This window comes from Desertivirga brevis, from assembly GCF_017355835.1.
This window is the reverse complement of the sequence record NZ_JAFEWF010000008.1, coordinates 346,030-461,372: the sequence shown is the minus strand read 5'-3', so window position 1 is coordinate 461,372 and position 115,343 is coordinate 346,030. Positions and strand designations below refer to the sequence as shown.

At 40.3% G+C, this 115,343-nt stretch carries 75 protein-coding genes and 1 other RNA gene (1 of these 76 running past the window's edge); 14 read left to right on the top strand and 62 right to left on the bottom strand.

Translation table 11 applies throughout. The features are described from left to right. The 12 genes from J4N25_RS19465 to J4N25_RS19410 form a co-directional block, all read right to left on the bottom strand. Window positions 1-3,871, bottom strand: partial view of a hybrid sensor histidine kinase/response regulator transcription factor gene (locus J4N25_RS19465; RefSeq protein ID WP_207423464.1) — the 5' portion only. It extends 167 nt beyond the left edge of the window; 3,871 of the gene's 4,038 nt are visible here — the first part of the coding sequence; its start codon is at window positions 3,869-3,871; its stop codon lies off the left edge, out of view. Between the two features lie 146 nt (window positions 3,872-4,017). After that, window positions 4,018-6,435, bottom strand: a complete 2,418-nt coding sequence (locus J4N25_RS19460; RefSeq protein WP_207423463.1) for a TonB-dependent receptor — start codon at window positions 6,433-6,435, stop codon at window positions 4,018-4,020. 39 nt (window positions 6,436-6,474) lie between these two features. Beyond that, window positions 6,475-7,608 carry a DUF4249 domain-containing protein gene (locus J4N25_RS19455; protein ID WP_207423462.1) on the bottom strand — a complete coding sequence of 378 codons (1,134 nt, stop codon included), beginning with the start codon at window positions 7,606-7,608 and terminating at the stop codon, window positions 6,475-6,477. After that, entirely contained in the window at window positions 7,605-10,376 is a 2,772-nt protein-coding gene (locus tag J4N25_RS19450; RefSeq protein ID WP_207423461.1) for a TonB-dependent receptor, read from the bottom strand. Before J4N25_RS19450 ends, J4N25_RS19455 begins: the two co-directional genes overlap by 4 nt. After that, a complete protein-coding gene (locus J4N25_RS19445; RefSeq protein WP_207423460.1) occupies window positions 10,373-11,113 on the bottom strand; it encodes a hypothetical protein in 741 nt (246 codons plus the stop codon). The genes J4N25_RS19450 and J4N25_RS19445 overlap by 4 nt, the downstream gene beginning before the upstream one ends. A gap of 140 nt (window positions 11,114-11,253) precedes the next feature. Further along, complete coding sequence (locus tag J4N25_RS19440; protein WP_207423459.1) at window positions 11,254-13,008, bottom strand: endo-1,4-beta-xylanase; 1,755 nt, start codon at window positions 13,006-13,008, stop codon at window positions 11,254-11,256. A gap of 22 nt (window positions 13,009-13,030) precedes the next feature. After that, window positions 13,031-14,038 (bottom strand): DUF5627 domain-containing protein, encoded by a 1,008-nt coding sequence (locus tag J4N25_RS19435; protein WP_207423458.1) that lies wholly within the window; start codon window positions 14,036-14,038, stop codon window positions 13,031-13,033. 26 nt (window positions 14,039-14,064) lie between these two features. Further along, the gene (locus tag J4N25_RS19430) at window positions 14,065-15,861 is read right to left on the bottom strand and encodes a RagB/SusD family nutrient uptake outer membrane protein (RefSeq protein WP_207423457.1); all 1,797 of its coding nucleotides are present in this window, start codon (window positions 15,859-15,861) and stop codon (window positions 14,065-14,067) included. A 19-nt stretch (window positions 15,862-15,880) separates the two neighbouring features. After that, a complete protein-coding gene (locus J4N25_RS19425) occupies window positions 15,881-18,784 on the bottom strand; it encodes a SusC/RagA family TonB-linked outer membrane protein (RefSeq protein WP_207423456.1) in 2,904 nt (967 codons plus the stop codon). A gap of 19 nt (window positions 18,785-18,803) precedes the next feature. Further along, window positions 18,804-20,726 carry a RagB/SusD family nutrient uptake outer membrane protein gene (locus J4N25_RS19420; RefSeq protein WP_207423455.1) on the bottom strand — a complete coding sequence of 641 codons (1,923 nt, stop codon included), beginning with the start codon at window positions 20,724-20,726 and terminating at the stop codon, window positions 18,804-18,806. A 9-nt stretch (window positions 20,727-20,735) separates the two neighbouring features. Next, window positions 20,736-23,912: a SusC/RagA family TonB-linked outer membrane protein gene (locus tag J4N25_RS19415; RefSeq protein ID WP_242695951.1), complete on the bottom strand. Its 3,177-nt coding sequence runs from the start codon at window positions 23,910-23,912 to the stop codon at window positions 20,736-20,738. A 903-nt stretch (window positions 23,913-24,815) separates the two neighbouring features. Further along, on the bottom strand, window positions 24,816-28,910 hold the full coding sequence (locus tag J4N25_RS19410) for a hybrid sensor histidine kinase/response regulator transcription factor (protein WP_207423454.1): 4,095 nt from the start codon (window positions 28,908-28,910) through the stop codon (window positions 24,816-24,818). A 359-nt stretch (window positions 28,911-29,269) separates the two neighbouring features. Between J4N25_RS19410 and J4N25_RS19405 the strand changes: the two genes are divergently transcribed. After that, window positions 29,270-30,352: an endo-1,4-beta-xylanase gene (locus J4N25_RS19405; protein WP_207423453.1), complete on the top strand. Its 1,083-nt coding sequence runs from the start codon at window positions 29,270-29,272 to the stop codon at window positions 30,350-30,352. 107 nt (window positions 30,353-30,459) lie between these two features. Here J4N25_RS19405 and J4N25_RS19400 read toward each other — a convergent pair whose 3' ends face one another. From J4N25_RS19400 to J4N25_RS19340, 13 genes are all read right to left on the bottom strand, one after another. Further along, window positions 30,460-31,416 carry a glycoside hydrolase family 43 protein gene (locus J4N25_RS19400; protein WP_207423452.1) on the bottom strand — a complete coding sequence of 319 codons (957 nt, stop codon included), beginning with the start codon at window positions 31,414-31,416 and terminating at the stop codon, window positions 30,460-30,462. 122 nt (window positions 31,417-31,538) lie between these two features. Further along, window positions 31,539-33,473: a glycoside hydrolase family 97 protein gene (locus tag J4N25_RS19395; protein ID WP_207423451.1), complete on the bottom strand. Its 1,935-nt coding sequence runs from the start codon at window positions 33,471-33,473 to the stop codon at window positions 31,539-31,541. 9 nt (window positions 33,474-33,482) lie between these two features. Beyond that, window positions 33,483-35,522: an NPCBM/NEW2 domain-containing protein gene (locus J4N25_RS19390; RefSeq protein WP_207423450.1), complete on the bottom strand. Its 2,040-nt coding sequence runs from the start codon at window positions 35,520-35,522 to the stop codon at window positions 33,483-33,485. A 43-nt stretch (window positions 35,523-35,565) separates the two neighbouring features. Then, the gene (locus J4N25_RS19385; RefSeq protein ID WP_207423449.1) at window positions 35,566-36,918 is read right to left on the bottom strand and encodes a glycoside hydrolase family 43 protein; all 1,353 of its coding nucleotides are present in this window, start codon (window positions 36,916-36,918) and stop codon (window positions 35,566-35,568) included. Window positions 36,919-36,973: 55 nt separating this feature from the next. Next, a complete protein-coding gene (locus J4N25_RS19380; protein ID WP_207423448.1) occupies window positions 36,974-38,320 on the bottom strand; it encodes a family 43 glycosylhydrolase in 1,347 nt (448 codons plus the stop codon). A gap of 44 nt (window positions 38,321-38,364) precedes the next feature. After that, on the bottom strand, window positions 38,365-39,207 hold the full coding sequence (locus J4N25_RS19375; RefSeq protein ID WP_207423447.1) for a sialate O-acetylesterase: 843 nt from the start codon (window positions 39,205-39,207) through the stop codon (window positions 38,365-38,367). 354 nt (window positions 39,208-39,561) lie between these two features. Then, window positions 39,562-39,948 (bottom strand): glycoside hydrolase N-terminal domain-containing protein, encoded by a 387-nt coding sequence (locus J4N25_RS19370; protein ID WP_242695950.1) that lies wholly within the window; start codon window positions 39,946-39,948, stop codon window positions 39,562-39,564. Window positions 39,949-39,952: 4 nt separating this feature from the next. Beyond that, window positions 39,953-41,899 carry a glycoside hydrolase family 97 protein gene (locus J4N25_RS19365; protein WP_207423446.1) on the bottom strand — a complete coding sequence of 649 codons (1,947 nt, stop codon included), beginning with the start codon at window positions 41,897-41,899 and terminating at the stop codon, window positions 39,953-39,955. A gap of 113 nt (window positions 41,900-42,012) precedes the next feature. Beyond that, window positions 42,013-42,909 carry an alpha/beta hydrolase gene (locus J4N25_RS19360; RefSeq protein WP_207423445.1) on the bottom strand — a complete coding sequence of 299 codons (897 nt, stop codon included), beginning with the start codon at window positions 42,907-42,909 and terminating at the stop codon, window positions 42,013-42,015. Between the two features lie 219 nt (window positions 42,910-43,128). Next, a complete protein-coding gene (locus tag J4N25_RS19355) occupies window positions 43,129-45,090 on the bottom strand; it encodes a RagB/SusD family nutrient uptake outer membrane protein (protein ID WP_207423444.1) in 1,962 nt (653 codons plus the stop codon). An 11-nt stretch (window positions 45,091-45,101) separates the two neighbouring features. Continuing rightward, window positions 45,102-48,173: a SusC/RagA family TonB-linked outer membrane protein gene (locus J4N25_RS19350; protein ID WP_207423443.1), complete on the bottom strand. Its 3,072-nt coding sequence runs from the start codon at window positions 48,171-48,173 to the stop codon at window positions 45,102-45,104. 388 nt (window positions 48,174-48,561) lie between these two features. Beyond that, window positions 48,562-48,999, bottom strand: coding sequence for a BLUF domain-containing protein (locus J4N25_RS19345; RefSeq protein WP_207423442.1), 438 nt, complete (start codon window positions 48,997-48,999; stop codon window positions 48,562-48,564). 359 nt (window positions 49,000-49,358) lie between these two features. Continuing rightward, window positions 49,359-49,760, bottom strand: a complete 402-nt coding sequence (locus tag J4N25_RS19340; protein WP_207423441.1) for a hypothetical protein — start codon at window positions 49,758-49,760, stop codon at window positions 49,359-49,361. A gap of 256 nt (window positions 49,761-50,016) precedes the next feature. On the opposite strand from J4N25_RS19340, the gene rnhA reads away from it, so the two are divergent. Next, a complete protein-coding gene (rnhA, locus tag J4N25_RS19335) occupies window positions 50,017-50,481 on the top strand; it encodes a ribonuclease HI (RefSeq protein WP_207423440.1) in 465 nt (154 codons plus the stop codon). Between the two features lie 7 nt (window positions 50,482-50,488). Here rnhA and fbp read toward each other — a convergent pair whose 3' ends face one another. The 7 genes from fbp to J4N25_RS19300 all read right to left on the bottom strand — a co-directional run bounded on the left by fbp (window position 50,489) and on the right by J4N25_RS19300 (window position 59,220). Beyond that, complete coding sequence (gene fbp, locus J4N25_RS19330) at window positions 50,489-51,622, bottom strand: class 1 fructose-bisphosphatase (RefSeq protein ID WP_207423439.1); 1,134 nt, start codon at window positions 51,620-51,622, stop codon at window positions 50,489-50,491. 22 nt (window positions 51,623-51,644) lie between these two features. Continuing rightward, entirely contained in the window at window positions 51,645-52,139 is a 495-nt protein-coding gene (locus J4N25_RS19325) for a metallophosphoesterase family protein (RefSeq protein WP_207423438.1), read from the bottom strand. A 47-nt stretch (window positions 52,140-52,186) separates the two neighbouring features. Next, window positions 52,187-52,915 (bottom strand): tRNA1(Val) (adenine(37)-N6)-methyltransferase, encoded by a 729-nt coding sequence (locus J4N25_RS19320; RefSeq protein ID WP_255537130.1) that lies wholly within the window; start codon window positions 52,913-52,915, stop codon window positions 52,187-52,189. Further along, complete coding sequence (gloA2, locus tag J4N25_RS19315; protein WP_207423436.1) at window positions 52,896-53,282, bottom strand: SMU1112c/YaeR family gloxylase I-like metalloprotein; 387 nt, start codon at window positions 53,280-53,282, stop codon at window positions 52,896-52,898. Before gloA2 ends, J4N25_RS19320 begins: the two co-directional genes overlap by 20 nt. Window positions 53,283-53,309: 27 nt before the next feature. Beyond that, the gene (locus J4N25_RS19310; RefSeq protein WP_207423435.1) at window positions 53,310-57,470 is read right to left on the bottom strand and encodes a hybrid sensor histidine kinase/response regulator; all 4,161 of its coding nucleotides are present in this window, start codon (window positions 57,468-57,470) and stop codon (window positions 53,310-53,312) included. An 84-nt stretch (window positions 57,471-57,554) separates the two neighbouring features. Next, the gene (gene msrB, locus J4N25_RS19305) at window positions 57,555-58,532 is read right to left on the bottom strand and encodes a peptide-methionine (R)-S-oxide reductase MsrB (RefSeq protein ID WP_207423434.1); all 978 of its coding nucleotides are present in this window, start codon (window positions 58,530-58,532) and stop codon (window positions 57,555-57,557) included. A 55-nt stretch (window positions 58,533-58,587) separates the two neighbouring features. Beyond that, window positions 58,588-59,220, bottom strand: coding sequence for a cyclodeaminase/cyclohydrolase family protein (locus J4N25_RS19300; protein ID WP_207423433.1), 633 nt, complete (start codon window positions 59,218-59,220; stop codon window positions 58,588-58,590). Between the two features lie 70 nt (window positions 59,221-59,290). On the opposite strand from J4N25_RS19300, the gene J4N25_RS19295 reads away from it, so the two are divergent. From J4N25_RS19295 to J4N25_RS19280, 4 genes are all read left to right on the top strand, one after another. Then, complete coding sequence (locus J4N25_RS19295; protein ID WP_207423432.1) at window positions 59,291-60,607, top strand: NAD(P)/FAD-dependent oxidoreductase; 1,317 nt, start codon at window positions 59,291-59,293, stop codon at window positions 60,605-60,607. A 128-nt stretch (window positions 60,608-60,735) separates the two neighbouring features. Further along, a complete protein-coding gene (locus J4N25_RS19290; RefSeq protein ID WP_207423431.1) occupies window positions 60,736-61,479 on the top strand; it encodes a nucleotidyltransferase in 744 nt (247 codons plus the stop codon). 1 nt (window position 61,480) lies between these two features. Continuing rightward, window positions 61,481-62,215 carry a metallophosphoesterase family protein gene (locus tag J4N25_RS19285; RefSeq protein WP_207423430.1) on the top strand — a complete coding sequence of 245 codons (735 nt, stop codon included), beginning with the start codon at window positions 61,481-61,483 and terminating at the stop codon, window positions 62,213-62,215. A 276-nt stretch (window positions 62,216-62,491) separates the two neighbouring features. Further along, complete coding sequence (locus tag J4N25_RS19280; RefSeq protein ID WP_207423429.1) at window positions 62,492-64,729, top strand: penicillin-binding protein 1A; 2,238 nt, start codon at window positions 62,492-62,494, stop codon at window positions 64,727-64,729. A 122-nt stretch (window positions 64,730-64,851) separates the two neighbouring features. Here J4N25_RS19280 and J4N25_RS19275 read toward each other — a convergent pair whose 3' ends face one another. The 26 genes from J4N25_RS19275 to J4N25_RS19150 form a co-directional block, all read right to left on the bottom strand. Further along, on the bottom strand, window positions 64,852-66,177 hold the full coding sequence (locus J4N25_RS19275; RefSeq protein WP_207423428.1) for a WcaI family glycosyltransferase: 1,326 nt from the start codon (window positions 66,175-66,177) through the stop codon (window positions 64,852-64,854). Window positions 66,178-66,517: 340 nt separating this feature from the next. Next, window positions 66,518-67,795: a glycosyltransferase family 2 protein gene (locus J4N25_RS19270; RefSeq protein WP_207423427.1), complete on the bottom strand. Its 1,278-nt coding sequence runs from the start codon at window positions 67,793-67,795 to the stop codon at window positions 66,518-66,520. After that, complete coding sequence (locus J4N25_RS19265) at window positions 67,792-68,796, bottom strand: glycosyltransferase family 2 protein (RefSeq protein WP_207423426.1); 1,005 nt, start codon at window positions 68,794-68,796, stop codon at window positions 67,792-67,794. Before J4N25_RS19265 ends, J4N25_RS19270 begins: the two co-directional genes overlap by 4 nt. Window positions 68,797-68,832: 36 nt before the next feature. Next, window positions 68,833-70,092 (bottom strand): ABC transporter ATP-binding protein, encoded by a 1,260-nt coding sequence (locus J4N25_RS19260; RefSeq protein ID WP_207423425.1) that lies wholly within the window; start codon window positions 70,090-70,092, stop codon window positions 68,833-68,835. Window positions 70,093-70,099: 7 nt separating this feature from the next. Further along, the gene (locus J4N25_RS19255; protein ID WP_207423424.1) at window positions 70,100-70,948 is read right to left on the bottom strand and encodes an ABC transporter permease; all 849 of its coding nucleotides are present in this window, start codon (window positions 70,946-70,948) and stop codon (window positions 70,100-70,102) included. A 36-nt stretch (window positions 70,949-70,984) separates the two neighbouring features. Beyond that, window positions 70,985-71,950: a glycosyltransferase family 2 protein gene (locus tag J4N25_RS19250; RefSeq protein WP_207423423.1), complete on the bottom strand. Its 966-nt coding sequence runs from the start codon at window positions 71,948-71,950 to the stop codon at window positions 70,985-70,987. Window positions 71,951-72,239: 289 nt separating this feature from the next. After that, window positions 72,240-73,085, bottom strand: a complete 846-nt coding sequence (locus J4N25_RS19245) for a glycosyltransferase family 2 protein (RefSeq protein ID WP_207423422.1) — start codon at window positions 73,083-73,085, stop codon at window positions 72,240-72,242. 107 nt (window positions 73,086-73,192) lie between these two features. Further along, window positions 73,193-73,774 carry a WcaF family extracellular polysaccharide biosynthesis acetyltransferase gene (locus J4N25_RS19240; protein WP_207423421.1) on the bottom strand — a complete coding sequence of 194 codons (582 nt, stop codon included), beginning with the start codon at window positions 73,772-73,774 and terminating at the stop codon, window positions 73,193-73,195. A 13-nt stretch (window positions 73,775-73,787) separates the two neighbouring features. Further along, window positions 73,788-74,996 carry a glycosyltransferase gene (locus J4N25_RS19235; protein ID WP_207423420.1) on the bottom strand — a complete coding sequence of 403 codons (1,209 nt, stop codon included), beginning with the start codon at window positions 74,994-74,996 and terminating at the stop codon, window positions 73,788-73,790. 18 nt (window positions 74,997-75,014) lie between these two features. After that, window positions 75,015-75,545 carry an acyltransferase gene (locus J4N25_RS19230; RefSeq protein ID WP_207423419.1) on the bottom strand — a complete coding sequence of 177 codons (531 nt, stop codon included), beginning with the start codon at window positions 75,543-75,545 and terminating at the stop codon, window positions 75,015-75,017. Window positions 75,546-75,669: 124 nt separating this feature from the next. After that, window positions 75,670-76,833, bottom strand: a complete 1,164-nt coding sequence (locus tag J4N25_RS19225) for a glycosyltransferase family 4 protein (RefSeq protein ID WP_207423418.1) — start codon at window positions 76,831-76,833, stop codon at window positions 75,670-75,672. Beyond that, window positions 76,833-78,212, bottom strand: coding sequence for a hypothetical protein (locus J4N25_RS19220; protein ID WP_207423417.1), 1,380 nt, complete (start codon window positions 78,210-78,212; stop codon window positions 76,833-76,835). The genes J4N25_RS19225 and J4N25_RS19220 overlap by 1 nt, the downstream gene beginning before the upstream one ends. Window positions 78,213-78,233: 21 nt before the next feature. Then, window positions 78,234-79,478: a glycosyltransferase family 4 protein gene (locus tag J4N25_RS19215; protein ID WP_207423416.1), complete on the bottom strand. Its 1,245-nt coding sequence runs from the start codon at window positions 79,476-79,478 to the stop codon at window positions 78,234-78,236. Between the two features lie 38 nt (window positions 79,479-79,516). Then, on the bottom strand, window positions 79,517-80,110 hold the full coding sequence (locus tag J4N25_RS27035) for an acyltransferase (protein WP_207423415.1): 594 nt from the start codon (window positions 80,108-80,110) through the stop codon (window positions 79,517-79,519). A gap of 33 nt (window positions 80,111-80,143) precedes the next feature. Further along, complete coding sequence (locus J4N25_RS19205; protein WP_207423414.1) at window positions 80,144-81,259, bottom strand: glycosyltransferase family protein; 1,116 nt, start codon at window positions 81,257-81,259, stop codon at window positions 80,144-80,146. Window positions 81,260-81,295: 36 nt separating this feature from the next. After that, window positions 81,296-82,372 carry a glycosyltransferase family 2 protein gene (locus J4N25_RS19200; RefSeq protein WP_207423413.1) on the bottom strand — a complete coding sequence of 359 codons (1,077 nt, stop codon included), beginning with the start codon at window positions 82,370-82,372 and terminating at the stop codon, window positions 81,296-81,298. A gap of 31 nt (window positions 82,373-82,403) precedes the next feature. Further along, window positions 82,404-83,585 (bottom strand): glycosyltransferase family 4 protein, encoded by a 1,182-nt coding sequence (locus tag J4N25_RS19195; protein WP_207423412.1) that lies wholly within the window; start codon window positions 83,583-83,585, stop codon window positions 82,404-82,406. Between the two features lie 75 nt (window positions 83,586-83,660). After that, the gene (locus J4N25_RS19190; RefSeq protein ID WP_207423411.1) at window positions 83,661-84,611 is read right to left on the bottom strand and encodes a hypothetical protein; all 951 of its coding nucleotides are present in this window, start codon (window positions 84,609-84,611) and stop codon (window positions 83,661-83,663) included. Between the two features lie 31 nt (window positions 84,612-84,642). Continuing rightward, entirely contained in the window at window positions 84,643-85,608 is a 966-nt protein-coding gene (locus tag J4N25_RS19185; protein ID WP_207423410.1) for a hypothetical protein, read from the bottom strand. A gap of 13 nt (window positions 85,609-85,621) precedes the next feature. Next, window positions 85,622-86,182, bottom strand: coding sequence for an acyltransferase (locus J4N25_RS19180; RefSeq protein ID WP_207423409.1), 561 nt, complete (start codon window positions 86,180-86,182; stop codon window positions 85,622-85,624). Next, window positions 86,179-87,480, bottom strand: coding sequence for an MATE family efflux transporter (locus J4N25_RS19175; RefSeq protein WP_207423408.1), 1,302 nt, complete (start codon window positions 87,478-87,480; stop codon window positions 86,179-86,181). Before J4N25_RS19175 ends, J4N25_RS19180 begins: the two co-directional genes overlap by 4 nt. Before the next feature lie 21 nt (window positions 87,481-87,501). Further along, on the bottom strand, window positions 87,502-88,041 hold the full coding sequence (nusG, locus tag J4N25_RS19170) for a transcription termination/antitermination protein NusG (protein WP_207423407.1): 540 nt from the start codon (window positions 88,039-88,041) through the stop codon (window positions 87,502-87,504). Window positions 88,042-88,302: 261 nt separating this feature from the next. Then, window positions 88,303-90,660: a GumC family protein gene (locus tag J4N25_RS19165; RefSeq protein WP_207423406.1), complete on the bottom strand. Its 2,358-nt coding sequence runs from the start codon at window positions 90,658-90,660 to the stop codon at window positions 88,303-88,305. 64 nt (window positions 90,661-90,724) lie between these two features. Next, window positions 90,725-91,471, bottom strand: a complete 747-nt coding sequence (locus J4N25_RS19160) for a polysaccharide biosynthesis/export family protein (RefSeq protein WP_207423405.1) — start codon at window positions 91,469-91,471, stop codon at window positions 90,725-90,727. A 315-nt stretch (window positions 91,472-91,786) separates the two neighbouring features. Beyond that, complete coding sequence (locus J4N25_RS19155; protein ID WP_207423404.1) at window positions 91,787-95,842, bottom strand: PA14 domain-containing protein; 4,056 nt, start codon at window positions 95,840-95,842, stop codon at window positions 91,787-91,789. A 166-nt stretch (window positions 95,843-96,008) separates the two neighbouring features. Then, entirely contained in the window at window positions 96,009-96,374 is a 366-nt protein-coding gene (locus tag J4N25_RS19150; protein WP_207423403.1) for a winged helix-turn-helix transcriptional regulator, read from the bottom strand. A gap of 111 nt (window positions 96,375-96,485) precedes the next feature. Here J4N25_RS19150 and J4N25_RS19145 point away from each other — a divergent pair, with 111 nt between their 5' ends. The 3 genes from J4N25_RS19145 to J4N25_RS19135 all read left to right on the top strand — a co-directional run bounded on the left by J4N25_RS19145 (window position 96,486) and on the right by J4N25_RS19135 (window position 100,299). Continuing rightward, complete coding sequence (locus tag J4N25_RS19145; RefSeq protein ID WP_207423402.1) at window positions 96,486-97,064, top strand: YceI family protein; 579 nt, start codon at window positions 96,486-96,488, stop codon at window positions 97,062-97,064. 463 nt (window positions 97,065-97,527) lie between these two features. Further along, a complete protein-coding gene (locus tag J4N25_RS19140) occupies window positions 97,528-97,905 on the top strand; it encodes a hypothetical protein (RefSeq protein WP_207423401.1) in 378 nt (125 codons plus the stop codon). 831 nt (window positions 97,906-98,736) lie between these two features. After that, a complete protein-coding gene (locus J4N25_RS19135; protein ID WP_207423400.1) occupies window positions 98,737-100,299 on the top strand; it encodes a protein adenylyltransferase SelO in 1,563 nt (520 codons plus the stop codon). Between the two features lie 14 nt (window positions 100,300-100,313). Here J4N25_RS19135 and ligD read toward each other — a convergent pair whose 3' ends face one another. Both ligD and J4N25_RS19125 read right to left on the bottom strand, forming a co-directional pair. Next, entirely contained in the window at window positions 100,314-102,413 is a 2,100-nt protein-coding gene (gene ligD, locus J4N25_RS19130) for a DNA ligase D (RefSeq protein WP_207423399.1), read from the bottom strand. Between the two features lie 120 nt (window positions 102,414-102,533). Continuing rightward, window positions 102,534-103,379, bottom strand: coding sequence for a phytanoyl-CoA dioxygenase family protein (locus J4N25_RS19125; RefSeq protein ID WP_207423398.1), 846 nt, complete (start codon window positions 103,377-103,379; stop codon window positions 102,534-102,536). A gap of 145 nt (window positions 103,380-103,524) precedes the next feature. Here J4N25_RS19125 and J4N25_RS19120 point away from each other — a divergent pair, with 145 nt between their 5' ends. Further along, the gene (locus J4N25_RS19120) at window positions 103,525-104,976 is read left to right on the top strand and encodes a family 43 glycosylhydrolase (protein ID WP_207423397.1); all 1,452 of its coding nucleotides are present in this window, start codon (window positions 103,525-103,527) and stop codon (window positions 104,974-104,976) included. Between the two features lies 1 nt (window position 104,977). Here J4N25_RS19120 and J4N25_RS19115 read toward each other — a convergent pair whose 3' ends face one another. Beyond that, complete coding sequence (locus tag J4N25_RS19115; RefSeq protein WP_207423396.1) at window positions 104,978-105,142, bottom strand: hypothetical protein; 165 nt, start codon at window positions 105,140-105,142, stop codon at window positions 104,978-104,980. Between the two features lie 333 nt (window positions 105,143-105,475). Between J4N25_RS19115 and J4N25_RS19110 the strand changes: the two genes are divergently transcribed. After that, window positions 105,476-110,902 (top strand): PKD domain-containing protein, encoded by a 5,427-nt coding sequence (locus J4N25_RS19110; protein ID WP_207423395.1) that lies wholly within the window; start codon window positions 105,476-105,478, stop codon window positions 110,900-110,902. A 17-nt stretch (window positions 110,903-110,919) separates the two neighbouring features. Continuing rightward, a complete protein-coding gene (locus J4N25_RS19105) occupies window positions 110,920-111,924 on the top strand; it encodes a PorP/SprF family type IX secretion system membrane protein (RefSeq protein ID WP_207423394.1) in 1,005 nt (334 codons plus the stop codon). Between the two features lie 111 nt (window positions 111,925-112,035). On the opposite strand, the gene J4N25_RS19100 is transcribed toward J4N25_RS19105, so the two are convergent. Next, window positions 112,036-112,506 carry a free L-methionine (R)-S-oxide reductase MsrC gene (locus J4N25_RS19100; protein ID WP_207423393.1) on the bottom strand — a complete coding sequence of 157 codons (471 nt, stop codon included), beginning with the start codon at window positions 112,504-112,506 and terminating at the stop codon, window positions 112,036-112,038. 117 nt (window positions 112,507-112,623) lie between these two features. On the opposite strand from J4N25_RS19100, the gene J4N25_RS19095 reads away from it, so the two are divergent. Beyond that, complete coding sequence (locus J4N25_RS19095; protein WP_207423392.1) at window positions 112,624-114,798, top strand: S46 family peptidase; 2,175 nt, start codon at window positions 112,624-112,626, stop codon at window positions 114,796-114,798. 136 nt (window positions 114,799-114,934) lie between these two features. Continuing rightward, window positions 114,935-115,297: RNase P RNA component class A (rnpB, locus tag J4N25_RS19090), an RNA gene on the top strand. The last annotated feature ends 46 nt before the right edge of the window (window positions 115,298-115,343 follow it).

Below are 115,343 nucleotides of genomic sequence, written 5' to 3'. Positions count from 1 at the left end.
TAGATCTGATAAATTCAATTGGAGTTTCCCCTGTTAGTTCTAGAATTTTACTATATAGGGATCCCCGGCTCATTCCCATATTCCGGCTCAAATCTTCTACTGACAATTGTGGATTATTGATATTTGATGTAATGTATTGTATGACCTTATTCAGGAACTTTTCATTTTCAGACTCGATTATCACCTCAGGACTTGTCATCTTAATTTGCTTGGTATAGGTCTTTTTAAGTCTTTCGTTAAGTGCTAAAAGATTCCGGATTTTAACGTTCAGGATATCAAGATTAAAGGGTTTTGTCATGTAATCATTTGCCCCGGTCTCTAATCCTAACAACTGGTCTTCTTCCCCGGTCAAAGCAGTTAATAATAGCACAGGAATATGGCTGGTTCGTTTATCGGCCTTTATCTTACGACATAAATCTATTCCGCTGGCATGAGGCATGCTAATATCACTTACCACTAGCTGGGGATGAGAAGAAAGCGTTTTTTGCCAACCTTCCTTACCATTAGAAGCTTCAACAATGCGGTAGGCTCGCTTTAAATTATCCTTCAGATAAAACCTGAAATCGTCACTATCTTCAACTAGTAGAACTACCGGCAATTGCGAATCAACAATTTCTCCCAATAAATGATCCTGAGGGTTCCCTTCGTGCATCAAGTCCGGTTCCTCTTCATCTAAGCTCCCAGGACTTTCAATTCGATTAAATGGGAAGTGAATGGAAAATACTGAACCTTTTCCGACGATACTTTGCACTTCGATACTGCCCCCATGCATATTAACAAACTCTCTGGTAATAGACAAGCCTATACCGCTTCCCTGGTTAAGAATAGCAGAACCTGAATTGCTCTGAAAGAAAGACTCAAATATTTTGTCGTGTGCTTTTTCTTCAATCCCTATACCCGTATCTGCAACCTGCACCTTAAGGCCGTTTTCTGAATCTTCTATCCTGAAAGTAATTAGTCCGCCCTTCAGGGTAAATTTAAAGGCATTTGAAAGCAGATTAAAAAATATACGTTCCACCTTATCATGATCGAAATTGGTGAAATAGGATTTGATCTGGCTGTTAAATTCGAAGTTGATCTGCCTTCTTTCTGAGTAATCTCTGAATGATTCTGCAACATCTCGCGCAAAGGCGATAAAGTCCCCTTCACTTACATTCAGTCGTAACTCACGATCTTCCATATTACGAAAATCAAGCAACTGATTAACAAGATTTAGCAGGCGCCTTGCATTCCTGCGGATCATGCTTAATTGGCCATGTTTATTAGTACTGGTTTCGAGCTGCAGCAATTGCTCTACTGGCCCCATAATTAAGGAAATAGGAGTGCGAAACTCGTGACTTAAATTTGTAAGGAACTTTATTTTTAGTTGATCAAATTCATGCACACGTTCAGCTTCACGTCGTTCCTGCTCTATGGCAAATTTCCCCTCCAGCTTTTGGATTCCTCTACGACGGATGAGCCATAAAACCAAACCAATAATTAAAAAGTAGAAAAAATAGGCCGGGTAGGTTAGCCAGAATGGCGGTCTAACTGACACTCTTATGGTGGTGACGGGACTAACCCAATTACCATTTGCACTTACAGCCTTTACGTAGAATGTGTATTCTCCAGGATCAAGGTTTGTATAAACTGCCGTATTTAGAGCTCCCACATTGTTCCATTCCCTGTCAAACTTTTCCAGCTTATACATATATCTATTTTCCTGGGGGGAGGTAAAATTCAGTGCTGCAAAACTCAAGGAAAAGTTCTGCTTATAATCTAATTTTATCCGCTTGGATATGGAAATATGCTCATTAATTTCAGCATCAGGAGATGGAAGAACACTTTTATTTGAAATTTTAAGGTCGGTAAGAACAATTCTTGGGTTGTTCCTATTAAAATGCAAGGCACCAGGATTTACGTAATTAAAGCCATCAACGCCACCAAAAAACAAGGTCCCATCCGATACTTTCATCCCTGAGCCCAGAACAAATGGACTACGCTGTAAACCGTTGTGGTATGAAAAATTTCTAAATTTTTTTAGCCCAGGATCAAAACTACTTAATCCCTTATTCGTGCTTACCCATATCTTTCCATAATTATCCTCCAATATCCTGTAGATCACTTCATTTGCGAGTCCGTCTTTCTCGGAATAGGGTATAAATTGTTTCTTCCTTAAATCGTAATACGCCAACCCGCCTTCGCTCATACCTACCCAAACAGTTCCGGTCGAACTTACACATATTGCGTTCACATTATCTTTGGGTAATTTACTATTGGCAGAATTTAAAATTAACGATTTATTACTTATAGGATTATAAACAGCAATACCACCACCGCGGGATCCGATCCACAAATTCCCCTCATGATCTTCTTCGATAGCGCGGATGTAGCCATTCGCCATTATAATATCCACTCCCCTTTCAGACTGTGAAAAATGTCGGAACGATCTTTTTGAAGAATCGTAAAAGGTGACGCCCTGGCCATTGGTGCCAAGCCATATGTTGTTCCTGCTATCCTTTTTTATACAAAAAACACTGGGACCACTTATGCTTTTCGAACCAAAGCCTGCACTTATCCGCCGGATATCACCTGTTTTTGTATCATAAACAAAAAGCCCGTCAAGATAAGTTCCTACCCAAATTTCTGCACCCACCCCTTCCATTGCCAGAACGGCCTTGCCTTTCCCTGAATTCGATAATGGTATATTTTTAAAGAGGCCTGTGTTACGATTGAAATGGTTAATTCCCCCTCCGTCTGTTCCCACATAAATTTCCGAACGGTTAACTTCAGCGAATGAGGTAACAACCGGAGCACTAAGTCCAAGAGGATCAGAAGGATTACTCTGACGAAGGTTGAAAGTTGGAAGATTCTTATCATACTTGTTAATACCACCGCGATAGGTTCCTACCCATGAAATACCTTCTCTGTCAATTAAAATTGAATTAACAGCCTTACCTATTAAACTATAGGGATTTCTATGATTCCGTCTGATCCGACGAACTACCTTACTTGAAGGGTCAAGAATATTTAGGCCTTCTTCAGTTCCAATCCAAATTCTGCCATTTGGCTCTGCAGCCAGAGAGTATATTATGTTACTACTTAAGCTATGCTCGCTTGGGGTATGTTTATAATTAGTAAACCCGCTACCATCTGGAAGCAACATACTTAGACCGCTATCTGTTCCTACCCAAATATTACCTTTACGGTCTTGAATAACGGATTTTACAGCGTTATTGGCTAAGCTTGAGCTGTCTTTATCAGAATGCGCATACTTCTTGAAAGAATTTGATTTCTCCAAATAAAGATAAAGACCGTTACTGGTTCCAAGCCACATACTACCACCTTTATCTCTAAATACCCTTTGAATAGTAGTTGAAACAGCCGCACGTGCAGCTGGATTATTGGAATAGAAATAAGTAAATTTCGATGTCACAGGATTAAATAGGATTAAAGCACCATAAGTACCCATCCAAAGATTACCATCAGGGCCAGTAGCTATGGATAAAATTGGATTGCGAATTAGTTTATTATAATTTATAAAAGAATCCATCCTCCTGTTATACATGATCACCCCAGAACTGGTAGCAATCCATAAGTTCCCCTTCCCATCCTCATAAAGATCCACGATATCGTTGGAGGCGATACTATTTGAATCCTTTACATTATGCCGGTAAACAGTAAATTGTTTTCCATCAAACTTATTTAAACCATCATCGGTTCCAAACCACAAATAGCCAAATCGATCCTTTAGTATAGACGTAACAATATTTGAAGAAAGGCCTTCCCTGCTACCCAGGTTCATAAAATTCATTTCATTTTCCTGAGAGAAAATCAGAGAGGGAAATAGAACAAAAAAAACTATGAAATACAGATATTTCAGCTTAAGCATTTCAGATCATATTGGTTAGTGCCTCCGTTATTCTTTTAGGAGATAGGTAAAATTAATTTTATGGGGCCTTATGGCTAGCACACATTGTTTAGGATGATGGTACAAATGTTCAAGGCTCCTTTTTTTATTTGCACTAAAACTGATTTTCATTTACCGTTTCTCATAGCAGTATTTTTGCTATATACTTCAAATTCTGCAACTTGCGAGCCACTGAACCCTTCTTCCGACAACGACTGCACCACTACGTGGTATTTGCCGGTCAAATCTGAGGTAGAAAAGTTTACAGTGGCTGTTCCCTCTTGGCTGGTTTCGTTAGTTCCATTCCAAAACAAGGTAGTTCTATAATCAGGAATCCTTGAAGAGGTTATCCAATCTCCATCATACATGGGGGAATAAAACACTCTTTTCTCCTGTACTCCTTCATAGTCTATCACCGTAGCGTGGGTAGGCAATGCTAAACCACCTAAGTCACCCTTGAAAGTTCGAAAACTGGCTATCCCTGAGAAACGGTTGTTTCCATAAATATATCCATTACTAACTACCTCTAGCTGCTTAACCTTTAATGGGTCGATTTTTATAAGGGTTGTGCCATCATCGAAAACGGGCACTCCATCTACCAGAATTAATGGAGACGATGAATGGAATTCATTCCTTTCCTTGTCGAATACACTTAAGTAATAATCCTTTTTTCTTACCGCGACATTGATTTCAGAAACATATTCACGCAGAACCTCCTCCATCGTTTTAAACCTGACATAGTTATCTAATTTGTAAATCTTTTCGGGTTGTTGATAAAAAGAAGTGGAATCTATTGTTCGAGGGATTCGATTATTGAGCAGCCTTCCATTAAAAGCATTATTAACTTGCATGGCAACACTTCGTTGAAGAAGATCTTCTACAGAAGTTTTGAAATTGAACTTGGCAGGCTTATAATCGGAATGATTAGAGGAGAAAGGTCCCCTAATCTCTATCCTTGCCAGACTATCAATTCGGGGTTCTGTTTGAACAACAATTCCCAATGGACTATCAGAAAAATCCTTTGTTAGAAAATTAAATTCCCCTGACTTATCGGCGTAAGCGGTATAAAACTGAATTCGCTGTCCCGGAATCGATAAAAAAACGTTCCGGTCAGCGAGAGGTCGGTTTGTCTCCTTTTCTAATATCCGGCCGCTTATAATATGTCCTTGCGGCTCAGAGAAAAATTTAAGATCAGGTTTCTTCTCTTGAATAATATCTTCCCATTTAAATCTTCTCCAACCATGAGTTAGCATTAAATGATCCATCTTTTCTTCTGAATATTCTTTCAGATAAGACGAGACCTGTGGTATCCGCCCCTTTAGTTCTGAGCTTAATAAAAGGTATGTGGAAATATCATCATAAGGGGTAGCTATTGAATCAACCTTGAAAACAGAGATGGAAAAACTAGTTTTTAAGGCTTTCCCTCTTACTGTTTCCCTCACTGAAACCTTTACCTGTTCCCTGGATGAATAATTCTTCTTGTCTGTTAAAACTTCAACGCTTGCAAGCTTCAAAGGCTTTTTAAAATATAAACGTTCACATAGTGCTTGTTGGGCATTATTGAAAAGCGTTAAATGAGAAATACCCTCCCCTAAATCCTTATATGGAACCTTAAAACCTTCTGCAATACTTTTACTACTTAGGGTTCGGGTAAATACAGTGTGATAACCTGTATGAACAAAAAGGGTATAGCTGCCTTCGCTCTCGAGGTTGGACTGAACTGATATATTTAATATTGAGTCGGCACCGAACGTTGTCGACATCACTGCCCCTCGTTCAAAGATTCTTGGAAGCTGTACGGAAAATGGATTTTCATTTACCGGGGCTATTAATACATGGTAATCCTGAATCTGCTCCGGCCTAAAATAAAAGGTTCCTATACCATCATCAGAAGGACTAAATCTTGCAACTGTGTCACCAGAGGGGTTTACAATGCAACCGCGGAAGTGAAAGGTATTACCTTCACTATCTACAGCTTTAAATCCTACTTTACTTTTTAAACCCAGAACAAGATTCCCTCCTTCAGGGAAAAACTGTACAGCGTATTTTTTTCTGACGGCCGTTCCCGGTGCCTCCTCCTTAGTTAAAGAATTATAGATTGCTAAATCTTTATAGAAGTAGAAGGAAGGATCAAAATTCTTCATCCAACTTGTATAACATCTTAAGGTATAGGCTCCCGTAGCAATAGTTATAGGTATATATAGAGAGCCGGAGCCATGGGATAAATCCACCTTTGTCTGAAGCACTGCTGTGTTTTGCTCATCCAAAACTTCAACATAAGCAACTTTATTATAACTTATGGGACGGTTTGTGTAAGCTTCAACATTGTAGATTTTAAACCATATAATTTCTCCCGACATATATGACGACTTATCAGTATGAACATAGATCTTCTCTTGAAGTGTATTTTTAAGATAAGTGTTGAACTTATGCGTTATCGATGTAGAATCAAACTTCTGAGCTAGGGCATAAAACGGAAGTAGTAGGCAAACCAATAAAAGAGAAAACCCATTCTTCATAATAGTTATGGAAATTATCTTGTTCAATTTATATTTTGTAATTCCGGGCATAAGAGATAATTGAATTTAATCAGGCCAGTACGGAGGTTTCACATTGCTTCCTTTTAGTCTGCAGTCGATACACTTATCTCTGGTCATTGTAGCATGAGTAGGAGGGCCTTTCATGGGGTCAAAGGGAGCATAGTCTTTTATCAAATAGCCCGCGCTCGTATAAATGAGCACGCTATCAAGAGGTACGTCTCTTGATTCGCAAGCCTCCTCCCTGTATGACCATGTTGGTAACCTTTCCCTTCTATGAATGAAAATTCTCTTTTCCGTGACAGTCCCAGCTCCGATCCATCCGAGTACTTGTTCTTCCGGATTTGTGACACAAGTAATATTGCCTTTAAGCTCAGAAGGTTGAGGGTCAAAAATACTCCCGATCTCCTCTGTGTTCTTTTTCATGTTTTCAAGATATTGATAACCCTCCCGTGTGTGAGCAAATTGTTTTACAAGAATGCTATACAGAAGATTTAGCTTAATTGAATTACCTTTAATGAAAGTTAAGGGAGCCTGAGAAACTCTATCTTCAGATAGACGCTCGGTGGAGTTTAGTAGTATCGCTGAAGAACCGTTGCCTTGCCAGCAACGGTTAATATTAATAGACCTGTCACGCTCAACAATCCTCCCATTCTTGAGTTCTAAAAGAGAAAAAAAAGGTGTTGTTATTTCCCATGTCTCCTGGAAATGCCATGAATAGAACCTTGCTTTGTTTGAAGGGTCGTGTGTACTTACGTATAATTTGAAGCCATCATTCTCTATTCTACGGCTGATGCTATCTATTTCGGGTGTGACTTTGCTTTCCAAAAAATCTGTTTGATAAACACTGCCATCTTTTGTAGTTATTTTTATCCGGTAAGTCTCGTTCGGGCTTAAACCGGTGGTTTTCAGCAAGCAATCCCCTTTCTCACTAGTAGTACCCGAGATTACCGTGGTTTGATGATCCTGAACTTCTATCCTTGCACCGGCTTCCGGAATACGGCCTTGCCAGTCTTTTAAATCTCCTGTACGGCTAAGAATGAAAGTTGTAGAGTCGCCAATATTTAAGTATCCTTCAACGACCAGAAGATTCCTAAAATGACCATCCACCTCTGGACTGAAAGATTCCCTGCAGGCACTTGCAATAACCAGAATGATAATAAGAGCTATATTTGATTTCATTTAAATCGAATATTGTAGTTTACGAAGGGAATAGCTGAACCAAAAATGGATAGCTTATATCCGTTAATAACCTTGTTCTCACTGGCAAAAAAGGTTGCAAAGGCATTTTTCCGCCCTGTTAAATTGTATATTCCGAAAGTCCAGGAATTATGAGTTAGTTGTTTAACTTTATGATTACCGAGCACATTTATTGATATGTCAGAACGAAAATAATCAGGTATACGATACTGATTCCTCTCTGAATACAACAGCCGCTGCCCACCCTCATAATAATATTTACCAACAGGGAGAGTGATTGGCCTGCCTGTACTATAAGTGGTATTTAAAGAAAAACTTACCCGGTGTGAGAAACGATAATTTCCAATAAGTGTGAAGTCATGAGGCTTATCGTAATTTGATGGGTAGTACTTACCATCATTAATAGAATTGGCTCCCGTTACATCTTCGGTTTTTAGGAATGTCCTTGAATAGGTATAACCTATCCATCCATTCAACTTTCCGGTAAGTTTTTTTACCAGAAACTCTACGCCATAAGCTTTCCCCTGTGTTGGTAGAACATCCTGCTCGATCTTGTGGTTTAAGATCAATACTGCCCCGCTCTTATAATCTAAAAAATCCGTGATATTTTTGTAATAGCCTTCGATGGATGTTTCAATAGTATTAGACTTAAAATTTCTGTAAATCCCTAGCGAAACCTGATTACCTCTCTGAGGTTTTATATTTATATCGCTCAACTTCCAGACATCCGTAGGAGACATAGAAGTAGTGTTCGACAACATGTGTACGTATTGCCTTTGTGTATTATATCCTGCTTTAATTGAAAAAGTTGGAGTTAAAGCAAACCGTAGCCCCAACCGGAATTCAGGCCCTTGATAGGTTTTCATAGACTTGCCTTTTGGATATTGTTTTTCAGAAACCATGTTCACGTCGGCTAAAGCAAGTCCAGGTGCATAGAAGTTCGCATTTCCAGGCCCTAGTCTGCTATAGAAAGAATAACGGAACCCTGCATTTAAGGTAATGTCATTGCTTAGGTCGTATTTCGGCTCTGCAAAAACAGCACTTTCAAGAGCTTGTTCTTGCGCTAGTATATCCGGTAAGACTAAGGATCTTTCGCTGTAGGGTTTAAGAGAACCTGGTTGACTTTTATAATAAATTGTTCCGGCTCCAAATTCCAAATTCAATTTTGACTTAGGATAATAGCTGAAAGTGGTTTTTAAGTGTTTTTGTTCAATGCTGAATTTAAGTTTATAATCTGACTCCTCCCGGTGGTTACTGTAATTCTCATAGCCATAATTATCTGTCCCCCCTGAAATAACACCATATAACTTATTGTTAAACGTATGCTTCCACCTTAGCGAAAAGTTCTGATTATTGTAGCGAAAGGTAGTATCTGTAGCCAGGTTAGATTTGTCACTGCTAAGATAAGCAGTAAAATAAAAGCTGTTCCTTTCATTTTGCTGATGGTTGATATTCAGGTTGAGATCATAGAAGCCCGCCTTTGCTCCGTGATATCCGGCCTTCTTAGGCAGTATATCCATGATCCAGTTGGAATAGGTAGTTCTTCCACCCAACATGAAGGAGCTTTTATCTTTGATAAGCGGTCCTTCAAAGTTTAAGCGACTAGTGATTAATCCAATACCCGCTGTTCCTGTAAACTCTTTTTTGTTACCTTCCCTAGTGCTGAGTTCAAGTACAGATGCAAGCCTGCCTCCGTACTTTGCAGGAATACTGCTTTTATACAGCTGTACATCCTTCACTACTTCCGGATTAAATGCAGAGAAAAAACCAAAAAAATGAGAGGGATTAAAAACTGTGGCATCATTAAAAAGTATCAGATTTTGATCAACCGAGCCGCCCCGGACATTGAATCCAATACTAGACTCACCTACCGACTTAACCCCTGGGAGAGTAAGAACAACCCTTAAAATATCCGCCTCTCCAAAGACTGTCGGAACTTGCTTGATTGTACTAATATCAAGCTTTTCTATCCCCATAGGAGTTCTACGAATATTGGCGGTTTTATCAGAAGTGATCATTACCTCTTTTAAAGCCATACGTTCTTCCTCGACACTTACATCTAATTTACCGTCACCCTGGACTAGTATCTGCCGTCGGGTATCCTCAACTCCTACAGCCTGTATATTAAGTTCATGTCTTCCTTTAGGGAGAGTGATCGTATAAAAGCCAAAACCATCGGTTATGCTGCCAACTCTAGGTTTATTAATAAAAACATGTACCCCTGGGATTGGCTCTCCTGTTTTTGAGTTTTTAATGTAACCAGCCACCGTTGCGGTCCTCTTCGCGGGATTTATATTTCTTCCCACTGGGTAGACTTTATAGCTGACACTAGTAGAAACAGAAGGTTCTGATGAAGTAAGATCTGCGACCAGAGCTTTATTATCGATAACTTTTGTTTCCTCTTCCGTCGACATCTGGAATGGAAGGGTAGTAATAATGCGAATATTTTTGGTTAGAAAAATTTCATTCTTATAAATAGCATACTGAAAATCAGTGGCAGAAAAAACCCTGTCTAGAATATCTTTAACTGTAGCCTCTTTAAAATCACCTGCAACTTTCAAACTGTCAAACAAGTCGGCTTGATAATGAAAATGGTAGGACGTTTTCGACTCGATTGCCTTCACCAGCTCCTCCAAATTACCATTACTCAAATGTATATCGAACTTCTGGCCAATATTTTGGGCACAAACCATTATCGGCAGGAAAATCGAGACCAGGGAAATAAAGAAATAGGTGTAAATATTTCTCATAACTGAACTATTGAGTCATGAAACCTTACCAGTTCAACCATTGCTTTTTCCTTATCCTTCTTGAAATTAAGCTGATTTTTCTTGATGAACTCTTGATTTTGAGCCTGTGTTGATCGAAGTTGTTTTAAGAGAGCCTTTTTACTTTTTATGCTCAGGTATCGCGAATTTTTGAATAGATAGTACTTGTCTTCCCGAAAGACATGTTTCTCAACTTGAGTTGGAGTAATTTTTTCTGCAACTGATTTTACTCTCTTCGCAAGGAGGCTGATCTTTCCACTATATAGTTGGTCGTAATATCCGGGTTTAATACTGCTCTCTCCTTCATTTCTCTCAGAGCTGGCTTTAAGATTAATAAAAGTGTGGTTGTGTAATGAGAAGAAGTCTACCTGGGCAGGTATTACAGTAGTTGGAGTGGCCCCGTCGAAATGCAATAGGACTAACTGGTCTTTAACAAGCTCATACTTAATTTTAACGTTTTTGTAAATATACCCTTCAAACCCTATTGTCCCTGACGCATATACATCATCTATAAAAAAAAAATGGTCATTGTCACTAATTGGCCCGGATGGATTATACTCTCTGCCATTATAGATTGGTGCTACACGGTTAAGGAGACTCGCATAACTTTCCTTAGCATTCTTCAAGACGCCAGCAACAAATAAGCTGTCACCCAATTCCTGAGAAAACACAGGCAGTTCTGAGAATATGATCAGAAGAAAAAATAGCAATCGTCTCATGATTATCGGTCGGTTAGTAAGGAGAGAAACTATTTCCTTTATCCCAGGAAAAGGACTCGATGTTTTGGTAGAGCTATTTAGGCGATGAAGAGAGAGATGATCTTTCACAATCATCTCTCTACTATTAAACTGGTGGCTTTTTACTTTCCTTGAAAAGCTTCTACAACCCCAACATAGGCAGGTTTTCTTTGATATCCAGCATTAACAGTACTACCAGAGGTACCCCTTGTCCATAAACCCACAGGTTCATTTGGCCTCCAGGAATCACTTGAAATTCGATCATATGGACTTCTGAAAGTGATACCAGCGCGCTGCCCCGCAGGTATATGTGTGTTATATGCCTTAACAAACCATTTATATGTTTCTGCTTGCTGTTGGTACAGTTCTGCCGTTGCCGCAGCGGTATTACCTCCAGTACCAATATCCAGAGCAGATATTTTGATTAACTTTCCTGTGGCCGCTAATGCTTGAAGCATCGCTTCGACTTTTGTCTTATCTACAGTAGTTACATTTAATGCTAATTCTGTTGCAATTCCATCAACATTAGCTCCCTGGGTTTCTGTATAAGCAATATAGTCCTTCAATCCCTGGATTTTAGTAACATTATCCACCAGATTAGTTTCGGTAATAAAGATTTTGTCTGTGGGGTTTGCGTATTGCTTAAGCATTTTGATAGCCGTAGCCGCATATTCCCTACCTAAATAATCCTGCCAATAAAAGGTATTTGCAGGAAGCATACCCATTCCTACTCCAGTTCTTAATTTCGCTGGGTCAATATCATCAAGAGGCTGGTAAACTACGCTCCACGATTTGACCTTATCTTTACCCGCCGTACCAATTGCCTTGATCCATTTATCAAGTTCTGCGGTGAAAATAGTCTTTCTTTCTGCAGGAGTTTTCGGTATAACGGTAAATTTCGCCCATGTTAGCCTTATATTGTCCAGGTGCATATTTGCTCCACCAGTTTCATTACCGAATGTCAAAACAAAACTATTTAGTTGTTTTTCAGCATCGGTAAAAGCGAAGGTGGAAAGATCTAGCTCTAAATTCCTACCCCAGACGTTAGTTACTGCACCAATGGCCTCCAAACTTCTACCTGGGTTGAATTTATTGAACCGACCGCTAGGTACTGGACCGAAAGCCGTTGAAATTCCTAAACTAATTCCCGCCCCCTGGTTTCCAGCTGCAGCATTGGCATCAAGCAAAAGCTTTTTGCAATCGCCAAGCGTAACTCCAGAAGGCAAATTAACCTGATACTGAGGAAAAGCCCGGGGCCCATCAAGCTTTAGCGTTTTACCGCTGTTTGTTGCTCCGGCAACCGGATCTGTAGATATTCTAGCGGTACCGGATACGTCTGCAGTGGAATAGTAAACAGGAAAAGAACTTCCGACAGTCCTGCTTTCAAAGTTTTCCACCAGATGAGTTCCCGTCGGACCAGGAATAATAAGGTCAGGTATCAAACTGTTTAGATACGTAGCATTTTGATTGCTATGCTGCAAAAGGTGCCCAGCATGAACCGCCATACCTGCTGATTTATTTACATCTAATGCAGCAATGAAGTTATCCATAACAGGTGCACCACTGGCAGGTACAAAGTCCATATGGTTTAACCTTGTAAAGTTGATCTCATCAAAGTGACTTTGCATCGCACGATAAAAGGGCGAGTTTTCAGCGACTTCAGATACACTAAGCTCCACACCCAACTTAAAGTTAGGCTGGTTATTATAGTTGACGTATGTTTTTAGTTCTTTATAAGCATCTAATGCTTCCTGATCAATCAGAGATTGCGGTTTGTCTATGCTGAACTCCCGGGTTTCAAACTGAGAGCAGGCAACTAACAGGGAAGACACTGCGATAGAGATCGCAATACCCGCAGTTATTTTATTAATCTTCATAATTCTTTCCGTTTTAATGTACCTACTGGGCTACTGGTGTGAACACTTCAAATTTTACAGCACGGTCGCGCATGACCAGAGTGTCTTTTGTAGCAACGCTTCCAGTAATAGTTGTGGCACTTGATCCAGAACCTACATTTACACCGGTATAAGCAACTTGATAATCAAGATAGAGCGCATCTCTGTCAATATTTCCCCAACTATTTTTTTCACCTTTCTTTATAAACGAGCCCGTACCGGTTGCTGTAAATTTAGCTGTATTGGTTGTGATAGTGCACTTTCCGGCGTTATCGAATGTTAATAACAAAGTACAAGAGAAGTTATTTCCCTGTGCATCTTTAAAAACCACTGGAAATTCCAGCTGACTCAAGCTTTTAGTATTTAACATATTAACCTCGTCCCGTTCTACAAAATCAGCATGTCGTCTAACATTTCTGGTGGTGGCACCATTGGTCATAACATCGAAACCTCTTCTTAAATAATTACCATGCCACTGATTAACAAATTTTATTGCATAATAAACGAAGTTTTTGCCTGCTAAAATCGAATCCCGCGTTTGTACGCCTGTCATCCTTATCGGAAGAGCATAAGTGTTCCTGATAGCATCGGGATCGGCAAAAAATGCATCAGTTAACTGAACTTGTACTCCTCCCAGCAAGCTCCCTTTTGGAATCGTTATTTGATTCGATGCCAAAGAATAATAATTAGCTGGTAAAGGCTTTATATTACCTCCTGTCGAGAAGTTCAAATTGTTTAAGAGTGAATTATCAACCACAAAGTTTATAGCAATATCTTTTTTATTCTCGCGTGTTCCACCAACCGTAGCCTTAATCTCAACCTTACGTTCATTATCTAATGAGTTATCAATAAATAAATCCTCACCCAACACAACCGTGCGTACCGGATACTGATAGGCAAAATATACCGCCTGATAATCAAAATCGGGATGATCAATATCCTTGTTCTTCAAACAACCGGTTGCAGTAATCAAAGCAGCTACCAAGCCGATAAATATTTTAACTTTTTTCATTTTGAATAATAAATTACTGTGGGTCACTACCAGTTAGCGTTCTGTTGTAAATTGCTATACTTCAGCACTTCTGAATATGGTATAGGTCCGTAAATCATGTGATTCTGAAATGCCCGTTCTTCTACGTTAATTGGAGTATAAACATTGCCGTTTACATCCAAGCCGCGAGCTGTTTCATTTAGTTTAGTCAGACTTTCCTTCCAACGACGTATATCCCAAAAACGGAAGCCTTCAAAAGAAAGTTCCAGGCGACGTTCATTTTTAATCAACTCGCGCATCTTGGTTTTATCTGTAGCACATTCCTCCAAATAGGCATGGTTATTAGACGTTCCAACTCCAGCTCTAGTACGGATTGCCTTGATTACATCATAAGCTGAAAATGTATTTGGACCGCTCCCTTTTGGCCCCCAGGCTTCATTAGCTGCCTCCGCATAATTCAAACAAATTTCTGTAAAGCGGATACGCGGATTGTAGCGGTTTCTTCCTGTTACAGATCCGGGAGTTAAAGAAACATCCCAGCGAAGTGTTTTCCTTAGATAATAACCTGTACGGGTAGATGTTGTCCTAACGTTTATACCATCGGCCGTGCCTGATTGGCTCCCTGTTCTGATAGTAGTATGATCAGGATGAGCATTATACAAAATATAAGCCCTTAAACGTGGGTCTCTGTTTGCATAAGGGTTACTTGCGACGTAGGCACTACTACCGTGACCTATTGGATATCCATTTGCCATAGGAAATGACTCTACGAGGTTTTCTGTTGGATTGATAACTCCATTTCCAAATAAACTTGGCGGAAAGTTTTGCGCCTCGCGATCACTGTTAGTATTTTGGCGAACTTCTCTCCAAATCATCTCGTGTGGATTATCACCTTGAGATAGAGCATCAATCTCTGCACGATTATCGTAAAAGGTATGCCCCGGTAGCTGGCCTGTAGGACGAACTAATGAATTTGGTCCCCCCTTATAGGTGATAACTAAGGCTGCGGCATTCGCAGCTTGTTCCCATGTTGCAGGATTGGATGCATGTTGGAATGCGGGACTGGCAGCGAGCAAAGCAACCCTCGATCTTACAGACTTGGCAATAAGCCCATTAAATAACTGTCTGAAAGTTTTACCCATGGCTTGATTGTATGCTGCAAAGTTTTGCGTAATTGAAGCGTATTGTGCAGGAATCTGACTGGCAGCGGTTAGATCTACGTACTCCGTAGGCAGATAGTATTCCGCACTGTCAAGATCGCTGTAAATCTGCTTTACACAGGCATCAAAAGTAGCCCTTGGCTGGTTAAAGTTAGTAGAGGCAGGATCCTGATAGTCAGTAACAATTGGCACTCCCATTAACTGTCCGTCGGGAGTTACCCCTGCATGATGCCTTAAAAGAAAGTACATATGAAGCGCACGTAGTCCAAATGCTTCACCTCTCATTCTAAAATTTAACAGCTTGTTTGCAGCGGGATCATTCGCAAATCTTGATTTATTAGAGTTAGCCAGGAACTGATTAACATACAGGATTGCAGAATATGAGCCATTCCATACACTCATTGTTGCATTTGTTGGTGTCCAGGAACCTGTTGCAACCTGACGAAAGGCAGTAAGCGCAGCATTAGCCGAAAGGTTAACCACGGCATCGTCTGTTGCCAAATCACTATTATTATAATATGGTGGAATCGTTCTATATGCTTGCAAAACGAAGCCCTGAGCAAACACTGGATCGACATAAATTTGATCTGCCGACCTAATAAGTTGGAGGTCCTCCTCAAGCAACTTCTTGCAACCGCTAAAGGTCAAGGCAAGCAGCCCGAATAGTAATAATTTTATCTTCATGATCTCTTTCATTTTGTCGTTAAAAAGTTGCTTTCATACCCAGGTTGTAGAAACGGGTCTGGGGACTAGTTCCGATATTCGTTTCCATTAACTTACGTTCCTTGGATAGAACCAGTAAATTGTCGCCGTTTAAGTAAACACTCAGACCATGAATAAATTGAGCTTTTCTAAATGCAGCTTTATTAAAATCGTAGGTAAACTGAACCCTTCTTAAATCAAACCTATTGTTCTTATACATCCAATAAGTTGAGTTCCTAAAATTATTGGTAGTACTATTCGTGCTTAAGCGCGGATAAGTTGCAGTATTAGCGGTTTCAGGAGTCCAGCGGCCGAGAACCACGTCAGAATACTTACCAGCACCAGACACCCAATAATTTGAGGTGTTTTTATAACCTATCGCACCAACTTGTCCAGACCCTAAAGCAAAGAAGCTGAAGTTCTTCCAATTTAGCGTTAAGTTTAAACCATAATTAAAGGGAGAGGCAGAAAAACCATTCTTACCCAAATCTACTTCATCACGGTTATCAATAATATTGTCACCATTTACATCCCTGTACTTAATATCACCGGGTTTCAGTGTACCTCCAAATGTCTGTCTTGCATGACCATCTATCTCAGCCTGGTTTTGAAACAAGCCTTCTGCTATATAACCCCAATAAACATCTAACGGCTTACCAACTCTGTTTTGATAAGAGTTTTCGAAAACCTCGTCCCTTCTTGTTGCCTCAGAATTATATACCATTCCAACAAACCCGAGTGAATAATTCAACTTCCCTAGTTTATTATTAATGTTTGCTGAAAAGTCAAACCCGGTACGCATATCGTTGTTAAAATTCATCCATGGCTGAAAAGAACCATTGCTTGTAAAATAAGATGGGTAAACTGTTGCTGAACCTTGTGAAAGAAGTCCTTTTGTATCCTGACTGAAATAGTTCGCGTTCAGGTTTAAAGATCCTTTGAAAAGGGAGGCATCGAACCCAGCTCTGAACTCATTACGATCAATATAGCTCAAGTTAGGGTTCGCACCACCGGCTGCCTGAATGAACGCCCCGGCCGAGGTACCGTCTTGCCACTGAACCCAGTTAGTGGTTGTATAGTTTCCAGCCCACAAATAATAATCAGCAGGACCATTTGCTGAATTTGTAGTGATATCCAGATCCTGTTTTAAGGCCGAATAGCTAGCTGTAAATTTAAGGTCGTTTACGAATGGTACATTGTTCTTGAAAAAATCTTCTTCACTAATACGCCATCCCAGGCTTACGGTAGGAGATAATGCGCTCCGATTGCCTCTTGGTAGCTTTGCAGAATGTACTATAGCACCTGTGAAATCAACATAATACTTTTGGCGATAATTATATCCTGCCTGCATTCCTAGATTGGTGTTTCTTATTGGTTGATAATCACTACCGGCATCGGTATCAACATCGCTCGATATTCTCGTCATCCAGCCCCATGCAAGTAACTTAGCACTGACATTATGATTTTGACCGAAACTACGTTGGTAATTAAGCTGAGGATTAATTGAAATGGTTTCGTTATATAAAGAAGTGCCGATAAATTCATTAGTACTTACCACATCATTACCAAATGGCTGCAAATTAGTGATCAACTCTTTACCGTCAATTGTTTGCCAGGTAGGCTGGTAGGTGGCATAGCTTACAGAATAGCCCTCAGTATACCTTGATGTATAATCCATACTAAATCGTGTACTAAATGACAAGCCTTTTGTTACTCCGCTCAAATCTGCATCTGCACCAAAGTTGAACATAAAAGTCCGCTGTTTATTTTTGATATAGCCAGAGGCCAGAATTTGTGAGAGATCATTAGTCTGCCTGGTAGACAAACCGCCTAACAAGTATTTTCCGTCAATGATATGATTACTGTTTGCGGCTATGGTTTGTAATTGCGGATTATTAGGATCCAACTTGTCTATAGGAATTAAATAAGAGAACCACTCATCATTAGGACGTAATGTAGCCGCAGCTCCAAAAAAATTACCCCTGGCCGAATAGTTGTTATCTACCCGCACAACAGCATCAGTTGTTGCTTTCAACCATTTAGTGATCTTCATATCAACATTTGCCCTCAGGTTAAAACTCAGATCGTTATTATTCTTAGCATCACCCAGCTTTAACAGGTTATTATTGTAGCCTAAGCCGATGTTTGAATAATACTTAGCGTTTTCATCACCACCTGATATTTCAGTATTAACGTCTGTACGATAAGTCGTTTTTCTCAAAAACTCAGATGATAACAGATTAAGATCTGGATAACGGAAAGGGTTAACACCTGCTTGAGTATTGTATATTTCCTCCGGTGTGAAGAACCTTCCAGTTAAACCATCGTTCCGTAAAGCCTCGTTGTACAATGTCATGTACTCGCCCGCGTTTAGGTAACTTGCATAACCCTTAGGCACATTTAACCCTCCATTGGCCCGCACATCAACCGTAAGAGGCTTAACTGATCCTCTTTTCGTAGTCACAAGTATTACACCTTTTGAAGCTCGGCTTCCATAAAGCGCTATGCTACTAGCATCTTTCAAAACGGTAACAGACTCTACTTCTACCATGTTAACATCAAAAGAGCGACGGGGAATTCCATCCACCAATAAAAGAGGCGCTTGGCCCCACACATTCGGGCCAGTAACCCCGCTGACAAGGCTTTGGAGATTATCTAAGCTATTGGTACTATAACTTTTCCTGATCAAATTGGACATGTTCACCGACGATACAGCACCCAGAACGTCGCGCCTTGCAACTTTTCCAAACGCTACGTTTATAATGCTGTCCTTAGTTGGATCCAGCACTCTATCTTTGGCTTCCTGAACTTTAGTCCCTGACCCGGACTCCTGTGCCTGGATTCCAGACGCAACCAGAGATGCGGCTAATAGAATACAATAAGATCTTATAATTTTTTTCTTCATGTTGTACATATTCTTAATACTACCAACCTGGATTTTGCCTAAAACCCTCATAAATATTTACATCAGATGTTGGGAATGGGAACCAGTAATGCCTGCTGGTAAACTTTCTTTCCAGTAATACCGTTTCTCTGAAATTAGCAACGCGGGCGTTCTTCGGATCAGCATATACTTGTGCATTTGGAGTTACCCGATCAAATTGAACAGCTGTCTTGAGTGTATAAGGGAATTTATCCACCAATTTCCAGCGGCGAAGATCGACAAACCTGTGCCCTTCATAGGCTAGCTCGACAGCGCGCTCTCTTCTCAATTCTTCACGAAACTTGTCTTGTGAAACTGTGTACTCAGGAGCAACGTGTCCTACACCTAATCCCGGTCTGTCCCTCACAAAATTCACCGCATCAACGGCAGTTTTACTATAATCTGGAGCTTTTCCCTGAGGTGAATTATAACCTTCGGATGCCGCTTCGGCATACATCAGGTACATGTCGGCCAAACGAAGAAAACTAAAAACAACCACGTTGTTATTACCCGCAAAACCATCCCAATTATTATTTAATTTATTGATGTATTTTGAAAGCATATAACCTGTGAAAGCGGCAGTCGCTCCATCAAAAGTTCTCATATGGCCACCGGTAAATAAACTGGCGTATTGTCTAAATTCATTATTCCCTACATTCGCTGCGTTATTTACAGCTTTTTCACCGTCAAACATGATGTCATGATAAAAGCGGGGATCACGATCTTTCCAGGGGTATTGGGGATCCCAACCGGACTGCGGATCAAGTTGTGGCTGAGAAGGATTTGGTATCGGACGACCATTCTTCATTCCATAATAGCTTATATAGTTTGCAGTAGGATAAACTTTCAAACCCGTTGGTCTGATGGTTTGTGGACGATAATCATTTATCTGGTTGCTAGCGAAACGGGTATTCTCAAGAGGATTCTCTTGAAAAATGGCTTCAACATATCGTTCTCCATTCACAATAGGGGCTCCAGGAATCAGACCAGCTTTCGCAAATGTTAAAGATATCTCAGTATAATTTGAAAAAGGGACTAAACGATATCTGTTGGTGGCCTCACAAATTTTTAACGCCTCTGCAAAAACATCCGCTGCCTTTTTACAATAGTCTGCGTTGTATGCATTAACGCCCGTAGACTCTTCATTCATAAGCGGGCTTCCAGCCCAGAGGAGGTTCTTTCCCAGAAATCCGAGGGCCATAATCTTGTTAATCCGACGGTCATTGTTTCCTTTTGTAGCAGCCCCGGCAGGAATCTGATCCCAGTCAAGGGGAAGCAAGTCTGCTGCTTTTCTGAGATCCACAGCAATTTTGTCTGCCGTTTGATGGTAATTTAATCGAGGAATACGAGGAGCCTGATCCGCAGGAAGCACTACATCAATATAAGGAAGCCCTCCCCAATATTGCGCTAACATAAAGTGAAACCACCCACGGAAGAAGTATAATTGTCCTTCAATCAATTTCTTCTCTTCGGGTGTGGCATCAACGAGTTTATCAAGACTAGCCAGCCCAATATTGGCCTTGCGAATGCCGTACCATGCAAGGCCATAAAGTGCACCCTTATCACCCCTAACATTGTTATTAGCATTGCCACCTGTATTAAACCAGGAGCCGAATACAGAATTATAAATACCAAAGAAATCTCCCTGATCTATCCTGTAAGCTACTAACCTGTTGTCATTTGTCTGCCAAAGTTCATCCTCGCCGAAATTCCAGCTATTGTGAGCTGTCGACCCACTTATTATAGGAACGGCATTATACAATTCTTCTGTAAACCCCTGGAAATTTCTAAAATTTTTAAATGCCTCCTCGTTAGATATAGCAGTGGCAGGAGCCGCATCAAGATATTTCCGGCATGAACTTAAGCTTACACCAATCATCGCCACAAGCAGAGGCGCAAATATTAGTTTATAATAATTTTTCATCTTATTCTCTTAAAAATTTAAGTCGACACCGAAGTTATAACGCCTGGTCGTAGGGTAAGATCCTCGTTCTGAACTGCCTGCTGTTGCAAAGTTAGATTCGCGGTCGTCAGGCATTTTGCTCCATACCCATAAGTTATTTCCGTTAACAAAAAGCCTTGCAGACTTAACACCTAATCTGTTTACAGTTCTTCCACTTAGGGTATAGGCAACCTCAACGTTTTTCAACCTTATATAGGATCCGTCAAATTGATAGCGCGCACCGGAAAGACCTTCAGGATCTGCACTCCACCGCGGAAGAGGTGTATTTCCCTGACCTGTTATAGGTGAGTAATAGGTGCCCTCTACAAAGGCTACATTTGAAGGAGATGATGTTTTGAAAAAAGTGGGGAAGTTAACGAAACGGGTAACGTTGTTCACGCCATAAAACTGGGCAAAAATGCTCAACGCTTTCCAATCGAATCCTAGAGAAGCATTGTAAGTATTTTGCGGAGATCCAGAGTAGCCGTAAGGTGCCTGATCAAACGAGTTTATGATGCCATCAGCATTATAATCGATAATATTATAATCGCCTGGTAGTTTAAATCCATCATTGCTATTGCGCTGCGTGCTTCCGTAAACATCATCCCATGAGCGTAAATAGGCTGACTCTAAAAACGATCTTACCTGCCCTAATTGCCAACCTGCTTGCTTTTGATATTGTGGCAGTAATTCGCCATCATCCCGGAATTTTACGGTATTTAAAGCACGGGTCATATTCGTATTAGCCCATAACCTGATATCTTTATTAAGCTTATAATTAAACCTCAATTCAAGCTCAAAGCCCCTTCCTTCAACTTTACCAAGGTTTGCATTTGGTGCAGCTTGTCCAAAATATTGAGGGATAGCTCTTGAGTTGTTACCTGAACCTGCGATGATAATATTAGTTCTTACATCCTTAAACATGTCAAAACTTCCCCCAACTAATCCATTTAGAAAGCTAAAATCTACCGCAATATTTCTTTTTTCCACATTCTCCCAGGCGATGTTAGGATTACCCAACTGGGTCATTCTATAAAAGGTATAAGGTGAATTTTGATTTAGAGTACCCATGGCCGCATTTCCACCCAAGGCCCATTGATCCCTGTACAGGTAGCGGTTAGCGAATTCGTCATTACCCAATCTATCACTTCCTATCTTACCCCATGATCCGCGTAATTTCAGGTTATTGATAAAATCCAGCTTTTTCATAAATTTTTCATTACTTATCACCCATCCCGCTGAGACAGAGGGGAAGAACGCGAAACGATAATCAGGTCCAAACTGCTCAGATCCGTTATATGCGCCATTCGCCTCCAATAGATATTTCGAAGCAAAACCATAAGTGGTACGGAAAACCCAATCTTCTCTATATTTTGGAAACACGCTACCCCGCGCTATTTGTTCCCGCATAAAGAGTCCCATCAATCCAAGATCATGCTTTGCGAAGCTCCGATTGTAATTCAGCTGCGCTTGATAATTTTTTCTTCGGTAAGTTTGCCCTTTGTCAACTGCACCTGCATTTACACGCCAATTGGTCACTCCGAAATAATCTAACCCGGTAGTTCCACTAGTCGGAATTGTATAGGTTACCTGTCCCGTTAGCGGATTTACATACTTTCTTTGGGTTTGATTTTCACCTAGGTTATTATCAATTATACCACGGTCGATTTCTAAGAAAGTATTGTCAAAAGAATAATTGAGTCTTAGGGTAAGCCCTTTTGTAAGCATTTTAAGATCCTGATTCAATACAAAATCTGTGGTTAGCTGAGTGTTAGTATTTTGCTCAAAACCGGCAGTTGCCTGATCAGCAACTGAATTAGGCTGATCGAAGTTATTTGTGTATTGACCAAATGTTCCATCTGAATAAATTGGACGAATGGCATCTGGAGCAGACTTATAAGCAGAAGACCAAACGAAATTTTGTGAAAAGTTGCTATTAGCCGGCTGATCCCATGGAAACATTCGCCGTCCATTCGACCCGAATAATTTTGTAGAAAGTTTAGTAGTTTTCGTTACATTAAAATCAAGATTACTCCTAAAGTTAATCCGATCATAACTGTAACCATTAGTATAGCCACGGTTATTTTCAAAGGTTTTAAAGATGTCACCCTCGTGTGCATAATCAGCAGATGCAAAATAAGTTACAGATTTGGTACCGCCAGAAATGCTTGCGTTAGCACCATAAGACATTCCATAATCAGCTAACAATTCCTTTTCCCAATCAACATTGGGATATCGATCCCACTCCTCTAAGTTGGCCGGAAAGCGGTATTTCAATAGAATCTCTTGCGGTACCACGTTCGAAGGGCTCCAACCGGCAGGATTGACAGATAGCTCTCTTTCAATAACCCGGTTCTTTAAAGATAAGCCGTCATAAGAATCATACTTTTGGGGTAAACGTGAAACCGTTTTAACAGTGGAGTTAACTTTTGCTCTAACCACAGCCTTACCAGCAGTCCCTGTTTTTGTTGTTATCAGAATAACCCCATTTGCACCTTTTACTCCGAAAACGGCAGTTGCCGATGCATCTTTAAGAACAGAAATGCTCTCTACTGACGAGATGTCTACCGTACCTATAGGCCGTTCAACTCCATCAACTAAAACCAATGGAGAACTGTTATTCCAGGTTGTCTGCGCACGAATCAGGATCTGCGGGTCTTCATCCCCCGGCATACCACTTGACGTGGTAGTGACAACGCCAGGTAAATTACCAGTTAATGCCTGGCCTAAATTAGTAACACCACCAGTACGTTCTAGAACTTTTCCGCTTGTTTGGGTGATCGCACCAACAAGTGATTCCTTTTTTTGCTGCCCATAACCTACAACGACTACCTCGTTCAGCATCCTATTATCTTCCTGTAGCGTAATTTTGATGGTAGAATTCCCACTAACTTTTACCTCCTTGGTTATCATTCCAAGGTAGGTAACTACAAGTGTAGCACTAGGATCAATAGACGTTAAAGTAAATCTTCCATCCGCATCTGTAGTAGTTCTTTTTGTATTATCCCCTTTTACAGCTACAATGGCTCCAATCACAGATAACCCCTTGGAATCCGCCACAGTTCCCCTTAGTGTTATTTTATCCTGCGCATAGGTTTTCAAAACACTGAAAATGATCAGTAAAACCAGGCACGGAATCTTAAGAAATTGCTTTCTTTCATTTTTCATTATTAACAGTTTATAAAAGTTTCATAATTAATTGCAGGACTTGTAATTCGCCTCTGCTGCGGTCAATAGATCAACCTATTCTAAATACGTGCATCCCTTGCTCTTTGTCAGGAAAAGCACCAATAGTAATTTCTATAGCATAAATTGAAATTGAATGATGGAATGAAGATTACGGATCTTCACCTTCGTTAGTTTAATAATTGTTAGTGTAAGTAATCCCAGAATATGTAATCTGCAAAGGCCTGAGAAAATCGAAATTTAAACGAGCCTAAGAAGTACTTGCAACTCTTTCATGATTTCTGGGTAGAGATAATAAATTCGGTTACCCTCAAGGGTGTTCTTGGTTAGTAAAGATTGTCTCATCTAAATATAATTTGGTTAATTAATAACAAGCAGGAAATGCTTCCTTCTGACCCCGCGGCTAACAGCACTAAGACTGCCTGGTACAATTAGAAGGACTTTTATTCCCGACTTGATAAATCTAAAGTAGAGACATACCATTTTTGCAAATGGCACAATTGTTCAAAATAAGACCCAATATGTTCAATTATCATCTACAAACTTCGGCTGAAGCTCCTTACATGCATATTTTGGTCTGGAAATGGATTTTCCCAATTACTATTTTATAAATGATAACATTTCTGCTTGAGATCATGGTTTACTTAAGCTTTATTAGCACTAGTACGATAAGTTCTCCTAAAAAGAATCAGACCTTTAGAACATTTGTTCCATAGGTTATTCTAGTGCTATTAAACCTGGCAATGACTTTCCTTATAAATTCCAATTTAAACTTTGAACTCCCTGGAAGGGAATAGAAAGATCAGTACCTAAAACTAAAAAAGGGAAACCGAAGTCTCCCCAACAAAAAACGCATAACCTTATTTCAAAAAGATCTAAACCTCTCTATTTCACCTCATTCTTTGTTCTTTCACTGCGCTTTAACTGAATATACTCAGACGGCAACATATTGAACTTAGTTTTAAAGGCCCTGGCGAAATAATTTGGCGTAGAAAATCCAACAGAATAACTAACCTGAGCTATGTTCATATCACTTTTTTCAAGAAGAACTGCAGCTCTGTCAAGCTTGACTGAACGAATAAATTCGACCGGCGTTTCCCCTGTTAGTTCTAAAACCTTTGTATACAGTGACCCTCTGCTCATTCCAACCTTTTTACTCAAATCTTCGACTGACAGTTGTGGATTTGTAAGGTTAGTATCTATATATTGAATTACTTTACTTAAAAGTTTCTCATTATCTGATTCAACCTTAACTTCTGGAGCTGATACTTTTAATTGCTTAGTGTAGGTATTCTTCAGGCGCTCATTTAATGTAAGCAGATTCCGGATTTTTACATTAAGTATCTCAAAATTAAAGGGTTTCGTCATATAATCATTTGCCCCCGTTTCTAACCCCTCTAACTGGGTTTCTTCTCCAGTTAGAGCAGTTAGTAATAATACTGGAATATGACTTGTCCTTTTATCTGCCTTTATCTTCTTACAAAGATCTATCCCGCTAACAAGAGGCATGCTTATATCACTGACGACTAATTGAGGATGAGAAGATAGAACCTTTTGCCAACCTTCTTTACCGTTCGTTGCTTCAACAATTCGATAAAACGTTTTCAAATTATCTTTCAGATAAAAGCGAAAATCATCATTGTCTTCCACCAAGAGAATTACGGGTAGTTGGGCATACGGTATTGCTGAGTCCTCGTTTGGTACAGTGTCAATGAGATCGTGTGGTTGTACTGTGAAATTTGATTCTACGGGACTTTCGTCCTTTATACTTTCGAAAGGAAAGTGAATAGTGAAAGTTGAACCTTTCCCCGAAATACTTTCGACCTCAATAGTTCCACCGTGCATTTTTACAAATTCCTTTGTTATAGACAATCCAATCCCGCTTCCCTGATTAAGAATCGCTGAACTAGCATTGGTTTGAAAGAAGCGTTCAAATATTCTGTCACGAGCGTCTTCCTCGATTCCAATCCCCGTGTCAGTAAGACATATTTTTAATCCAGTGGCATTATCAGCTCTTTCAATCTTCAATACAACCTCTCCACCTTGCAAAGTAAATTTAAACGCGTTCGACAGGAGATTAAACAGAACCCGCTCCACCTTCTCGTGATCAAAAAGTGTAAAGTAATATTTTAGGTCACTTCTAAATTCAAAATTGATTTGTTTTCTTGCTGAAAGGTCCCGGAAAGATTCAGCCACATCCCGGGCAAATGCAATAAAATCACCTTCAGTAGTATTCAATTTCAATTCCTTCTCCTCCATGTTCCTGAAATCCAGCAACTGATTTACAAGGTTTAAAAGTCTTCGAGCATTCCTGCGAACCATATTCAACTTATCTGCTTTTTGACGGACACTCTCCTGCTGTAATAGCTGTTCTACGGGTCCCATGATAAGTGAAATAGGGGTACGAAATTCGTGACTTAAATTAGTTAAAAACTTGATTTTAAGCTGATCAAACTCATGAAGTCGTTCAGCTTCACGACGCTCCTGCTCTATCAACTGCTGCACTTGGAGACGTTCTTGCTCAAGCGAAAACTTAGCTTCCAATTTCTTAATACCGCGTCTGCGGGTATACCACAAAATAGAAGCAGCTAATAAAATATAAAATGCATAAGCATAGTATGTTCTCCAAAAAGGCGGACGTACATAAACAACAATAGAGGTAACGGGGCTTTTCCACTCACCTGATTCGCTTACAGCTTTGACATAGAAGGTATACTTTCCCGGGTCCAAGTTTGTATATACAGCGGTATTATTAGCGCCTACATTATTCCAATCCCTCTCAAACCTCTCCATTTTGTACATGTACCTATTCTCGTGTGGAGAGGTGAAGTTAAGGGCGGTAAAACTTAAGGAAAAATTTTGTTTATAGTCTATTTCAATTTCTCTGGCTACCGAAATATGTTCCTTAATTTCAGAACCTTCGGAAGGCACTATGCTTCTATTCGCAATCCTAAGATCGGTTAATACTACCCGGGGAATAATTCTATTAGAGTGTAGTCGAGCAGGATTAACATAATTAAACCCATCAATTCCCCCGAAAAACATGGTACCATCTGAGAGTTTTAGCCCAGCGCCTAATACAAATGGGCTTCTCTGAAGTCCATTATAGTATGAGTAATTTTTAAATTTCTTCGATTTAGGGTCAAAGCTACTCACCCCTTTATTAGTACTCACCCATATTTTTCCAGAATTATCTTCAAGAATCTTATAGATGGCCTCATTTTGAAGTCCATCTTTTTCAGTATAAGCGACGAATTCCTTTTTCTTCGTATCAAAGTAAGCCAACCCTCCCTCGCTCATTCCAACCCACATAGTGCCATTAGAACTAACTAAAATGGTGTTGATGTTATCCTTTGGTAACCTACTGTTTCTTCTATTTAATAATTGTGATTGGCCGGTGAATGGATTATAAACTGAAATACCAGCCCCGCGAGAACCAATTAAAATATTTCCGTCATGATCTTCCTCAATTGCGCGGATGTATCCGTTAAGCTGAATGAAATTATTCCCTTTTTCATACTTACTGAAACGGCGAAAGATTTTCTTGGAGCTGTCGTACATGTTCACACCCTGGCCATTTGTTCCAATCCACACATTGCCTCTACTATCTTTCCTTATACAAAAAACATCCGTACCACTTATATTTTCGGGACTAAGACCTGCGGTTACGTGTCTCGTGCTACCCGTCTTTGTATTATAGACAAATACCCCGTTAAGAAAAGTACCTATCCAAATTTCATCTCCTACGCTTTCCATGGTTAAGATCGCATTACCCTTTCCCCCTTCATCTATTTTCACTTTACGAAAAAGACCGGTTCTAAGATCGAAGTAATTTAGACCCCCACCATCTGTTCCCACATAAATGCCAGCTTCTGAAACTTTTGCAAAGGAGGTAACAACAGGGGCACTTAGTCCTGCAGGATCAAAAGGATTGCTTTGGCGAAGGTTGAAAAAGGCGAGGTTTCTATCGTACTTATTAATCCCCCCCCTAAATGTTCCAACCCAGCAAATATCATCTCTGTCAATAAGTATACATTTTACAGCCTTTCCTATTAAGCTATACCGATTTCTTAAATCCCTCTCTACACGTTCTACCTCACCAGTAGCAGGATTCAGAATATTCAGTCCTCCTTCTGTTCCGACCCAAATTTTTCCATCCTTCGCTGCCGCAATTGAATAAATAAGATTGCTATTTAAAGATCGTCTGTCTGAGCTTTGCCTAAAGGTGAAAAAATTATTACTCCCCGGGGAAAGTTTACTCAAGCCATTATTTGTTCCCACCCAAATATTGCCACTTTTATCCTGGGCAATTGCAGATACGGAGTTGTTTGCTAAACTTGTACCTTCATTTTCGGAGTGAAAGTAGCGCTTGAACGTACCTGACTTACTTTGAAAAAGATACAAGCCTGTACCTGTGCCGATCCATATTTGATTATTCCTATCTTTAAAGATTCGTCCTATAGCCTTAGAGACTAATGCTTGATCTGCATTATTTTTGACTGGGAAAGGGGATGCTTTTCTATTATCTGGATTAAAAAGGATCAAACCACTATAACTTGCTAACCATAGTTTACCATTCACGCTGGTTACAGAAATGATTGGGAGACTTATGACCTTATTGAAATTAATGAATGAATCCATTTTGCGATTATAAAGTGAAATTCCTGTTTCTGTAGCTATCCAGAGATTTCCCTTTTCGTCTTCATGTAAATCAAGAATTTCATTGGAAATGATACTTGAAGAGTCCTTTTCACTGTGCCTGTAAACCGTAAATTGCTTTCCGTCAAACTTATTCAAACCATCATCCGTCCCAAACCACATATAGCCAAACTTATCTTTCAACATTGCGGTAACAATGTTAGATGATAGCCCCTCCCTGCTGCCGAAGTTCATAAAATTCAATTCGCTTCCCTGAGCATTAATCTCGGTTGATAAAGCAGTAAAAAAAACAAGGAAATAAAAGTATGGCAGCTTCAACATCTCAAACTATCGTTTTCTTCGATCATTAATTGGTTAAGTACAGTGTGCTTTTAAAGATGAAAATACAACATCCTTATGCGAAAGTACGTTTTAAACTGGCTAATTCGATGGTGTCGACACGGATTACCAATTTTGTAAAAATAGCCGCCGACTGATATAAAGCTATGATGTTATTGTTCTAAAAGGTAGCACAAATGTTCAATAATCCGTATAAAATCAAGGTTAGGCCAAGCTCTGGAATACAAAACTATGGTTTTTGGAAGGTAAGAAATGGTGAGAAAAAAACAACTTAAACATCTGCACCCTAAATTTGTGAAAACCAAGCATCCTCCTGCATTCACTGAAATTATTTTTGTTTCATGAAGACACACATACGAAAACTTACTCTGTTCATGGCCTCAACGTCGCTTCTTTTTATTGCCGCGAATAACTATAAAGACAACAAAGGTCTAAAAGACTATTACAAAAAATATTTTCCTATAGGAGTAGCGGTGAGACCCGCAGATTTTAGCTCAGGTGAATCAAATCTAATCATCAATGAGTTTAACAGTGTTACGCCTGAAAATGCAATGAAAATGGGTCCTATTCATCCCCGAGAAGACAGGTACTACTGGAGGGACGCCGATACTATTGTTAATTTTGCTATAAGAAATAAGTTAAAGGTCCGCGGCCACACCCTTTGCTGGCATGCACAAACGCCCAACTGGTTATTCACCGACTCAGCCGGAAATAATGTTAGTAAAGAAATACTTCTTCAAAGATTAGAGAGCCATATAAACACTGTTGTCTCACGCTATAAAGGAAAAATCTATGCATGGGATGTTGTTAATGAAGCTATTGCAGACGGGCCAGAATATCTCCGTAAATCGAAATGGACTGAAATCACAGGAGAAGAGTTTATAGAAAAAGCATTTGAATATGCACACGCTGCCGATCCTGATGCTGTGCTTTTTTATAACGATTATAATACTGAGATACCTGCAAAACGGGATAAGATTTACAAACTCCTTAAAGGACTAAAAGAAAAGGGTATTCCGGTTCATGGTGTTGGTCTTCAGGCTCACTGGTCTGTCTCCACCCCTACTCGCCAAGAGCTGGAAAAATCTATTGAGATGTTTTCATCGCTTGGTCTGCAGATACAGTTTACCGAGCTTGATATATCGGTTTATAGCGGCCGACAAGGAGGGCAATTGATCCAGGGACAACAGCAACAACAGCAAAAAGCGGAGTTTACCGCTGAGATGGAACAACAGCAGCTTGAAAAGTACAAGATGGTTTTTGATGTTTTCCGGAAATACAAGAAGAACATAACGGGTGTTACTTTCTGGAATGTATCAGATAAGTACACCTGGCTGGATGGTCGTGGTAGAAAAAACTATCCTCTGTTATTTGACCAGGAACTCAAGCCTAAAAAAGCTTACTGGGAAGTGGTTAAGTTCTAGGTGAATTAGTAAAAAAAATATTTGCAGGTACATTAAAGCACCTGCAAATATTTACAGTCTTCAAATTAAATGCTATCCTCCTCTACCTTACAATTAACTGAATTTTACTATTTAACAGCATCAACGCCGTTGGCGGTTTGTACAATCTTTTGAATTGTACCATCTTCATTGTAATACATATAATCTACGCATATAGAACGCCTGTAACTACCTCCGGTAGGGAGAGCTCCATTATGATAGAAGAAATAGGACTTACCTTTGAAATCAACGATTCCGGGATGGGTAGTAAAGCTGTTAGGAACATTCTCCTGGATAATCCCTCTGTAAGTCCAGGGACCAGCAGGATTAGTTGCTGTACAATACTCGATCATCTCAGGTTTAGTACCAGCACTCGCATATACCAGGTAGTACAGGTCCTTCCTTTTGTAAACCCATGGACCTTCAATATAATTCTGAGGCTTAAAGGCGGTAATAGGACCATCCAATTCAGTCATACTCTTTTTAAGCTTCACCCATTTGCAACTTCCATTTCCCCAAAACATGTACGCCTGGCCGTCGTCATCAACAAAGACAGTAGGGTCAATATCATCCCAGGCATGCTTCATATCCTTAGTCATTTCATTGATTACAAGGGCTTTTCCTATCGCATCTTTAAACGGCCCCGTAGGCTTATCTGAAACAGCTACTCCAATAGCTGCGCCACCTTTGCTTACGCTATCGCTTTTGTGAAACGTAGATACGAACCAGTAAAACTTTCCATTCCTCTCGATGCACTGAGCTGCATAGGCATCTCCTGTGGCCCAGGAAAATGTTTTAGGAGACAATAAAGCACCATGGTCCTTCCAATTCTTCATGTCCCTGGAGGAGAATACATGCCAATCAGGCATTTTGTAATTTGTAGCAGTTACGGAAGCTGTATCATGCCCAGTATACAGGTAGACTGTTCCCTTATGTACGATCGGTGCAGGATCAGCAGTAAAAATGTTTTTAATTATGGGGTTTTGAGCCTTCAGCCCTCCAGCTGTAAAGCTGGCAAGCGCCATTGTCAGAAATACCTTATTCATGTTTATATGTATGGTTATTGCATTTACTAATTGCTATGGGCACGCTAATGATCTTCGCCAACTTTGATTTTCCCCTAGTTTGTGGTACCTCCCCTATTAATAATTGTCTTTCCAGATTTTTTTTAATTAACAGGCGTTATTGTTGCGACAAAACCTCCTCTACGAAGCTGCCTCACATCTACCTTAGATGAAGAGTCAACAAGTATTAGCCTGTTTTCGAAAGCCTTATCATGTTGTCCATCGGCAATCAGGTTGAGGCTATATTTTGTACCCCTCGGCAGGAAAGAAAGATCAAGCACCTTTTTCTTCTCCCTAATTTCAGCATTCAGCCCCCCCACATACCAAGTTCTATTTTTCCGACGTGCAATAGTCACATCTCTACCTGGAAAGCCATCTAATAATAAAGTTTGGTCCCAGGTGTTTGGCACGGCTTTAAGAAATGAGCGGGCAAACTCTGGCAGCTGAAGATAGCCTTCAGGCCTGTCTGCCAGGTGCTGCAGCCCGGATTCAAAGACTACAGCCAAAGCCAGCTCGTGGCCGTAGGAGGTAACGTGAGGAAACTGGGAGTTGGTGAACGTAACGGGTGTATAATCCATTGCTCCGACTACATTCCTTGTAAAAGGAAGGATAGTATTATGTTCAGATGCGGAAAGGGTAAATTCAGGACCGTTGTTATACCACTCGGCCCCTCGAACCCCTTCGTAAGTCATTAAATGCGGATAGGTTCTGGCCCAGCCACGAGGTACAAGGCATCCGTGAAAATAAACCATCATCTCAAATTTTGCTGCGTCATCCAGAATATCCAGATAATATTTGATCATCTCCTGCTTTTCACTTTCAAAGAAGTCGATCTTCACCCCCGCAAATCCCATTTTTTTGAGTTTGGTAAATTCAACAACGCGGTTTTCATGGTTTAGCATCCGGTCTTTTGGGGTAGACGAGACCCAGGTATGATTACCTCCGGAATTATACCATATGAGGGGTCTAATACCTTTTGATAGGATGTATTTAGCTGCATCTTCAACATTTCCACCGTTGGTCATCGAATCCCACTCCCAATCTAAAAGCGTGTAAGGCCAATTCATTTCTACAGCCAGATCAGCAAAGCCGGTTACTATCTTATAATCTTTGGTACCGTGATTGCTCGACCAATAGTTCCATGACACTTTACCGGGTTTGATCCAGGCAGTATTTTTTAAAACAGAAGGTGCAGAAACATCATCAACCAAAGTTGAAGAAACAATGTCTTGAAGAGTTCCTATGATTATAACTCTCCATGGAGACTTCCAGGGAAGGCTAATGGTTGGCTTGGAAGCACCCTGCCCCCTCCCATCCCGTTGATCAGGAAAAGTAAGTTTATACTTATCCCCTTGAGAAATATTACTTAGTTTGGTACCGCAATAGTTCCGATCAAGGTCCGCTTCGTGGAGTAAATACCAGTTCGAGGGATCTTTAGTCTGAAATAGTGCAGGGTAGCACCACTCCTGCTGCTGAACCTTATCATCGCTCATAAAAGTATATAATCCCTCATTGGCAGGGTTCCATTTCTCCATCCAACGCTTTGTTTCCTTTGGAATGATGTAAGATGTCAATTCATCTTCTACAACATAACTTCCACTCTTGTCGGGAAATTGGTAGCGAAAAGCCACTCCGTCATCATAGGCACGCACGATCACATTCAGTTTCCCCTTTACCGAATTCTCAAAAAAAATCGTTAGCTCATTTGCGGAATTTGCAAATAAGGACTTTTTTCCATGCAGTGCGGAATACCTTTCGGTAATCAGTTGTTGTTTCCCCTTCCTAAGGAATTTCAGCGTCGATGCAAAATCCTGATCACTCCTTTTCAGACCCAGGTTTATTTGCTGGATAACTTCTTTCCTTATCCCACTTTCGATCCGCGAAACCTTTAAGTACCATTGTGATTGCTTGCCGTTTTCCTGCAAATACAGGCCCACAATATTCTTCTTATTCGGCGATTGAATCATTAGATGCTGTGCCGATGAACATTGAATACTAAAAGCAAATAATAGGATCAGAGCCGTAATACAAGTTTTCATCTTCAGCAATTATTTGAAGGAGGTGAATTTGTATAAGGCTACACCATGTACAGGAACTTTAACTGATAGCGCTTCTTTATCAGAGCTTATTACCGCTATGTCTTTTTGACGCCAAACGTCGCGCACCCTTTGTTTACCTGTTATACCCAGTATTTGAAGATCTTTAAAGGGAATGTCTACTATTTCCTGACCGAAATTACAGAACCCCACCGCACGCCCTCCGTCTTCAAGTTCCTTTACATAGATCTTTAATTCACCTATAGTTTGAAGGCAAGTTGCTTGTTTACCAAGTGCGTCCTGATTAATTGCAATCACCTCATCATTGGTTAGGAGATTCAGGGTAAAATCGTCCAGCTTTTCCATATCGCACCCAATGAGCAGAGGTGCAGAAAAAAGACTCCAAAGGCTAAAGTGCAAATATTGTTCGTCGGGCTTCAGCTTTGTAGGATGAGGATTTCCCCATCCCACTGTGCCCACTACCAGCATGTCCGGATCATTCCAATTACCCGGTTTAGCATAAGGTGCAGATTTATCCTGATCTAACGCGATATTTTTTACGCTGGTCCAGGTGTCTGTAATGTCATTGGTAGTGCGCCAGCTGGTGCCACCAACAGAGCCGCCCCATTTCCAAACATCAGACATTCCGTACTGGCATAAGCTGAACACAATATCTCTTGGTTGCTGAAGTAGATAGTCACCCATTTGCTTAAAGGGTTTAACCGCAGTAGACAACTGATTCCCTCCCTGGTAGGACAGCGAACTCACCTTGTACGGATCATTCTCCGGCATTCCGTTGATAACATTGCCGTAGCTGCACCAATCGTATTTCAAATAGTCGAAGCCCCATTTTGCATAGCTTTCGGCATCTTGCTTTTCGAACCCGTAGCTGCCGGCACATCCACCACAGGTCCATGGGCCAGGACTGGAATAAATGCCAATTTTTAGACCAAGATTGTGTACATAATCCGCGAGGCCTTTCATATCTGGAAATCTCTTGTTGGGTAATATATAACCTGACTCGTCACGAAGCTTCCCTTGAAGGGAAGGATCTTTGGAATCCCGATGGTTTTGCCAGAAATCGTCTATATTGACATAGGTCCAACCATGGTTTACCAATCCAGACTTCACCATTACCTCTGCTGCTCGTTTAACTTTGTCTGCAGAAACCTCCCCTGCGAAGCAGTTCCAACTATTCCAACCCATTGGAGGTGTTAATGCAATCTTTTCTCCGCATACAACACGTAATCCTTTTTCTGCAATACCCTTTGCGTTTTTTGCTTTTAACTGAACAAGATAAGTTCCAGCCTTCGTTAGTTTGCCAACAATTAATCCCGTTTTAGGATCAAGTTTTAGTCCCTGTGGTAAACCCGTAGCTGAAAAAGTCATTGGCCGATCTCCGGTGGCAGGAATTCTGAATTGAAATGGAGAACCTGGACGTACGCCGAATACAGTCGCGCTGTTTATTTTTGGTTTTGCAGAGGGTTTCGGAGTTAAAATGTAGGCTTCGCTGGAAACAGGATTATAAGTAGCAAAAGAAGTAACACCTGTCGTTTCAAATTTAGCATCTGCCCAATTGGCATGGTCATAATAGTTGCCGTTACCTCCATCTGTTACTAAAAGTTCTAGCCTTTTTACTCCTGAAACTTTAACAGTACAAGGCCGGGCCACGTCGCCTACCCGCATTACGGCACTGGACCACAGCTTCTTACCATCGCCATAAACCACAAATTCTACCGCTGGCTGGTGATCTTTCATTTCATCATCAACACCCACCCATGCAGTAAATAAACTTGCTTTTCCGTCCAATTGAATTTGAAGAGAGCTCTCCGCATGAGTACCGAACCCTCTCTCAAAGGTTTGGCCCGAAATCTTCATTATATTACCGTCTACAGTCTTATTTTTCCTGGGCACACCATAGCCTTGAGTGGCCGCACTAAGATCTAATTGGTCTAACCAAACTGTTTGAGCGTGAGCGGCACTCTGACTTGTGATAAAAGCTATTATGAAAGCAAGGGCAAGCCTTACTATATTTTTTCTTGAATTATTCATTCTTTGTCAAGTATAGAATTAAAGTAGAAGTGAGGTGTATAGATTATTTTCGAAACTTCCACCAGTTGAAATTGAACGATCTTTCATCTTTAACTTTGAAAACAAAGTACAAGTCGTGGACACCTCCTATTTTTTTGACTTTACTTGAAAGCGTTGCCCATTTCTCCAGCCCTCCTGTATCCTTCAAATTACAGACACCCAATAATTCTCCGTCTAACTTATCGGCATAAATTTCAATCGTTCCATTTGAAGCCGAAGCTATACTCGCCTCAAACTTTTTTGCCCCCTTTTTGAAATCAACACTTCTCACTTTGATAAAATCCCCATTGCTGATCTCGGTTACATATACTCCCACTTCTGTACTGCGCTCTGTTTCAACCCCTTCTTCCCAGGCAATAGTTGCGGCCTCCTGCCGGATGAATGGATCAAGATTTTTCACAGGTTTTACACCTTCTTTTGTAGGAGAGATACGTGGAATACTTCCATCTTCATTATACTGAAACTCATCTAAACACACCGATCGGGTAAAACCTCCGCCACCAGGCAAAGCCCCATTGTGGTAAAAAAAGAATGATCTTCCCTTGTAATCGATTACGCCAGGATGATTTGTGAAAGCACCTCCTTTGCCAATTACACGCATTATAGTATCGCGGTAAACCCAAGGTCCTGTTGCACTTCTGCTGGTTGAATAAGCAAGATGCTCAGGAACTCCACCGGCTGCATAATGCATGTAATACAAGTTATTTCGTTTATAAATCCAGGGACCCTCTTCGTATGCTGAGGGTCTTTTATCTACATCTTTGTATCGTACATTGAATCCTTCCTTATTCAATGGCACCGTTACTACTTCGCCAGAATACGAGACCATGTCTTCATTCAACTTAACATATTTGAGATAGGGATTTCCCCAATAGAGATATGCCTGTCCGTCCTCGTCAATAAAAACAGTTGGGTCTATATCTCCATTACCACTATGCACTAGAGGCCTGCCAATGGCATCTTTAAATGGACCGGTAGGACTATCAGAGACAGCCACACCAATAGACATCCCCATCGTTTCGTGGTTCATAGGTACATACCAATAGAATTTACCATTTCTAGGAATACACTGCCCTGCCCATGCGTCCTTCTTGGCCCAGCTAAATGTTTTGAGCGATAAAGGTGATCCGCGATCAGTCCAGTTTACCATATCTGTAGAAGTATAGCATCTCCAATCCTTCATTGTAAACCAGGTCGATTTATCCTCATCGTGACCTGTATATAGATAGACAGTATCGTTATAAACCATAGGTGCCGGATCTGCAGTGTAAATGGTTTGTATAATAGGATTTTGAGCTTTTGTAACTAATTGTATGAACAGCCCAATCATCGAAAGGCATATTTTTCTTTTATCCATTATTATATTCGTTGTGTGTTTTTTTTTTGTGTGTGTCAAGAGCATGGAATTTAAGTTATTGAAAGCGTAGCCAGTCAACTGACACAGGTGCAGAGCTTTTCATAATTATATAAAGATCATGGACTCCTTTGGGAGCTTTTGCTGAGAACCCATTTTCCCTCCAGCCTCCTGATTTTTTAAGGACTATTTGCCCAATCAAAGGTCCATTTTTACCGTCTGCTCGAAGTTCGAGTAAAGCATCTTCTGCTGCCAAGTTGCGAATTATCAACTTTTTCAGGTTTGTATTATTGAAGTCTACTGAGTTATACCTGACCCAAGCATCTTTTTGGTTAAAATTAACTTTCCAGCCCTTCATGCGGCTTGCGGTATCCAGAAAATCCACTGTAATACCTTGTTCGCTTACCTCTGAATAACGGTCTATTTGTATTACTTTTCTGGCATTGCTCAAGCCTACGCCTCTTAATGTTGGAATTACTTTTCGAATTGTACCATCTTCGTTGAAAAACAGACTATCTACCCTTATCGACCTATTTTTATCGAATTTGGGCGACAGATCGTTATGATGATAAAATAAATACCATTGGTTTTTAAATTGTATAAAGGAATGATGGTTGGTCCAACAACCAGTAGGCGATTCATCCATGATGACTCCGGCAAACTTGAACGGACCGAGAGGATTGTTTCCTACAGCATATTCCAGCCTTTCAATCCTATTCTCTACATGCGGGTAGGTCATGTAATAAATTCCGTTACGCTCAAAGAGGAAGGGTCCTTCTTTTAAACCCTTGGTAGGAAGATCCTGAAGAACAATAGGTTCTGAAGCTAACTCTAGCATATTCTCCTTAAGCTTTGCCCCATAAATATTTCCTTGCGACCAGTACAGATAGGCCTGGCCATCTTTGTCTATAAAAACATTAGGATCAATACCCTTAACATTCTTTATTGGTGTTGCCTGAGGTACAAATGGTCCTGTAGGTTTGTCAGCAACGGCTACTCCTATTGTAAAACCTTTACCATTTGCATTTGTATCAGCAGGGGTGCTGGGAAAGTAAAAATAGTATTTACCATTCCGGTAAATACAGTCGGGAGCCCACATACTATAGCTCTCAGGTTTTACCCATGGAACCTTATTTTGATGAACGATCATACCATGATCAGTCCAGTCGACAAGATTGCCGGAAGAAAAGACGTGATAATCCTCCATAACGAACCAGTTAGGACGGCCTTTTCCCGGAGCTGGTGGGATATCATGTGACGGATAAACATACACTCTATCGCCAAAAACCCGGGCAGTGGGATCTGCGGTAAATTGGTTAGTAATAAAAGGATTTTGGGCAAATAGGGTACTAGCAAGAAGCACTAAGATTGCCGAAAGACTTCTCCTGAATATATTTTTGAACATTTTAACGGTCAGCTATTTTATTGCACTTAATGGTATTTCTAGGGCTATTTCAACTTATACCCTAGCAGGGAAAGCATTTTTAATCCATATCTTTTTCCAAGCTCCCTGTATCCTGCAGCTGAAAAATGAAGATTGTCAGTTGTGTCTTCACAGCCACTTGACGAAATCACATAAGAATTAGGGATAACTTCAGGAAGGGTGGCGATAATTTTATTCATACTAGCACAGATACCTCCCTGGTCTGCATGAACCACTTCTCCAGCCAGGAGAGGAACAGAACCTGATTGAAGATTCAAATCATTCAAGAGGTTATTGTATACATTTTTAACTTTTCCGGGCCAGGTAGCATCATTAGTATTTGATTCGCCCTGATGTAGTAGGATGCCTTTTATTACCCCCTTCTTTTGTGCCAGCTTGGCCATCTCTACAAGTCGGCCGTAAGGGTTTCCATCATATTCTTTTACAGTGTTTTGCAACCAATTTGGAGCAGAGGAAACATAAGACTGATAATTATCTTTATCAAATAATTCTATTTTACAGCCACCTACAGCGACATTAATTACCCCTACTTTTACATCTTTAGGCAGATTCTCTATAAGAGTGCGACCGAAATAATCGGCAGGTGTTAGACCTGTTTTACACCTTGCCAAGGGAGGAACAGCCGGGTACCAACTGCCCTTGGTTCTCTTTAAAGCAGGGCAATCAACTGCTTCAAGAACCTGGAAGCGTGGATCAACCAGAGTATCAATAGGTTCAAATTTGGCATTTCCCTCCATATTCGATTGTCCGAGACATAAGAATATATAGAATTTCGAGTCTTGTGAAAAGCAATCCAGGCTAGATGATAAAAATGCTAAAAAAGCAACTACAACACGTATTCGTTTCATTTCTTGTTTATAACGGTAAGCAGAGTTAGTTTTAAAGCAAAGCTATTTGAACAGCTATTGCTGAAGGGGGACAAATGTGAAAATGAATATCACTTTTGTTAAAAGGGCCAAAATTTATTTTAAAAATAACGCTTCATCATTCTTTTGAAAGTCAAGGAGTAAATATGTTATTCCCGGGCATAGAAAGTATATTCATTGCCAGCCAGTGTAGCTACATCAAATACTACAGTACCTTCAAGCGGAGGAACTACAAAAGTTGCTTTTGGAGAGACAACCGGATCCGGGGTTGCGGGAACTCTATAAAAAGGATTGCTATTCTGACCTGAAGCAACTTTTAACTTAATACCAGGAGACTTAAGCGGTTGACCTCATTCGCTTCTGTTTTCCTTCAAAAAAGAGCTTTCGTATTGCCTCTAGGGAATCCAAAGCACTAGGATTATCATTGCGATTGGGACCTCCGCTCCAAAGTGTGTGCTCGTTCATTTGAATCGTCTCTGTCTCAACATTCCCATAAACCATAGCTCCCAGCCTTCCATTTCCTATAGGTAACGCATTTTCCCATACCTTGCCTGAAGGTTTGTTGTACCAAAGTTTTAAAGAGGAATGTTGCGATGAGTTTGACAAATTTTGGGCATATATTTGCCTATTAATCAGAAATAAAATCAAGATGATAGTTAAAAAACCTCTTGTTAATTGAGAAGCAAGTGTTTCAGCTAAGGAACCCGAATTATTCTTAATCATCGTCCTACTTTATTGGAGCCAAAACCATTCCTCCACCAGACTGCATCTCCACCTCCAGCAGGCCATTCTTCTTAATTTCTACTTCCTTCAGGTATGGATCCTTATTCTGACTATCGCCAATCATTCGCACTTTTCTTCCCGCAAGCATAGGCAGTTGTACTTTTAGTTTTAAGGGATTTTTCTCTGCGTTTACACCAGCCACATACCAGTTATCACCGTTACGGCGAGCTAATACACAATATTTACCAGGATACCCATCAATATAAACAGTTTCATCCCAGGTAGTTGGTACCTGCTTCATAAATTCAATTTCGAATGGAGGAACGTCTGTCAGATTATTAGGAGTGAGGCCAAACATTTGCACAGGGTTTTGGAATAGTACGGCTGTAGCCAGCTGGAAAGCATCAGTTGTTAGTCGTTTGTTTCTACCTTCGTTACTTTTTACCAGGAACTTATTGAGGAGCGTGCCACCGAATTCCATACTTCCTACAGTGTTTCTGATAAAGGGATGAAGTGTAGCGTTATACGCCTCGGACTCTCTGACTGCCTGAACAAAAACCAGCATCTCTGATGCAACTACAGCTTCACTGCCTACAAAATTAGGATACATTCGTTCCCATCCCCTGGGAAGAGTTGTTCCATGAAATACGATCATCAGGCCATAGTCGTTGGCATCAGAAAGGATATCTTCATACAAGCGCATATTTTCCTGCTTGTCACCTCCAAAGAAATCCACTTTCAAGCCTTTAACTCCGGCCTCCTGTAGCCAATTCATCTCCTTCTTTCTCTCGATGGAGGTATTCATTTTATTCCTTGGTCCTTGTGGAGCATCATTAAAAGGACCGTTTGAATTATACCATAAGAATACATCGACTCCCTTGGATTTTGCATAACTGATCAGGTCCTTCATACGCTCTTTCCCAATATTAGTATCCCAAAGGGCGTCGATCAAAATGTACTCATACTTCAAGCTAGCTGCCAGATCAATAAATTTAACCTGATCTTCGTAGTTCATACTGTTATCTTGCCATACTATCCAACTCCAGGTAGACTTCCCATATCTATATTTTTGGGAAGGCTCGTATAAAGGATCAACCACATCGAATGGGATAGTGGTTTCAACAATTGGTTTTAGATTATCACCAACGGTTATTGTTCGCCATGGAGTTGCCCCTGGTAATGCGATTGCTGCCCCAGTACTGCCAAAGCCATTATTCTGCCTTACGTCCGGATATTCTATACTATAAATACCGTCCTTTGAACACTCGCCGAGGTGTGATCCGCAATATTGGCTGCTTACCCCAGTTTCAGAAAGAAGCACCCAACCATTATTGCCTATGCGAAAGAGTCCCGGAAATACATATCCCCCACTTTGCGGATTATTTTTTACCATTGGAGCATCTGCAATATATCCACTTTCATAGCTTGGGGCTGTCCTTGCAAAACCAGTCATAGGACGCATCATCGGAGACAAGAAAGTGGTTGTATAGGAAGGAAATCTGAATCCTGTTGTCTCCTTCTCAATAACGCAAGACCGTCGTTCTCCCCATTCAGGTAATTCATACCTGAAAGCTATATCATTATTGCTTACCTGAAAAACAACACTTATCTGCTTTTTCTGAGTATTCTCCAGAACGCAGGTAAGCTTATTAGCACGGTATTTTACCTCAGATCTCTTTATCTTATCTTGAACATAATCTTTACTTATTGAAGCTTCGGACTTGCCAAGATATTTCATGTTGGCACTGAAATCGCCCTCATTTGTTTTAAGTCCTAGTGGCGAATTTTCCAGTATTGTTTTACCCTTATAAATGACAGAATACATGGGAGTGCCAGATTGCACTGTTATATTTAACTTTAAGTATTTGTCTGGACTTAAAACCATCGCATCCTGCGAAAACCCGGATGAGAACAAAAAAGACAGCATAGCTGAAAGGAAAAATTTTTTCATCGTTCAAGATTGATTAGTTAGCTAGTGTGTAGTGTGTGTGAGTGTGTGTGTATGTGCGTGCGTATGTGAATTATTATTTTGGATTCTCAGTATCAACACCAGATAAAATACTATTAATCGGTAATAGATGCCGAAGAACCGAGAACAGTATACTGAGAAAACAGAGCTGTATTTACCGGTTTAAACAAAAGCTGAGAAAACATGTACAGATCGTTCTTCCAAACCTTGAAATCATGACCACCTGGTTCAACATAAAAGATATGAGGAACTTTATTGTTCCGAAGATAATCATGCATACGGGCGCTAATGCGCATTAGGTTATCCTGATCACCGCAAGAGATCCATAATAATTTCAAGTTCTTCGTTGCTTCTTCAGGTTTAGGCAACAGCTCTTCCGGATTTCTGGTATTTGGGGCAGAGGAAAAACCAGCCACCCAAGCAAATTTATCCAGATTACCGAGACCAATGTTCAATGACTGCCCCCCTCCCATGGATAAACCAGCAATAGCACGATTTTCCCTGTCGGTAAAGACTTTATACTTCTTTTCAACAAAAGGGATAAGGTCATTTAGCAGATCTTTTTCAAAAGTGGCGAAAGCCTGAACCTTATCCGATCCGTAAATATTTCCAATCGCCCGATCATCTTTCATTGCCCTTCCATTCGGTAACACAACAATCATCGGACTTAGTTTTTTTTGGAAATATAGGTTATCAAGAATGATTTGAGGTTGTCCATTCTTGAACCATTCTTTCTCATCTCCTCCTATTCCATGCAGTAGGTACAGTACAGGATATTTTTTATTTTTCTTATATCCCGGAGGTGTGTAGACTAAAGCATTACGATTAGTGCCAACTGTTGCCGAAGAGTAGGTTACAGTATCTATAGTGCCATGCGGGATGTTTTCAAGGAAACTATCAAAACGTTGTGGCGCTTGCTTCTCTGAAAGCTGTGCATTACTTGCAAAAGGTGTAAGCAGAAAGACAAAGAAGAAAATTTGCAGGTATTTCATAATTGATTAGAATAATAATGATTACTTAAGCCGTACCTGAGTAACAGCAATCCGTGTGTCTGTTCATCGAGCAATAAAAGTAATGCCGAGATGTATAAACAGAGGCTACGTTTGTGCAACAAGCTTATACTAATGTTAAAAAGGGCAAAATGATTTAGGCTGAAAATAAAAATGGCCGCCCGAGAGCAGCCATTTATAACCTATTATAGAAATGTAATTTTATTGATAGCCTGGGTTTTGATATGCAGCTTTTTCTTCAGCACTCATATCCAAAGCATCAATTTGTCCCTGAGGTATCGGGCGTAAATAATGGAACGGCTGAATAGTACGAGTAACAGTAACTGGAGTATGATCGCCTTTAGCTGTTCCTGCTATTCTATAAGTTGAGGCCAAATCGTTCCATTTCTGCGTTCTAATTAAATCAAACCAGCGGTACCCTTCCCCATAATATTCTCTTGAACGTTCAGCTAAAATATAATCGATAGTAATAGTAGTTGGGGTAGCAGCAATCAAAGTTGCGCTATTATCCTGAACCTTTTCTGTATTTCCATTATTATCCCAACGCCATTTACCGGCACGTCCTCGAATTACGTTTAATAATTCTCTTGCACTTTTACCAGACTTAATAGTTGCTCCTTTTACGGCTGCCTCTGCAGCAATGAAATAAAGTTCTGAGAATTTAGCAATATTAAATGGACGGGTACTTCCTGCATTTGGTTGGCCTAATCCTCCGTTGTTATCAGTACGATAAGGTCCAAGCTTCCAGAGGCCGGGATAGACGATCCGGCTAATTCCATTTGGGGAAATTACATAATCTGCTCTTCCGGGTAATTGACCGGCTCCAACATTGCTTCTACCTGCATCACTAGGATAGGTGATCGGAACGGTAGGCTCTTCATTCAAGAAAGTTAAAATAGGCTCTCCCGGGCTAACTGGTAAATTATTTGCGTTATACACAACTGCCTGTGCAGGAGGAGTACCAGGGGTGGCTTTTTGCCAATTTCCACGGTATACTGTTGTAAAGGTTCCATCGTAGCGCGAATCAAGTGTTTTATCGGCAAAAGTGTTTGTAAACACACCAATGGGAGGAGCCATTCTAACCCAAGGGCGGCCTAGGGGCTGCGCTGCCTCACGAAGAACGGAAGCGAAAGATGCTGCTCCTCCTGGAGTAGTTGCACTTCTCAGGTCTGGATAGTTCCAAGTCATCATCCAACTGGCAAAATTATCCGGAGCGCCTCCACTCCCAAATGACAAGCTTGATCCATTATAAAACTCACTAGTCTGAGTATGATCTGCATATAATAGAATCTCTTTATTTCGGTCGTTTGTGCCAACATTCACATCGTAGTAGGTCGGTTGAAGAGCAAATGGACCTGGATTATCGATAGCTGTAGTTGCAACATCGTAAGCCTGCTGAAAATACCATTGAGAATCATGTCCATCAGGATCAGTGCGCGGGGTTGCAGGGTAAGTTGGAATATTGTTGGGATTTTGAAGCCACCATCCATAAGTAAGGTATGCTTTTGCCAGATAAAGCCGTGCAAGAGTTTTGGTGGCACCGCCTGTTACTCTTCCAGCAACTGGAAGATCATTCACAGCCTTCAGGAGATCCGGAAATACTGCTTTTGTATAAACTTCGGGGACAGTATTACGCTTGGAAACCCTAACTGGATTAGTATTAAACCTTAACTCTCCGGCTCCTAAATCTAACGGTACGCCTCCAAACGTTTGAACTAGATGGAAATAGTCAAATGCCCGAAAAAAACGTGCTTCGGCGATTAAAGCCTCAGAAATGCCAACCGCTGCAGCATTTTCTATTATCCCACTTGCCGTATTGATATTAGAAAAAGATGCACCCCATAAAACATCCGCCCGGCTAGTCGTCGGTGTTAATTGCCCTACACCTGAAAAGTCCATGTCTTTAAAGTTACCATCAGCACTTTGCCCCCAGGTGGCCTCATCAGTTCCTGTTTGGGTTGCGTTATAATAATACGCTTGCCCGTAGATATAACGCAGATGTGCATATTGGCTAGTTAAACCACCTAGCACACCATTTTCTGTTTTGAAGAAAGTTGGGTCGAATATATTTCGAGGATTCTCTTCTAATATTTTTGAACAGCTAGCTACGGACATAGCGAGTATTGCTGCTCCTATAAAGGATTTTATTTGTACTCGTTTCATAATTGGAATTATTAAAAGGTCAAATTAGCACCAAACAAATAGGTCCGGGTTGAAGGAGCGTTTGTTCCCACCGTAAGAATTCTTCTTAATTCCTGACCATAGGCCACCGCCGCGTTCTCGTTACCGTAAGAGTTTGTCTCAGGGTCCTGGCCGGACTCGCGGTGATATGGCGAGAACAGGACAAAAGGATTTTGTGCCGTAAAGTAAACCCTTAATCTATCGATACCAGTCTTCTTAAACCAGCCATTTTGTTGAAAATTATACCCAAGCGTTATTGTTCGCAACTTTAGGTAGGAAGCATCAAAGTAACCAAGAGTACTCCCATATTTAGGATTATCTCCACTACGCGGTCCAGCTGGGTTAGGATACTTAGCATCGGTATTCTCTGGGGTCCAGTAATCCACCTTAACATTGCCCCTCCGACCTGTCAACATATTTAAGTAACCAGCTGACCCGTAAAGGGTGCTATTAAGGACGCCACCACGCTTGAAAACGCCAACGGCGCTTAGGTCAAATCCTTTATAACCAACCCTTGTATTAAAACCTCCCTGAAAATCAGGATCGATTTTTAGAATTTGTCTATCTGCAGCTCCAATAGCTCTAACTGGAGTCCCATCTGCATTATAATCTCCTGTATACTTTACCTTGATCATTCCCACACTACCTCCGGGTTCAAGCACATTCCGGTATGGGTCTCCCTCTTGCCATAGGCCTACCTTTTCGTAATCGTAAATAACATTTATCGGCTGCCCTACGAAGAACCAATTAAACTCATCTCTGGTGCTTCCGTTAGCAAGAGAGACAATTTTATTACGGTTATTGTAAATGTTTAGCCCAGCCTCCCAAGTCCAACCATTTCGATTATTTAGAATTACGCCGTTAAGTGAAAGCTCAATTCCTTTATTTTGAGTCTTTCCAATGTTAGCTGTCAAACTATTAACTCCAGAGGTTGGCGGTAATCCCACATTGTACAGAATATCCTCAGTATTTGTAACGTAATACTCAAGGGTTCCTGATAGCCTGTTATTTAATACGCCGAAGTCAAGGCCGTAATTCCATGTTTTGGAAAATTCCCAACCTAAATTCTGGTTCGGTAACTCTGTTACATAATAACCGGTGGAGTAGGTTGCGTCTCCAAAATTGTATGGCCGAGTACCTAACCGACCTAGGGTTGAATATGGCGCTATAGATTGGTTAGAGGTTTGTCCATAGCCTGCCCGAAGTTTAAGTTGGTTAATAACACTAAAGTCCTTCATAAAGCTCTCATTTGCGATATTCCAACCAGCCGAGATGGCAGGATAAGTATGCCATTTATGTCCAGGTGCCAAACGAGATGATCCGTCCGAACGCAGGGTAGCGGATAACATATACCGGTTGTCATAAGAGTACATCACTCGCCCCATATATGATAACAAACCGAATATAGTAAGATCTGAACCCACCCGCATTTCTTCTGCTGCTTGATCAAGGTTGTGATACTGAAATTGGTCTGAAGGAAGATTTCTTCCGGAAGCCATTGATGTGCTATATCTGTTTTCAGAGGCAGAGTATAGAGCTACTACATTAAATTGGTGCTTTTCGGCAAACGTACGATCATACGTAAGCAAATTTTCAGCTGTCCAGTCTAGTGTATTTGCATTATTGATAGATGCTGAAGACACATATTTAGGATCAAGATTGTTTACGCCTACTCCTGTAAAGGCTCCATTATTGCTTTGGCGATAATTTAAACCAAGATTTAAACGATATTTAAGACCATTCACCCCTGGAATTTTCACCTCTCCATATAATGTGTTATAGGTTCCAAAAGCTTTTGTCTCATTCAGCCATCGGTCTTGCAAATTGTTCACGATATCCCTTGTATATAACCAAGTTTCATCCTGAGCCATTCTTATAGTTCTTTTCCAGGTTCCATCTTCGTTAAAGGGATTTGCGATAGGAGACATACTTAATGCACCATAAAGACCTACATTCGATCCCTCGGTTACATTAAAGTTATTGTTGGTTGTAAAACCTAATCGAAGGTATTTTCCAACACCCTGATCCAAAGATCCTCGGAGGGAATATCTGCCGTATTGCTGGGTGGGGATTACACCTTTATCGTTGAAGTATCCTAAATTAAAATTATAACTACCTTGTTCGGTTCCACCAGACACCCCTAAATCGTAGCTTTGGGTACTTCCAGGCCTGTATAAAAGATCTTGCCAGTCTGTATTTACATCATTTGACTCATCAAGTCCATTTGTGCTGTATAAACCAGCAGCATTACGAAGAGCGACAAACTCAGGTCCGCTCATCATAGGATACTTAGCAAAAACCTCCTTAGGGCCTGCGAATGTATTGAAGTTCAATTTCGCTTTTTGACCTTGCTGTCCTCTATTTGTAGTTACTAATATTACCCCATTAGCCCCACGCGAGCCGTAAATGGCTGTGGCCGAAGCATCTTTTAAAATATCTAAACTCTTGATGTCATTTGGATTGATATCCCCAATAGAACCTGCGAATGGAATTCCATCAAGTACAACAAGAGGATTATTCTCAGCGCTTAGGGATCGTACCCCACGTATACGGATTTGCATGGCAGCACCTGGTTGGGATGATGTTTGAGATAGCTCCACCCCTGGTAGACGGCCCTGTAAGGCCTGTGAAACGTTAGCCGCAGGTACTTCGCGAATTGCGTCTCCCCCAATTGAAGCTACCGATCCAGTGATTGCTTCCCGCCTTTGAGTTCCATAGCCAACCACAACAACTTCTTTGAGACTTTTACTGCTTGGAGCTAGCTTGATGGTTAGAGCGCTTTGACCATTGATTCGAACTTCTTTATTATCGAAGCCAATAAAACTTGCCACTAATGATTGTTCGTTATCAGAGACGGAAATAGAGAACTTTCCATTTACATCCGTTGTCGCCGAACCCGACCCTGATTTTGCTTTAACAGCAGCTCCGGGAAGCGGTTGATTTTGATCATCGAGCACAACTCCCGTTATTCGCCGGGTTTGAGCATACCCTGCTACAGATAGCAAAACAAATAACAAGGATAGAAACGACACCTTGATTTTAAGATTGAAGATTAGTCTTTCCATTAGTACTAATTGAGTTTTTTAAGGAATTGATTAGCATACGTGATTGATAAGCAGAAAAAACAGCGGGGGGGCCGGTCCCTGCCTTTGATAGAGTCTTTCATATTAGTATTTTCAAGAGGGCTATTATATGTGTTAATTGGACCACAGATAATAGCTTACTTTAATTGATTAATATTACAAAACTAGGGTGAGGATGATAGTGGTTAGGGCAATTTTGGTTAAAATGATAGCATTAATGTTAAAATGGTGCTTCCATCAGCTATTACTGATGGTAAGTGTAAAACGCTAGAAAAGTCAGTTCCTTTAAGCAGAGGGCTAGAAAAAATGTTTAAAGCTCGAAAGGCTTTGTTGAAAACCTTTTACGCTCTTTACAAGATTGGTCCGCTTTCTATTTCGAATTATTCTTTATAAAATCGTTTATGATCCGGCTGACCGGGTGTTCGATATTAAGTACCTCCTGCAAGTACTCTTTCTGTTCTTCGGACTTGAAAGAGTCTAAGAACTTATGTTCTTCCACCCCTAAAGATTTAAACGCTAGTGGATCCTCTTCGAAAAATCGAAAGGGAATTGGCCCGAAATAAAGTTTAATAATACTATGATGACCCTGGTATTTCTTAATTTCATCATACTGAAGTTTCACATGCTCCTTTTTTCCTTCCGCGGAGAGCAAAATATTGCCACGTGCATTAATAACGATACCCGTTATTCCGTTTTTCTTCCGTATCTCTCTCCTTCTGTACAGGTCTTTCTCTATCTGCTCAAGTGTAATGTCTTTCATTGTTGTGCTTAACAGCACAATGCTCCACAGTCCATAATCACTTTCCATAAAAAACAATATTTAAATTTGCAGGCCTTTTTGTCTAAAAAAATTGATTCTAAAACATAACAATGCAATTAAGTTGCTCTGTGCTTTCTAAAGTTAAAGATTCATATATGAGATAGTTTCTTGGCTACTTCTACGGCAGTTGCACATGGATGTTACAATAGTTAGAAACCAAGTAACCTGATTACAAATAGGGTTTGAAATCTTGAGGGTAACTAAAAAACTACAATTAAAGAAACCACATAAGTAGTATTTTCTAACAGGGATGTATTAATTGGGTTTAGCCCAGGTTAGAAACGATAAGCGTCCGAATTAAAATGGGCTAATGTTCCCAAGTTTTATGTGGCTAGTACATCTATTGGCTATTTAAGTTTCTTATAGGTCACTGAAGGACCGTCAAAAGCATCTAACCAAATTGTTAATTGGTCACTTTCAATTGTTACAAAGGATCTTGGCGAGTCAAACTCTTCGTTAAAAATTATTCTATTTAGCCTCTTATTATATAGTATCGAGTTTTCCTGCCTGATGCTATAAGAACCACTCTCCACTAAATTCCAATGATCATACCTCTCATAGCTTTGTCTGGAGATCTTTAATAAATTTCCGTTTCCGCTAGTATTCTTATTCATTCTTCCTGTCATTCCATTAACAGAACCGGCAAGTTCCCATTCTCCAACCATTGCGTTTGATATGGGCGCTTCCTTTTTACAGGCTGTTAGCACGTAAAAAATCATTGAAAATGCGTAAATAAAATATCTAATCATGTTAAGCGTAATAATTTTAACACTTAACGAATTATAAGGGCAAAACGCGACATGATATTAGAAGGCCATTATGCAGCATGTAAAGATTTCAATATTACCACCTTAATGCTTTCTCAAGTTTTAGTTTAATATTAATTCACTTCGTCAGTAAACAAATACTAATTTTGCCGCCTCGCAATTAAGATCAATCGCAGCATTTTCAAGGATCCTGCGTTCTGCGTTGAAGTATTTGAAGCTCCTTAAGAAATTAATGTAAATGATAGAACTTTTCACAGATGGTGCCTCACGTGGAAACCCTGGCCCAGGTGGCTACGGAGCAATTTTAAGGTCAGGTCCCCATTATAAAGAACTCTCGGCAGGGTACAGATTGACTACGAATAATAGAATGGAGTTACTAGCGGTTATTGCCGGGCTGGAGGCTATTAAAAAACAGGGACAAGATGTGCTCGTATATTCAGACTCGAAATATGTGGTAGAGGCAGTAGAAAAGAAATGGGTTTTCGGTTGGTTAAATAAGGGTTTCGCCGGTAAAAAAAATAAAGACTTGTGGCTTCGCTTCTTACAAGTTTACAAATTGCATAACGTCAAGTTTCGATGGATCAAAGGCCATGCTGGGCACCCAGAAAATGAGCGCTGCGACCGGTTAGCAGTCGCAGCATCTCAACAAAAAGATAAACTATTGATTGATTCAGTGTTCGAAGTTGAAAATGGACGTGAATAGATCCGTTTTAATCAATACCTCCCACTACTCCCAGTTTATTTAGCTCTTTTTCAATGGAATCGACTACAAGAGGTGCCTCCTTCTTTTCTACCTTCAATGCTCCCGTTATGTCTACTACTTTTTTAGGAGCTATTTCTGGAGAAAAATCCATCATCATTTCCTCAGCTTTTTTAACCATTTCCTCAGAGCCAATAAAAATGGCGGAACGCTGATGCAAAGACTCTACATTCAGTTCAAGAATTCTTTCGAAGCCTGTAGTGGCGCGACCTCCTGCCTGCTCAATAATAAAGGCCATAGGATTACATTCGTAAACTAAGCGCAGTTTGCCATTAGGAGCACTGGATGTAGTTGGATAAATAAATATTCCCCCTTTCAATAAGTTACGGTGTAAGTCTGCCACCATAGAACCGATATAACGAGAAACGTAAGGGCGATTAGTATTTTTATCTTCAACCTGGCAGTATTTTAAGTACCGCTTTACACCAGAGGGAAAATGAACATAATTTCCCTCGTTAATTGAATATATGTTTCCCGTCTTAGGAATTTTCATATTGGGATGTGACAAGCAGAATTCTCCAATGGAAGGATCAAGAGTAAACCCGTTTACCCCTTTTCCAGTAGTGTAAACCAACATAGTTGATGCTCCATACACTACATATCCTGCCGCTACTTGTTCTGTACCATTTTGCAATGCATCCTCAATAGTAGCTCTTCCATCGACGGATTTTCGCCTGTAAATAGAAAATATAGTACCAATAGAAACATTAACATCAATATTTGACGAACCGTCAAGGGGATCAATAGCTACTATGTACTTTGCATTTTTAGAAACTTCAGATTCTATATACACTGGGTCATCGTTCTCTTCTGAAATAATAATACAACATTCACCTCCACAGGTCAAAGCTGAGATGAACTGTTCATTTGCATAGACATCTAATTTTTTCTGTGCTTCACCATGAGAGTTGGTGGTTCCCACTTCACCCAGAATATTAACAAGACCTGCCTTATTTACTTCACGGTTGACGATTTTGGCGGCTATACCAATATCTCTTAATAACCGTGACAATTCTCCCTTGGCATAAGGAAAATCTTTTTGTTTTTCAATGATAAATTGACCTAGTGTTTTTACTGCTGACATAGTACTTAGTGTATTTTTTACATTATCTAATCCCCAATTCTATCACCTCTAAGGTATGGATTTTTTCTCCAGAAATGCAGAATTTCAATAAAGAACGCATTTTATGCCATCCTTGTTTGCCTGCTGCACCAGGATTTAAGTGTAAAGTGCCAATTTTTTTATCAAAGATCACCTTTAAAATATGAGAGTGCCCGGCGATAAAAATTTTTGGTGGATTAGCGAAGATTTCCTCCTTAATTTTTGGATTATACTTGCCCGGATAACCACCAATATGTGTCATCCAAACATCTACTTCCTCACACTTAAATCGCAAATGTTCCGGATAAACCGTTCGGATATCCCTTCCGTCGATATTTCCATATACCCCTCTTAGCGGCTTGAATGCAGCAAGTTTATCAGCGAGATCGAGGTTCCCAAAGTCGCCGGCATGCCATATCTCGTCGCATTCGTTAAAATATTTAAATACTTTATCGTCGAGATACCCGTGGGTATCTGAGATTAAACCGATAGTAGTCATTAATATTGGTTACGTAAGATGGTAGACGTTCTGCTAATATATTACCATTATTGGAATATTGTAAAAAATTGTTTTAAATTATTAACAAATTGTTCGGAATACTCTTTTTGCTTTGAATATATTACAAAATCTTTCTCGCTTGCCGTTTTTTCTATTTGGGATATACTAATTATCTGACGGTGCACCTGAGAGTCTGCAAACGAACGAACATTAATCACACTTGAAATAAAAAGACCTTTTAGGGCAATAAGGCGTTTTACCATTAATGCAGTTTCGTTAGGTAATATAAGCGAGGCAACACCTATGGGACTTATATGATCAATTATAAAGTCAACTAATTCCCTAAAAAAATTAAGATCCGCGTGCCTCGCTGTCTGTTTCTTTTCGTCAGGATTCTTTAGCGCATCTATAAAAAATGGAGGATTACTAACAATAAGGTCGAATTTTTCATGAGGAAAGTCAATAGATAATTGCTGAAAGGAACAGGCGTGCAAATGCATCCTATTTGAAAAAGGTGAATTCCTAAAATTAATGCTAGATCGTTCTGCGGCTTTTTCCTCTATCTCAACAGCATGAACAGTAGCATTAGGAAAACGTTGGGCTAACATTAGAGCAACAACGCCAGTTCCCGTTCCTATATCCAGAATAGTACCCGGATTAATAGCATCGGAAAGTGCACCAAGAACAGTTCCATCTGTGTTAATCTTCATTGCACAACCAGTTTGATCGACTTCAAACTGCTTGAAGCGGAAAATACTATTTCTCGTAGAGCTCAAGTGGAAGGTTATCTGGATCAGCAAAGAAAGTAAAACGTTTGCCGGTAATTTCATCAATTCTAACGGCCTCAACACTGATCCCAAATCTTGTTAGCGTTTCAACGGCTAACTCAATATTATCAGTAGCGAAGGCCAGATGACGCAGGCCTTGTGCTTCCGGACGAGATGGACGCGGAGGGGTATTTGGAAATGAAAATAGCTCGATCTGCGTATTTCCAATTTCTAAATCCAGTTTATAAGAGTCCCTTTCTGCCCTGTAAATCTCTGATATAATCTTAAGTCCCAGTATTTCAGTATAAAATTTCTTAGAGACTGAATAATCAGAGCAAATAATAGCGACGTGATGGATGTTTGATATATTCAACATAAGACAAAAATAAGGCAGAATTAAGATTTATGCATTAATTTTATCCGCAGACTCAATTAGAGACTTTTTTAATATCTCAATATTAATCGGCTTTGTTATATAATCGTTCATTCCTGCATTAATACATGCATCCCGGTCTTCGGCCATTGCATTTGCGGTCATAGCAACGATAACAGGTTGATGTTGGTGATTTTTTCGTATGTACCTCGTAGCTTCCAGGCCATCCATAAGGGGCATCAACATATCCATCAACACAACATCGTATTGCCTATCAGTTAACATATCTACCGCCTCTTGCCCATTATTTGCAAGCCCAGGCTCATAACCTAACTTTGTTAAGATACGCATGGCAAGTTTTTGATTAATAATATTATCTTCAACCAACAGGATATTGAGAGGAAAGCTTTCTGCAAAGTCATTGGATAAGGTGGTTGCCTTTTTCTCCTCCAGTTTTTTGGGCTGTTTCTGCTGTTTGAGCTCTGCCATAACCAACTTATACAATGGCTGTTGTTTTACTGGTTTCGTGAGCACTGAATTAAACAGGTGAGGATATTTTGATCTGGATTCGTCCCCAATCGAACTTAACAGAATGATTGGTACGTCTGGCGCCCTTCTTTTCATGGCTTCCGCAAGCTGTACTCCGTCCATTTCCGGCATCTGCATATCAGTAATAATTAGTTGAAAATCTTCTGCAGCTACTAAACTCTCCAGGGCCCGAGCCCCTGAGTCAGCAACGGTAACATCAAGCTTCCACAGCTCAAGCTGAGATTTTAGGATTGAGAGGTTAGTTTTATTATCATCTACGATCAACACCTTTTTCCCTTCATTTTCAGAAGCATTTAAAGTAACATAATGCTTTAAAGCCTGATTACCCTGCCGGGTCCGAATTGTAAAACTGAAAATAGATCCCTCGCCTTTAATGCTTTCTACACTTATCTCTCCACCCATTAACTTAACAAGTCGCTCGCAAATAGCCAGACCGAGTCCAGTACCACCGTATTTACGGGTTGTGGATGAATCAACCTGAGAAAATGCTTGAAAAAGACGAGGTAACTTGTCTTCCGGAATACCTATTCCTGAATCTTTTACATCAAACTGAAGTCTGAGATCTCCCCCATTTACATCCAATACACTAGCTCTTACAAATACCTCACCCTGATGTGTGAATTTTAATGCATTACCTACCAGGTTTATTAAAACTTGTCTAAGCCTTAAACTGTCACCTATAATTTGCGAAGGAGCTTTACTATCGATCTGATAAATCAAATCCAGGCCTTGCTCCGCAGCTTTTGTTGCAAAAAGGTCCATTACGTGTTCAACGCACTGATACAGGTTGAACCCGTGATTTTCCAGTTCCATATTTCCCGACTCAATCTTGGAGAAGTCTAGAATATCATTAATTACAGCGAGCAATGCGTCACCACTATTTTGGATAACACTTACATACTCTGCCTGCTCAGCATTCAACTTTGTATCAGATAATAAAGATGCCATACCAATTACACCATTCATTGGCGTTCTGATTTCGTGGCTCATAGTTGCGAGGAATGTACTTTTGGCCTGATTTGCTTTCTCAGCCTTCTCTCTTTCTTCCTGCAAAGCCAGATTGAAATTCCTCAACTGTTCTGTTTGTTCCTGCAACTCTTTTGACTGCTTTACAACCTCATTAGTCCGTTCCTGAACCAGTTTCTCAAGTTCCGCCTTCTGTTGGTTCATTTTAAATACTCGATAAAAATAAAAGAAGATTGCTCCGCCTACTATAATTATTGCACTCACAGAAATAAACCACCAGGTACGCCAGAACGGAGGAACGATCACTACCTTTATAGATGCACCTTCCTCATTCCAAACACCATCGTTATTAGTTGCCCTTACTCTAAAAGTATACTCACCTGGAGGGATATTAGTATATGCAGCGTTTCTGGAAGTCCCGGCTTCAACCCAATCTTTGTCAAAACCGTCCAACTTATAAGCGTAATGGTTCTCTTTAGTTCGGGAGAAATTAAGCGCGACAAAATCAAAAGAGAACTCAGTTTGATCGTAATTTAACCGGATCTCGCGTGCCTCGTTTATAACCTCCTTCAATGGTGACCGCTCGCCCGGGATCACAGATTTGTTGCCAGTTTTAAAATCAGTAATAAAAACTGTAGGAAGTTTTTGATTTATTTTAAGTTTCTCGGGATGAAAAATATTGAAACCGTTTAGTCCTGCAAACACAAACTCCCCGCTCTTCAGCTTATAATAAGCTCTAGACAGTAATTCGTTATCATCGAACCCATTATTAAGATTATAATTCCTGAACCTCCGATTTTTTAAATCAAACTGAGACAAGCCCTTATTCGTACTTAGCCATAAAAATCCTTTTCGATCCTCTAAAATACCATTGATAAAATGGTTGGCAAGTCCGTCCTTTTCTGAAAATCGTGTAAACGTATTATTATCGTGCAAAAGATTTAAGCCAGCCTGCGTACCGACCCAAAAATTACCACGACTATCTTCGAGGATATTAGAAATAAAATTATCGCTTATGCTTTTAGGATTTTTACTATCGTGCCTATACTCCCTATATGTACCCTTTTTAATATTAATTTTAACCAAACCATGCAAACTTGAGCCGAGCCAGATATTATCCTTGCGGTCAATATAAAAACAGGTTATTCCTAAATAAGGTATATTTTTACCCTTCCAATAAATTCTGTGAAAAAGGTTATCCCTGTTGTCCAACTTCATCACGCCACTACTGAAAGAACCTATATAAAGATCACCCTCAGAGTCCTCACGAATAAACCAGACATCACGTATACTATATGTTTTTTTTGTCTGGTCGTCTATACCCTTATAGATATTAAAAAGGTTTTTCTCAATATCCACTTTTATAGGACCTTGTTCAAAGGTCCCCAACCACAACTCGTTATTTCTGTCAAATAACATAGAAGTAACTGTTCCCAATGTCCGCCCAGTTTTATCATTAAGAAAATGCCGAAAGCTTTTTTGTGAGGGATTGAATACATCGAATCCTTCGCGTAATCCCAAAAAGATCTCTCCTTGTTTACTCTGGGTTACACTAAAAACTTCTCTCCCGCCTAAGCCTTCCGGCTTTCCTGGGTTATAACTGTATCGGGGGAACTTGGATTGTCCTGCCTCCTTTATTGACAATCCAGCAATGCTCCCAACCCAAATATTGTCCGATCTATCAACATAAATTGTGTTCAAACCGTTATCCAACAATGAATTTTCATCAAATGGATCATTGGTATAATTAGCAAAAGTGTTGTTACTTTTGTCAAAGACACTAACTCCCATGTTAGTCGCTATCCAGAGTTTTCCGTCTTTCGGTTGGCAAATTTTGGGAACATAGTCACCTAAAATAGAATTAGTGTTAGTTTCCTGATGTTTGTAATGCTCGAAGGTATTGGTCCTCTTCAAAAAATGATTTAATCCACCAAATGCTGTTCCGACCCAAACTTCTCCTTCTCTGTCTACAAAAATAGTTCTTATAGCATCAACACTTAAACTTGAAGAATTTGCTGAATGCGTATAAGTGGTAAAGTTCCTTCTCTGCTGGTCTACTATTGTAAGGCCGTGTTCTGTCCCCACCCATAAATTCCCTTCCTTATCCTCTGCTAAAGCGCGGATAATATGACTTACCAACCCTTTCCTTCCTGATCTCGAATCAAAGACGACCTTAAACTTTCTAGTTTTCCTATCAAAAATATTAAGACCGGCATCTTCGGTCCCAACATATAACACGCCTTTATGGTCCTCGAAAAAGCAAGTTACTCTGTTTGAGCTTATACTGCCCGAAACTTTTGGATCGTGCTTGTAAATAGTAAAAGTATCCTGTTTCGCATCGAAAACATTAACACCTCCGTTATCTGTACCCACATACATTACACCTTGCTTATCTACAAAGGTGGTGATAATGTTACTTCCGCTAAGACTACCCTTTACCTTTGAGTTGCTCCTGTAAATCTTGAAGTGATAACCATCGTATTTATTGAGGCCGTCTCCCGTACCAATCCATATGAAGCCCTTTGGGTCACGAATAACATTTCTAATAAAACTTTGAGAAAGTCCCTCCCGACTTGTTTTCCTCGTAAATTTAACAGCAGTTTGAGCATTAAGCTGAAATTCAAAAGCTAACAAAAGAGCAAACAAAAAAATAGTAAGATACCTATATCTAATCATCAGCCTTATTCAAGTAAGCGCATTTTACGTAAACTCAGGATGAAATGTTCGGAAACCTTACAATGGATTTAGGGAATTAAGCAGCTATAAACCAGATTTTTTAAGCTTCTCCGGATGCATTGCGCGCAACTTTTCCAGCTTCGGTTGAATAATATTGCAGCAATAAGGCGCGTCAGGATTATTTAAAAAATAATTATGATGCTTCTCCTCTGCAGGGTAAAATGCTTTATAGAGCGCGATTTCTGTAAAGATCTTTCTTCCGGATAATACTTCTATTTCCTCTTTAACCTTTTCCGCAGCTTGCTTTTGGTCGTTATTATAGAATAATATAATCGATCGATACTGGGTATAATTCCCATCTTCCGGATCAAGCAGGCTGGCATCGTGAATAGAGAAAAAGATCTTTATAAGCGCTTCATACGAAATAGCAACAGGATCGAATTTTACCCTGAGCATTTCTGCATGTCCGGTTAAACCACTAGACACTTCCTTATATGTTGGATTAAAGCCTTTCCCTCCACTATATCCTGGTTCCACAGAAATTACACCTTCTACCTGCTGCACCAAGGCCTCTAGACACCAGAAACACCCTCCTCCAAAAACAGCTAGCTGCATTTTATCATCAATTCTTGTAATGCTTTCCGAGTTGATACAATACCGGATACCTGAAGGTTCTGGTCCGTCGGGAAATACATGACCGAGATGTGCGTCGCAGATATTGCACATCACCTCTATCCTCTTCATGCCGTGCCCCATATCCAATTGATATTTCAATGCCGACTTCTGTATCGGCTGAGTAAAACTTGGCCAACCGGAAAGAGAGTTGTATTTATCCACTGAATCAAAGAGTAAGGACCGACAACATACGCACGCATATTGTCCCGGTTCGTAAGACCTGCAATACATCCCGGAGTATGGTTTTTCGGTGCCCTTAAGTCGCGTGATCCGGAATTGCTCCTCCGTTAGTAGCATCCGCCACTCCTCGTCTGATTTCTCAATGCGTTTAACCGGTTCTGGATTTCCATATTTTGAATACTTGATTACATCTATCCAACGAAGCATATATTCTCTACTACTGATTTAATTACTAAGATCTAGAATTTCTGAGTTAAGTAGCCTACAGGCAGGCATCGATCCTCTTGGAAATGATATCAATTTCAGGGGATACCTTTTGTATTAAAGAGGACCTTAAATCCTCAAATAATTTGATATCGCCTTCTTTCAAACTGCTCATGTTACTACTAGCGAGTGCTAAAATTGCATTAAAAGAAGCATGCAATAGAAGGACTCCAGCCTTGACATCACTAATTACGCTTTCATGGCAAAGTCTAACACAATCACTTGTTGCCGAAAAAGACTCTCCCACTAAAGAGGCCACCTTGAGAGGTGACTTAGTTGCATGAACTAATGCTCTGTATTTCAACTTATCTTCCCTTTCATCTACTGCTTTAAGGAAACGGTATTGGTTAAATAATTCAAGATCACCGTCGGCCGCTTTAATCAAATGCTTCTTAATTTTTTTGAGAACGGAGATCTTATCCTTCAGCAGGTTTTTTTCAGCCAAATCTTTATTTTTTCTAGCAGATATCTCCAGAGGCATTATTAACAGGGTAATGGCAAGACCTGCAATCGTAGTCACAACACATCCTCCCGTAATTTCTGGAGCACTCTTGGTTGTTGCATCGGAAAACTGCTTCAGGGCCATTTTCCAAACGCTGCCATTTATGTTTTGGTTTCTTTTACCGGTCATTATCTCGCTTATTGAATCCTTCTTCTTCAACAATTACGCCTATTATCCTGTTGTGGTAAAAAAAGAAAGAATGATTGAAATTTCAGGTATAACACATTCTGACAATCCAAGGGTAGTAGTAATCGGAGGCGGGTTTGGAGGCCTTGAGCTTGTGAAATCTTTGGCGAAAGCTCCTGTACAAGTTGTACTACTAGATAAACACAATTACCATACGTTCCAGCCTCTTCTTTATCAGGTTGCTACTTCAGCCCTAGATTCTGCAAATATCATTCATCCATTCAGAAAAATCCTGGAAGACCAGAAAAACTTCTATTTCCGCTTAACCGAAGTACTTAGGATTGATCCTGATAAACAGGAGGTTGTTACCAAAATAGGCCATTTACATTATGATTTTCTGGTGATCGCTACCGGTGCCGCTACTAACTATTTCGGCGACGAAGTAATGGAAAAGAACGCCATTGCAATAAAAAGCATTGACGATGCGCTCGAGCTTCGAAACACAATTCTTTGTAATCTCGAAAATGCACTACAAGCTGGAGACGAAGAAAAACTCAATACTCTGATGGATTTTGTTATTGTGGGCGGTGGGCCTACAGGAGTTGAACTAGCAGGTGCGTTGAGCGAGCTAAGGAAGCACGTTTTCCCGAAAGACTATAGAGAACTGAATATCAAGAAAATGGACATCAACCTTATCCAAAGCGGAGATCAACTGCTGAAAGGTATGTCTGCAGGTGCTTCTAAAAAATCATTGGAATATCTGGAGCGCTATGGCGTGAAAGTTTGGTTAAACCGAAGGGTAAAATCGTATGATGGCACTAAGGTAACGCTTGATTCAGGCGAGGAAATAAAAACTTACACACTTATTTGGTCGGCAGGAGTAGTGGGAGCACCTGTAAATGGATTGAATCCCGAAGTTATGTTAAAGGGGGGAAGGATCGCTGTAGATGAAGTAAATCGGGTTAAAGGTTACAATAACATCTTTGCTATTGGCGATGTAGCAGCTATGATATCGGAAGAATTCCCCTACGGCCATCCAATGGTTGCGCAGCCGGCAATGCAGCAAGGACGTCTTTTAGGAAAAAACTTGCTCCGGCTTTTAAAGGATGAAAACTTGAAACCATTTAAGTATGATGACAAAGGTTCAATGGCAACTATTGGGCGTAACCACGCCGTAGCTGATCTGAAACTATTTGGGAAAGAATATAAAACACAAGGTTTCTTTGCATGGCTTATATGGATGTTCATTCACCTTATCTCAATAATTAGCTTTAGGAGTCGCCTAATTGTCTTACTGCAATGGATGTTCAGTTATTTCAGTTACGATAAGGGTGTGCGGCTTATTTTGGGTAAAAAAAAGGATCACGGCGGTTTCTCAGGCGAAAAGTAAAACTGACCATTATTTTATGCCATTCCAGTGGATTTCCGTTCGTCCAGCCCTCTAGCAGTCTTCCTGATGATCAAACAGAATGAACAAAAACGAGTTATTAACTGACACGAAACGAACGAGAATTAAATATGATAGAAACTGAAGAACAAAGACGGGAAGCGAACGAGTTTTATAGAGAGGCTTTAGAATTACTTCATGAAAGTGGTTCTAATTTTATGTTAGGCGGCGCTTTCGCCTTGTTTAAATATACAGGCCTATATCGCGACACAAAAGACCTTGACGTTTTTTGTAAACCGAGCGAATATCCGAAGATTATGAAGCACTTTGCTTCTAAAGGGTATACTACTGAGCTTACTGATGTACGTTGGCTGGCCAAAGTCTTTAAAGGAGATTACTTTATTGATATAATTTTTGATACTGTTAATAACATTTGTACTGTAGACGACACTTGGTACGAGCATGCCACAGAGGGCGAATTTGCTGGGGTGCCAGTAAAATTTCTTCCTGCAGAGGAACTGATTTGGTGCAAAATTTACGTACAAAATCGCGAACGCTTTGACGGGGCAGATATAAATCACGTGCTGCTCAAGCATGGAAAGAACATTGATTGGAAAAGGCTTCTTTTCCGCCTAGACCAGCATTGGCATCTGTTATTAGCTCAACTTCTGATGTTTCAGTTCGTCTATCCTGCTGACTACCATGACATTATTCCAAAATGGCTTTTCGATGAATTGATGGAACGCGCGAAAGAGCAGTATGATCTTCCTCCTGCACTTGAAAAAGTTTGCAGAGGCCCAGTTATTGACCAGACACAGTACCAAGTGGACATCAAAGAATGGAATTACAAAGTTAGTACGATTAAAACTACCTGATATGGAAGAATCAACAACAGTTCGTGTTGCTGCTGTGGGCGACATCCATGTGCGCGAAACGGATAAGGGCCGTTGGTCCGAATTTTTTAAAAAAGTATCTAACCAGGCCGATGTATTAATAATTGCCGGAGACCTTACAGACACCGGAGATGAAGGAGAGGCTCAGGTACTTGCAGAGGAATTAAAAGCATGTACTATTCCAGTACTCGGAGTACTGGGGAACCACGATTATGAAAAGGGACGGCACAAACTCATCAGACAAATCTTACAAAGCAATGGAATGCATATTTTGGATGGAGAAGCTTTAGTGATCAAGGGTGTTGGGTTTGCTGGTGTCAAAGGATTTGGTGGAGGCTTCGGAAAACATATGTTATCTATGTTTGGGGAAGGAGCCATGAAAGCATTTGTTCAGGAAGCAGTAGATGAAGCTCTCCATCTTGATAGGGCTTTGGCGAGGCTCGACCAAGAGCACGAGAATATCAAAAAAATTGCCATCATCCACTATGCTCCCATCCAGGCAACTGTTGTAGGTGAGCCGGAACAGATCTATCCTTTTTTAGGCTCATCGAGACTCGCTGAACCTCTGAGCCGAAGAAATGTTGTTGCAGCATTTCATGGGCACGCTCATGTGGGAACCTTGGAAGGGGACGTAGATGGAGTTAAGGTGTTTAATGTAGCTAAGCCGATCTTACATAAGGCAGGCTATGATGATGGTTTCTTTATCTTTGAGCTATAAGAACTCTGCTTTATTTGCAAAGACACAGCATTAATCTCGGACCGCTGCGTCTTTGCTCAATTTTTTGTTTTCCTATTTTTTATTTTGAAGAAAATTATCAGGCGTAAAAGCAAGTCCAAGGCCGCACTTTCTTTCCTAAATCGGCTTTCCAGTAAGCTAAAGGGAATACTTGGAACCAAACATTATACCCGGCATTCCAGAAATGAGGTTCATAGAGCCCCAAGTCACTATTCATCTGTTACCTTCAAAAAAATTGGAAGAATTGCAGGAATATTCATGCTAACTCTTCTCATTGGCTTTTTCACTTTATTTCTTGCGGTATTACTGGGCGTATTCGGAAGTATTCCATCCACTCATGAACTTAGTATGTTGCAGACGAGCGCACCCTCGGTGGTATATTCAGCAGACGGAGTGCTTTTGGGAAGATTTTATAAACAAGATCGCACTAACATAACCTACAACCAAATTTCCGAGAATGTAATAGGTGCCCTAGTAGCAACCGAAGATTCACGCTTTTACAAGCATAGTGGAATTGATTCAAGAAGTATGCTTCGAGTTGTCTTTAAGACCTTGTTATTGCAACAAGAAAGTTCAGGAGGTGGCAGTACTATTACCCAACAACTTGCTAAAAACCTCTACCCTCGCCAGCGTTATTCTTTTCTAAGCACTCCCATCAATAAGTTAAAGGAAATGATAATCGCTAACAGATTTGAGGATGTATATTCCAAAGAACAAATCCTTGAGCTCTATTTAAACACTGTACCCATGGGAGGTAATATTTTCGGAATAGAGCGGGCGGCACAACGTTTTTTTGACACTTCGGCAAAGAAAATAAAAATAGAGCAAGCTGCTGTACTTGTCGGGATGCTTAAAGCTACCACGACTTATAATCCGAAACTTCATCCTGAAAGAGCAAAACAAAGACGAAACGTAGTACTAAACCAGATGGTTAAGTACCGTGTTCTTGAAAAAAACAAGGCCGACTCGTTAAAAGCCTTACCTCTGACATTAAACTATAACAATCGGAATGAGTATGTTGAACTAGGCCCATACTTCAAAGAATTCCTACGCCCTCAATTGGAAGAATTCTGTAAAAGCCAAATGAAAGAAAATGGGGAGTCGTACGATTTATACTCAGACGGCCTAAAAATTTATACTACGATAGATTCGCGTATACAAAAAGCGGCAGAGAAAGCAGTTAATAGCCGGCTAAGAGTGCTTCAGGAAGAATTTGACAATCATTGGCGTGGCAGAAGTCCATGGGGAAGGAACACTGAGCTAATTGATAAGGCTGTACAAAGATCCCCTCGATATAAACAACTGCAGGAAGAAGGCTTGTCTGAAGACGAAATAAAGGAAGAATTCAGAAAAAAAGTAAATATTGAATTATATACAGGATGGGGAACAAGGAAGGTAAAAATAAGTCCCTTAGATTCTATAAGATACTACCAGAAAATGCTCAACACAGGATTATTGTCCATGGATCCTAGAACGGGGTTCATAAAAGCATGGGTAGGGGGAATAAATTACAATACATTTAAATATGACCACGTTTTATCAAGGCGACAAGTAGGTTCAACCTTCAAACCTTTCGTGTATGCAGCAGCTCTTCAAAACGGAATTGAACCCTGTGAGTATTTTCAAAATACGCGAATCACTTACCCTGGGTATGAAAATTGGTCGCCGCAAAACTCAGATGGGCAATACGGAGGAGAGTACAGTATGCGAGGAGCTCTTGCGCATTCGATTAATACAATCTCGGCGCAAATATTAATGCGAACAGGCATCCAAGCTACCATTCAATTTGCTCGTCAACTTGGAATAAAAAGCACGATTCCTGCAGTTCCGTCCATTGCTTTGGGCACAGCAAACCTTTCACTTTTTGAGATGGTACCTGCCTATTCAACCTTTCTAAATAATGGAAGAATGCAGGCGCCCGTGTATCTGTTGAGGATTACAGACAGGATTGGAAAGCCGCTAAAAAGCTTTGTTCCTACCGAACCAAAATTCGCGTTCTCTGCCTATAACGCGCGGACGATGCTTGAACTTTTAAAGGGTGTAGTTGAGGAAGGAACAGCTTCACGATTGAAAAGTGAGTACGGGCTCACAATGGATATCGCCGGGAAGACTGGAACAACTCAAAACCACGCGGATGGGTGGTTCATTGGAATAACACCGGAGCTTGTTACTGGCGTTTGGGTTGGAGGAGAAAGTCCCCTTATACGCTTTAGGACTTTGAACTTAGGTCAGGGTGGGCATACAGCATTACCTGTTTGGGGAGAGTTTATGAAAAATATAACAAGACAGGCAGCTTTTCAGCTCTACAATTACTCAAACTTTGATCCTTTAAGTTCAGAGCTTCAAAATAGGCTTTCATGTCCTTCTGTCAAATATGAAGAACCTGAAGTACCTGTCATTGAGGAGAAAAAAGAGTCTTTCTTCAACCGCTTATTCAAAAACAAGAACAAGAATAAAAAAGGCAAGAAAAAGGGATGGAAATTATTTAATTGGTAAAGAAGAGGCTTGTCTTAAAAAAAGATACCCGAAATATGGATTAAAGAGATGTCTACCACTACATCAATCTAACCATAAGTCGGGATCTTTTTACACTTATAAATGATTACACAGCTGCGTTTTTAATTCTGAAGTGTTTCCACTCCAGCTAGTTCGTAATCCAAAACTGGCGTAGGAACCAATTCTGTTCTACGGTTTCCAATTCCAACTTCATATAAGAAATTCTCAATGATCGATTCCTTTCTAAGATATTTTGAGGCATATACAAGGGCGTTCTTCTTATACTCATCTACGAGATCAGAGTCGGTACAGGCATCAGAGATAGCGGTCCACAAAGCGTTTGTACATTCAGGCTTTATCACCATTCCCATATTATTGCCTGCTACAATTTGATGCAGAGATGTCTCTTCAGCGGCTGTAACAATGCAAAGCCCTCCTACTGCAAGAATATTGGTAAGCTTAGACGGCAGCAGCAAATTGCTAGCCTTGTCTTTTTGTATTACCAGATGTATGAACGCGAAATTCAACAATTCATTGAACACATCAAGTTCTTGTAATCCAATGAACATGAGGTTATTCAAATCTTGTTTACTAGCCTTTTCCTTTAATACGTTTGCATAAGGGCCAGACCCTGCAATGACAAAGAAAACGTCAGGCAAGGCTTCTTTTGCATTTTGAGCCATGTCAAGAATTACCTCCAGCCCCTGCTTTTCACCTACTGCTCCCGAGTAGAAGACCAATCGTTTGTCGACCGGTATGTTTAGTTTTTTAATAACCGAAAGGTTCGGCTTTTTAGCTTTAATCATGCTAAAATCGACCCAGTTGGGAAATATGTATTGTCTTTGTAAACGACAATCTTTCTCTGCTATTCGCTTCTGCATCCCATCCGAAATAGTAGTAACCCAGTCTGCATGATCAAGGATAGATCGTTCCAAATACTTCATTATTTTAAGAAGACTATTACTCTTAATCATTCCTAATTCTTCTGCGGCATCAATCTGTAAATCCTGTATATGATAAACGAACTTAGTCTTTCGATAGAAAAATCGATATAAGCCACCTAAGAAACCTGACAAGAAAGAAGGCGAAGCGACAAACAACATCTCATATTGTTTACAGAATATCATTTTTTGAACCAGAACAAAAAAGGCTGTGATAAAAAATGTGAGGTCTTGCAGCATTCTCTTTAAACCTGTCATTTTCGCCGGTACGTACAAAGGACATCGCGTTATGTTAACACCGTCGACAGTTTGATTAGTATAAAACCAATTACCATATCCGTCAAACACTTTCCAATTAGGGTAATAGGGGAATCCAGTAATCACATCTACGTTGAAATCGTTCTGGCTGAGGTAAAACCCAAGTTCACCGGTATACTTTCCGATACCAGTTGGTTCGGGATGAAAGTTGATTCCGATAATCAGAACAGATGATTTTTTCGTCTTCATAGCTTAGAATATTGAGAGTAAAAGAATTCTGGAAAACCAGAGAAAATGGCATGGCTATGCCAGGAAAAGTTAAAACAATACTTCTCCAGGACACCCTAGTTAGGCGTCAGCCAAGATCTCAGGAAATTAGCAGCTTGATCAACACCACCCTAGAAGACTATCATTTCGCAGAGCGAAAATTAACCTGAAAGGGAACCCGGAGACATAATTCTTGACCTGATTGGAATGCCGTGGTAGAAGCATTATCAATTTGGAAATTGACAAGAGGATTAGTCCGGATAAAGTTTGTGGTAGCTTGATGTTGACTAGAAACTGGAAGGACTTATTTTAATGTAAGTTCTTAGTTATTAGGATTGATTGCAGGAATATTCCTGCATTTATTAAAAAACTTAACACCGGATATTACGCCTTTTATTTCACTTCTTAATGTTTTATACCTGGAAGTATAATTTGGAAAACCATGTTTTAGAAGTGATAGGTAATACCTGGGCAGATCGATATATAAATATTTTTTGTAACCGACTTCCTTATGATAACTCTGCTGGATCAGCGCAGCAGCCACATGACCTCGCATGTAATTATAGAGCTGTTTATGTAGTGCGCTTATTTCCCTTCGATGTTCATGGAACACTACAACTCTTGGACAGTATCGGATTTTGAAGCCTTTTAGTAAAATACGGTACCAAATTTCCGAATCTCCACTACATCCAGCTGCTCCAACATCTAATCTTTCATCAAAATAATTAACGCGGTCGAGTACTTCTTTTTTGAATGCCATATTAGCACCCGCCCCTATCTCCCAAACACGCGGTACCCGACCTTTTATGCTAACAAACGACTTATCAAAGTTAATATCTTTATATCCTCGGTTAAAGCTCCAGAACCTCTCAAAGATTTGCTGACTTTCGGTTTCCAAAGAAGAGGCAATAACCAACCCGGTAAGAGCGTCGATGTCTTCTTTTTCAAATTCCAGCCATGTTTGATACACCCACAGCGGGTGCACTTTAACATCGTCATCTGTATACAATACAATTGACCCTCTCGCTGTTTTAGCACCTGTGTTTCTTGCTATATCCAGTCCCGCACGTGGCTCTCGAACGTATTTTAGGCCTGCGCGCTTTAAGCCCAACACTACTTGTTCCGTACTGTCATCCGAAGGAGCGTTGTCTACAACAATTACCTCCCTTGGTAAATATTCCTGGGAATAAATATGGTATAAACAGTCTTTTAACGAAGTGCTTCTATTACGGGTGCAAATCACTACCGATACGTCGAGTTTGCCTTGCTCTTTTAAAACTGTCAATTCGCCAAATACTTTTTCCATCAGGTTGAAGAACAGTAATTTCTTCTCAAGGAAGAATAATAGTCTAAGCTCCTCCAATATAGAACTTGTATTCGTATACCTTTTTAAAGAGGGTTGAATTGCCTCCCAAATTTTCGATTTCAAAGCAATCTTATCATATCCCCTTTTTGTCTCAAATACAAAATCTCCCAGAGGAATATTCTTCCACCAAAACACGCAGTAGTAATTGTACAGATTTAATTGGGATAATTCGAATTGAAAACCGGTTACCTCTAATTGAAAATGATGAACGATCGTAGATATACCTTCTATCATAGGATTGATTGCAACTTACTAACAACAGAATACAGTTGTACTTTAACCATTAGCTTGCTAAGCTTTATAAATAATGGAAAATCAAGATAAGTATTGGTGATCTCCTTTAACTGCGACTTCACCATCTTGGAATTCCGGCTGAAATGCCATTGCTTGTGGGCTTCGTCCGTTGCCCAATAGATATAGTTCCTTCTTGCTATTCTATTTACCTTAAGCTGCTTTCGGGGAGGAACATAGCTACTAATGGTATTGATAACCTTAGTAATATCCTGAATATTCTTTCCCGTTAAGAAACTTTGACTGGAAATAGAAGTATTATGCTCCCGGTACTCGGCAAGAAAATCAGGAGTATAAGCTGTTGGATAATGTTTCGCTATTCGGCTCCACATTTCCCAGTCCTCTCCATATGTTACACCATAAAAAGCGCCAAGGTGTTCATATACTTCCCGCTTTACTGTAATCGTAACATATTGTAGGCGTACGCCAACGGCAAGTTCATCAAGCCAGTTTTTCAAAATGCAGTCTCGATTGGCTTCTATTCTCGAGTATTTTGACAAATCGCCATTTTTATCGATATAACTCCATGCACAAAAAGCTGCACCAGCATTAGGAAAACGGTCAAACAGTGATTCCATTTTTCTGTAATAACCATACTTTATGCGGTCATCCCCATGCAAAAGGTGAATATACCTACCTCTAGCTCTGTTTATACACGTCTCGAAATTGCGTAAGCTCCCTACATTGCATTCCTGCCTGAAATAACCCACTCTCCCCTTGCCAATTTTCAGAACTAAGGCTTCAACATTTTCATCGGTACTGCAATCGTCAATTACTTCGATCTGCATCTTATCGGGTCCGGGATCCTGTTGAAGTACACTTTCGATAGCTTCAGGGAGGTATTTAGAGCAATTAAATGCAGGTATCATTACTGACCAAAGCGGTCTTTCTATATCCCCGGGAAGCGTTTTTATTTTAGGAGGAGCAGATGGAATTCTTTGCATTAAACTGGATTTCTTATGAGTTTTTATTTGTTTCTGTCAGGCAACTTTGTTTAAGATAAGCTTGAAATCAGGCCTTACTATGCCCCACCATTTGTAATAGAACTCGGTTTCTTCCCGGTAATCGGCCACATCAAAAATCAAACATTCATTATAGCAATATATTTCTTCTGTACCGTTTCGTGCGAAATAAAGACAGATAAAATATGATCCATCATTTAAAAAGTTACCAGGAATTGTGCATTCGGCCTCAAACATGCCGGCATCAAAATCTCCAGCTTTCGATGGCACATTAAATATGCACTCCCCCGCACTGCCAAACAACAAAACGCTGGCAGTTAAATGTATTCCATTATTAAGATTATAAAATTTAAACTTCACCGTTAGCTCGGTACGAATATCTATCTGATCTAAAGGATTTGATAACTTTGGGATCAACTCCACATTCAGCACCCGGATATGTTCATTACCGGGAGCGAGAGCTATTGATTCATACTCGTGTTTCCAGGCGTTTTTCTGCTGAGTCCTCAAATAACTATTAATAACAGTTTTCACTTCACCAGCAGCTACCGAACGTCCCTTTTCTAACCAAAGAGCTTTTGAACAAAGACTTTGAATGGCCTGTAAATTATGGCTCACAAAAATAACTGTACGACCATCTTCAGAAGATGCTTCCTTCATCTTACCAAGACACTTCTTTTGAAACTCTACATCACCTACCGCCAGCACTTCATCTACAATAAGAATATCTGGTTCAAGATGTGCAGCAACAGCGAAGGCTAAACGTACATACATTCCAGATGAATAACGCTTAACCGGAGTGTCTATAAACTCCTCAACACCTGAAAACTCTACAATCTCATCGAACTTTCGCTGAATTTCCCAACGTTTCATCCCAAGCATGTTTCCGTTTATGAAAATATTTTCACGGCCTGTAAGTTCCTGGTGAAAGCCTGTCCCCACTTCAAGTAAACTGCTCAATCTCCCTCGCCCCCTTAACACACCAGTTGTAGGTCGGATTATACGAGAAAGAATCTTTAGTAAAGTAGATTTTCCAGCACCATTCCCTCCTATAATTCCCCAGGTTTCGCCTCGTTTGACTTCGAAATTCACATCCCTCAGTGCCCAGAATTGTTTCTTAGGGTTATTCTTATTCACGTCTTTGAAAAAGTCTGTTTCCCTTTTCAACACCTTTGTTTGCCAGAATAATTGTAGTTCTTGCCGCAGGGATCCGGAATCGATAGATCCAAGATTGTAACTTTTAGATACATTCTCGGCTTGCAAAATAATTTCAGACATAGGGTTTCTATAAAACATCCATTAGCTTATCGCCCATCCTATTAAAAAGAACTATTCCGACGACCAACATAATCAGCATAAAAGTAATGCTGTAGATAATTGATGATAACTCTACAGAACTAGTGTTGAGTAAGGAGTACCTGAACAATTGAAATAATGAACTTAAAGGATTTATGTTTACCAGCCATTTAATTTTAACTGGAACTAAACTTAGGGAATAGAATATCGGACATATAAACATCAAAAGACGAATGATCAATTGCAGTAAACCAAACAAGTCTTTGTACTTCCCTGTGATTACGGAAAAGACTAATCCTGTGCCAAAGGCAATCCCGGCTGTAACTATTATTACCGGAATTGCTATGAATATATTTGGGAGGTTGAATCGAATTTCGCCAGACAAGTAATAATAGGCTAGCATCGAAGCCAGAAAAAACAATTGAATTCCGAATCGTAAAAAGTTAAGTACTAAAATAGAGATCGGAGCAATAAGACGAGGAAAATACACCTTACTAAAGACCGTAGAATTATTAACAAAGGTGTAAGCTGTTTGCTGAAAGATCTCTGCAAAAAGATTCCATAAGGTAATTCCAGTAAGGTAATAAAGGAATGATGGAATGCCCTCAGTGGAAACACCGATCACTTTGTTAAAAACCAGTACATAAGTAGCAACGGTTAAAAGAGGATACAAAAGTATCCACACCGGCCCAAGCAGAGTCTGCTGGTATTGGCTGAGGAACTCTTTCCTCACCATGCTAAAAAGAAGGTCTTTAAAAGATCCAAGTTCTTTTAAACTAACCCCTGCCCATGGTGCCTGAGGTTTTATTTCCCAGTCCCAGTTCATTGATTTCATCATAGGTAGCGATTTGTGGTAGTATCGAATATTTGAACCTTAATAAGGTGTTATATATCGGGAAATCTTGAAGAATGATGGTATGCCGCCCTTTAACAATACTTTTATTCCAGAGTAGTACATTAAATAAAATCGCAGCATCCAAAAAAAAGTCGAAAAGTTTTTACTCATTTCCCAGGCTCCCTCGACTTGTTTAATCGCTGCCCTACTATTTTCAGCAAGGAGGCCATTTGCTACCCGAATACTATAAATAGCATAATATTTCCTTGCTTCTTTAAGGCTTTTCGATCTTATCTCTTCAGGTAAATAATTTTGAATTATTGAAATGACTTTATTAATATCCTTAATATTCTGTCCACTGCGAAAAGAGTTATTAGTAATTCCTATGCCGTGAGCTACGCGATAAAAAGCCATTGGCTTAGGAGAGAAAGCGATAGGAAATTGAGAAGCTATCCTTGTCCACATTTCCCAATCCTCGCCGTAATGGACCGCATAGAAACTACCCAAGCTTTCATAAACAGAACGCTTAACCGTTATTGCCGGGGGCTGTACAATTTGGTATTTGGCACTTCTGGTTAAAAAATCACTAACAATACCGCCCTGTTCAGGAAGCTTGGGGTTTCTAATCATTAAAACCTCACCAACATGATTAATATATCTGTAGTCGGTGAATGCTGCTCCAGCTGCAGGATTCAGCGCAAATAGCTTTTCTATTTCAGAATAATAACCGAAATTAACACGATCGTCGCCATGTAGCAGGTGAACATAGTGACCTTTCGACCTATTAATGCAGGTTTCAAAATTCCTTAAGCTTCCACAATTTCTTGATTGGCGGAAATAACCCACCCTTCCCTTACCAATTTCATTAACAATCCCTTCAACGTCACCATCTGTGCTACAATCGTCTACAACTTCAATCTGCATAAACATCTCCCCAGGGTCTTGAATTAGAACACTTTCAAGTGTCTCTTTAAGGTAAGAAATACAGTTGTAAGCAGGTATCATAACAGACCATAAAGGTCTATTATCATAATTTTTAATAAGTTCTATTGAGGGTGGTGATTCAGGAATCCTAACCATTAAAGCTAATATCGAAGTAAGGAAAAACTATCATTTTATAGTAAATAGCAGTCGTGATTACTCAAACTGTAAATACATCAAGTTCAGCAGTATACCCTATAGATTAATTAAATTCTACTATAGATTAATTAAATTCTATCAAACAGAACCGGGATTTATTGGCTGGAAGAACCCGGTTAAGTTTGATGAATTATCATAGGTAGATGAAAGTTTATTAAGCAGATATTCTCAAATCTGATTTTTCCTGGATTTTACAATAAACCTGAGTAAAATAGGCCATTTTTAATATCGCAAACACAAGTCCTCTGGAGCCGTCCTTGAAACCGCCCATTAGAAAATAACTGCCGCAGAAAAAGGCGGGACCAATGAGTGGACTGCGCATAAGGCGATATTTCACCTTCTGTTTCCACGTCCAGGTTTTCTCTAGTTGACTATAATTATATGCCTTTAAAAACCGGCCAGCTTCCCAACTCGCATACTCATTATGCTTTACTACATAATGAGAAACACCTCTAAAATCCTGATGATCTATTTTACTTTTAATGACACCAATTTCACCTTCTAGCAAAGGGTGCTCATGCACTTCCATATCAAGGCTACTCCATTGCTCTTCATCAATACGTTCGTACTCACCTGCACCCACTTTAAACAATGCTAATTTTCTAAGTGGATATCCTCCTTTTAATTGACGTCCAAGAAAATAGATTGTATAGCTTAACCAGTAACCTACTTTGCTATTATCTTTATCGGATAGAACGGTCCGCAATTCAGTTTTAAAATCTTCGGTAAGGTATTCATCAGCATCAAGAAACAGTACCCACTCAGTTTCTGGCGTAAAGTTGCGTAGGTACCAGTTACGCTTCTTTGGAAATCGACCATCCCAATTAAATTTAATTACCTCTACGCCTCTTTCTTCTGCAATTTCACATGTTCTGTCCGTACTCCCGGAATCAATAATTACGATCTTTTCTGCAAGATCATCTCCTATGGCAGCAAGACACCCAGGTAGATTATTCTCCTCGTTTCGTACAGGAATAGCAATGGTTAAATTAAGTTTCATGGTAGATATGGTAGCGTGTAAAATCAATTACTTATGAAGTCTTTTTAGACAACGTGACTCTATAAGTGCACAAATCATTATATACAGTTGTGGTATGAAAAAACCTATTAATTCAATACCAAAACCTCGTTTTCAATATTATTCTCACTTGCCATTATTCTGGCCTTTATAGGTTTGCAAGGATGACCGGCACATACCATCCACCCGGGAGTACTTTTCGTAACAACCGAGCGTGCGCCTATAACTGATCCCTCACCCACCTCAACGCCCGCATGCACAAATGCCTCTGCAGCCACCCATGCCATTTCTCCAATCACTATGGGCTTTGTTATCAACGGAAAACCTGGATGAGTATAATCATGAGTACCGGCACAAAGATGTACCCCCTGTGAAACAACCGCCCTTCTTCCTATTGTTATGGTCCCCTGTGAATACAGTATTGCACCATTGCCAATTCCGCATTCATCTTCTAATACCAGGTTCCATGGTGCCCAAATTTTTACCCTAGGGTAAACATGAACCCCTCGTCCAACCTTTGCTCCAAATAGACGGAGCAAAAATGATCTCCAGCTATGCAAAGGTCTTGGAGATGAACGAAAAAATAGAGTTTCCACAATTCCCCAAATTACCCGAGCGATACGGTTCTTTAAAGAAAATGATGGACCAGTAATTGTATTTTGATTATGCATAACTCTCTTCTAGCTAAACCAGCTCCTCGCGGAGTGCTTTTTCCATGCGGATAGCAGCGGGAACAATATGAAAATATTTCTCAAAGCATTTCTTGGCATTATTCCTGAATTCCAGTTTTTTATCGTCAGACAATATTAACCATGACTTCAACATCTGCGTAGTTTCTTCCAGATTAACATTGGCTACAAATCCTGCAGAGTCAGATTCAATTTCCCGCCAAATATTCACCTCTTTTGATATCAGTACAGGAGTTTCACAAGCTAATGCTTCGACCACTGCAATCCCAAAGTTTTCCTGATGACTCGGTAATACAAAAACTTCCGCACCATAAAAAGCACCCCATTTAGAATCACCACTTAACATCCCCGGAAAATAGATCGAATTCTTTGCCTTTTCGTTTGAATTAACCAAGCCTTTAATCTTTTCCCCATACGAACTATCCAATCCAGGCCCTGCAATTACAAGCTTGGGAAGATCCCCATATTGGTCAATTAATCGTAAGTAGGCATTTACAAGTATGTCTACTCCTTTCTTATGATGAATACGACTTAAAAACAGGAAGTACTTTTCACCTTTTACTTGCGGACATAGATCAAGAAAAGCATTTTTCATCCTTTCGTTATACATCGGCGGCTTTTCAATTCCATACCCAATATTCAACTCTTTCTTAGGTTTATAGTGATCAAAAGTTTCACGGGCTAGCAGAAGCTCTGTCTCGCAAGTAAAAAGAACGCCACTCGCTCTATTTACTACTTCAACTTCAATTAATTTCCAGTAAAGCCAGTTCCTGAATGCCTTCAGCTTTCTTTCTGGGGCACGTTGAAAATAAGGATCAAGCATACCATGTGGCATAATAAAGAGCTTTGGTAGCTTTAGGCTACTGCCAGTTCTCTTAATCTCGCCTTCAAGCTGTTTTATCACCTTGGTTACTGCATAACTATGATATAACCACAGACCATTAACAATAATTACATCAAAGCGGCAAATATTATCCCTAAGCCACGGTATAAGCTTTTCACTATAGCACCAAGGGCTCTTGCCAGGCCCAAGAGCATGAATTGGAAATTTATCCTTACCAATGAAATCTGAAGTAGGATCATCAAGTGATACCACTTCTCTGAAAATACCTCTTTGTTCCAATATCGGTATTGAATTCCTGATCCCCTGGCATGGTCCTCCGGAAGAAGGATTCATACTTCCAATTAGATGCAACAGATACATATTTTAGTTTTTTAATAATTAATATACAAAGCCGTCAATACGGGTGAAATATTTAGCCTCAGCTGGAATATCTGAGATCGCTTTCGCAGGCACGCCACCATAAAGTTTCCAGGAATCAGTATGAGCCTTATTAAGAAGCGACTTTGCACCAAGAACAGAATGAGATGGAAGTACAGCACCACCTAGAACCACCACATCGGTACCAACAAAAGTATAATCTCCAATCTTAATTGGTGCACTATCTTGCCTGTTCTCCATTACATTTATGGAGTGAGTAAGGAATTGAGAATGGTACCCTGCAATAGTAGCAAAGCGTCCAATTTCAAGCACATTGGTACAATCAAGATGGTGATGCTTGGTTATCTCGGATGATTCTCCTAAAAGAAGTTCAGCTCTCCGTTCCGGCTGATGATTAAAATGTTTTGATCCGTTATTTGTAGGATACCCGGTTATCCAATTACTTCGTCCAATTCCAGAATTTGCACCCATTTTTATAAGGGAGAGATTTACCGCTACGGTAAAGTGATCAATTCTCGAATGCTGTTCCATAATCAATTTTTTTGGAAATATCCATGAGAGACCGATGTAAGCTGTAGGGTGGATCTCGTATTTAAACCATTTCTGTAAAATAAGGCGCCTTACAGGCCATGGAAAAAAAAAAGTTAAAAGTTTCTTAACCATACACTAAAGTCTGCTTCTCAATATTTAGCAAATCAAGATATGCTTCGATCATTTTCTTTCTCCCAAATCTTCTGCTGTTTTTGAAGCCCCCCTCTATCAGCTCAGACCTTAATTTCTCATCAGATAAAGCTAACAAGGCATTCGCAAATTCCTGAGGCTGAAATGGACTTGCATGAAGGGCATTTTTACCACTTACTTCAGGCATCGGTTCTACATTACTAGCTATCACCGGCACTCCACATGCCTGAGCTTCTATTATCGGCCAACCAAAGCCTTCAGAAAACGAAGGAAACACAAAAGCATAGCAATTACTGTACAAGGCTAGCAATGCTATATTACTTGGCTTTACAACGGAGATAATTCTATTGCTTAAGTTCAATTCCTGTGCGTGCTTTTTCAATTCATCATCAATAGGCTGACCCGCAAAGCAAATATTTCCCAACCATCTATCACCTGCTAAATGAACCATATCCAACAGCATTTTGCGATTCTTACGCTGGTGAGATTGGCCAACATGTAATAAATAAGGTATTGAGGTATCAATTCCAGCTACCTTCAAAAGTGGCTCTGATTCATCAGATGGAAGCGGAAAATAATCGCTATTGAATGCGTTATGAATTACACGCCAGTCCTTTAGAAGGCTCTTATGAGTTGGCTGTAGTTCTTCCAATTGTGTCAATGTCAACTGAGACACAGCAGCTAGTCGCTTGGATTTGCTGAGATTATTAAAAATCCACCTTTGCAACAATTTTCCAAAAGCTGTTGCATCACAATGTGCATCAGAAAAACCGAACGCACCACGAATAGCTAAAACGTCATGACATGTTATTGTCGTTTTTCTGGAAGGCAAATGCTGTAGATACGGGGCATTTGAATGGTCACAAATGTGAAAGTAAACCCCATCCTTATTGCCTAAGCCTCCAATAAATACACGCCATCTCAAAACAAGGGAAAATAAAATCCATTTATCCAGATAACCCAGCCACTTAAAGATCCCTTTGTTAGTTCGTTGTGCAGCGGATGCAAAAAAAACAGTCGGCCTCCAAATTTGAGTTTCCACACCAGCTTCATTTAGACCATCACTTAACATCTGGGCAAAGCGCTCCATACTCTCTTGTCTGTCAAGAGGATAATTTGCTATTAAAATGACTTCCATCAGCTTTTAGTTTGTATAGAGAAGTTCTGTTTTTTAGTTCGAGGAACTCTTAAAGAAGCTATTACTAAACCAGCAATTAAAGTACCAAATCCCAGTGCCGTCGGCTGGCCCCATTGCCCCTGTGGTATACATAATAAGCAAAAGCTTAATAACATCCATGGTAGGAGGTCACCCATTCGTAGGCGACTAAAGCAAGCCATAGTTAACTGCCAGCAAAGTTTTAATCGTATGAAGATGATTGAGATACCAAGAGGAGCTCCCATTTCTCCGATAAGTCGCCCCCACTCTTCTTCTGAAATAAGAAACACTACATCTCCGGTAAGAAGCATCGCACCAACATTTGTACCCATGCCTATACCAAAACCAACAAGTGGAATTTTAACCGGTACACCTGCTATCGCACCCAACATTCCTCCCATATAACGGTCGCCCAATACTCCTTCTAAGCCACCTTCAATTTCATTTGCTGTTTCAAACCGGTGCAGAAAAGCTTCCGTAGCTGTTTGGAAAAATTCAGTTTGGCTTAGTAAAGCCATTGCAATTACCATTCCCAGCACTGCAATAAGCATTCGTCCTATATACTTTGGTTTGAAGCATATTGCTATCATCGCGAAACCTAGTGAAACAAGAAGTTCAAAGAACAAAGTCCTGCTGATCGATAATGATATCGAGGCAAGAACAGCGAGGGTAGCAGTCACAAGAAGTAATTTATTTACCTTTCCCGGATTAAGCCAGAAGTAGAGAACATAAGCACCAACAAAACCAAAAAACATCCCGTTTCCATTAGTAAAAGAAAAAGTACCAGGTGGCCGGAAATATCCAAGAGCACCACTAAATCCGGCTCCTTCTTCACTCCCTCCTACTCCCCTGTTAACCCAAGCCGATTGGGGGCTATAAAATTGCGTAGCAATCAGTACCACCATTGGAACAGCAATCCATAAAGTGATTTTTCCAAGCTGAATAACGTCGTCCCTATCGAAGATTCTTCCTATCGCATAAATTAGCGGGAAATGAAACAAGAAAACTCTTGCTCCAAAAAAGGCCACCGCCGCGCTTTTATGCCCAAATATCATACTGAAGAGGATAGAAATGGCTGTAACAATCCAAATAGCAATGATATTGGGGTTTAGAACTAATAACCCCCGTTTCCAAGCAAGCCATATTATCCCTAATGCAATTGGATCCCTTACAATTAGCAAGGGGCTTGACAGAGCAGGCAAAAACCATTTTCTAAGTGCTCCTTCAAAAATGAGCAAGATAAAATAGAGCCAGACCCCTTGTTTAAGGAGTTTCATAGTACCTATGGCCCCAATTAACTTTTCCTTTTTACGCCGTGTAATCTCGGCGTTTAGTGGTAGTGGAAAGTTTATGTTTTGCATAGTGCGTGGTAGTACTGTTTGTTAATATCGAAGTAGGGATTTTACTATGCCTGAACCATAGTTTTCCCAAGTATATAATGCTGAGTGCTCAATAGCCTTTTTTCCCATCTCAGCGATCTGATCCCGGTTATTTAAAAACCAAAGTATCTTCTCTGCAATAATTTCCGGAGACCTAATAGGCACAAGAAACCCTGTTTCCCCTTCAATGATCAAATCCGCTCCTCCAGTGTTGGGAGTAATTATAAGAGGCAGTCCCTGACTCATCGCTTCCTGCATAACCAATGCCCTTCCTTCTACAATGGAGGGCAGACAAAACACGTCGCATGACCGCATTAATTCTAATACTTGGTCATGCGGGCGTCCTGCTTCATAGGTAAAATTGAAAAGCTCGTTTCTATAGAATTCCATAGGTGCCTGTAACGCTCCCATTACCACCAGTTCAACATCATTCCGGTTTAATAGTCTAATAGCAGCAAATAGATCGCCCAAGCCTTTTCGTTGTCCCATTGAACCTGCGAATAAAACCCTTAAAGGCTTTTTAGAATCTTTTCTGGCCATTGAGGCATCCTTTATTGTTGCCGGTTTTGGAGAACCAAATGGAGCCATGTAGATCTCTTTATCTCTTGCCCAATCAGGTAAGGAGTCAAGGACAAATTTTCCCGGTCCAACCACTACATCCGCAAGATCAAGCTCTTCAGTTTTTCTTGCTAGCTTACCATCAGAATCTTTGATACCCCCGCCAAGAGTATTTGCCCAGCCAGGTAAACGTTCAGCTTCTTCATACATCAACTTCCGGCCAGTCTCCCAGTAGGCTATTGGCAGATCATAAATGCATTTAAGCCCTATTTTCTTAGCTGCTTTGAATGTTTCAAGAGCTCCATCTTCATAAGCGTATACACCTTGTACTCTTTGTTTTCCTGCAGTTTCCAATAAACGTTTGGCTGCGACACGGTCAAAGTCACGATAAACCGCATCTACACAAGCCCATCCAAATTCATGTCGGGTGTAAGACTTCAGACCAACTTTTGGAAGGAGCATTCTTGCGAACTCCCTTGAGGGGTGCGTCCAAATTTTCTCACGGGGAATAGGAAATGTCCTTCGTAACCATTCCTGCCTTAATCCTGCAGGCAGGAGGTTAATCCAACCCGCTTTAGGATTAGTGGCTAACGTTGTATTGAAACCAGCAAGCATGCCGGCCTCATTTAAACTGCTAATAACAGCACGGACATTCCGGTTTCCGGTGGGATGGGAAACAATAATATTCATAGGTAGATGGTAGACTTTTAAGTAAAATAAGGAATTAATTAACCCTTTAACCAAGCTCTGTTTTCAGCAAGAAACTCACAGGGATTATAGTCAAGGTTTTCGCATCGCTTCTTTGATGTTGGCCGGGCGGGGTTTCCTACAACAATATCTCCCGGGGCTACTGATTTACTAACCACAGCACCGGCCCCAACAACCGCTCCCCGTCCGATAGTAACACCTGGAAGAATAGTAGCACCTGTAGAGATCCAGGCATAATCCTCAATAACTACGGGCTTTTTAATGTGCCTCCATTTTGGGTCGGTAACATTATGGGAAGCAGTAAGTATCTGAACCCCATCATTGATACATACTCTTTCACCAATTTCGACGCTTGTAAACAAGGCAATATGAACTTTTCCAATAAAAGAAAAAGCGCCAATGCTCAAATGTTCTTTATGACCATCTATAGTTGCTTTCCCAATTTCTGCAGTTGCATGTATTTCAGCACCTAGTTTTATTAGTTTAGCTCGACGAGCATTTCTTTTATATAATTCGCCGAACGCAAAAAAACGTTTTCCCCAGGCTTTGAAAAAGTCGACTGAACCTAATGGAAACCTTGCCCTGTTAATAAATAAATAACTTAAGCTGGCCATGTGTTTACTATATTAATGTATGTAGAAATTTCTTTAACTTGCTGTAGATAGAACTTCTATCAGCTGATTTGAAACATCGCTTACACCGTTGCTTATCCATACATCTTTCCTGCTATTTAGGAATTTTTCAAGTCCTCCATTTTGATACTCCCAAATCCCAGCAGGAACCTTAAGATCACTAACACCACGGGGTTGGTAATTCATCGCCACGCAGAGAACAGGAAGACCATGTGCTTGCATTGCTGCAACAGTTCCGCTCTTTTCCACCAGTGCAATTGGATTAGTGGATAATCCGAGGGATGCTTTAGATAAAACTTTGGATATTTCCTCGAATGGCTGTTCTCCTAACACACGGACCAACATACCCTTCTTCTCCCAGGCATTTACCCATGCTTCTTGACCTTTCCCACAACGACCAACAAGGGTTAAGGTAATGCTAACCTCATATTTCTTACTATAAACTAAAGCTTCAGAAGCGAGTTGATGAGCCGGTGCCCCAGGGTGAATAGTTCCAAAGAGCACCCAAGTCTGTTCCCGCTGGTTTTCCTTACTTACCTTTACTACTGTTTTTGATGAGGGAACATTCGAAAATAAAGGCAATTTACTTGCTTTATATCCCAATTTCTTAAGCTGGGCCTGGTATAACTGGGTTTGAGTATGAATTACAATCGGTTGAAGACTAGATAGCAATGATTTAATTATCTGCTTCTGAACCATTCCCCACATTGCCATTGGCCGTGAAGACTCCAAACTCATACCCACCCAAAGCTCGTGAAACATTAAATGCCATCTACGGCCTTTCCCAATTTTATTTAGAAGCGAACTAAGCTTTATTGGAAGCCCTTTTGGATGAAAGGAGAAGATAACAAATTGGAGACTTAACCATTCGGGATCAAAAACATCGATCCATACTTTAGCTTCTTTAAATCTTCTGGGTGCCGGCCAAGAGGAAGGAATTCGCACAACCTGTAATTCATAACCCTCTGACGTCTGGGCTCCAACAAACTCTTCCTCTATAAATTTGTCGTTCAATGAAATTACTGAAGCTTTATGGCCTTGCCGTAATAATTCTACGGCAAGTCTTCGAACGTAATCTCCAACACCGTCTCTGCCTGGTTCTAACGATCCACAAAGAAAAACAATATTCATAGGTAGATGATCTGTTTTTAGTTTTTAATGTATTATTTATCCGATTTCTGCAACCTGAGCTGCTGATTCGAGCTTTTCAGCCCCGGTCGACCGGTTCTGGCCGGGCGTTTTTTTTTCCATCTTCAATGGTTGTATGGCAGTTCTCACCATGTTTCTTCCACCTTTCAGAAATGCAAGGATTGAATTTGGAACCAAACGATTTAAAACATTATAGTTTTTTATCAGGTGCCATTCTGGATGTAAAGCCTTAACTTCCTTTACATATTTGAGAATATCTAAAATGCTTTTTTCATTTCTGTTCTCCTTAAGCGTGATTCTCCTGGTAGCATCTAAAAGGGAGTAAATTCTAATCAAGTTCTTGTCAAACCCTGAGTCCCTCATATAAGATAGTACGCCATTAGAAGACCGGATTAGACGCTCCTCCTTCTTAAGCAACACTTCTTTACTCGCTAATCTTCCTGAGTAATTGCTTGTATGCACTCTCCACACAGATTGAGGCTTTTCAGTAAAAAAGCTTTTTCCATAAGGCAGCAATACAAGAATGAGAAATTCGTCGATAAACATATCGACATCGTCTGGGATAGTTACTTGTTTTAGTACAGAAGCCCTGGCTGCATAAGTAGAGCCTCCACCCCATAAAATAAAGTTGTTGTAGAAATGGTATAATAGCCAAAAACCGTTGATTGGCTTCCCAAGCAGTTCTACTTCTATATTTTCAACGAAGGAGGTTTGCAAGTTTTGATTAAATACTTCTGCCGCAGAACCCACATGAACAATAGATTCATCAAGTTCAAATGCATTAACGTAACTAGTGATTTTTCCAGGAAGGAAATAATCGTCTGCATCGAGATTGAAAATATATTTCCCTGTACTTTTCTCTATTGCATGACGTGTGGCACTAGCTTTCCCTTTATTCTCTTGATAATAATAACTGATCAAACCAGCATCTATATAGGGCTTAAGAATCTCCGCTGTATTATCAGTAGAGCCGTCATCCACAACAATTATTTCTACAGACCCCTGATCATAATCTTGCTTTAATACGCTGTGGATAGCTGTTTCAATATAATGAGCATAATTGTACGTGGGAACAATTACAGATACGTTAATCATATACCTAATTTAATTGATAATTGATAAGCTTCTAGTTTTTTACCGCCTTTGCAGCGGCATCTTCTTCTGATAAAAAAGATAGGTCTTTCAGCACTTGTCTGAACTTCGTATACACCTGTCCCCACGACAACTCGTCCTTGTAAAATTTATAGCTACTATAACAAAGTTCAGTATATGTTCTTGTGCCAGGCAAATTTTGAATAATAAATTTAAAAGCATCTTCAGTAAAATCGCCTCTTGAGGTAAAACCATTCCGTGAGGTAACCACAGATGGAATACCACCCACATTGGTGCTGATGATAGGCAAACCGAATGAGTTCGCCTCGCTAAAAGCAACCGGGGTACAATCTGCTTTTGTTGGAAGCAGTAGGTACGAGCACTCTTTCAATAGTCCTATCAATTTTTCTTCACCGCCCGACTGATTTTTATTAATAAAACCAAAAGTCACAATATTCCTATTGTGCCTAAATCTCTCTGGTACTTCGTCACCTACGAGATATAATAAAGTTCTAATACCTGCAGCGTTTAACTTATCAACCAGTTCTACAGCGTCATCCCCTCCTTTTCTTTCCCAGTTTAGTGCCAGGAACAGCAGCTTGATCACTTCCCCGGTACGAGCTTCCACAGCTTCTTTCACCTCCGTATCGGCCCCTGCCCTGGATAGATTGGATGCGAAATAGATTTTATTCAGCTTTCGCGGGTCTGTATCATAATCCTTAATCGCCGAATTGATTGCCCAATCGGAGGTAAAAACAATGGCATCACTTAATCTAAATGCCTGGCGCTGTACCTCATTCCCGTGATTTAGGCTATATTTAGAAACATTAGTTACGTAAGGATAAAAGTTCACCAGATTTTTGAATGTAGCATCATTCCAATAAACTACCTTGTTATCTGCTTTCTTCAATATAGGTATTAAAAAGAACTCAAATGTTATTATGAGGTCGTAATGCTCGCTTAGCAATTCCTTATTATCAATTTTGTTTTTTTCAATAATACTTTTGTCTGTCCAGCTTAAATACTTCTTACCAACTACCCTATTATAATAGAACCCCCTTAGGTAGCTTAGCTTATGCCTGGTAAAAGGCAATGTGACGTAACTGACGGAATCTTTACCGAAAGTATCCTCAAGCATTAAAGACAAGTGATAGGGAATCCCTGCCCATACCTTAATATCTTTTGAGTCATATGTGTTAATTACAGCAATTTTCATGATGAGAACTGTTAAGGTTTCATATTAAACTATACCATGGTGACAGGTATATAACTATTATTGAAATATTGATAATTAACGACGACTGTAAAAGCGACCAATTAAAGCAGCAACGTTTACGCTTAACCTTTTGCGACGAACAATAGAGGCTTTATAATAATTAATAGGACTTTCAACATTGAACCAGAAAGCCCTGTCTGTTAGCGAAGGAGGCACTCCCTTTAAAGCAGAAAGAATGAACTTCTTTTTCCATGGTTTAGGAGATCCAACAGCATGTGACATTGTCCACCCTCCAGGTGTAAAATCCATAGCTTCCGGTCCCATCTCACTAATTGGAGAACTACAAGCCATTGCTGCAATATTCAGAGCATCCTGATCAAACACATAAAATACAAATGACCGCGGTAGTGAATGATCCCACTGATCAGGTGTAACATTATAATATTTAATAGCAGTATCCATTATCTCAAGCCATAGCCTGAGGAATTCAATGTGTTTGCGCGCTACTCCACAGAATCCAGCATTAATATACGAATGTGTCCGTCTGATACTCTTTCTATTGCATTTTTCAAGGACCTTCTCCCACTCCAGCCGAAGTGGATGAGTAGGCGGCATATCATTACTGGTAATTTCATGAACTAAAGCAACACCGTTGTCCATCCACGTTTCATAAAAACTCCAGGGACATTTATTGACGATATCGGGGTCAAAGTAGGCCATTGCTTCCACTTCTTCTGGCAGTATATCCCATAAACGTAACATAAAATTGGGTTTAAAATTGGAGAGATGATACTCTGTTTTTATAGGCAGAAAGTGAATAGATAGATCTGCAGATATCGTAAGGCTTACTGCTCCGTCCCAATTAATAGAAGAATTTGTTTTTGCTCCTCTCGCCCAGGCTGGTAATTCACCTCGATAGCCAGCATAAATATCGCCCCTGTATCCCTGATTATAAAGGGAATTTGTAAGGGCAACTACTCCTTCGTGATAGTGATTTTCAAATAAGGTGCAAACGGTAGATCTCATAGGATTTCTTTAAGGGATATGGGCAAGTTCTCTACTTGCTGTAGAAGCGCGCGATAAATCTTGATACTTTAAATGCTACTTTTCTATTCCACACTAAACTGTTGGGCTGCGACATGATCGGTTCATTTGCAAAGTTCCAGTAATCTGCATAAACCTTATTCATTCTTTTTCCCTCAATGATTTGTTTCACTGGCTTCCAGTTCCATGGTTTGGGTTGTCCAAGCGCGTGAGACATCATAGACGCTCCGGGTTTAAAGGCCATGCCTTCCTGTCCCACAAAGCTAACTTCGCCATCCCATGCTTCTACTGCCGCATTTAAGGCATCTTGATCTGTCTTTGGGAAAGGAGAAAACTCATGGCGAAGACTTTCATGAAGCTTCTCACCCGACAACGCCGAGCGATTTAACCCACCGATCAAGGTGGCCATCTTCTCCTGCATCAACTTCCAGATAATTAAGAAATCCTTATTTCTTTTATGAAGACCAACATAGCCCCCATTGGCATACATGGACTCCTTAAAGGTAAGCTCGATATTTCTTTCCCCATAAAACTTCCTCCAAGCTTGTCTTCTTGGATGATTTTTTGGCATCGGCGAGTTTACATCTTCGCAAAGAGCCACTCCTCCTTCAACCCATGTCTCATATAAGCTCCATTTTTTGGTAATAACAATATCTGGGTCGAAGTAATAGATTTTATTGGCATTAAATGCCGGACCGTCCAGAAGTTGCAGCATGAAGTCCGGCTTATAATTCGTTAAATGATAATCCGTACTTAAGGGCAGAAAGTAGATTCGCAGCCCCTCTCCTACGTCCAAAGAACTGCTATTCTCCCAGTTCCATACGGCATTCTTCTTAACATCCTTTGCCCAGGGAGGCAATTCACCTCTATAACCCGCATAAATGCTTCCCCGGTAGCCGTTGTTATATAAAGAATTAGCCAACGCTGCTAAACCATAGTGGTAGTTTCTTTCGAAAAGAGTACAAATTACTGAATTCATAGGTATGTTTATTTCAGGTACGATCGCGTATAAACCTTGCAGGTGTTCCCGCCCATATCTGATATTCGGGTATTGATTTATTTACTACTGAACCTGCACCAATTACGCTGCCTCTCCCGATGCTTACACCTTTTAAGATAACGCAACCAGCTCCGATCCATACATCATCTCCAATATTAATTTCGCCAGTCAAAACAGGCTGACTTGTCATTGTATAACCTTTTATCGTGCCATGTCCGGCATCAACCAGAATAGTATAACTTGCAATCATACAGTCGTTACCGACGGTTATCCTACTACTGCAATTAAATTCACATCGGCGGCCGATAAAGGCCCTGTGACCAATAGTTATAGAGGGCCCGGGAGCAAATGGATCTGCAACCTGGAAAAGAACTTCATCCTGGATCAAGCATTCTTCTCCAATTTCGACCTGCTTGGGCCACTCACAAATAATTCGTCCAAGCCTGGCTCGATCTCCGATCTGAAGTCCTAAAGCCTTTAAATACATCTTTCGAATATCCAGGGAGATAGATTTCGCTTTAGACCGGATTATTGCTAAATACGGTTGCTTCATGCATTTACTTTTTCTATTCCCAGAACCTTGTAAACAAATAGGCCTAATAGCATTAGAAAGCCTACCAGGGTGGAAATAATTGAATAAGTGATTACATTTTGAATGTTTGATAGATCCATAAAAAACAACAAAAGCACTTGAACACCTATGTTGCCCATGATATGCAGAGCAGGAGGAAGAACCCAGCCTCTAGAACTAGTTAATGAATAAGCAATACCTGCCATCATTGCTATACAAGAAGAAACTGTCATTAAAATCAACTCAGTATTCAACCCCTGGTAATTTCGTCCGAGAATAAACAACACTTTTTCGGGAAAAAGGTAAACCGCGGCAACAATAAGGAAAATAAGCCCAAAAAGGCTGAGTTGAATTTGAATAAACTTCGAAAGTAATGCCGATCTATCTTCTTGTAAACGGGCAAAACGCGGCACAATTAAAGCAGAAAATACTGTTGTAATAACATTTAAAAAAACGGTTAAGCGTCCTAATGCTCCAACCTCTGCAACATCCGACGTTGAACCAAAAAGTGAAATCAACCATATAGTTATTTGACCAGAAATACAATAATATATAGCTCCCGGAAGTGTACGTTTAACCATTCTCAGCAGCTCCTTACTTATGTTCTGATTACTTGGCATTGCCAAATTAGCATGCATCACTGCAATCTGCTTCAGTTTCAAATTACCGATCGTCCTCGGAATTCCGTTTCCAATCATTGCAACAGCAGTGAAAGGAAAAATAAACAATGAAAGCGTGATCAAAACCAGACGCATGATACTTACCATTACCTGGTTCTTTTGCAGGCGACTTATATCCTGATGTAACTTAGAAGGCACCTCCAGCAAACTGTCTGATAGTGCTGCAAAAAATGCTGGTATTAATGATAAGACGATCATAATTGAACTTAACAAGCTCGCATCATGCTCTCTTAGAAGGTAGAACAATATTGGTGTTACAACTATAAGGCTCAAAAGCGCGAACTTTTTACGAAGATGTAATCCTGTAACTATCACTTCCCCCAACTTATCAGACTCTTTCCAAACTTTACCACCCTGAGCCATCACACCTACAGAGATACCGCCATCCGCCAGAACTGTTAATGTGCCCAGCATGGTGTTAGCTAGCGTGTAAAGAGCATATTCATGGGTTGGTAGCAGACGGATAACAAGGATTCCACTAATTAAGCCGACCGCCTGGATAAGTATTTGAGCGGAGCCAGCAATTGTTATTAGCCGTCCCCATGCGAAAACTTTTGAGTACCCAGGATTAGTAATTATGCTATTTATAACAGCTCTCATTAACCTTTATTTGTTTAGTACCTAGCAAGACTGAAATACTGCGTTACTACCCGGTTGGGCGTACATATTACCAAGCACTTCTACATATTCCCTACTGACCTCAGCTACAAGTGCACAACCAATGGAAGGAAGCTCTACTTTCACCGTTCTTTTGTTGACATTGACTATATGACCTTCCATATTCACAAATGATCCGGCAGTGATACGAACTACATCATTAGTTTTAATTGAAGTTTTTTCTAAATGCACATTTGTTGCTTCTTTTAAGAAATCTTGTATTGTAATTATTTCACTATCGTGTATTACAGCTGGCTTACCAAGCCAGTAAACAAAATTGATTAGACCTGTTACCTGCCTTACAGCAAAATGTTGCTTTAGGTTCATCCGAACAAAGACATAAGAAGTAAAGAGCGGTTCTTCCACAATCTTACGCCTGTCACTCCATTGCTTTAATACCTTGTTAAGTGGACAGTAATTTTCGATACCAATAGCAGAAAGACCATCAGCTACTTTTTTCTCGAATCTTGGCTTTGTATAAACAGCGTACCAGTTTGTTTTCATATATCAATTGTTAAGAAAATCTCAGGGCTTCGCCACGTCAGTCCCATATTACTTTTTCGGACCAGCGAAGCATGTTTCTCTTAAAAGGTGATGTTTGTCGCTTTATACGTTAATAAAGCCTTCCCAACTGCACTGTTTCTTACCTGCCCAAGGCAGAATAAGTATTTCTTGAGGGTCAATTTTAGGACAAAGAATGCCCTTCAGTCACGATAATAGGACTGTCTATAGGATTCCAGATTGTCAAACCTGACTTACGTTCTACTAGAAACGCTGGAGAAAATTGTACGCTATTTTATTGAATGCAAAAGACTTCGACTTGCTTTCAAGGTAATAATCCGAGTCGTAATTGTAGCCGTACCCGTATTTGGCACGCTGGATCGCATTAAACACAATGTTCACGTTCGGCAATCTGTCCGTACTCACGAGTTCGCGAATAAATGCTAGTTCATCCCTACTTGTCACTCCTTGTCTGATAACATAAAGCGTAACGTCACTTAAACGTGCAAGAATTAAAGCATCAGTAACTAAATGTAGTGGAGGACTATCAATAATAACGTCGTCGTAATTACTGCGTAAGATCTCGAATAACTGAATAAGCTTATTACTTTCCAATAATTCTGAAGGGTTTGGCAACATAGTTCCACAACCAATTACATCAAGGTGTGTGTACGAAGTCTTTTGAACAATATCTGCTTGTGAAGCGCGACCGCTGATCCAGTCTGTGATACCAGGTCGCTCAACTGGTAGATCAAATAATTGCAATACTTTCGGTTTTCTCAGATCAAGTTCAAGGATTACAGTTTTACGTCCTGCCAAAGCCAAAGACGCTCCCATATTCGAACTTATAAAGCTTTTACCTTCATTACCTACACTTGAAGTAACGAGTGTTACCCTGCCGGTCTTCAAGGTATGCAGGTAATACAGATTGCTACGCAGGTATTTAAACTGCTCAGCGATAGCTGTTCTCACATCAGCAGTAACAACCAGTGGTCTGCTTGTTTTCTCATAAACCGTTTCCGCTAACACAGGTAGTTCAAGTTCCTCTTCAATCTCCGCTTTACTAATTACCTTATCATTTATGGTATTGCGTCCGAATATTATACCTGCTGGTATAACTAATCCGAGTAGAAAGCATATTGTATATACCTGGGAAGGAACGGGACTTTTAAGACCAGTAGGCCTTGCCATATTGATAACCCGCGCATCAACTAATGTTGAGGCATAACTTAAAGAGATCTGTTCCCTTTTTTTAAGCAGATATACATATAGATCCTCTTTGATACTCTGCATGCGCTTCATATCTACTAATTCTCGTTCTTGCGAAGGAATATTTTTAATAGATGTCTCAAATTTTGAATTATACGCCAACAGGTTTTTCCGGTTACTGAGCAATGACTCCCGTATATTGGAAATGCTATTGCTTATGGCTTTTTTGGTAGTAGCGATCTGGCTTTTTATAGGATCGAAAATCGGGCTGTTCTCGGGGGTAGATGCGGTTAATCTATCTCTTTCTAATTCCAGCTCTGATAACTTTCCAATAAGGCTATTGAGAACAGGATCACTTAATCCAACGGTAGCAGCATCAGAGATGCTTTGGTTAGCATTCATAGTACTTTCAACCTTCTTAATGATATCCAACTGAATATTAATTTCATTCAGCTTTGCATCACTTGTTTGAACGCCCGCAAGATAAGCTTGTGATTCTGAAGTAATATCTGTCAGACCTTGACTGCTACGAAAACCAACAACTTTGTTCTGTGCATTATTAAGCTCTTTGCTTAGCGAGGCCAAACGTTGATCAATAAAGCTTAAAGTTGCCCTCGTCAAGCGGTCCTTATCAGAGATGGAGGCTTCGTTATAATTCCTCATAAGGCTATTCAGAATATCCTCACCTCTCTTAGGCACAGTTTCATTGATCGTTAGATTAACAAACGGCGTTGATTTATTTAACAAAGACGTTTTAATCATTGATTGGTACCTGGTAGCGGCCGCGTTGGAATTCATAATAGACATCGTGATAGTTGCACCCTGATACAAGTCAAAATTCTCAGAACGCTCAAGTCTCCACTTACCAAACGAACTTTTTAAAACAGTATTAAAGGGAAATTCACTAACACTACCATCCTGCCTCTTGATTATGAAACTTTTGTTGTTATTCCAATGAATGTCTAAAGACTGTCCGGGGAATCCTTCCTTTGCCTCAATCATCACAAATTTGATTGGTGACGACTTATAAAGATCCCTTGTCGACATAGAAGTCTTTTGTTCATACGAAACATTCAATTGTAATTCGTCAACCACTTTACTAACTATATCTAAAGACTTCAGGAACTCCATTTCATTATCCACAACTTTAGCCCCCTGAGACACGTTAATTTCCTGCAACACATACTTGTCATCAGCTGACTGATTCTCGTCTTTGATTAAAATTGTTGATTTGATTTCATACAACGGTTTTGTTGTACGCAGATAGTAAAAGGCAATACCTAGAGTAATACAAAGGCCTAATACAAACAGTGGCCAGTGAAACACGTACTTTAGAAAACTTTCTTTAAAAGAGAGCGTAGATCTCTTATACTCAAAGGGAAGTTCTGAGGAAATCGTTGATTGATTTTTCATAGGGGTAAGATTTTAAAAGTGGATAAGTACAGGAATACTAATCTGAAGAAACAGCGTTTCTACTTTATCTCGTTAGTAAAATACCAAAGCTTACAAGTACCGCCGCAGCTGACAATGCAAGAGAAGCTACCCTTGGTGCTTTTTCATAACCAGCATAAGCAGCTTTACTGGGTTTTACATAAATCACGTCGTTTTTTTGAAGATAGAAGTCGGGAGAATTAAAAATTCTTTTAGATGTAAGATCAATTTTACTGAATTGCTTTTCACCGTTCTTCTCGCGAATTAGTAGCACATTATCTCTTTCTGCAGTAAGCCTTAAATCGCCCGCTAACCCAAGCGCTTCCAGGATAGTAACTCGCTCTGAAGGAATAGGATAAACTCCTGGCTTCTCAACGTCTCCTAGTACAGATATTTTAAAATCTGCAAGGCGAACATTAACAAGTGGATCTTTAACGACTTTGGAAAAATTCTTCTCTAAAATGGTCTCAGTTTCAGCAGTAGTAAGACCCTCTACTTTAACCTGTCCGATGAGCGGTACTTTTATCTGACCAGACTGGTCAACGATAAAACGGGTTTCAGCACCTTTCTCAGGTGACAATGAATGGGTATTCAAAGCTTCCTGATTGGCGGCTATTACTTTAATTTCTAGAATATCATTTTTACTTATTATGGCCTCGACATATTGAGCCCCCGATAATTTTTTTTCCTCTGTGTTTAAGTCCTGAAAATAAGGTACTTTTTTATAAGTGCTGCAGGAAAACAAGCTTCCCAAAATTACTACCCATATAAGGTGTGATAGTTTTTCATTCATAGATGTACGATTGTGGTAGAAATCCGTATTAATTATTCCAATATTAGTAACAAATCTTCATTTTTTATACTCTTTTCTTAAATTTTAAAACTTTTATCATTTTTATAAAAAAATCAAAACAAATTGCAATAAACTCAATCTCTGTCAAATCTCAGGGCGAAATTTTAAAATTTGATCAAAAAAAATACGCAGTAAACACCACCGCGTATTTCTCTCGAGTCAAAAAAATTGCACCGAAAATGGAGAAAATTGCAAGACCGCCACCTTTTTCGTCTAAAAATTGTGAATGAGCAGGAAAAATGACCGTAATTCCTACTAATATTTTACAACCTTAAACTGCTCCTTAATATATTTTCCACTAATGTTAATAATATAATAACCTGGAGGTAATGAAGCGGCTTCATTAAAGCTATAAGAGTAGCTTTTATTGTCAATATGAAACTCTGTGTTTAACAAGATCTGCCCAAGGAGACTTACCAGTCTTAACCTTACTGTTTCCCCAAAATGATCAGTAAACTGAAGATTTAAATTGTTTGAGAAGGGATTAGGATAAGCAATCACAGCCTTTATTGAAGTTTCTTTAGCACGATTATCCTGCGTCTGGTTTTCAGGAAATCCGAGAACTACCATAGATGACGAGGTTTCGTCGACGTTTAGTACATTAACCGTAAGAGTTTGCTCATCATAAAAAACCCCATCAGAAACCCTCACCTTAATTAAATATGTGTTATTTCCATCCATATCCTTCGGGGCTTCATAATCGGGCAAGGACTTAAATGAAAGGTGGCCGGTTTGAGGATCGATGAAAAACCAACTTTTATCCTCTCCCCCACTTAATGAATAGTGAAGATAATTAGAACTGCTAGCCATAATCCTGGTAACATGAACAGTGTTTTCCGCAACACTAATAGTAGCAGCAACTGAACCTTGATTTGAAGTAATAACGGGAGCAGTCGGATTATCATTAAGCGACTCAACACTATATCTAAATCCTTCCAAAGAAACGTTTCGGTCGTAGTTACTACCACCCACCGCTGAAGTCCAGAAATAGAGTTGTAAAGCTTTTGGCATTCTCCAATTACTTAAAGGATCAAATACCGTTGTAGTAACTGGCGCAAAGGAAGCATACCTAACCATAATTCCAGTTGCTGATGCGGTAATTTCTATTGGCTGATAGCTATTTAATGTAGGTCTGATTGAAGTCGAAGCAGCCTGAGCAATTATTTTATCATTTGCATAAATATAAACCTGGTTCGTGGTTCCATTTACTAGCTTGGTGTAGAACCGAACAAGAACTTTTCCTGCATTATCCAACACATCCAGATAAGCTCCACCACCAGACTGGTTTTCATAATTTCCATCGTAATTAATATTACCAGTAATTTTCCAGCCAGATATAGTACAAGGAACGACACCTAAGTTCCTTGTTAATGTATAAGCCCCTGCAGTCTGACGAAACTTTGTTGTCACGTCCGGCGACTTCTGATTTAAACTGGACCTTACATTTGTTTTAACACTCCACCACTGAGCATACTTTGATGTGTAATCCTCGTTAACCTGGTTCCTTGTCCAACCATACATTTCATTTTGAAGAACCGTATTAGTCGGCAATTTCTCCATCAGATCAATTCCATTTGCAAAATCAAAAGGATCAGAAGGATATAAGACAGATGTTGGGATGACTCCCTTCAACTGCCGTGCACTTGACCAAAGCAGGGAGATTGACGCGTTACCGGTTTTCTCAAAATACTCCAAGCGTATCGAATACATCTTTCCTGCTGTAAGGGCTATAGTACTGCTATTTTCAATGGCTGTATTATTAGTGGTCCACTTATCGATCAATAACTTTCCATCTACCCATAACCTCACTCCGTCATCCGCTTTTGTGTAGAAGGTATAGCTTTCTGTATATAAGGGCGAAACAAAACCGGTCCAGCTAACAGAGTAGTTGTCTGTACTTTTAATATTCGTATTGCCAGGTTTACCGCCGGCCCAGTCAAAATTAACCAAACTGTCAACCCTGACTGTTCTCTGGTTCACATTATCCAGATCAATTTCATCATAGTACTGACCCAATAAACCTCTTCCACTTAAATTCAACTCCACAGGCACTACAAATTCACTTATAGAATTAAGGCCGCTGATCTTCCAACGGTGAACTCCACTATGAAAACTCTCATCATTATGATACAAATAGTAAGCATCACCCAACTTTACTATAGCGGTAGCAAAACAGTTTCCAGCCATTCCTGCCGGAGCCTCCTCGTCTTTAACGTCTACCCCTACCGTTCCAAATTGACCCACGAACAGACCATTATCATAAACATGGTTCCATTTATTTGTCTGATTATTCTTCCAAAACTCTCCATTATACCCCCAAAAGATGTTTCGGTCCATTGCCATCGCAACGCTTCCTGCATACTGAACCTGATTACCTATATCATATCTTCCATCTTTCGGGAACTCTCCTGTATAATTTTTATGGGTGGTGATTGCTGTTTTCCATTTCCAGCGATTTTCGCCAAGGGCTACGCCCCCAAGATGGTAAAAATCAGTACCGTCTGTGGAAGGAAGGGATCCATTGAAAGAAACCAAAATATTCGTCGACGTGATCTCTCCTGGTTGCCTCCTTGGGCCTGAAGGAACAGGATCAAGTAAACTAGAAGCAACAGAGCCGTAGGTTTTTTCCACGTCAAATAAAGGATTATTAGATACATCAAAACCTAAGAAAGCCTTTTTTGACCACACCGAATTCCCCCCGGTATACACCTGCTTATTTAAAGATCCGTCTTTGGCTAGCCTCCAATTTAAATCCGGTGTTTCCACTCCGGTAATCCTTACCGTACCGTTACTTACTAATTCTATAATGGAAAACTTAGTAGATGCGTTCCTTTGCATGGCGTAAGTCCTTCCATTACTTAAGGTAACTACTCCTTTCAAACGCATATATTGGTCATTGAGACTTTTAGGAACAGAATGCCCCCAGTTCTTCACCAATTTCCACGAGTCGTTATTCGGAGCTAAGGGTTTAGAATAATCAATCGAAAACTCAAGGTAATTTGCAAATACCCTGTTAATATTATTAGGATCAACACCAATTGCATATGTGCGCGGTAAATACATAACCCTCTTAAGAAAAGTACGCGTTGCAGAATAATGTTGCATCCTGCAATTACCGCTATCGCCAATCCAAAAAGAGCCATCACTTTGATATGCAATAAAACTAAAAGCTCTTTTATCAACATCTTCAAAATAAAACTTTGTATCGCTTACCGTGGCATCAGTACTATAGCCACCAAGCTGACCTAGTGTCCAGGAAGCTGTCCCTGTTGAATTACTAAAGGCTTTCACTTGTTGCGAATTTCCCCCATCACAAACCGTCACAATTGTATTGTCTGGAGAAACAGCCAAAGCGAGGGGACTTACCAGCCCGGATAAACTAAGCAAAGGGGCCGATAAGGTACCATCTGCATTAACAGTAAATTTTTGAACAGAAGACGTTCCCGAAATCACCCATAAATTATCACTCCCGTCTACTGCCAGTCCTTGCGGTGCAATGAAAGAACTTATACGTTGAACCACCGCGCCTGTTGTTTTATTAACAACATCTAACCTATTCAATTCCTTACGTGATACAAACAGAAAAGAACCTCGTTGTTGAACAGCCAGACCGCTTATAGTACCAGAAAGAGTATTAGTGGTATCGATAGCCGAGGTATAGGTAATTCCGTTGACTGCTTTAATAGAAACTCCTGATGAGAAACTCACCTGTTTATCATCTGACTGTCGTGTAGCGAAAACAAACCACTTGGTAAAATCGAACGGATCAAGGCCCGCCCAGTAAACGTTCGTATCATCAGCAGTCACAAATAGTGTGGCTTGTGAGGTTGTATGACTGGCAGGCAGTATGAAGCTTTTGGATTGGGGATTGGCTAGGGGCAGTTTAAATTGCGAAGTGTTTCCTTCATTGTACCCCGCAGCGCAATAGATAAAATTGTTTTTTACGATTGCACCTCTAAGCGATTCGTAAGTATGGATAACACTAGTTCCCGTAAATTGGCTGGAAGTATTACCTATAACACCTTCCCAGGTATAGTTGACATTATTTGAAAGCACCTTAATTTGATACTTTCCTGCGGTCACCAAACGGCCTTCATCGTCCAGTCCATCCCATTTTTCTGTGTAATTTCCCTGACTATATTTTATTCCGCTCCATAAAGTCCGTACCAAAACACCGTCAGTGGTATATACGCCCGCACTAGTAGTAGCGCCAGCACTAAGTTTGAAAGAAAATGGAACAACAACACTTTTCGTCTGAGACGCACATAATAATGGCAGCAGCAGTAAAAATGCCGCAAATAATTTTTTCATGAACTCATCATACTCTGCTTGTTAGAAATGAATTAGCAGAGCCCCTTTTATGCCACTTGTCTACGCGAGTTCGTTACAAACGTTACAAACGCTTCCCAAAATTCCTCATCTTCAGGGAAATAATTACACAAGCACGAATACCAGGTTGAGTTAAGAATTACGGCTACTAATCTTTACCTGCAATACGCTTTCTATGCACGGTACCCCACTCACATAAAGCATCTATTACTTTATCCAGGCTTTGCCCATACTCAGTCATCGAATATTCAACTGTTACCGGAAATGTATCATATACTGTCCTTTTTACTAATTGATTTTCTTCAAGGTCTCTCAGCTCTTTAGAAAGCATCCTGTCAGTAATATTAGGAATTTCATTTGCTATCTGTCTAAACCTCTTGTTTCCGAAGGACAATGATATAATAATTGGAATTTTCCATTTACCACTTAGGATTTCAAGAGCATCCCTAACCGGAACAATCATTTTTAAACATTTACTGTGAACCTTTGGCTCCTCTTTTTCAACCAGTTCCATAGAAGCTATATTAAAGTATAGTGCTATACTAAAGTATAGTACTTACTATTATATAGCAAATATATGTAAGTTTGCACCATTATCAAGCAGACAGTCGAAACAATAATTAAAATGAAAAAACTTACATTATTTTCAGCAGCAGGTATCGGACTTGCTCTCTTATCGTTCAAATTTGCGGATGCAACATGGACACTTGACAAATCACATGCGAAACTAGGATTTAGTGTTTCTCACATGATGGTATCAGATGTTGAAGGATCTTTCAAGAAATTTGATGCAACTGTTAAATCAACAAAAGACGATTTCACTGATGCGTCAGTTGAACTTTCCGCAGAAACCAATTCTGTAGATACAGACAACGATCAACGTGATGCACATGTTAAGAATGCTGATTTTCTTGATGCTGAAAAATACCCAACTTTATCTTTCAAAAGCACATCTGTAAAAAAAGTAGCGGATAAGAAATATAAAGTAAAAGGAAACTTAACATTACATGGAGTAACTAAACCAGTTGAATTGAATGCAACTGCAAATACGGGAGTTAATCCGATGAACAAAAAAACTATTTCTGGTTGGAAAGTTTCAGGTATCATCAAGCGCTCTGATTTCGGAATTGGAGCAAAAGTTCCGTCTGCGGTTGTTGGGGATGAGGTTACTTTAAACGCGAATGCAGAATTTATAAAAAATTAAACAATCTTATTCTGGTTCAATTGAAAGGGCTGTCTACTCCTGTAGATGGCCCTTTTTAACATCATCCTTTCAATTTAATTTTTTACAGCAAGTTCATCCTCTCCAGCACCTACATCGCAGTGATAAGGTTCGTTTTCGCATTCCTCCTGTATTTTTTGGTTCAAGTTGAAAAATAATCACAATTCAGGCTTGAGTTTAATAAGAAATGTAGAACTTTATCAAACATTTATAAAGTAAAAAACTCCTTGTTTATACTCGTATACATACCAGACATTTAAATGAAAAACAGAAATCCTTTAGTCTTGATTTTAAGGAAGATATGAAAAACAGCTCTTACCGAAGGAAAATTTATCGTAAAAGTTGTAAACAGATACAAACAATTTTGTTTTTTTAGGGGTAACTATTCTTTAGTTACGAGAGGTTAAGAAGCCGAATGATTGCTTTAGACCTGTTAAAATAGACTATGCTAAATCTCTATCGACAAATAATAAGTAACACTCTCAATAATACAATTTTTGAAGAACTGCCCGAAGAATGGATAGAGAGGCTATCACCCGGCATACGAAACGAGTTAATCAGCGGATTTTACAATGCTGGTATTTTGACCATAAATATGTCAGACTTCAACCGTGATGATTTCTACGATAAAGAGGCTAAGCAGAAATTTGATTACTATTGCGAGAACCTTTATTTATACCTCGCACCTATTATACAACGGTGCTTAAGGAGAATGTTCCTTGGTTTTAATGATAACCTTACAGAATATAAAGTAGTGCTATTTATGGAAGGCCGTGAGGAGGATCACCTTGAAGCTGTGAAATATTCCATCGAGGTGTTTTGATTCAATATTAAAAGCCAGAGGAAGAAGCTACTGCCAAGGGATTCTTTTGTCAGCCCTTGCCACAATATGTAATTTTGGGAAAGGCCAATTGCAGCCTTATCACAGAAACCTAAAACCTTCTCTTCATATAATACTTTTGTTCGACAAATCGATGGGCCCCATTGTGAACCACGGCTACTTTTATTTAAGTAAAACCTATTTCTAATTGCTACCTTTTACATTATTAGAATCCCTGCAAACAAAAAGTGTCCTTTTTCGTCTCATTTTTCTTAATTATAATACACTGTATGTACCAAAAAGCGGAAACTATGCTGGTCATAAAGCTCCAAACACAGTAGCAATTCATTTTGGCATCCTTCTTGTACAGACACGTACAACTCATATAGACTCATTTACACTTTAAACACTCATCAAAAAGCCCTGATCCCCAATCAAGGCTTTTTGTTTTTTAGGCCATTCGAGCTATCAGTTTTTTCACACAGCTTCAGTACCTTTCCCCCATGTATCCTACTTCATGCAGACACTATCACATTAACTATAGATTAATCCCAACTTATCCTGAAATACCTTTCAAATTCGATTCAAATACGATTCAAGTACGATTGAATCCCGTTAAATCAAGGTAGTTGATACCTAACTAAAAGGCACTTGAATGGAATCAGAATTTTCCTTTAAGTTAATCACAGGCAGTGTTTAACAGGAGATCAACAGAACCTACAAAAATTCTTTTTTACGTCGCTTTTAGAGAAAGTAAAAGAATTATTAACACTTTGCACACTTAACCTATCCAAAGTCGTTTAGATAATAGTTATAATAAACCAGAAGCATTAGATGAAAAACCTTCATTCCATTATATTCAATAATTCCTTTACAGAAACCTTCCCGGGGGATCAAAGCGGAAATCTACAACCGCGCCAAACGCCGGGTGTTTTATACAGCAAAGCTCTACCAACTCCGGTAACAAAACCTACATTAATAGGATGGTCAGATGAGGTAGCCTCAGGCCTGGGTTTGTCAAAACCAGACGAAGAGGATATTAAGTTACTAGCTGGCAACCTGATTACACCTTCGATGCGACCGTATTCTGCTTGTTATGCAGGTCACCAATTTGGTAACTGGGCGGGTCAGCTTGGTGATGGGCGGGCTATTACACTGGGAGAGCTTCAGACTGCAACGGGTAAAGTTTGGGAGATACAGTTGAAAGGCGCCGGACCAACACCTTATTCGAGACGGGCAGATGGTCGGGCTGTATTACGATCCTCTGTGCGTGAGTACCTTATGAGTGAAGCAATGTCTCATTTGGGTGTTCCAACAACAAGAGCACTTAGTCTGGTAAGCACCGGAGATCCTGTGCTTAGGGACATGTTCTACAATGGTAATGCAGAATACGAACCAGGAGCGATCGTAGCTCGTGTAGCCCCTACGTTTTTACGATTTGGGAATTACGAATTATTGGGTTCGAGAAACGAGTTAGATAATTTGAAAAAACTTGTTGATTGGACTATATCAACCCATTTTCCTCATATTCAAGGTGAAGACAACGTGATTTCATGGTTTAAAGAGGTATTAAAAAGAACTGCTTTTATGATCACTGAGTGGTTAAGGGTAGGCTTTGTCCATGGAGTAATGAATACTGATAATATGTCGATCCTTGGGCTTACGATTGACTATGGACCCTTCTCATTCCTGGATGCTTACGATCCTGCATTTACACCTAACACTACTGATCTTCCCGGCAGGAGATATGCTTTTGGCCAACAAGCAGGAGTTGCACAATGGAACCTTGGTTGCCTTGCCGGAGCCCTTTCTCCTCTATTCCCGGACACTAAGCCACTTGTGGATGCTATAGAAAGTTATGAGGATCTTTTCTGGACACAGTATTACCATATGAAAGGAAACAAATTAGGATTGGATAAGGTGAAATCGGAAGATGTTGTTCTGATTGATCAGTTCGAAACATTCCTGGCACAGGTACAGCCAGACATGACCATATTTTATCAGTCACTGGCTGAATTGAATTTGGAAATTGCAGAAAACGGTAGAGAAGCGATCCTCGGCCATTTCCAAAATAGCTTCTATACATCTCTCTCGCAGAAAGATGAAGCCGACTTGTTTGAACTTGTAAACAAATACATTAATAGAATAAAGGCAAATAATTGCACAAGAGAAGTTTCATTGGAAATTATGCGTAAAGCTAATCCACGCTTCATTCTCAGGAACTATCTTTTGCACCAGGCTATTCAGGATCTGCAGAACGGCGATAACGGCCTGTTCTTAAAACTGGAGGAGGCGATTAAAGACCCTTACTCAAAGAAATTTGATGAATTTGTAAACAAGCGGCCTGACTGGGCAAATGAAAAAGCGGGTTGTTCAATGTTGTCATGCAGTTCTTAAGAACTGCATGACATTTAGCTTCCAAATATGCTTTTTGCTTTTTCTACGGCCTTCATGAGGTCAATACCTTCTCCTAATACTGGTTTAAAGAGGTCTCCTTCCCTATTAAGTCTTGCAACTGTATTATAGATCGTAAAATCTTTCATCTGAAGGCCAGGTTTCACTTCATCCCAGTGGAGAGGCATGGCTACCGTTGCTCCTGGTTTTGGTCTTAACGAATAAGGCCCTGCTATTGTAGCACCTGGGCGGTTTTGAAGGAAATCTACATACATCTTTCCCTTTCGTTCCGCTATGAAACGCTCTACGCTTGTATATTCTGGGATCTGTTCATGAACAATATTGGCAATAAGCCTCCCAAAGAGCTGAGATTGATCGTATGAATATTTTGCTGCTAAAGGTATATAGATGTGCATGCCTGTAGAACCGGATGTCTTGCAGTAAGAAGGAACACCAATTGCGTCTAATACTTTCTTAACAACATTAGCAGCCTCGATAACCTGTTCAAATGTATTTTTATCAGGATCAAGATCGATAACACAATAATCAGGGTTATCAGGAGATTGTGTACGTGAAAACCAGGGATTAACTTCAATACAACCCAAAGAATTCATCCACATAAGGCTTGCCTCGTCTGTTACCACCAGAAATTCTTTATGCTCGCCGTCACTGGTGACATAAGGAAAAGTCTCAGCCCAATCAGGAGCTGTCTCCTTTACATTTTTCTGGTAAAAACTCTTCCCCTTGATCCCATTAGGAAAACGATTTAGGGATTGAGGACGATCCTTTAGATATGGGAGAATATACTCTGCTACTTGGTAGTAATAATTAAATAGATCGCGCTTACTAATACCTTCATCAGGCCAGTACAACTTGCTTAAATTAGTAAACTTAAGATCGTGCCCATTAATTGGTCTTACCTGAGTTTCGTCTTTGGGATTTAGCAAAGTCTTATTTGCTTTTGGCTTTGGTGCCGAGACCATTGTTTTCTGCAATTCATTACTTTCAGGCACTGCTTCAGACAAGGGTAGCGATACTTCCCTCCTAACTTCTGCAGCTTTCTTATCTTCCCTCATCCCCTCAAAGGAGGGGTGCCTGAAAACACCATCAGAAGTAACCTCCGCGAAACTCACTTCACAAACCAGCTCTGGCTTTAACCAGGTAGCAGTAGCATGTGGTGGATTGGGTCTGAAACGAGAGGGTTTATTATAATCAGGCTCATGAACAAAAGGGCAGTTGTCTGTAATGTAAGGTTTGAAACTTTCCATCATTTGCTTCTGCAGCTTATCAGAGAATCCTGTACCTACTTTGCCTACATATTGGAATTTATCATTTTCAAATACACCTAATAGTAGGGAGCTAAAAAGCTTAGACGACCCATCATTTCTGGTAAAACCTCCTATAACAACCTCCTGGCGCTGATGAACTTTTATTTTCAGCCAGTCTTTGGACCTAAAGTCAGGAATATAAGTACTATCTGCACGTTTGGCAATAATACCTTCAAGCCCCATTTTTCCTGCGGCTTCAAAAAACTCTGTTCCTTTAGCTTCGAAAATTTTACTTATTCTAACACGGTCATCAGCTGTTGGTAGCACCTGCTTCAATAATTCCAGTCGATGCCTCAAAGGCAAAGCCATCAAATTTTTTCCCTCCAGGTACAATATGTCGAAAACGTAAAAAACAAGCTCGCCGTCAGCTTCACTCCTCCAGTTCTGCAGTGCACTGAAATCAGAAATACCCTTTTTATTAAGTACGAGGATTTCACCGTCCAGTATAGCATTGAGCTTCCATGAGCGCAAAAGGGTATGGATGGGATAAAACTTTTCGTTGAATGATTTATTATTACGCGATCTAAGTTCTACCTCTCCGTATTTAATATAGGCTAAAGCGCGATATCCGTCCCACTTTACCTCATAGAACCAGTCAGGATCATCAAAAGGTTTGTTTGTCAGCGTCGCTAACATGGGCATAACTGTTTCTGGAAATGGACTCTCGGGTATCCTCTCAAGGTAAGACGTAATTCCTTCGGCAATTCCTTCAGTCTGTGAGGCTAAAACCTCTTCAGCCTTTTTATCACGAACTGCAGCCTCTTCTTTTTTAGTTTTAGTTTTCGCCATAGATAACAAAGCCCCTAATGGGGCTCCTCGTGTTTTAATTAAGCAAAAGTGATTGGGTTGATGATCTCCAACCTTTCGAATAGAACAAGTGCTATGTTAAATTAGTTTTGGCCTATCCTTTTAGGCCTCTCCCATCATTAAACCCTCAATAGTATGGGCCTGTACAATTGGCTCCAACTCATTTACCAGTCTGTAGGTTAGATGTCGTTTCACATATTCGGGTAGCTTCTCAAAATAGCCGTGTGTCACCTGTAGATCGTGACGTTCTGCATTATTAGCTCCGGGAGCATCTACACCCAAAACAAGTACTGGTCTAGCTTTGTCAGAAACATTTGCGGTTCCCTTGTGGATAGTTAACGCCGAGCGAACAGAAATGTCACCCATCTTGGGCATTTTACGTTGCGCCCTTGCTTCATACCTTTCATACATATCCTTCGATGGGAACATCTCATGTTCAAAGCCTTCCGGCAAGTCCCATTGCGTTCCTGGCGCTATCACAAAAGGCCCCATATCTTCGAATACATCCACTGTGGTAATATTAAACGCCAGGGAGTTAAGCCTCCTTCCCAGGGTAGTGTCGGGCGGAGCGCCAAAGTCACGGTGCCAGGGCTGATCCATTGAGCCTGGATTAGGAACATCAAACCCTATTTCCACGACCTTGTATTCTGGTCCAAGTACTGCTTCACAAACCGTTTTCACCCATGGATGGGTTACCAGATCTACAAATCCCCTGATATCTTCAGGATGTATTTCTACATAATGTCGTTTTGGTCCACGACCAACTGCTCCGCCTGGTCTTCTAAGTGCATCTTCGTATAGCACTGCAATGTCTTCACCCAGTTGCTGCACCCATTCCCGGCTAAAAGCACCTTTAAGTCCTATAATTCCGTCTCCATACAAGCCACCCATTATCTCTGCAATATCATACTGGCTTGTAACCGGATTTACCAAGTCTCCTACTTTCATTACATCTTTTATATGGTTTACATCAATGATAATGCCGGACAAGTGGCGTGAAGAAGCATTTAAGGTAGCTAGCCGCTAATAAATATTTTTTATTTTCTTACCTATATTTCAACATATCCGGCTTAAAACTTGTTCGGCTGTTGTTATGAAGATTGATGATAAGGCTATTGAACTGAGCACTCCGGATAACGCTCCAAATATTTTTAATATATCAATTAGGAGCGCAGGTAGTAATTCCAACAATTACCGAACTTTTGCTATCATAGAGGATTGTGAACCGGGAGAAAACCGTGCGGCTTTTCAATATAAAGTTGAAAGCAACTTGCACAACGCTTATCTAGACTTTTTTCAGAAGTTAGCTCATGATTTTCATATCAGAACACCGCACAATCGAAAGATAAACAAATCTGCACCAGATCTCTCCTATAATTATAGAGTTGTTTTAACCGAAAATGTGCATAAAAAGATGCACTACGGATACGGAGACCCTGCCATATTAAAAGTAAACATACCTGGTGAAACCCTCTATTATCTTGTAAGTACATCTAATGATGCACCAGACTCCTTCCCTATCCTTAAATCAAAAAACCTCAGCGACTGGGAATTCTGCTCCTATGTATTCCCAGAAGGTTCAAAACCAGAATGGACAGCAGAAGGTGAATCATTAGCAGACTACTGGGCACCCGAAATGCACCAGGTAGGAGAAGAATTTAGAGTTTATTTTGTAGCACGAGATAAAAACACCAGGGAACTTTGCGTCGGATTGGCCAGCTCATCCCACCCTGAGGGACCTTTTAAACCAGAACCCGAGCCAATAATAAAAGGAAACGTCATCGATCCCCACCTGTTTGTTGAAGACGAAAAAAACGTTTACCTGTTCTGGAAAGAAGACAATAATGACATCTGGCCACAAAAGCTTACTGATTTGCTTTTTCAAAACCCGTTCGTGATTCCCTATCTGTTTCCCGAAAAGGAGGATCAACGCATGGCTGCCATGGTAATCACCCTTTGGCCATGGGCGAAAGGTCTTGAGGCAATGGAGAAATTCTTTTTATTGCAGATCCTTATAGAAGCTGTGATTGAACGATTTACAGATTTTCAAAGCATATTGAGCTCTTTAAGTCAAAAATACCCAATATTAGACGGCGACGAAGTAGAAGAGATTCTGAAATTCATGAAAACTCCGATGTTTGTACAAAGGCTGGCTGTCGATGGTAAAACCCTTATCGGGAAAAAAGTAAAGATCCTGGAAAATGACATGCAATGGGAAGCTCATCTTGTAGAAGGAATGTGGGTGACGAAGCATGAAAATAAATACTATCTATTTTACGCCGGGAACGACTTCTCTACAGACCAGTATGGGATAGGTGTAGCTATTTCAGATCAACTACTTGGCCCTTATGTAAAAACACAAAAGCAATTGCTACAATCCTCGAAAGATTGGGCAGCTCCTGGTCACCCTTCCGTACTTCGGACGGAGGACGGGCGCCTCCTTATGTTTCTCCACGCTTACAAACCGGGTAAGGCCGGGTATAAAAAGTTCCGGGCATTGTTAGAAATACAACTATACTTAAGGCCTGAGGGCGTGTTTTTATAACTTACTCCTGCGATTTCTTTTTTTTATACAGCTCAATGTCCCTCAAACTTATCAGTTTGCCGGTCTGCTTATATCTTTCAATAGCTACGCGGATGGCTTGTTTCTCATCGTGAGATAACACGGTGTGTAACGTTTTTAATACTTTGTTGGGTTGAGATGTTTTCATAAGTAAGGTTTACATTCCTTTTAACAAAAAGTATGCCCTGCCAGAATCCCTTTCCTTCGGCAATTACTATCCTAACCCTTCTTACTTAGTAACTTTTGTTATTTAATTCCGTACAAACAACTATCTAATTTATCTCTCTCAAATAATTTTAATGCATAATATTAAACTGGCGCTAACCTGTTTTTGCAGCCTATATTCTGCAAACACCTAAGTTTCAAAAAGAATTTGACTTTCAGTAAATAAAACAATTGAACCCTCACTTTGCTGCAGCCCGTAGAAGGCATTATTTCGAGTAAATGAATTCAGTAAATGAGGGGACTCTTCAACGTGCGGATGATTAAAAGATTTACATTATTTCTCATTATAATATGTGCATTTCTATCGAAAACAAGTGCACAAACCATTACGGTGGGTTCTATCGAACCTGGACCTTACGGCAAGGGATCAACGATATCGGTACCTCTATCCATTGATGATCCTTCAGGTGAACTTCTCCATACTAACAGTTTCCGGCTCTACTTATCCGACGCCAATGGCAATTTCAGTAATGAACAGTTGATCGGCAGTTACAACAGTCATTACACTACCTTCGTGAATGGCTTACTCCCAGCTGGACTGACAGCAGGAAACTATAAAGTGCGTATCAAATCTACTGCACCGGCAAAGGTATCGGAAGCTTCCACTCTATTTCAGGTTGCAAACTCATCTGGCATACAGGCAAGCGTTGATGCTCCAACTCAGACAATCAGTTCTAACCCAAAAACATTTGGTAGTTGTGCTTCAGGTCGCAGCAATACAAGGTTCAATTTTACCAATACGTCTACTTCCGGCGCTCGCGTCACTGCTACGGCCACGAATGGATTTGTTCCTACGGATGTTAAGCAGCTTTCCTTCGAAGGAGTTTCTACAGCTCAACTAATTGCTGATATTACTCACTATACGCTTACAGTTAGAGCTGAACTAAATGGCATTATTTCAACGCAGTCTTATTTCGTTGTTAACAACACCCAAAACACTCCTTTCAGTACTTTCGGAAGCAATACTGTGTGTTTGCCTAATGGTTCATTAAAATATGGGGTGGAAATTGAATCATCGGGGGGTATTAAGTCAAACTTCCCCGGGTATACTTATAGGATTAACTGGGGCGACCAGGCAATAGAAACTTATACTATCAATCGAATTAAAAATAGGAAGGGAGTAGTTGAACATAGCTATTCCAGATCATCCTGTGGTAGTCAGGTAGTTGTAGGTAGCGTTCGCTATTATAATGTATTCGGGATTGGAATGCAGCTAATGAGTCCTTTTTGTAACGAGATTGGTACTCCGGTTTCTACACAAGCAAAAGTGGTAACACAACCAGAGAATCGGTTCGGCATTCCTGGCTTTGCTTGTCTAAACACTCAGTTGACTATTGGGAACAATTCAGTTGCAGGAGAAAATCCAAGTTCTACTTCCCCTGAGTGTAACAATAACAATGTTTCTTACTTTTGGTATGTAGATAACGTTTTGGTTTCTCCTGGGGATGGAGTTCCAATTACCTACGCACTCAAACATACCTTCACAACTCCCGGGCCACATACTATAAGGCTAGAGTCGCAGAGTAATTCGGATTGTCAGGCTGCCCCTTTAGAACGCACTATCCTGATCCAGGCTCCGCCAAAACCTTCTTTTACTGCTAGTTCTGATATTTCCTGCGTCTCAACTATTATTAGAACTACAAATACTTCTGTAATTGACGATGCAAATGGCGCTCCTAATTCATTTAAATGGGTGATAGAAGGACCCTCAGCACCAGTATTTGTTAATGGAACTACAGCAGATTCTAAGGATGCTGAGTTTAAGTTTATCAAGGCAGGAATTTATACTGTTGCTCTTACGGCAAACTCCTCATGTCAGCCTGTTACAACTGCTAAAAAAACTATCATCATTAATGAACAGCCATCTGTTACTACTAATTGGCAGTCTAACCTATGCGGAAAAGGACAATTACTGAACTTTAGTAATACCGAGGGAAATCCGGTGACCACCAGCTTTGCAGGAACGTTTAAAGATGAGCCAGACACTTACAAATGGGAAGTAAGTGGTGGAGGATTTGAGTTTAGGAATGGAACATCGGCCAATTCAAAAGAGCCTGCTATTTTCTTCTCAGACTATGGTGTTTATACGATAAAGATCACTGTAAAAAATAACTGTGGCACAAACTCAGAGACAAAAACTATAAAGTTCAATGAGTCTCCTACAGTTAGTGCCGGAACTGACGCTGCTATTTGCGCAGGAGAAAAAGTTCAGCTGAATGGCTCTTTAAGCGGGCCTCCGGTAGCAGGATTTTCATGGGTAGGCGGAACGGGAACATTTGTCCCTAACCGTAATGTACTAAATCCACAGTACATTCCTTCTCAGGCAGAAGTTACTGCGGGGACAGTGCAGCTTTCCCTATCAGCCACTACAACCATCCCTGCTCCCTGTGATCGTGTTGTTGATGTAATGGTGCTAACTATTTATCCTCCTAACAAAATAACAACAGCTACCTCGACTGAAATTTGTACTGGTACAAATCTCAGATACAGCCCCAGAGCCGTGATTGCTAACAGCACAATCAGATGGACAGCAACAGGAACTTCAAATGCACAGGGATTTGCGACAAGTGGAACAGGCGATATTGAACAGACGCTGATCAATACAAATCCCTATACTAATGCAAAAGTTACCTTTACTATAGTTCCTGAAGCTAATGGTTGTAGTGGTGAACCCTTTACTTACACTGTAACAATCACCCCTCTTCCAACGGTTCAGGCAACTGCCGCAAATGCGACAATATGTACCGGGCAGCGAACAGGGATTACATTAATTCCATCAATTGCAGGTACGAAATTTACCTGGACAAGTAGCGTTACAGGGACCATAACGGGTAGCACAAACCAGTCGACTCCAACTACTGCAACATCGATCAATGATTTGTTACAAAATACAGGACGTACTGCTGGTACCGTAACCTATGTCATAACCCCTGTGAATACCACAGGATGTGCGGGTACTCCAACTACTATTACCATCAATGTAACCGCTCCTCCCATCATCGCCGACGCAGGACAGGATCAGAAATTATGTAATGCTGTTCAGGTAAAACTAAATGGGAACCATCCTGGTAGCGGAACAGGGAAGTGGACCCTTATATCTTCTCAAAGTGGTGTTACTTTTGATGATGACACCAAAATTGATGCGCTAGTATCCGGATTAAAACCAGGACAGGTTTACCGCTTAAAATGGACTATTAGTGGTCCGGGGACCTGTACATCCAGCAGCGATGAAGTTCAGATCAACAACTTGTCTGACCTTTCGAATAACACTATTACTTACTCAGGCAATACAGTGTGTGAGGGAGCTTCTGTTTCAATTGCTGGAAGTACTCCAACTGGTGGAGATGCATCTTCGTATATCTATACTTGGGAAAGTAGCAAAGACGGCATTAACTGGACTCCGGCAAACATTGCAAGTCAGAAAGATTTTACAGTGATTGTTACCGAAACTACTTATTTCCACCGTATCGTTAAATCCGCATCCTGTACGAGCATCAGCGGGGTGATTAAAGTAGAGGTTCAAAAAGGTATCAGCAATAACAATATCACCACTGGCAATCAGCATATCTGTAAGGGAACAGCCCCTACCATCCTGGAAGGAACTACACCAAACGGAGCGGACGGAACATTTAAATATCAATGGCAGCAAAGTCAGGATGGAACAAATTGGTCGGTCATTATTGGTGCAACCGCTCCAACCTACCAGGCTCCGGCCTTAACAGTAACCACTTATTTCCGTAGAGTTGTAACCTCCACTATCTGTACAGGAGCTCAGCAAAACGTAAGTAACTCGGTTCAAATTAAGGTATCTAAAGGAGCAATTGCCAACTATAATTGGCTGTCTGAGTCTTCCTGTGCGCCTTTCATTATTAGCAAAGAAAATATCAAAGCGGAAGCTTCTGAACCTGGAGATACCTATGAATGGTTTGCCGACGACAAGCTGATCGGAAAAGGAATTGATTTCCCTGGCTTTACTTTACCCAATCCTGGCGACGAAGTGGTCATTCGACTTGAAGTAACAAGTGCGCTTGGTTGCGGTACCAATAAATTCAGTCATACCTTTAAAACGAATTCCACCCTTACTGCTGAATTTGTTACCAGCACCACTGTGGGATGTGGTTCTGTAGCCATTAGCTTTACCAACAGAACAAAAAACCCTCAGGGAGTAGACTTTGAGTGGAACTTCGGAAATGGACAGGTGTCTTACCAGCAGCACCCTTCAGCTATTACTTATACGGCACGTGCAGATAACCGTGATACTACTTACATGGCTGTCTTAAAAGCAAAATCCAAGTGTGCCATCTCTCTTGATACTGTTTATATCCGGGTGTACGGAAAACCTACACCTAAATTTTCTCCAAGCACGGTGGAAGGTTGTTCTCCGCTGACTGTTACATTCAGGAACTCCTCACCAAGTATTTCCGGAACTTATACCTGGAATTTTGGCGATGGATCACCTGTTGAAACTTATACAGATAACCGTTCTGTGAAGCATACTTTCACTACCGGAAAAAGCCGCACCTTTACCATTACGCTTACTCAAAAGAATGCTTGTGGCGATCAAGTTTCGCTTTCACACAGTATCAAGGTGGCTCCGAACACGGTAACTCCGGATTTGTTTGTTGAACCAGCACAAACCTCTGGTTGTGCGCCCCACACTGTTAAATTCTTCAATTACACTACAGGAGCTAAAAGCTATGCTTACGTATTTGGTGATGGAACAGATACAATCAGAACAAACAGCGATGAGCCTATAGAACACACTTTCTGGAAAGGCGGAGTCTACAAAGTGAAACTAATTGCTTCAAATTGCTCAGACACTACAGTAATTAAAACAATTACGGTTTACGAACAAGCGGAGGCGAAATTCACAGCAGACGTAACAGAAGGCTGTGCTCCCCTAAGCGTGAAATTTAACAACGAGACCAAAAATGCAATCTATCAACTCTGGGATTTTGGCAACGGAAAAACTTTTATTGGAGCCAATCCTCCTGCACAGATCTATTCTGCAGCTAAGCCAAGCTATACAGTAAAGTTGATTACAAAAAGTAATTATGGTTGTATGGATACGCTTGTAATGAAAGATTATATTAAGGTTACAGCCCAACCGCTAGCAAGCTTTGAGGTGTTACCGGGAGATGTTATACAATATCCGGATTTCCGCTTTAAATTTAGAAATACGTCTACGGGAGCTAATCTAAAATATAACTGGGATTTTGGAGATCGGACAAATGATTCGTCTAGAGATCCGGAGCATTTGTACCCTGATACAGGTTCGTATAAGGTAAAACTTATCGTTTCAAATTCTTTGGGGTGTAACGATGTTACGGAACATACTGTAAGAATTACCGGAACTCCGGGTTCCTTGTTTATCCCTAATGCCTTCATGCCGAATAGTGCAAGTGAAGAGCTACGACGTTTCAGGGCTAAGGGCTCAGGAATTGAAAGATGGGAATTTAAGATTTTTAATAAATGGGGAGAGACGCTTTGGATTACGGACAAACTTGACGCGAAAGGGGTTCCTGTAGAGTCATGGGATGGGACATCAAATGGAAACCCTGTTCCTCAAGGGGTTTACTTCTGGGAAGTAAAGGCTTTCTTCAAAAATGGTAACGAATGGTCGGGAATGTCGTATAACAATAGCGAGCCTAAGAAGACGGGCGTTATCCATTTAATAAGATGATGAGGAGAGGTTTACCAGTGAAGAAATTTTTATTAATGCTTGCCCTGACCGCCATTTCGGGAATAGCCCAGGCGCAAGACTATATTTACTCCCAGTTCTACAATGCACCGATATATTTGAACCCTGCCTTAACAGGACAGTTCAAAGGAGCGTTCCGAATGAATATGATCTATCGAAATCAATGGAGTGCCATGGAAGGTGATCTGAGCTACCTTACTGCTTCTGCAGATTACCAGTTCAAAAACATTAACGGAGGAGTAGGCTTGATGGTAAACAGTTCTAATGAGGGAACTGCCTACCTTAAAAAAAACAACATAGCCGGAACCTATTCTTACAATGTTGGAGGAGGACGTTTTATGGCTTCTTTCGGTTTACAGGCAGGAATAACCAATAGCAGCGTGGATTTCAGCAAATTCGTTTTCTCAGATCAGATAGACCCAAGAACTGGATTAGGGGGTTCGGCCTCACTAGCAGAAATTCCTGTTACTAATAGTAAGTACTACTTTGATGCTGGTGCTGGAGTAAATTTGGTGATGGGTAACGCGATGGTTGGCACTTCCATGCTTCACCTGAACAAGCCAAATGAATCTTTTACAGGATCATCCCTTCCTACTCCAATCCGGACAGCCGTACATGCCAGCTATCGTTATGCGCTTGATCGCTACGATCCCTATGATGAATCTGGAAGTTTCCTTATTCCATCCGTTATTTATTATAAGCAGGCCCAGGCAACTTCTTTCAGTGCCGGACTACAGTTTAAAAAACGAGGCGTAAACGCTGGTTTGTGGTACAGGTCGACCGGAAAAGGAGCTAATGAGTCACTCGTGCTTTCCCTGATCTTCGACATCTTCACCAATCCCTTTAAGAACCAGAAAGTACGTTTAGGCGTAAGTCACGATGCATCAACGGGAAAAGTAAGTTATGGAAACACTAACGGTTCCTCAGAGATGAGCGTCGGTTTTGAAACAGGTGAACCCCGGGAAAGTGGATTTGGGGATGTTAAATGCTACGACTTCTATTAATGGCAATTTAGTCAATCCAGTCTTTAAAATTGACCCGGACATTGTCCGTAGAGTTGGATTTGTCCTCTACGGACAATAAAATAAAAAGGGCATGCTAACTCAATTTCTCCGTCATGTTAACCATGACATGATTTCCTCTAGATACCTCTGATCCACTTCGTCAAATTGGTTTAACTCTTCACTATCAACATCCAGCACTCCGGCTACCTCTCCTTCACAGTAGAATGGGACTACAATTTCAGAACGAGACAAAGAACTACAGGCAATATGGCCGGGAAAAGCCTCGACATCAGGAACAATCAATGTTTTCTGCTGTTGCCATGCCGTCCCACAGACGCCTTTTCCTAATCCAATTCTCGTGCACGCCACGGGTCCCTGAAATGGGCCCAAAACCAATTCATCATTCTTGACAATATAAAATCCCACCCAAAGAAAACCAAATTGTTCCTTTAGGGCAGCGGAGATATTTGCCAGGTTAGCAATCAAGTCCTCTTCCCCTCCTATTAAAGCACTAATTTGAGGAAGCAGGGATTTATATTGATCTTCCTTAGTTCCTTTATGTATTTTAAGATCTTCTGCCATGTCCAAATCTAATCAGGATTGAGGGTAAACAAGTTCAATAATATAATAAATGACCTAAAAAAAGTAATTAGTAACACAAGCAAGTTCCTAAATTTGTATTAACACACATTAGCATTTATGAAAATTTTTAAAACTCCTCTTATCGCTGTATGTTGCGGCATTTCCCTTCTTCTCATTTCCACTGCTTACTATAAGCGGTTTGATGAAGGGATGTTTCCACTTAGCGAGATCAGCAAGCTTGATTTGAAAAAGGCAGGACTGAAGATTGACCAGAGAGAAATCTATAACCCCGACAGCACCAGCCTTATTGATGCCTTGGTAAATGTAGGCGGTTGCACAGGTTCTTTTGTTTCCAATGAAGGTCTTATCATTACCAATCATCATTGTGCTTTCAGTGCAGTTCAGCAAGCTAGTACTCCGGAGAAAGATTACCTGAACAATGGTTTTGTTGCGCAAAAGCGTGAACACGAAATTCCGGCCCGTGACCTCACCTGCCGCATCACCGAAAGTTATGAAGACGTTTCCGATAAAATCCTTAGTGCGGTTGCTAATGTTGCAGATCCCGCAGCACGAATCACCTTGATCAAAGAAAAAATCAAGGCATTGGTAGTTGAAGCCGAAGCCGCAGATAAAACAATCCAGGCCGAGGTATCTGAAATGTTTATAGGGAAGACTTATGTACTGTTTCGCTACAAATTGCTACAGGATGTAAGATTGGTTTATGTACCAAGCAGAAATATAGGAGAGTTCGGAGGAGAAACAGATAATTGGGTTTGGCCACGTCATACAGGTGATTTTTCGTTCATGAGGGCATATGTTGCGCCTGATGGTACTACCGCCAAATATTCCAAAAACAATGTACCCTATAAACCTAAGAAGTTTCTAAAAGTAAACTCGAAGGGAGTCAATGAGGAGGATTTTGTTTTTATTCTGGGCTATCCAGGTAGGACATTTCGTAACCGCCCATGGCAGTATTTGAAGTATCAGCAGGAACATCTTCTTCCCTATGTTGCTAACCTGTATGAATTTCAGAATAAAGCCCTGGAAGAAGCAGGTAAAAAAGATAAGGCAACCGAAATAAGACTTTCCACAAGGATAAAGCGAAACGCTAATGTATTCAAAAACTACCGGGGAAAGCTAAAGGGTTTGAGAGGTCTGAATTTAGTTGAAGAAAAGCGTCGGGAAGATGAAGCATTATCAGCTTATATTAACTCTGATAAGGAACTAAAGGATAAGTATGGATCCTTAATGGCAGATATCAACGCTCTTTATCAAGATATCTATAGCGAAGCCGGAAGAGATCTTTGGCTTTCACAAATCTACACAAGCACAAGCCTGTTAAATATTGCCGGTCAGATCAATGGCTTTAAAAATGCAATGATGCTCCAGCCCGCGGCTGAAAGAGAGAAATTCTACACGACGAATTTCCCAAGGTTACAGAATAACATAAGACAAATGTACGAAGGCTACGACCCGGATGCTGATAGAAACATTTTCATCAAGATGCTTAATGATGCAAACCAGCTCCCGAAAAGGCAACGTATTGCCGTAGTAGACAAGCATATCTCAAAAAGCTTTGATACACAGAAACAGATCAGAGACTTTACCGATAACATCTTAGCTTATACCCGGCTGAAGGACCGGGACTATGTTATGAACAGCTTGATAAAATCGACCAGTACAATAAGTGCTTATAATGATCCCTTGCTAGACTTCGAGAAGGAACTTAGTCGGCAGATCATTTCCATGAGACAAGAAAGTGATAAACGTGAGGGGCGACTAAACAAACTAATGGGAGATTACCTGGCCGTAAAGGAACAATACAAACCTCAGAATTATATCCCTGATGCAAACAGCACGTTGCGTTTAACTTACGGGTATGTCCGGGGATACTCACCTTCTGATGCTACATATATGAAACCTTTTACATCGGTAAAAGGAATCATAGAGAAAGGAAGCACAGATAACCCTGAATTTAATTATCCATCCATTATCCGTGATCTATGGCAGGCGAAAGACTTTGGCCCTTTTATAAAAAATGAGCTAAATGATGTTCCTGTTGCTTTCCTGTATAACCTTGATACGACAGGCGGAAATTCGGGTTCACCTGTATTAAATTCTTATGGAGAATTGATCGGAGTAAACTTCGATAGAGCGTACGAAGCAACCATCAACGATTTCGCCTGGAATGAAAGCTATAGCAGATCAATAGGTGTCGATATTCGCTACGTTCTATGGATTGCATCAAAAGTGGATAAGGCGAATGCTCTGCTTAAGGAAATGGGAATCTAGGTGGATTTACGAGTTAAGATTTACGATTTACGAAATTGTAAAGTTGACGAATACCAAAGATAATCGGTGTAATAATCATTAATCAGTGTAATCCCAATTAATCGGTGTAATCCCCGATAATAATATTACTTTTGCCTCCGCAGGCCGTTCTATCGCTGTTCGCCTTGAGCGAAAAGAGGAAAGTCCGGGCAACAAAGGGCATCCTGCTTCCTAACGGGAAGGGATACGGCTTGACTGTATTACGGAAAGTGCCACAGAGAATATACCGCCCTGATTTTTCAGGGTAAGGGTGAAAACGCGAGGTAAGAGCTCACGGCCTTGCATGGCGACATGCATTGCGGTAAACCCCAGGAGTTGAAAGACCAAATAAGCCAGCGCTAAGGGCTGCCCGTCCGAGCTGGTGGGTAGGTCGTTTGAGCCGGTCAGCAATGACCGGCCTAGATAAATGATAGAATCCGACTTGTCGGAACAGAACCCGGCTTACAGGCCTGTAAATTTTAAAATTCATTAGAAAGAGGCTGCTCGCAAGATTAGTCTCTTTTTAT

Coding starts and splice junctions, on each gene's coding strand:
- J4N25_RS19455 (WP_207423462.1), bottom strand. CDS start 7,608: ATGAAATCAAATATAGCTCTTATTATCATTCTGGTTATTGCAAGTGCC.
- J4N25_RS19450 (WP_207423461.1), bottom strand. CDS start 10,376: ATGAGAAATATTTACACCTATTTCTTTATTTCCCTGGTCTCGATTTTC.
- J4N25_RS19445 (WP_207423460.1), bottom strand. CDS start 11,113: ATGAGACGATTGCTATTTTTTCTTCTGATCATATTCTCAGAACTGCCT.
- J4N25_RS19440 (WP_207423459.1), bottom strand. CDS start 13,008: ATGAAGATTAATAAAATAACTGCGGGTATTGCGATCTCTATCGCAGTG.
- J4N25_RS19435 (WP_207423458.1), bottom strand. CDS start 14,038: ATGAAAAAAGTTAAAATATTTATCGGCTTGGTAGCTGCTTTGATTACT.
- J4N25_RS19430 (WP_207423457.1), bottom strand. CDS start 15,861: ATGAAGATAAAATTATTACTATTCGGGCTGCTTGCCTTGACCTTTAGC.
- J4N25_RS19425 (WP_207423456.1), bottom strand. CDS start 18,784: ATGAAGAAAAAAATTATAAGATCTTATTGTATTCTATTAGCCGCATCT.
- J4N25_RS19420 (WP_207423455.1), bottom strand. CDS start 20,726: ATGAAAAATTATTATAAACTAATATTTGCGCCTCTGCTTGTGGCGATG.
- J4N25_RS19415 (WP_242695951.1), bottom strand. CDS start 23,912: ATGAAAAATGAAAGAAAGCAATTTCTTAAGATTCCGTGCCTGGTTTTA.
- J4N25_RS19410 (WP_207423454.1), bottom strand. CDS start 28,910: ATGTTGAAGCTGCCATACTTTTATTTCCTTGTTTTTTTTACTGCTTTA.
- J4N25_RS19405 (WP_207423453.1), top strand. CDS start 29,270: ATGAAGACACACATACGAAAACTTACTCTGTTCATGGCCTCAACGTCG.
- J4N25_RS19400 (WP_207423452.1), bottom strand. CDS start 31,416: ATGAATAAGGTATTTCTGACAATGGCGCTTGCCAGCTTTACAGCTGGA.
- J4N25_RS19395 (WP_207423451.1), bottom strand. CDS start 33,473: ATGAAAACTTGTATTACGGCTCTGATCCTATTATTTGCTTTTAGTATT.
- J4N25_RS19390 (WP_207423450.1), bottom strand. CDS start 35,522: ATGAATAATTCAAGAAAAAATATAGTAAGGCTTGCCCTTGCTTTCATA.
- J4N25_RS19385 (WP_207423449.1), bottom strand. CDS start 36,918: ATGGATAAAAGAAAAATATGCCTTTCGATGATTGGGCTGTTCATACAA.
- J4N25_RS19380 (WP_207423448.1), bottom strand. CDS start 38,320: ATGTTCAAAAATATATTCAGGAGAAGTCTTTCGGCAATCTTAGTGCTT.
- J4N25_RS19375 (WP_207423447.1), bottom strand. CDS start 39,207: ATGAAACGAATACGTGTTGTAGTTGCTTTTTTAGCATTTTTATCATCT.
- J4N25_RS19370 (WP_242695950.1), bottom strand. CDS start 39,948: ATGATTAAGAATAATTCGGGTTCCTTAGCTGAAACACTTGCTTCTCAA.
- J4N25_RS19365 (WP_207423446.1), bottom strand. CDS start 41,899: ATGAAAAAATTTTTCCTTTCAGCTATGCTGTCTTTTTTGTTCTCATCC.
- J4N25_RS19360 (WP_207423445.1), bottom strand. CDS start 42,909: ATGAAATACCTGCAAATTTTCTTCTTTGTCTTTCTGCTTACACCTTTT.
- J4N25_RS19355 (WP_207423444.1), bottom strand. CDS start 45,090: ATGAAACGAGTACAAATAAAATCCTTTATAGGAGCAGCAATACTCGCT.
- J4N25_RS19350 (WP_207423443.1), bottom strand. CDS start 48,173: ATGGAAAGACTAATCTTCAATCTTAAAATCAAGGTGTCGTTTCTATCC.
- J4N25_RS19345 (WP_207423442.1), bottom strand. CDS start 48,999: ATGGAAAGTGATTATGGACTGTGGAGCATTGTGCTGTTAAGCACAACA.
- J4N25_RS19340 (WP_207423441.1), bottom strand. CDS start 49,760: ATGATTAGATATTTTATTTACGCATTTTCAATGATTTTTTACGTGCTA.
- rnhA (WP_207423440.1), top strand. CDS start 50,017: ATGATAGAACTTTTCACAGATGGTGCCTCACGTGGAAACCCTGGCCCA.
- fbp (WP_207423439.1), bottom strand. CDS start 51,622: ATGTCAGCAGTAAAAACACTAGGTCAATTTATCATTGAAAAACAAAAA.
- J4N25_RS19325 (WP_207423438.1), bottom strand. CDS start 52,139: ATGACTACTATCGGTTTAATCTCAGATACCCACGGGTATCTCGACGAT.
- gloA2 (WP_207423436.1), bottom strand. CDS start 53,282: ATGTTGAATATATCAAACATCCATCACGTCGCTATTATTTGCTCTGAT.
- J4N25_RS19310 (WP_207423435.1), bottom strand. CDS start 57,470: ATGATTAGATATAGGTATCTTACTATTTTTTTGTTTGCTCTTTTGTTA.
- msrB (WP_207423434.1), bottom strand. CDS start 58,532: ATGCTTCGTTGGATAGATGTAATCAAGTATTCAAAATATGGAAATCCA.
- J4N25_RS19300 (WP_207423433.1), bottom strand. CDS start 59,220: ATGACCGGTAAAAGAAACCAAAACATAAATGGCAGCGTTTGGAAAATG.
- J4N25_RS19295 (WP_207423432.1), top strand. CDS start 59,291: ATGATTGAAATTTCAGGTATAACACATTCTGACAATCCAAGGGTAGTA.
- J4N25_RS19290 (WP_207423431.1), top strand. CDS start 60,736: ATGATAGAAACTGAAGAACAAAGACGGGAAGCGAACGAGTTTTATAGA.
- J4N25_RS19285 (WP_207423430.1), top strand. CDS start 61,481: ATGGAAGAATCAACAACAGTTCGTGTTGCTGCTGTGGGCGACATCCAT.
- J4N25_RS19280 (WP_207423429.1), top strand. CDS start 62,492: ATGCTAACTCTTCTCATTGGCTTTTTCACTTTATTTCTTGCGGTATTA.
- J4N25_RS19275 (WP_207423428.1), bottom strand. CDS start 66,177: ATGAAGACGAAAAAATCATCTGTTCTGATTATCGGAATCAACTTTCAT.
- J4N25_RS19270 (WP_207423427.1), bottom strand. CDS start 67,795: ATGATAGAAGGTATATCTACGATCGTTCATCATTTTCAATTAGAGGTA.
- J4N25_RS19265 (WP_207423426.1), bottom strand. CDS start 68,796: ATGCAAAGAATTCCATCTGCTCCTCCTAAAATAAAAACGCTTCCCGGG.
- J4N25_RS19260 (WP_207423425.1), bottom strand. CDS start 70,092: ATGTCTGAAATTATTTTGCAAGCCGAGAATGTATCTAAAAGTTACAAT.
- J4N25_RS19255 (WP_207423424.1), bottom strand. CDS start 70,948: ATGATGAAATCAATGAACTGGGACTGGGAAATAAAACCTCAGGCACCA.
- J4N25_RS19250 (WP_207423423.1), bottom strand. CDS start 71,950: ATGATACCTGCTTACAACTGTATTTCTTACCTTAAAGAGACACTTGAA.
- J4N25_RS19245 (WP_207423422.1), bottom strand. CDS start 73,085: ATGAAACTTAATTTAACCATTGCTATTCCTGTACGAAACGAGGAGAAT.
- J4N25_RS19240 (WP_207423421.1), bottom strand. CDS start 73,774: ATGCATAATCAAAATACAATTACTGGTCCATCATTTTCTTTAAAGAAC.
- J4N25_RS19235 (WP_207423420.1), bottom strand. CDS start 74,996: ATGTATCTGTTGCATCTAATTGGAAGTATGAATCCTTCTTCCGGAGGA.
- J4N25_RS19230 (WP_207423419.1), bottom strand. CDS start 75,545: ATGGAACAGCATTCGAGAATTGATCACTTTACCGTAGCGGTAAATCTC.
- J4N25_RS19225 (WP_207423418.1), bottom strand. CDS start 76,833: ATGGAAGTCATTTTAATAGCAAATTATCCTCTTGACAGACAAGAGAGT.
- J4N25_RS19220 (WP_207423417.1), bottom strand. CDS start 78,212: ATGCAAAACATAAACTTTCCACTACCACTAAACGCCGAGATTACACGG.
- J4N25_RS19215 (WP_207423416.1), bottom strand. CDS start 79,478: ATGAATATTATTGTTTCCCATCCCACCGGAAACCGGAATGTCCGTGCT.
- J4N25_RS27035 (WP_207423415.1), bottom strand. CDS start 80,110: ATGGCCAGCTTAAGTTATTTATTTATTAACAGGGCAAGGTTTCCATTA.
- J4N25_RS19205 (WP_207423414.1), bottom strand. CDS start 81,259: ATGAATATTGTTTTTCTTTGTGGATCGTTAGAACCAGGCAGAGACGGT.
- J4N25_RS19200 (WP_207423413.1), bottom strand. CDS start 82,372: ATGATTAACGTATCTGTAATTGTTCCCACGTACAATTATGCTCATTAT.
- J4N25_RS19195 (WP_207423412.1), bottom strand. CDS start 83,585: ATGAAAATTGCTGTAATTAACACATATGACTCAAAAGATATTAAGGTA.
- J4N25_RS19190 (WP_207423411.1), bottom strand. CDS start 84,611: ATGAGATCTACCGTTTGCACCTTATTTGAAAATCACTATCACGAAGGA.
- J4N25_RS19185 (WP_207423410.1), bottom strand. CDS start 85,608: ATGAATTCAGTAATTTGTACTCTTTTCGAAAGAAACTACCACTATGGT.
- J4N25_RS19180 (WP_207423409.1), bottom strand. CDS start 86,182: ATGAAGCAACCGTATTTAGCAATAATCCGGTCTAAAGCGAAATCTATC.
- J4N25_RS19175 (WP_207423408.1), bottom strand. CDS start 87,480: ATGAGAGCTGTTATAAATAGCATAATTACTAATCCTGGGTACTCAAAA.
- nusG (WP_207423407.1), bottom strand. CDS start 88,041: ATGAAAACAAACTGGTACGCTGTTTATACAAAGCCAAGATTCGAGAAA.
- J4N25_RS19165 (WP_207423406.1), bottom strand. CDS start 90,660: ATGAAAAATCAATCAACGATTTCCTCAGAACTTCCCTTTGAGTATAAG.
- J4N25_RS19160 (WP_207423405.1), bottom strand. CDS start 91,471: ATGAATGAAAAACTATCACACCTTATATGGGTAGTAATTTTGGGAAGC.
- J4N25_RS19155 (WP_207423404.1), bottom strand. CDS start 95,842: ATGAAAAAATTATTTGCGGCATTTTTACTGCTGCTGCCATTATTATGT.
- J4N25_RS19150 (WP_207423403.1), bottom strand. CDS start 96,374: ATGGAACTGGTTGAAAAAGAGGAGCCAAAGGTTCACAGTAAATGTTTA.
- J4N25_RS19145 (WP_207423402.1), top strand. CDS start 96,486: ATGAAAAAACTTACATTATTTTCAGCAGCAGGTATCGGACTTGCTCTC.
- J4N25_RS19140 (WP_207423401.1), top strand. CDS start 97,528: ATGCTAAATCTCTATCGACAAATAATAAGTAACACTCTCAATAATACA.
- J4N25_RS19135 (WP_207423400.1), top strand. CDS start 98,737: ATGAAAAACCTTCATTCCATTATATTCAATAATTCCTTTACAGAAACC.
- ligD (WP_207423399.1), bottom strand. CDS start 102,413: ATGGCGAAAACTAAAACTAAAAAAGAAGAGGCTGCAGTTCGTGATAAA.
- J4N25_RS19125 (WP_207423398.1), bottom strand. CDS start 103,379: ATGAAAGTAGGAGACTTGGTAAATCCGGTTACAAGCCAGTATGATATT.
- J4N25_RS19120 (WP_207423397.1), top strand. CDS start 103,525: ATGAAGATTGATGATAAGGCTATTGAACTGAGCACTCCGGATAACGCT.
- J4N25_RS19115 (WP_207423396.1), bottom strand. CDS start 105,142: ATGAAAACATCTCAACCCAACAAAGTATTAAAAACGTTACACACCGTG.
- J4N25_RS19110 (WP_207423395.1), top strand. CDS start 105,476: ATGATTAAAAGATTTACATTATTTCTCATTATAATATGTGCATTTCTA.
- J4N25_RS19100 (WP_207423393.1), bottom strand. CDS start 112,506: ATGGCAGAAGATCTTAAAATACATAAAGGAACTAAGGAAGATCAATAT.
- J4N25_RS19095 (WP_207423392.1), top strand. CDS start 112,624: ATGAAAATTTTTAAAACTCCTCTTATCGCTGTATGTTGCGGCATTTCC.